We start from the raw sequence: 112,306 nt of genomic DNA, 5'->3' as shown, positions 1-112,306 counted from the left end.
TTATTAAATTATTAATACTTGACATGAAAAAGAAAATCTTTAATAAAAAAATCTATGCATTACTATTAAGTGGAGCTGGTACTATGGCATATGCTCAGGAAACTGTAAAAGAAAATAATATAGATGAAGTTGTGGTGACCACAGGGAGAACTAAGCCCAGAACCATAATTACCTCAGCAATTCCTATTGATAATATTTCGGCAGTACAGTTAAAATCCACAGGACAGATTACTTTTGATAAAGCTTTGACGTACGCTGTACCCTCTTTTAATTCATCACAGCAAACTGTTTCTGATGCAACGGCTCATTTTGATCCGGCAGATTTAAGAGGATTAGGCCCATCCAGAACATTAGTTTTGGTTAACAATAAAAGAAAAAATCAAAGTGCTTTAATTTATGTAAATGACACACCCGGAAAAGGTGAGGTAGGTACAGATCTGAAAAGCATTCCATCTGCCGCCTTACAGAATGTAGAGGTATTGAGAGATGGTGCCTCCGCACAATACGGTTCTGATGCTATTGCAGGAGTGATCAATATTATTCTTAAGAACAGCGTTGGAAAAAGTGCAGTCAATCTTTTTTCAGGGATTACTTCAAAAGGAGACGGCTTTAATATAGGAGCAGATTTTAATACAGGAATCAGAGTGGCAAAAAATGGAAGTTTGAATCTTACATTAGGATATTCTTCCCAAAATAAAACAAACCGTGCAGGTTCTGTTACAAAAGATGATCTTTTTGGGGTGGATAATGCCTGGACGCAAGCCAATCCTGGTTTAGGAATGATTATAGGACAGCCGGAGACAAAAGTGGCTAATATGTTTGTGAATTTTGAATTGCCAACAAGCGAGACAGGTAAATTTTATGCTTTTGGGGGTACAACTTACAGGAATGGGACCAGTTATGCTTTGTATAGAACACCTTATTGGGTAGCTTCAGATTTTGGTTTATTAACTCCAAAAGGACAACCTTACAATGGATTTCAGCCTGAATTTAAAACAGATGTTTATGATTATAATTTAACCTCCGGATGGAAAGGTATGTTTGGAAAATGGAGTTTTGATGGGAGTGCAACCTTTGGCTCTAATGCTGTAAATTATGTTGTAAACACCATAAATACATCTTTGGGTGCAAATTCACCAACCCGTTTTAAAGCGGGTGGTCATCAGTTTAGTAATATTATAGGAAATATAGATATCAACCGGGACTTTGGTGCAGTTGTTTTAGGAGCTGGAGTGGAAGTGCGTAATGAAAATTATCAGGCAACGGCAGGAGAAGAAGCATCTTATATAGGAAGTGGTGCAGAATCATTTCCCGGGCTGCAGCCTCAAAACGAAGTCAATGAAAATCGTCAGAATATTGGAGCTTATATAAATGCTGAATGGGATGTTACGAAAAACCTGTTACTTGGAGGAACCGTGAGATATGAAAATTTCAGTGATTTTGGAAATAATGTTTCCTGGAAAGGAAATGCAAGATATAAATTGTTAGATGATAAACTGGTTTTCCGAGGATCTGTTTCTACAGGCTTTCGAGCACCTTCATTACATCAAATTTATTATTCCAATGTTCAAACCAAAATTACAGGGAATACTGTAGCTAATCAGGGGACTTTTAATAATGACTCTCAAATTGTAAGATCTGATCTTGGTGTACCAAAATTAAATGCTGAAAAAGCCTTTAACATTACTGGGGGATTTGCCATAAAACCTTTTAAAAACCTGACTATTACCGCAGATTATTATAGAATAAAAATTAAAGACCGAGTACTTTTCTCAGGAGATATTGGTTACAAAACCGGTGCTCCGGGTAGTCCGGATGTAGCAAACCCTGTGGAAGTAATATTAAACAATAATAAAATAACCTCTTTGAAGTTTTTTACCAATGCGGTAAATACAGTTACTGAAGGGGTGGATTTCGTAGCTAATTATACTTCAGCTGTAGGTAAAGGAAGATTGGGAATTATTGCTGCTTTCAATTATAACGAAACTAAAATAGTAGATAATATTGCCGTTCCGCCTATTTTGGCTGAAAATGATTACTCAGAAAACTTTTTTGATAGAAAAGAACAATCCAGAATTACCTCTGCAAGACCAAAAACAAAAACTATTCTCAGTCTTTCGTATGAAATTACAAAGTTTAATTTTAACTTAAATAATACTTACTTTGGTTCTGTTGCATGGCAGCACGCAACTGATCCTGCCAAAGATCAGACATTTTCTGGTAAGGTAATTACAGACATCGTTTTAACATATAAAATCACGAAAGACCTTAAAGTTTCCGGAGTCGTAAATAATTTATTAAATATTTATCCGGATGTTATAGATAGCAAAGGAGATGTAGTAACAGATCTTGGAGGAAGGTTCAAGTATCCTTGGGAAGTGAATCAGTTTGGATTTAATGGAACCACTTTTCAGCTAAATGTTAATTATACTTTTTAATCTATAAATAAAGGAATCGATATTTGTGTTGTCATGCCTAACAAAGGCAAAGCAATCTCAAAAGATATAAAACCCATAGGGGCAAATATAAACTGACATTAGGAATTAATGTCAGTTTATTATTTTCTGATAGAATAGGAAGCTATTGCTACATTTTACTTTTTACATTGTTCAAAAAAAGGTATTTTAGTACTATGAAAATTTATACAAAAACAGGAGATAAAGGCCAAACGGCACTATACGGTGGAACAAGAGTTTCTAAGGCCAGTGCCAGAGTGGAAAGCTACGGAAATATAGATGAACTGAATTCATTCATCGGAATAGCTAAAAGCCATATTGAAGATGAAGAAGTTTTGAGACAGCTGAAAAAAATTCAGTTTGATTTATTCACAGTAGGTTCAGAAGCAGCTACCCCAGTAGATAAACTGATGCTGGCCAACGGAAAATCCCGTCTTCCGATCATTATTTCAGAAACAGAAATTGAAGAACTGGAGCAATGGATGGATATTTTTGATGAAAAGCTGGAACCACTTCAGTATTTTATCCTTCCAGGTGGAGGAAAACCTGCAACATTTTTGCATGCGGCAAGAACAATCTGTAGAAGAGCAGAACGTTCATTGGTATTTTTAAATGAAGCTGAAGAAGTACGTCCGGAATTGATTAAATATTTAAACAGACTATCAGATTATCTTTTCGTGTTGGCAAGATATATATCAAAACTAAACAACGAACCTGAAGAATACTGGAACCCGAATGAAAGATAAAGTATTACTTTTCATCAACGGTGAAGCTCCAAAATCTTTTCCAAATCCGGATCATTATGATCTGATTGCCTGTACAGACGGCGCTTTTCATTATCTCAAAAGAATAGGCTTTCCTTTGGCTCAACTGGATTTTATTTCCGGTGATTTTGATTCCCATTCCGGATCTGATGAAAATATTTATCAGGAAAAATTTATCCATACACCCGATCAGAATCATACAGATTTTTATAAAGGACTGGATATCATTATCGAAAAAGGAGGAAAAAATGTAGATGTTTTTGGTGGAAGCGGGGGCGAGCAGGATCATTTTTTAGGAAATCTTACGGTGGCTTATGCCTTTAAAGATAAACTGGATGTGAAGTTTTATGATGAATTTTCAGAGTATTACTTCATTCCTAAAAACTTTACGATAAAAGGAATAAAAGATAAAATGGTTTCCCTGTACCCTTTTCCTGCAGCTGAAAATATTATAACAAAAGGATTAAATTGGCCTTTGGATAATGGAAGTCTGAACATTACCTCAACAATCGGAACCCGAAACTTTGCGGTAGAAGATGAGGTTTCCATTACCTATGAAAAAGGAGATCTGTTGATTTTTATTGGGAAAAATTATTTGTGATAAAGTTTTAAGTAAAATTACACAAGTAATTTAATAGAAACAGGCTTTAAACCGTTCAATAAAATAAGATGCATTGGCTTTAGCCAAAATTTAATATAAAATCTTTAACCACAGAAGTCACAAAAGTTTTTGAATACTTAAGTTATTTCTAAGTGACTAGTAACTGTTTGAGAAGTACACCTAAGTTCTGAAAATCTTTGATTTTCTTCTTAAGTGTACTTCTTTTATGTAATTTTTTAAGCTTACTTAAGTGAACTAAAGTGTTAGTAAAATAAACTTTTGTATCTTTTGTAATAAAACAAAAAGCTATTGAATACATTCATCAAAATACCGGTTATCACCATTTCATTATGCTGCATTTTTTCATGCAAAACACAACATTTTGAAACACCTGAATATGGCAAAAATGAAACTGAGAAAGCCCTTAAGATCAAAAAGGTTAATAACTTCCGGGCGGTAGGCAATATTAAAAATTCTGAAGGACGAACCTTAAAAGAAGGAATGTTTTATAGAAGTGCCCATCTCCATAAGCTTAAAAAGAAATCTTTTGATGAATTTGGAAAACTGGGTATTGCAGAGATTATAGATTTAAGAAATTCAAAAGAGATTTCTGATAGCCCGGATTATCTTCCGGATGGGGTAACCTATAAGAAATATTCAGCTTTTGAAGATGAAGGAGATCAGTTGTCACAGGCTAAAAAAATGGTTTTGAAAGGAAAAGTGAATGCTTCTGATGCAGACAAAAGAATGATTGACTTCTACCGTGAATATGTAACCGAAAATCCTGAGACAATAAAAACTATTATTACAGAGATCCTGGAATCTGAGAAACCTATTCTTTACCACTGTACAGCCGGAAAAGACAGAACAGGAATTGTTACTGCCTTAATCCTGACCATATTGAAGTTTGATAAAGAAACCATTTATAATGAGTATCTTTTGTCCAATAATTTCAGGAAGCCCCTGGTAGAGAAAAGACTACGATTGGCCAATAACCTACACTTCCTGTATCCGAAGATGGATTTACAGGTTTTGGAAAAGCTCAGTTGGGTAGAAAAAAGATACCTTGATGCAGCTTTTGAAGAGATCGATAAAAAGTATGGGTCTATAGATACTTATATTCAGCAGGTATTAGGTATTTCAGAAATCAAAAGAGAGGGATATATTCAAAAGTTTACCCACTGATTATCAGGGGTAAATTTCTCTAAACAACAATATTGTTGTTTTATTTAAAATTATAATAATTTTAACACCTAAAAATCAAACTTTTTTAGCAATTTTGCATTTCTTAATTCACTTGTTTAGAAATGAAAATAAAGTACTCGGAACTTATTGATCAGACATTATATTTTCCTACGGAGGAATTTAATGTTTCTGAGAACAATTTGTTGTTTCACGACGTTCCATTGATGGACGTAGTTGAACAATTTGGCACTCCGCTAAAGATTAGCTATCTGCCGAGAATTTCTCAAAATATTCAAAAAGCCAAAAGCTGGTTTAAAGAAGCTTTTGAAAAGATTGAATATAAAAAGAATTACACCTACTGTTACTGTACAAAATCCAGTCATTTCAATTTCGTATTGGAAGAGGCCCTAAAGAATGATATTTCGATAGAAACGTCTTCTGCCTATGATATGGATATTGTAAAATCTCTTTATGAGAAAGGGAAGGTAGATAAAAACATTGAGGTAATCTGTAATGGATTCAAAACAGACGATTATCTGACCAATATTTCAGATATGATCAATAATGGTTTTGGAAACATTACTCCGATTCTGGATAATTACCGTGAACTGGATAAACTTACAGAAAGTATTGATTCTACATTCAACATCGGAATCAGAATCGCTTCTGAAGAAGAACCAAAGTTTGAATTTTATACCTCAAGATTAGGAATCGGATATAAAGATATCATTCCTTATTACAGTCAGAAGATTGCTGAACACCCGAATGCAAGATTGAAAATGCTTCACTTCTTCATCAATACGGGGATCAAGGATACATCTTACTACTGGAATGAATTGTACAAATGTCTTCGTGTATACGCACGTTTGAAGAAAATTGCTCCTGAAGTAGATTCACTGAACATTGGGGGTGGTTTTCCAATCAAGACTTCTTTGAATTTTGATTACGATTACCAATACATGGTAGAGGAAATTGTTTCTCAGATCAAGAAATTCTGTGAAGAAGAAGGAGTGGAAGAACCAAATATCTATACTGAATTCGGAAGTTTTACTGTTGGAGAAAGTGGGGCAAACCTTTACAAGATTATCTCTCAGAAACGTCAGAATGACAGAGAAAAGTGGAATATGATTGATTCTTCTTTCATGACCACACTTCCAGATACATGGGCGATTTCGAGACACTTTATAATGCTTCCGCTAAACCGTTGGGAAGATAGTTACGAAAGAGTATTCCTGGGTGGATTGACATGTGATTCAGATGATTATTATAACTCTGAGCAGCATACCAATGCCATTTATCTGCCTGTTTTCAGTGATACAAAGCCTTTGTACATCGGATTCTTCCATACAGGAGCTTATCAGGAAACTATCGGAGGATATGGTGGAGTTCACCATTGTCTGATGCCTCAGCCAAGACACGTCCTGATCCAGAAAGATGAAAATGGTGAATTGCAGTATGAAATTTTCCGTGAAAAACAGGAACCTGAAGATATCTTGAAACTTCTTGGTTACAAATAAAACCTCAACTTGTCATTGCGAGGAACGAAAGTGACGAAGCAATCTCAGAATAAAACAAAAGCTCTCAGAAAATCTGAGAGCTTTTTATTTAAAAATATTTTGAAATCTTATCCAGTACAAGGTCTTCATAATCAGAAACCACCGTATCAGCTAAAGTATAATCCTGATTTTTTGAATGTGGACTTCTGTAAGCTGTACAGAATATCTTAGCTCTGTGGGCAGCAAGAATACCATTCGTAGAATCTTCAATCACCATACAGTTTTCAACAGGTTCACCTGCCATTTCAGCAGCTAGTAGAAAAACTTCAGGATGAGGTTTGGATTCCTTTAAATCGGCACCACTGATCTTTCCACTGAAATATTGCTCAAGCCCAAATTTTTCAAATACCATATTGATAGTCGTCATGGTAGCAGAAGAAGCTAAAATAAGCTTGATACCGTTTTCATGATAATGTTGGATCAGGTTTCTTACGCCGGGAATCAGGTCAAACTCATCATCATTATAAAAATAATCTTTAAAATGAGACCTTTTAATGTCTGCAATAGATTCGTAAGTCTGATGTAAATTAAATTCCTTAATCAGAGTTTCAGAGACTCTTTTGGTTGATGCCCCGGTAAAAGAAGTGTATAAATCTTCGGAAACTGCAATTTCCAATTCATCAAACGTTTTGAAATAGGCTTTTCTATGCAATGGTTCTGTGTCTACAATTACCCCATCCATATCGAAAAGAACAGCTTTTAAAGACATATTCTAAGTTTTTCACAAAAATAGGAAATTGTGTTGAAAAGGGAAAGTTAATGAAACGAAGGATTGTAAATTAAAACATCTGCTCTTAACTAATCTGAGTTTGAAATAAGAAATAGAGGGCAATGAGGTGGAAGCAGGAAGCTGGAAGTTATTATGAGCAAAGTTTCAGTATGGGTATGATAATGGGGTAAAAATGTTAATTAAAATAAAGTTCAGATTCTTCTTTGGACTTTCATAACTTCCAGCTTCCCGTCTCCATCTTCCTTACTGAAAAATTATCCGTAGTTCAGATGTAACCAGAACCATCATTCACAAACTCTTCGTATCTTTGTCATCAATTACAACATTAAAATTTTAAAATAAAGCATGAGAACATACGCAGGAATTCCCGAGGAAAACGCAACGTTAGAGAATTCGAAAGTAATGTTGGTAACTGTTCCTTATGACGGAACTTCAACATGGGGAAAAGGAGCTGATAAAGGCCCTGAATTATTCCTAGACGCTTCTGAAAATATGGAGCTTTATGACATTGAAACACAAACTGAGCCTTACCTTCAGGGAGTATATCTAGCTGGAGAAGTTTCTGAAAATTCTACTCCTGAAGCAATGACAGAAGCTGTTTATCAGAAAACAAAAGAGCTTTTGAACAATGAAGGGAAAGTATTTACTTTATTTGGTGGTGAGCACTCTGTTTCTATCGGTTCTATCCGTGCAGTAGGAGAAAAATTTGAAAACCTTACCGTTCTTCAATTGGATGCTCACACAGATTTACGTCCTGAGTTCCACGGTTCTACTTCTAATCACGCTTGTGCTGTGTTTGAAGCAAACCAGAAACATAACTTAGTACAGGTGGGAATACGTTCTATGGATGCTGAAGAAACTCAGTATTTACCGGAAGGAAGAGTATTCTTTGCTCACGAGATTGCTAATAACGAAAACTGGGTGAATGATGTATTGGAAAAAGTTTCAGGAAACGTATATATTACGATCGACCTTGATGCCTTTGATCCTTCTATTGCTCCATCTACAGGAACTCCTGAACCGGGTGGATTACAATGGTATCCAACATTGGAATTATTAAGAAAAGTATTTGAAAAATGTAATGTAGTGGCATTTGATATTGTAGAGTTAATGGATTCTCCAATGGCTAAGCCAACCGCTTTCCTTGCTGCTAAATTATATTATAAGATGCTTGCTTATAACGATATTTATAACAACGATAACTAATATTCCGCAAGAATCGGATTTTTTCTGCCGTATATTCTTTGGAAATTTGTGAGGTAAAAACAATACAAAATGTCCACACAGAATCAAATCGATTATAACAGAATTGCTAAAGCGATAGAGTATATCCAGAGCAATTTCAGGCTTCAGCCAAGTTTGGAGGAAGTGGCAGAGAATATTCACTTAAGTCCGGCCCATTTTCAGAAGATCTTTACGGATTGGGCAGGAACAAGTCCGAAAAAATTTTTACAGTTCATCAGTCTTGAACATGCTAAAAATTTATTGAAGGAAGAAAAAGCAAGTATTTTTGATACCGCTTACGAAACCGGACTTTCCAGTACAAGCAGATTACACGATATGTTTGTAAAAATAGAAGGAATGTCTCCGGCAGAATATAAAAACGGGGGAAAAAGTCTTGTCATCAATTATAGTTTTTCAGAAGGTCCGTTTGGAAATATCCTGGTAGCTTCTACAGAAAAAGGAATTTGCCATATGGCTTTTGAAAACGATAAAGAAACAGCATTAGGGAATTTAGAACATAAATTTCCTAATGCTTCTTTTTTTGAAAAACAGGACATGCTTCAGAAAAACGCATTGTCCATATTCGATAAAGACTGGACGAAACTCAATACCATCAAGCTTCATTTAAAAGGTACTGATTTCCAGTTAAAAGTTTGGGAGAGCTTATTGACCATTCCTATGGGAAAACTGTCTACTTATGGCAGTCTTGCAGAAAAAATTGGAAATCCTAAAGCATCAAGAGCTGTAGGAACAGCAATAGGCAGTAATCCTGTGGCATTTCTCATCCCTTGTCACCGTGTTATTCAGTCTACAGGGCATCTTGGTGGTTACCGATGGGGAAGTGATAGAAAGCAGATGATTGTAGGATGGGAAAGTTCGCAGCTTTACTCGTAAAATATTTTAGAGCACAAATCGAAGATTCGACGAAATCAAAAGCTACAAAAGTTTTTTAGACGCTTAAATTATTTTTAAGTTACTACTATTTTCTGAGAAGTACACTTAAGCTTCCTGATAATCTCCGATTTTCACCAATATTCCAGTTGAAGGACTATACATTCCCATCCTCCGGAGGGGTGGCGAAAATTCAAAGAATTTTTGACGGGGTGGTTTTAATATAAACATCCAGTCATGTCCAAAAACATTACGTAATTTGTACTAGTAAAAAATAAAAACAATGCTCAGCCTGTTCGATGAAACACCAGATTATCCTTTAAGTCTCTTACCACATAACGGAACCGTCTTATACTATGGGAAAGTCTTCTCAAAAGAAGAGTCTGATAGGTATTATGACTATCTTTTCAACCAGATTCCATGGGAACATGATGAGGCAGTAATTTTCGGAAAACTGATTCTCACCAAACGAAAAGTGGCCTGGTTTGGAGAAAAAGCATTTGAATATACCTACTCCAACAGAACAAAATATGCAAAACCCTGGACTCCTGAGTTATTGAAATTAAAAGAAAAATGTGAAGAAGTTTCAGGTGAAACCTACAATTCCTGTCTGCTCAATTTGTATCATGATGGAAGCGAAGGAATGGCTTATCACAGTGATGGCGAAACCGATCTGAAAAAACATGGCGCCATTGCTTCCCTTACTTTCGGAGCAGAAAGGAAATTCTTATTTAAGCATAAAACTACCAAAGAAAAGGTTGAAATATTCCTGGAAAACGGAAGCTTACTGATTATGAAAGGCACAACCCAGGATCACTGGCTTCACAGACTTCCTCCTACAACGAAAGTGAAAACCCCAAGAGTAAACCTTACTTTCAGAACGATTGAAGAATAAAAATCCTCAGAGATTTCAACACAATCATCTGTGAAAATCTGTGTCATCCGTGGTTAAAAAATATCTCAAAGTTTCAAATGACCCTTGTCAAGGCTCGTCATCTGCAAAATCAGCTTAATCAGCGAGAGATAAATAACAAAAAAAGCTGTCCATCCGAACAGCTTTTTCAATTTATTTCAATACATCAGCTTCAATAGAGCTATCACCGTATACTTTAATAAATGCTTTAGTGTAATCTTCCTTAGAAGCAAAATTCGGATTATCCATAAATTTCTGAGGATTCAAAGCAAAAAGCGGGAACCATGTGCTACTGATCTGAATCTGGATTTTGTGGCCTTTTTTGAAGGTATGAACCACATCCTGAAGTCTGAAGTTCACTGCTGTTTTCTGGTCAGGAACCAAAGCTTCTCCTTTTTCTTTAGTATTTCTGAATCTCGCAGGCATAATTTCGCTTCTTACCATTTGATGGTAGTTTCCATAGATCACACCTTCTTTCTTTTCTGCGGGTTTGAAATCTTCAGGATAAACATCAATCAGTTTTACTGCAAAGTCTGCGTCTGTAGAAGATGAAGAAATATTAAGTTTTGCCATAATCTCGCCAGCAAAGGCAATATCTTCCGTTAGAACATCCGTTGTAAATGTCAATACATCAGGTCTTCCAACTGCAAATCTTTGGTCTTCCGACATATAGTTTTTAGGAGTAAATCCATTGAAGTCTTTTAAATGATCAGAACTTAAAACAGGATTATTAGGATCACTGTAATACTCTGAATATCCTTGTCCTGATGCTTTTTTCAATGTTTTATCAGAAAGATAGAAATTCACTTTCTGAGCATTTTTAGGAGGATAAGAAGCGAATTCTTTCCATTGTTTTGCTCCGGTGTCATACATTAATGCTTCCGGAAGTCCTGCATCCTCTTTGGTATTTCCTTTCAGATAGTGGCTGAAAAATTTTGTTTCTACGTTTTTCTGGTAATAGGTGGCAATACTGTCTCCAAAATAAGTTTCACTGTGGAAATGTTTACCCTGTTCCTGAGACCATCCGCCATGAGAGAAAGGTCCCATTACAATTGTGTTCTTAGCTTTTGGACTTGTCTTTTCAATTGTTTTGTAGATATTTAAAGGTCCGGCAAGATCTTCTGAATCAAACCAGCCACCAACAGTCATTACCGCATGATTGATATTCTTAAGATGAGGAAGAAGGCCTCTTTTTTGCCAGAATTCATCATAGTTGGTATGATTCATAATTTCTGTCATGAAGAAATTATCTTTATAATATTTTTCATAGCCATCTTTCAGGGTTCCCATGTCTCTGTAGAATTTTAGGCCATCCTCAGAAGTTTGCTTAATGAAAGAATCCATATACCATCCTTTCTGCTCCGGTTTTGTTTTCTGAACTCCAAAAACAGGAAATGTTCTGAAATATCCCAGCATAAATCTTCCATTGTGAAGGAAGTCATCGTTCCAGAAATCAGAAATAGGAGCCTGTGGAGAGGAGGCTACCAATGCCGGGTGCTGTGCTAATGTTCCTACAGCGGTATAAAATCCGGGATAAGAAGTCCCGAACTGTCCTGCTTTACCATTGTTATCTTTAACGTTTTTCAAAAGCCATTCAATGGTATCATAGGTGTCTGTACTTTCGTCTACATCTTTCTTCGTTTTATGTTCCACCTGTGGAGTCATATTGGTAAAAGTACCTTCACTCATATATCTTCCACGGACATCCTGATATACAAAAATGTATTTGTCTTTCATCAGGTAGGTGTTAGGACCCACTTTGGTTTTATATTCATTTTCACCATAAGGAGCAATGCTGTAGCAGGTTCTCTGCATCAGGAACGGATATTTGTTTTTGTTTGAAATATCCTTAGGAATATAAACTGCAGTGAAAAGTTTCACACCATCACGCATTGGAATATAAAATTCCTTCTTGGTAAAATTATCTTTAACGAAATTATCTTTTTGTTCCGTATTCTGAGCCTTTCCAAGCATGAAAAGAAGAATGAATACAAGTGAAATATGGGTCTTCATAAGTAAAATTTGTGGCTAATTTAAAAATAAAAATACTTTCACGGTATTTTCTCAGATGAATCTTCCTTTAAAAGTTAATTTGTTTTGATTTTTTGCTGTTAATTGTGGAATTTGTAAAAGGAAGTTTTGTGATGGAAGGAGGATAGTATGCGGGTAGAACCACCCCAACAAAATCGTAGATTTTGCCACCCCTCAAGTGGAGGGGAATGTTTACGTCTTCAACTGAAATTATGGTGAAAATCGGAGATTTTAGGAAGCTTAAGTGTACTTCTCAAACAGTTAGTAGTCACTTAAAATAAACTTAAGTTTTTAAAACTTTTGTGACTTTTGACTTTGTCGAATCTTCGATTTGTGGTTTAAAAAATGTGATTAGTAAAAAAGCCGGGAGTTTTCCCGGCCATTGATTGAGAGTATATAAAAGTATGGTGTTTATTTTTTTTTCGGTTTTTTACCTGCAAACTTATTAATCTTCATACTAAGAGAAAACATGATATAACGTTTTAGGATCAGGTCTTCACGGTCTTCAAAATAAGAATCTGTAATGGTTCTTTTTACACTTTGATTTTGATTTAGAACATCATAGACCTTTATTTTTGCTGTCAGCTGTTTATTGTAGAAGGAATATCCCACACTGGCATTCCAGAAATAGAAATCTTTTTTGAATCCGGGAGCAATATTTGAATTCGTGTTGTAGGAAAAATCATTACCTATGAAAAAAGCCTTTTGAAACAGATAATTGGTTACTTCAACCTTTAAAGACTGATTGGTTGTGTTTACTGTATTTACATTATAGTTGGTATAATTTGAAAAGCTATATCCAAGGCTATAGGAAGGTTTTATAGTAAATATATCTTTGATTTCATAATTCAGATTAAGACCCGGATTAAAATTGTAGGCTCTGCTGGTAAATGACTCACCATTGATAAATCCATTATTATAATTGTAATTCATGCTGAACCTTGGAGCAATTCTGAGTTTATGATCATTCCATTTAAATGTTTTGGTAAGCCCCATACCCAAACTAAAGTTTTTATTCCCACTGATATTACTGTAGGTAATAATCTGCCTGCCGGAACTATCATATTTGGAATAATTGATTACATCATTATTTCTATAAGTAAACGCGGCGGTAATATGATAATTAAGATTTTTGATTATGTTATAACTGTTAAAAGAAAGGCTGGTTTCATTGATCCAGGTGTTTTTAAGATCCGGATTTCCGGTATTTGTAACTAAAGGATCAGATTCATCCTTATAGGGAATAAGCTTTCCGGAATCAGGAATTGTGAAACTGGAAGAGTTGGAGATAATCAACGACTGACGATCCGTAAAAGAATATCGGAAATTGGTTGAATATTTAGGAAGGAGAAAATTTTTCTGAAGATTATACAGTTGCCCGTTAAAAACTGAGTTTACATTCATATCTGAAATATCAACATTTACTGTAGCCCAGAGACCGAATTTCTTTTTGTAGAGATAATAAGATAGCTCAGGAGAAAATTGATTGATTCTTTGATCCATACTGTTGGAAAGACGGGTGTTATATTGAGAATACTGCCCTGTAGCAGGATCAAAATCATTGAAATCTATTATATTTCTGGTTAATTTTGAGTTGTATTGAAGGCTGATACCTATAGTTGCAGAATCTGATATAGGTTCCGTATATCTGGCCATAAAGCTATAGTTATTATCCTGAGAACGGTTCTTTTGTAACTGGTTACGGTTATCGGTACTCATAGCGGCATCCTTATAAAATGTATTCAGTGACTGATTGATATTTTCATTGTTAGATTCCGTGATAGAAGTGTTGATCATGGCCATCATTGACCTGTTCTTTTTCTTAAAGTTTTTGAAAAAATTGATATTGGGACTGAAAGTATTGGTCTCGCCTTTGGTTTGAGTATTGTTTTTACTTTCATTCAAAAGTTTATCATCCTTTAATGTTGAAGATATGGATTGCCCCGAACTGAACGTTTCTGATTTTGAAAATGAAGGCGCTATGTAAATGTTAGTTAACGAATCCAGTTTTATTCCTACAGAACTGTTGAAATTATATTGCCTTGATTCATTTTCATTGCTGCTTTCAGAATCGGTTTTTAGAGTAGTATCCGGAAGAAGCGTTGTCTTTGAAGCTTTGGAACGGGTCTCATTGTTAGAATCTGTATATTGCAGGCTGAGGTTGTCTAGATTGGCATCCCTTCCAAGTTTGTCATTATAATTCAGTCCAAAGCTGCTGAACTTTTGTATTCCACCTCCCTGCTGGGCGCTACGTCCCATTGTATCAAAGATCTGATCTCCTGAACTGCTCTTTGAATTGATATTATTGGCGGAAGCCAAAGCACTGATTTTGGTATCTCCTTTAAAATAATTTAAAAAAACATTCCCTTCATACCGTTTATCAGAACCATAACCGGCCAATATTTTTGAAATAAGGCCTTTGTTTTTCTTCTCATCAATATTGAAATTAATGGTAGTATTCTGAGATTTCGGAGCCCTTTTGGTCAGTTCCTCTTCCTTAGTTTTAGTGGTGGTAAATTGGACATTTTTTATGATATCTGCGGGAAGGTTCTGTAGTGCTGTCTTTCCATCCTTATCAAAAAATGGTTTGCCATTCACCATAATCTGGTCTACGGCTTTTCCGTTCACCGTTATTTTTCCGTCATTGCCAATTTCTACTCCCGGAATCTGTTTCAAAAGCTCATCAATTTGACTGTCTGGACGTACTTTAAGGGCAGAAGCATTGAATTCTATGGTGTCATTTTTTATTTTCACCGGAGAAACAGTGATTTTTACCTCATCAAGATTTATTACTTTCTTTTTCTCAAGTTCTATATCGCCCAGGGATAATGACTGCTCAATTTTTTCAAGTGCTTTTGAATAAGAGAATTTTTCAGTATCAATTTTTAAAAAGGAGGGGTCTTTTACCTCATCAGTCTGTAATGAGAATTTCCCTTCCTTATTGGTAGCTGTATAATTGATAATAGTGGAGTCTTTAGCCTTTAGCAGATATATGGTAGCATTTTCTACAGGTTTTTTTTCCGGATCGGTTACTTTTCCATCAATATGTAGTCTTTGAGCGTATATAATTAGAAAATTACACACCAAAAACACGAATAATAAGATTTTCTTCATTGAGCTTTCCAAAGCGTAAAAATAAAAAAACATCCCAATATAGGGATGTTCCTTGTGAATATTTTAAAAAATATTTTATGCTTTTAAATATCTTGAATAGGCATATCCTTCCTGACCGTCAGCATTTTTTACTTTCCACCAGTCATCAGAAGTCTGCTCAATTAAAGTTACAGCAGAACCTTTTGCAGCTTTACCTACTACGGCAGCTTCAGTAGAAGGCTCCTGTCTGATGTTCAGGTTAGAATCTTCTGTAGCAACAGTAAGAGAAGCTCCTGAAGTAAGACCTGCAACCTGTACATCAATATTGATATCTGAAGCAGAATAAGTAGAATCAATAGCTCCTAAAGCATTCCAAACTGCGTCTTTTGCAGCTGTATTGGAAGCATCTCCGGAAACATATAAAATTCCATCCTGTTCCTGAACCTGTAAGTTTGAAATCCCGGCAGACTGAGCTGCTGAAACTACGCTTGAATATTTATCTTGTAATGTACTCATCTTAATTTAATTATTTTACTGTGTAGTTAAACTTAACTTTACCAACTTTTAAAGCGTCAACAGACTGCTTGATTTTTTTAGCTTGTTCCTGAGAAACGTTTCCTGTAAGGGTAAGCTCGTTATTGATAACTTCAACTTTTACTGTAGGGAAATCTTTTACTGCATCCTGAACTTTTTTCTGAACTACAGGATCTACAGCAGATTTAGTTTCAACAGGTGCCGGAGCTGGAGTTACTTCAACTTTAGACATATCCATTACTTCTTTTACTCCTTTAATTGCTTTTAATTGTGCAATCATAGCATCTTTAGACTGTTGGTCTGCGAAAGTTCCGCTTAAGTGAGCCACGCCTTCTTTTACTTCAACGGAAGCATTGGGATTAGAAGTTACCACAGTTGTAGCCTGAGTCTGAAGTTCGGCATCAGAAACTTTTTTCTTACAAGAAACTGCCCCGAAAGATACAGCTACAGCTAATGCAGCCATTGCGATAGTTTTTTTCATATTGTATATTTATTAATGTTGTTATACAATCAAATGTAATAATAAAATTTGTACCAAAAGAATAAAAATTCAATAAATGTTTCTTAAATTTTTTACAATATTTTATGAACCAGCGTTTTAATTTTTATGTTTCGAAAACTTAATACGGCCTTAAGGTGATGAGAATAAAATATTCTGCCAATTCAAAAACCATTATATTTGCGCAAATTGAACTATATATATGAAAGGACAGAATAAACTTTTTATAGCAATTATCATCGCGCTTATCCTGGGAGTAGGAATTGGAGGACTTGTACATGTAAAGTATCCGGAAAGCGCAGAACCTTTTTCCAAGAACATAAAATTATTGGGAACGGTTTTCATCAGACTGGTACAGATGATTATTGCACCTTTGGTATTTACTACACTTGTGGTAGGAATTGCTAAAATGAGTGACATCAAAATGATCGGAAGAGTAGGAACAAAAGCAATGCTTTGGTTTATTTCCGCTTCTTTGGTTTCCCTTTTTATCGGGTTGATACTTGTTAACTGGCTGGAGCCGGGACATGTAACCAAACTACCCGTTCAGGACGTTGCTTCAGCAGAAGATCTTTTGAAAAGCAGTAAAAGTTTTTCATTAGAAGATTTTGTAAAGCATATGATTCCTAAAAGTTTATTTGAAGCCTTTGCAACCAATGAAGTATTGCAGATTGTAGTATTTGCGATTATGTTCGGAGTTGCTTTAGCTAATCTAGGAGAAGAATACTCTAAACCGGTAGTAAAGCTTTTTGATATCATGGCTCATGGTATCCTTAAAATGGTAGGATATATCATGTGGTTTGCTCCTCTGGGAGTATTGGGAGCTATTGCTGCTGTGGTAGCTACCAATGGTTTTGAAATCTTTAAAGTATATGCGATCTACCTGAGAGACTTCTTCTTTGCATTGGGTATACTTTGGCTGGTTCTTTTATTGGTAGGATATTTTATCTTAGGAAACAGACTGTTTGATTTATTAAAGAGAATTAAAGAACCATTATTGATTGCCTTCTCTACAACCAGTTCAGAAGCCGTATTCCCGAAATTGGTAGAAGAACTTGAGAAATTCGGGTGTAACAGCAGAGTAGTATCTTTCATTCTTCCTTTAGGATATTCCTTTAATCTGGATGGTAGTATGATGTATATGACATTTGCTTCGATTTTTATTGCTCAGATTTACGGAGTAGAGATGACCATCGGACAACAAATCACCATGCTTTTAGTACTGATGCTTACCTCAAAAGGAATTGCAGGAGTACCGAGAGCTTCCTTGGTAATTATTGTTGCGACCTGTTCAATGTTCGGAATTCCACCGGAAGGAATTGCATTGATCTTACCAATTGACCACTTCTGTGATATGGGAAGAAGTATGACAAACGTATTAGGAAATACATTGGCTACATCAGCAGTATCGAAATGGGAAGGGCAGCTAACCGAACCTTTAGACAAAATTTAAATAATGAGTTTAATAAACTTATCATCATATAAAAGCCATATTGAAAAATATGGCTTTTCAGTTATTAATGAAGTATTTTCTGATGTAGAGATTGCTCAGATTATCCATGTTCTGGACAATATAGATACTTCAAAAGAGAACTTCAGGAAATCAGAAGACTTATTTGCAATAAGACAGTTTTTAAAAGAAATTCCGGAAGTTAAAGACCTCATCTTTAATGAGAATATCAGGAAAATCATCAATGAAATTTTTGGTGAAAAATATTTTGTAGTGAAATGTATTTATTTTGATAAGCCGGAAACCTCTAACTGGTATGTTGCTTATCATCAGGATCTCACCATTTCTGTGGATAAAAAACTGGAATTGTCTGGTTTTGGTCCATGGACCAAAAAGCAGAACCAGTTTGCTGTACAGCCTCCATTGAATATTTTAGAGAATATTTATACGATTAGAATCCATATGGATGAGACTGATGAAAATAATGGGGCCTTAAAAGTGATTACTCAATCTCATGTTAAAGGAATTTACAGGCCGGAAACGATAGACTGGAATGTGGAAACCGAAGAAATCTGTAAGGTAGAAAAAGGTGGCGTGATGCTTATGAAACCTCTTACTCTTCATGGATCAAACAGAACTACCAATGGAAAGAAAAGAAGAGTTATTCATATAGAATTTTCTGACATGGAGCTCCCGGAAGTCCTGCAATGGGGAGAAAGAATGAATTGATAAAAAATAAAGCCCTGCGAACTTTTCGAAGGGCTTTATTTTTGGATTGAAAAGCTGAAGTGAACTCTTTTGAATGAACCTTCATCCCCAACTATTCTTATTATTGTACAGAAATTTCATCAACAAAGATATACGTTTCTCCACCTTTTTTCTGTTGCCAACCGGGAGTTTTTCCATAATAGTAAGCTTTTACTTTAAGATATCTTGCTTCAGTAGGAAGAATTTCTGTGGTAAAGTCTTTGGTCTGAACTTTTTCATCTTTAGGATCAATATCATTTTCGATGGTATCCAGGAGAATAAAATCTTTAGCATTCATAGAGGCATAATATTCCACTTTTTTAGGCATAAGGATCAATGATTTGTTATCCTGAAGGTAGGTGGAGGATATTTGAGTGAGTTGCTGAGGTGACTGAAAATCGATGATAGTTTCAAAATTCTGTCCCAGATATCCCTGCCAGTCTCCTTTTTTCCAGTCTATATTACCTCTGATCCCATCGATTAAAGCAAATTTTCCTGTAGCTGTATATTGAGGATTGACTTTTGAAAGGAGAGTTACTTCCCAATAATTAGGTCTTCTGTTGAAATTTGCTGTGACTATTGGACTTTTTTCTCTTTTCTTTTCTGCATAGGCCTGAACCTGTGTAGTTCTGCTGATGGTGAAAGGCTTCTTGTAAGTTGTGAATTTCTTTTTTTTGTTGACATCATTGGCATCAATGGTCATATAATAGATTTTATCACCGGGACTCTGTGGAGTGATCTCAACTCTGGTAGAAAAATCAAAGAGTCTGTCTGCTTTAATAACCGGAGAAGCAATATCCTCCTGAAAAGAAGAGATGTGATCTTTAGTTTCTGCTGAAGGATTAGTTTGCTGAGAAGAATTTTGTGCATTAATAATTTGAGTCATCAATAAAGACAATGCAAGCAGCCCTTTTTTCATGTTTTGATATTATGAACGGGTATAAATCAAGTACAGTACCAAATATGAGAAAAGAAGGTGTAAAATTGAGAAAGAGGGAGCTGGAAGCTGGGGAGAGTGAGGCTGGAGGTACTTTTAGGCTATGAATAACTTGTAGTTTATTGATATGGGTAAGTTTTGAAAAAGAAGCAGGCTGGAAGCTGGGAGAATGAGGCTGGAAGTATTTTCAAGTAAGAGATAGCTTGTAGTCTGTTGGTTATAATTAATAAGCTTAAAAAATCTTATTAAAAAAATGTCATTTGTAGTCGGGCTTCAATTACTTCCCACTTCCAGCCTCCAGCTTCCTTTCCTCTTAACATGTAATAAAATTCAATTCCCAATTGTCTTATATAAAACCATGATTATCAAATTACATGAAGAAGATTTTACTTTCAGCAGTTGTTCTGCTACCAGCAGCTCTTTTTTCTCAGACTATTGCAGGGAAGATTACACAAACTGGAAAAGCTGCTTCCTATATTGAAGTGATAGCTATAAAGGATCAGAAAAAGCAGACCGCCATTTCTGATGAAAAAGGAAATTACACTCTGAAGCTTTCTGAAGACGGAAATTACACTATAAAACTTATTCAGGATGGAAATGAAGTTTCGAATGCATCTATAACAGTAAAAGGAGATGTGAAGCAGGATTTTTTTATTGATGAGAAAAAGGAAAAGCAGATTGAAGGAGTAACTCTTACAGCCAGAAAAAAGCTGATTGAAAGAAAAGCAGACAGGCTGGTTTTTAATGTGGCGAGTTCAGTTGCTTCTCAGGGAATGGATGGTGCAGATGCATTAGCTACAACACCATTGGTAAAGGTTGATGAGAATGCAGGGATTTCCATTGCCGGGAAAAGTAGTGTATCAGTAATGATTAATGAACGAATTCTGAACTTGTCTTCAGCCGAACTTGTGACTTATCTTAAGAGTCTCAGATCAGAAAATATAGAAAAAATTGAGGTGATTACAGCGCCGCCTGCAAAATATGAAGCTCAGGGAAACAGTGGTCTTATCAATATCGTTTTAAAGAAAAATCAGAATCTTGGATGGAATGGAAGCTTTACTACAGGATTTCAGCAGCAGACTTATTCAGGATTTTCAAACAGCGCAACCATTAATTATCAGAATGAAAAGCTTCGTTCTTCATTAAAATTAAGACAAAGTAAATACCAAAAACATTCTTTTGAGAATTATAGAATGACCGGAACAGAGGGACTTAAAAGTCATGATGACAGAAAGGATTTTGGAGATGGATTAGGAGCTAATCTAAGTATTGATTATCAGTTAGGAAAGAAATCCAATATAGGATTTATCTATGATTATGGAGTGGGGCACTCTAATATGGATATTGAGAATACTTCAGATTATTTTCAGAACGACAATTATACCAACACATTGTCTACTTATGCAGAACACAGAGGAAAATCTACCCAGCAGACAATAAGTGCCTATTATGATGTTAAGTTTGGGAAACAGGATAATAAATTAAGTATTACAGGGAACTATTTCTCCAATATTCCCAAGACTATCATTGATTTTACGACAATAGAAAATTCCGGAGATCAGTTTATTGTAAAATCACCATCAGTGGTAGATTATAAAATTTATTCCGGGCAGGCAGATCTTACTTTACCCTATGAGTTTGCTAAAGCAGAAGCTGGGATTAAGTTCACCAATTTTGATAACAATTCAAGTATTTTCTACCAAAATCTGGAGGATGGAAATTATGTGACTGATGTTTTGAAGAGCAATGAGTTTAAGTACAATGAGAAAAACTATGCTGCTTATTTCAGCCTTGAAAAATCCTTTAATGAAAAATGGTCAGCAAAATTGGGACTTCGGTATGAATATTCTACAGTCAATGGAAACTCTCTGACTTCCGGTCAGCAGTCAGAAAGTTCTTATGGTAAATTTTTTCCAACCGCTTATGTAAGCTATAAAAGTGATGAAAATAACACATTCAGTATGAATTATTCGAAAAGGATCAACAGACCTGGCTTCCGTGCAATCAATCCGTATCGTTGGTATATCAATATTAATTCTTATTTCACAGGGAATCCTTTTTTGCAGCCCTCTGTTAATCACAATTTTGAATTTTCTCATGTGTATAAGGGGAAACTGTCAACCACACTTTATTTTCAGAAAACGCTGGATGGGTTTGGGCAATTGGCAAGTCTTTCAGGAGAAAGCAGGACAAGTACTTTTTTTAATTACTATACTCAAAACAGTATAGGAGCTACAATCAATTATTCCGATACATTTTTCAAACGTTGGGAAGCTAATTACTCTGCGGATTTATCTTATACGGATATGAATGTTTTTACAACAGATGCATCTTCTAAAAAAGGATATAGCTATGATTTTGATTTTCAGAATAACCTCTCGTTGAATCAAGAGAAAACCGTTCAGCTGATTTTAAACTATTGGCTCCGCCTTCCTTCCAACTCTGGAAATATTCGTTGGGATTTTGTAGGTAATTTTACTACGGGGATAAAAATGAATCTGATGGATAAAAACTTGCAGATTAATGTGATTGTTTCAGATATTTTTAAACAGTCAAGAAGTAAAGGAGAGATTTACTATACCACAGGATCTCATTATTTCAATAATTATTATGATGCCAGAAGACTTACTGTATCGGCAACTTATACTTTCGGAAATAAAAAAGTAAAAGGGGCAAATCGTAATATAAATTTTGATGAAAAAAATAGAGCGAATTAAGGCTGGAAGCGGGATGATGGAAGTAGGAAGTACTTTTTCTTTTACGATGGCTGATGAACATTTTTATTAAAGGTTGATATTCAGTTAAACAAAATTTCAGTCGTTAATAAACTATTATAACTTCCAGCCTCCCTCTTCCAGCTTCCCTGCAATTCAAACCTCACCTTCAAATAAAGTATTAAGATATTCCTCCTTATCACTTTCACTTTTTTCTGTTCCCAGGTATTTTTTCCATGCCTGGGACTCATGGTAAACAATGCCCATTTCCCAGACACAGTAAGTAGGATGATGGGTTTTATTTCTGTCCCAGATCTCAAATTTTCCGGTTCCGTTGTAATAGACGCTTTCCCATAATTCGTTTTCACTTCGCCAGGTACAGACGAGAAGAAGGTAATTTTCTCCACATCGATGCATAATCACAAATCCGAGATCTTCGATATTCTGAAAATTTTCATTGGCGTTTTCAATACGCGTTTTAGCATTTTGGATATCCTGTGAGGAAACTTCAGCAGGATCTTCAGCCAGATCATACCATTTGAATCTTGTTTTTCCTACAGTGAAGATTTCTTTGGGTAATGCATATTTAGATGGGTAAGCCTTAGTTTTCATAGATTTTGTTTTGGTGACAAGTGATCTTTCATGATGAAAAAACAGCATAAACAAAATTTTTAACGATCTGATTTATCACCTGATATTATAGATTTTATTGATTCTAAATTACCAAAAAAAACGTAAATTTGTAAACAATTTATATTTATATGTTGACGAAAGAAAAGGTTCAGGATTTCCTTAAAGAAATAGAAGTAGACGATTTGGTGAGTAATTTTCAGGTTATGGGTAATGATGTTTATATTGACATGACGGCTCACTCACCTGCAATGCACGAAAAGAAAAAACTGGAAGCTGCTATGAAGCAGGCTTTTGCCAGTGAGTTTGGAGAAGAGGTTCATTTAAAACTTAAAATCGTTTCTCCGGAACCTAGTGAAATTCAGCAAAGTCAGATCAAAGGAAAACAAATTCCTGGAATTCAAAATATTATCGCTATTGCTTCCGGTAAAGGAGGAGTAGGAAAGTCTACAGTTTCTGCAAACATGGCAGTAACACTGGCTAAAATGGGCTTTAAAGTAGGATTATTAGATGCTGATATCTACGGACCATCAGTTCCTACGATGTTCGATACAGAAGGTGCAAAACCAATCTCTGTAGAAGTGGACGGGAAGAATATGATGAAGCCTATCGAAAATTATGGAGTGAAAATGCTTTCAATAGGATATTTTTCAGGAGCTAACCAGGCAGTTGTATGGAGAGGGCCAATGGCTTCAAAAGCTTTGAACCAAATGATCAGAGATGCTGCATGGGGTGAATTGGATTTCTTATTAATTGACCTTCCTCCGGGAACAGGTGACATTCACTTATCTATCATTCAGGAAGTACCTGTAACAGGAGCGGTGATTGTAAGTACACCTCAACACGTTGCTTTGGCAGACGTAAGAAAAGGTATTGCGATGTTCCAGATGGAAAGCATCAATATTCCGGTTCTTGGATTAATCGAAAATATGGCGTATTTTACACCGGAAGAACTTCCTGATAATAAATATTATATCTTTGGGAACCAGGGAGCGCAATATCTGGCAGAAGATCTTGGAATTCCGGTATTGGGAGAGATTCCACTGATCCAAAGCATCAGAGAAGCAGGAGATGTAGGAAGACCGGCAGCTCTTCAGGAAGGTTCTAAAATTTCAGAGATCTATACTGAAACAGCAAGAAAAATGGTAGAAAGCCTTGTAGAAAGAAACAAAAGCCTTCCTCCAACAGAAGCTGTGAAGATCTCCACAATGGCAGGTTGCTCGCCAAAGGCAAAATAATAATAACTTTCAATCAAATTGAAAAAAACCGAATTGAACTGAAAAAATATGGAAACAAACATAACGCACGAAGATACAGTAACAAGAGTAATGGAAGCTCTGGAAAGCATCAGACCGTTTTTGAATAAAGACGGTGGTGACATTGAGCTTATTGATGTGAAGGATAATCAGGTTTTTGTAAAACTTCTGGGTAACTGTTCCGGATGTTCGTTGAATTTTTCAACCTTAAAATTAGGAGTGGAAAATACAATCAAACAACATGCTCCGGAAATTGCAAAGGTAATCAACGTAGAATAACACTCTATCTGAGATATTAAAAAGACAGGCTTTTGTACAAAGGCCTGTCTTTTTTGTTTCTGTTTAAAAAGGCTTGATAATGAATAGTTATCAAGCCTTATACAAATAATCTGAAAATATAATTATGAATTCTGAGTGATAAATTTCTTATAATTCTCCTCATTTTCAAAATAAGCTACTTCACCTTCGTCGCTTATCATGACAATATAAGCATCAGCTTTATCCACTGTTTTTCCTGTGTACGGATCAATAGCTTCTCTGGCTGTTTTATCAGATGGAATACGTTTTACACACATTTCACAGCATCCATAGTACATTTTTCCGTTGTGGGGAACTTCAATCTGTTTTTTGCCCATATAGGCATTATTAACCATGCAGACTGTTTCACTGGGAACATGACTGCCTTTTACATATTTTCCGGAGGTTGCAGGTTGAGGTTGAGGTTGCTGTACTGTTGCCGTTTCCGGACTTTTTGTTTTCTCTTTACTACAGGCATATAAAGCTATTGCACTGAAAAGAATTAAAAATGTGTTTCTAACCATTAATTTCATGATAATATTATTTAATTAAACTTCCTTCTATAATTTCTTCGTTTGCTTTTTTAAGGATTTGATCTCCCTCAGATAATTCTCCAAAAACTTCAATAGTATCATTAAGAACTCTTCCTTTTTTTATCGGAATGAATTTCGCTTTTCCATGCTCTTTTTTAATAATATAAATTCCCATATTACTCTCTACCACAGCAGATCTTGGGATAAAAAATGTAGCTTCTTTATTCTGTAGAGGAATCATGGATTCTGCAATCATAAAAGGCTTTAATTCTCTGGAATGATTGATAAAATCGGCTTCTATTTTTTCTGAACGAAGCTTAAGATCTAATGATCCTGATTTCCTGGATATTGTAGCTTTAAAATTTTTCTCAGGAATAGCATTGACCCGGAATGAGATCGTATCACCCACATTGAGGTAAGGAACATTAGCTTCAGAGACCGATAAGCTAAGGCGAAGCTTTGAAGTATTCTGAATAACCATTAAAGGAGTTCCTCCCATTGGACCTACATAAGCTCCCAGGTCTACATTTCTTTCTGTAATGATTCCGCTAAAAGGAGCACGGATAACCAGGTATTGATTGATATCCTGAAGTTCACGATACGCTGATCTTGCTGCATTCACCTGTGCTTCATCAGAAAGTTTCCGGGCGGTGATCTGATCCAGTGCATCTTTTGCAATGGCTCCTTTCGTTTCATTGGCTTTATACATTCTGCTATAACTTGATTTTGTAGAGGCATAGATTGCTTCCTGTGCCTGCCATTTCGCTTTTGCATTAGCAGCCTGAGACTGTATTTCCGGAGCTTCCAAAACTATGAGCACCTGTCCTGCGGTTACATAAGAGCCAATATCAACATTGATCTTTTTTACATAGCTCTGTACTTTGGCAAATAATGCAGTTTCCTGATCAGGAACGAGTTCTCCTGGAAGTTTAAGTTCTACTTTGGGATTGCTTTTTTTAATAGCGACAGTCTCCATACTAGCCATCATCATGGGTTTGGCTTCTTGTTGAGGTGTTGTTTTTTCGTTGCTGCATGAAGCCGGAATAATCATAAGAGTTAGGATAGCAGCGGTATATAATAGGTTTTTCATTGAGTATAAAAATTATGGGTTGGAATTAGAATAATGAATACTTTCTTCATCTTCAGGATCTAAGGAAGGAGAGATAATGCTGGCATTTTTTTGAATCCATCCAAAAACAAGAGGAAGAATAATTAAAACAGAAAATGTTGAAAAAATAAGTCCTCCGATCACCGCACGACCTAACGGAGATACCTGATCACCACCTTCTCCGAAACCAATAGCCATTGGTAACATTCCGGCGGCCATAGCCAGAGTAGTCATAATAATGGGGCGGATACGAAGTTTTGCAGCTTCAATGCCTGCATCCAATGCATTTCCTGTCGATTTTCTGATGGTTTCAGCATTGCTTATCAATAGAACAGCATTGGCGATAGAAACTCCAACAGACATAATTAATCCCATGTAAGACTGAAGGTTCAGCGTAGAGCCTGTAATTTTCAGTAATGTCAGTGATCCTACAATGACAAAAGGAACCGTTGTTAAAATAACCAATGAAACACGGAACGACTGAAAAGTAGCCGCAAGCATCAGAAAAATTACTGCGGCAGCGATAAGAAGCCCGGAAGAAAGACTGTTCATGGTTTCATTTAATACAGGAGCCATTCCGGAAACTTCAATATTAACTCCTTTGGGAAGCTCACCAAGAGATTCAATGGCTTTCTGTACATCTTTGGAAGCCTGTTCAAGGTCTGTCTTATGGATATTAGCTGTAACCGTTGTATATCCCATCGTTCCTAAATTATAGCTTTCTCCCAATTCTTTTGCAGAAGTTATGGAAGCCACATCCCCTAAAACAGGTCTGTCTGAATTTTTGGATAATGGAATATTGGCAAGTTCCTCTTTGCTGTTAAGAATATTCTGAGGAGTCTGTACCTGTACATCATAGGCGATTCCCATCATTCCTCCTACCCAGAAGTTTTTATTGGTATAACGAGTAGAAGCTGTGGCAGTCACCAGTGACTTGGCAATATCCTGTGCATCCAGACCTAACTGAGCTGCTTTTACTCTGTCTATATTGATCTGTAATGCAGGATAGTTCATAGATTGAGGGATTTGCTGATCGCGCATGTATTCAATTTCTTTTATTTTGGTTAAAAGTTTTTCTGCATACATCCGGTTCATCTTTTTCATCATTCCTGAGATTCTTATTTCTACAGGAGTATTCGTTCCCTGGCTTAGAATTTTTTCAGTAAGCTCAATAGGCTCAAAGGAAAGCTGGATATCAGGCATTTTTTCTTTGTAATACTTTCGTAATTCATCTTTGAGTTCATCAGAATTTCCTTTAAATTCTTTTAAAGCAACCTGCATTAAAGCTTCATGCGGACCTGCATTATAAAGATAAATAGGGCTAACAGCGAATGTAGATGGATGCTGTCCGATAAATACAGAAGAAATGGCAATATTATCTTTTCCTACTTTATTTTTAAGATGTTCCAAAAACTTTTTAACCTTGAGTTCCGTAACTTCAATACGGGTTCCCTCCGCTGCTTTTATACGAACCTGAAACTGCCTGGAATTGACAGAAGGCAACACATCTTTCCCTATGATTTGATAAAGTCCGATTCCTATTCCTAAGATTACTGCAAGACTTACACTTACAATGATTTTCCTACGCTGCATCAGAGAAGATAGCAATCCTGTGAAACGATCACGGAAACGGGTAAACCAATCAGGTTTGTGATTTTCACAGGTTTTAGGATCATGTTTCATCATCCAATTGGCCATTACCGGAACAAAAGTTTGAGATAATATAAAAGATATGATCATCGAAAAACCTATTGCCATAGCTAAAGGCATAAATAACGATCCGGGAATACCTGTCATCATAAATGCCGGAGCAAATACGGCAAGAATACAAAGCATGATAAGCAGTTTTGGAAATGCAATCTCTTTACAGGCATCCCAAATAGCCTGTGCACGGGTTTTTCCCATGGCAAAATGCTGGTGGATATTTTCGATAGTAACCGTACTTTCATCCACCAATATTCCTATCGCGAGAGCAAGCCCGGATAAAGACATGATATTAATAGACTGCCCGAATAATTTAAGGAATAATACTCCGGAAATAATTGAAATCGGAATGGTCATAATAACAATCAATGCTGCTCTGCGGTCGTTAAGGAAAAGCATTACCATCAATCCGGTAAGCAAAGCTCCCAAAATACCTTCAACAGCTAAGCTTTTCAAGGCATTTGAAATATAAACCGACTGATCGAACTCATAGGAAATTTCTACATCATCCGGCATATTCCGCTGGATTTTAGGTAAGGATTCCTTCAGTTTATTCACAACTTCCAATGTAGATGCATTGCTGGCTTTTGCAATATTGATGTATACGGAACGTTTTCCGTCTATCAGGGCATATCCGGTGGCGATATCCGCTCCATCTTTAACAGTAGCCACATCTTTGACATAAACATTGTCTGCAGTTCCTTTGAACAGAGGAATATCCCCAAGTTCTTCAACTTTTTTTACTGTATTGTTGGTAGGAGTCAGGTAATTGGTTTCCCCTATATAAACATTTCCTGATGGGGAAGTAATATTATTCCTGCTTATAGCTTCCACGATCTGTTCCGGTGACAATTGATGCGCACGCAGTTTGATAGGATCTACATTCACCTCAATCGTACGCGGACTTCCTCCAAACGGTGGAGCAGTGGTAAGTCCGGGAATGGCAATAAGAAAAGGACGGGCATTGAAATTGGCAATATCCTGCAGCTCATTATTGGTTTTTGTAGTACTCCTGAACACAAGCTGTCCTACAGGTTGTGATGAAGAATCAAAACGGATAATAAAAGGAGGCGGTGCACCAGGCGGTAAAAATACCTGTGATCGGGTAGAAAGCGCATTGATTTGTGCAATTGCTTCTCCCATATTGGTGCCTTCATAAAAGTTAACCTTCATTAGGGTGAGTCCCTGGGTATTTTTAGATTCAATACTTTTAATACCATTGGTAAATAAAAGCATATTCACATACATTTTGGTAAAATACCCTTCCATCTGTTGTGGAGTATACCCATTAAAGGAGTGGGCAACATATACTACGGGAAGATTCATTTCGGGAAGAATATCTACTTTTACTTCTTTGGTAGCTTTGATTCCGAAAAACAACAGCCCCAATACCAATACCATTACAGATATTGGCCTGCGTAATGCAAACTTTATAAGATTCATGTTTAAATTTTTAAGTTAATGGGTAATTGCTTTTGTAATCATCGATATATCTCCCGTAGAAGCAGCGATTAAGACAACGGCCTGCCAGGAATTGTTCTGAGCAATTTCATAATTAATTTCAGCACGGTTCAGCAGGTATAATGCCTGAGTAAAATCAACAATAGTGGTTAATCCATTCTCATACAAAGCTTTTTGTTGATTGAATGCATCTGTAGCAGCCTGTAATTGTATTTTGGACTCAGTTATTTTTGATAAGGCATTTTTATATTTCAGTTCCGAAAGGTTCTGCTGATTATAAAGTTCCTGCTGTAATTGCTGGTAATCAAGATCCAAGGTTTTGGTAATCAGTTTCTGCTCATTGACTCTGGTATTATTTCTGTAAAAATCTGTAAGATTCCAGCTGAGATTGAGGCCAACAATATAATTCATCCGATCTACCCCAACTCCTTTCAGATACGATTGAGAATAAGCTGAATTGTCCTGAACGTAATTCCATCCAAAGTTTGATCCTCGTCCCTGAAATGCTCCGAAAAATGAAAGAGAAGGCAGCCCGGAAGTATGTAAATAGGCTTCCTGCTGCTTACTTTTATTAATTTTCTGGGCAACAAAAAGAGTGGTTGGATGATTGGTAATAGATGAGGTATCCTCAATTAAAGAAGGCGTATTCTTGCTGAAATAATGATCCAGTTGATAATCAGCAAAATTTTCTGCCAACAGATCTGATAATTTTTTATTGTATTCCAGCACATGATCATTAGCATTGATGATAGCAGTCTGGGCATTTGACATTTCTGCTTTTGCTAAGGATGCGTCTACTTCAGGGATTAGGCCACTGTTAGCTCTTGCCTGAGCAATAGAATAAATAACTTCTGAACGTTTATGATTTTCATGCTGTACATTTTCAAGCCGCTGACTGACCAGAAGATTAAAATAAGCGGCAGCTGTTTTTACCTGATGCTGAAAGATTTCCTGCTTCAGATCAGCTTTTTGAATTTCCGTATCAGCAGATTCTACATTTTCTTTTGTTTTTAGCTTCCCAAATGTGTAAACATTCCAATTGATATTGGTTAAGTATAAGCTGCCGAAACCTGAGTTCCAGTTTTGCTCTGCCAAAGGCATGGAAGTAGAATTAATGCCGGATCCACCCATATTGTACATAGGTCCATTTTGAGCATTAATAGTCCCGAAGCTCTGCTGAGCCATTAAGGTAACTTCCGGAAGATAGTATGTTTTTTGCAGCTTAAGCCTTTCATGCGAGGCCTGTATATTGATCTCTTTCTTTTGAATAGACTGGTAATTTTTTTCGGCCCTGAGAAGTACGTCCTCCAGACTCGTCAACTGAGCAAAGGACAGCGCAGGGCAGCCCAGCCATAAGATGAGTGCTCTGAATGATAAATTCATAGAATATTTTTAGAATTAAAATTGAAAAATAATTGTCCCGATCGGGATCACGGTATGATTCAATCAATTCTAAATTCTATAAACACAGTGAAGAATGAAAAGGGAAGGGTAATTGAGATGGTATTTTGAAGGATCAAAATAAAAAGTGTGGTTTTCCGGGTCAACAGGTAGTGAAAGATCAAATACAGCTCCCAGGTTATAATAGGGAATAGATGCTGATAAGAATTTAACCGGAGAATTTTTGTAAGAATGAGGAAGATTATCTTCTTTGCAGATCTTTTTTACTTCCAGTTTACAACATTTACTATGATTTTTTTCTTTATTGGCACTGCATTTCGGACAGTCTAAATCAGAGAGTTTTTTGAGACCTACGTGTACTTCACTTGCATTTCCTTTACATACGTGCTTACTGGTCGTAAATCCTGAAGAAACTACAATGTACAGAAGAATAAACAGTATGTGAAAGACTCTTTTCATTTCGCGGGATAAAATTAAAATGAATATGAGTCTTGATGTTATAGAATTATGGAAGAAGTTTATACTTTAAAGGATTTTTTAATGAAATTAATTTAGTGAAACCTTTACATTATAATCTTTAAAAATTTCAAGAATCTCTGTGAATTTAGACTTGAATAGTTTTTTACTTGTTCGATGATTTATCCAAATTAATTCTGAAACGGATTCTACACCAAAATCACCACGAAGACAGTCATATAATGAAGCTAAATTGCGACCGAAATATCCTCCAGGTCCATGAATTTCTTCTCCTAAGGTACAGAGAAAACTATCCAGATTATGAAATTCATTTCCATCAATCTGAATGGTAATATTTGTCTTTGATGTGTTATTATTACTGTTGTTTAAAGCACATACAAGCCATCCCTGCAGTTCATCTTTTTTGAAAGTCTTCCAAATATTTTTTTCAGTAATTTTATTATTGATTTTCATATCCAAAGCTTTTTGAAAGCCTTTAGGATGTTGCCATACATGACCAATAAAGGTGATATTATTATGTTTGGATTTGATGATCTTGATATTACTTACAAAAGTACGTGCTACAATATTTTTTTGTTCATCCAATACAGATATGTAACCATGGTTGTCATAAGTTTTTGAAGAACTTTCTATAGCAGATTTAAAACTGGTTACATCATTAACATTGGCGAGTCTTACCTTTCTATATGCAATGGTATGAGTTCCTTCAATATTGTTTATTCTACCTATAAAGCTAATGATTTTAGAATTTTCACCCTGATCTAATGCAAATCCAAACATATAATTTATACTGATTGTTTTATTGTTTCACAACCTTATTTCCTACTCCGGTAAGAGAGGCATTAGGCTTTCCTGATTTTGTTCCTGAAGTTCTATAGTACACTGTATTGTTACCACCTTCTATAGCAACATTATCTACTTTATCAATGTATATTTTATTACCTGTTCCCGAAACTGAGATCTTTCTTGCACTTCCTTTAACCGTTACTGTATTGTCGCCTCCTGAAACCTCAACATTTCCACCATTAAGACTATAATTAAGGGTATGGCCTACACCGTCTACCTGTATTGTTTTCCCATTAGACTGTTCCACTCCTTTCGTGGATTCTGTTTTTCTGGATTGAGAAAATGCGGTTCCTGTTCCTAGTAGCAGAAATGCTAAAATACCTGCTGTTTTAATACTTTTCATATTGAATTTGGTTTTTGTTGTGGGTAAATATAAGTACAAAATAATTTTCTCATAGTTAATCAAAAGTTAAATGATTTATTTTTTGAGGATGATGTGAGTCTATTTTAAAAGTGGAATAGAATATTGTTTGCACTCTTAATTTAAATCCAAAGATTTTATTTAGTGAAGAATCCTTGTCCAGGTTTTAAACCTTGACAAGGATATTAGCTGTTTCTAACTTCAAGTTGACATCATCATAAAAAAAGCCTCTAAAACTAGAAGCTTAATCAAATCGTAAAATGTAGATTACTTTACAATAATTCTTTTAAGATGTCCTTCTGAAGTTTTCACAAGATAAACTCCTGTAGAAAGATTTGAAGTATTTACTGTTAAAGCATTTTTTTCTTTTCCAATAAGCTTTCCAGACATATCGTATAATTCATAGTTCTGTTTTCTGTTGAAATATAAAATATTTCCTTTATTCACAGGATTTGGGAAGACATTGAATGTTTCTTTTTCAGATTTTACTTCACCGGTTGCTAAAGTTGGTAACTGAGCTACTTCATACATGGATAAAGTTCCGCTGATCTCATTGGCAATAATCACATAGCCTTTATGAGTGGTAGTGTTTTCCGGAGCGATATAGATAATTCCTTCAGGACCGTTATCTCCACCGTAAGCTGAGGTAGAGCGGGAATGTTTATAATCTGTGAAAGTAGGATTATTTGGATTGGTGATATTGTAAACCATTACACCGCCTGTTCTTTCGAGTGTGATAAAGGCATAAGTCTGTCCGTTTATTGTCCCAAGGGCTACGCCTTCCGGCTCAGGACCTTTTGCCCGGCTTCTGCTTTTAATCGTGTTGGATTCATTATCGGCATTGAAAATCAAAGGATGTTTGGCCGCGATATATCTTTCAAACTGATCTCCACTGTCATACACCTGCTGTTTCGTATCTGCATTAAAAATAGAGAACGAGCGTGCTCCTAAAGCTGCAATTTCTTCAAAATCTGCATCACCATCTGTATTTCCTGTTGCAGATGAAACCCTAAATCTTCCCAGATTGTGAGGTGCTTTTAATATGTTGGCATTAGGGAAAATAACAGGATCTAAAGCATAACTATTTGCTCCTACTGTTGTTCTTTCACTATATCCCGAAAGATCTTTTTCATCCCCTTCATTAGCAGTTACAATATAATTGGTATTTCCTACTTTATAGTTTTGTACTGCATCAGGAAGATAGTAAGCTTTTACAGGCCAGTTGGCAATAAGAACCTCACCATTGTTGTCTGAAGCATCAAAACCATTCCCTGGAAGACTCATATCTTTTTTACCTAATCCCCAGATTCCGGTAATGATCTTTGTGGTAAGATCAACCTCAGCAATGGCATTGTTTTCCTGAAGAGTTACCCATGCTTTTTGGCTGTCTGCACTCACAGTAACATATTCCGGTTCCAGATCCTGGGAAAGTGTATTGTTGGTTCTTACTTTTCTTAACCCTGTAGCAGTTAAAACAGCCACCTGTGAATCAAAATTATTAAAATTTAAAGTCGTTACATTGCTTTGCGTGAGGTTACCAATTCCCCCTGAAATATCAATAATACTGATGGTTCCCTCAGGATCTACAGTGTAAGCATCATTAGGTTCACCTTCATTAGCTGTAATCACTTTTGTTCCGTCAGGAGTAAAGGTTATCATATCCGGTAAAGCTCCTACAGTAACCTGTTTCAGGAAGTTTCCATTAATATCAAAAAATACTACAGAACCGTTCTGTTGCGGATTGGTATTCGGAGATGCTGCTGCGATAATTCCATTTTTTACGGCGATGCTGGTAATTCCTCCATATGAAGCCATATTGATAGTATTAATTACCGAAGGACTGTTAGGATTACTGAAATCAATAATATCAAAAACATCTGTAAGAGAACTGATGGTAAACAGTCTTTGAGTTGCAGGATCATGAACAACAATCTCTGTGGAACTGTTATTGTTTCCGGAAGGATCAAAGCTTCCGATATAGTTCAGTTTGATCTCATTAGAAGGAGCTGGTGCCGGTTTATCATTGTCTACAATATAAATGGTTGCAGAGTTATCTCCTGAAATAATTGCTCCTGTTGGGTTTTCAAGGCTCACTACAAAATATTCAGCATTTTGTTCTTCTAATGTATCATCAATAATAGGGATATTGACAGTATAGCTCGTTGTGGAAGGAGTGATATTGATGGTTTGATTGGCTAAGGTAAAATCATTATTGTCTGCCGTACTAAAAGGAGCAGGTTTAACAACAAGATTCACAGTTGCAGCAGAAGGATTTACTACATTAATTTTGAAAGCCAGTGTTCCTGCATTTTCATTTACTTTGATGAAATTTTTATCAAGAGCAATAGAGGTTCCGGCAGTTGTAAAGATAGAAGAAGTTACTGCAGTTACGGCATTATCACTGAAATCCTCAATAGTATTGGGCTTAAGTGACAGATAATACGTTTGGCCCGGCACTAAGCCGGAAGTTGGGAGAATGGTGATGGTGTTGTTGCTAAAAGCCGTCGTAAAGGGAACCTGAGTGCCTGTAGCATTTCCAAGACGGAATTCTACAAGATTTTGTGCATTAGAATCGTTTATCGCAGAGTTATCTGTTAATCTTACATTTTCATTAAAAGAAATAGTAGGATTAACCGTTGTTGAAGCATTATTGGTATTGTTGACAGGAAGATAGGTGGTTACAGGTGGAGTAGTATCAACACCTCCTGCTGGTGCTGCATCCACTGTAAAGTTATCGAAACGGTTGTTGCCCCCTGTTCCGCCTCCTGCTGCGGAGAATTCAACCTTTAATTTAAAGTTGGGGTTATTGGATACTCCTGCCACTGCAGAAAAATCAAAACTAATTAACTGCGGATTGGCATCCTGAGGGGTAACGGTCTGATATGGAACAAAAGTAGTTCCATCTGTTGTATAAGACCATGTTTGTGTTCCGGCTCCCTGTCCGGATCTTCTTGTTGTAAACTTTACAATAACATTATTGTATCCGGTTGTAGGCAGATTGAACTGTAAAACACCACCAATAGGATTGTTGAATCTTAAATGAGTACCGGATGCATCTCCGTTTCTTGCATTTAGATTGTCAATATTGAAATTTTGTCCGGTACCGCCTGCAAAATCAATTACACTTGTACCACCTGCTATGGTTACAAGAGCTCCGTTGGCTAATGTAGATGAAGGTGCCGTGATAGCGGTTTCAGATGAATTATTATTAAAATTCCAGTAATGGATAAGCGTCTGTCCGAAAAGCCCGGTCTGAAAAAAGAACGCGGCTGCGACTGACCCTTTTAATAGGTAGTTGTTGATCATTTTTGGCTTCAATTAGATAAATACAAAAATGAACTTTATGTTTGGTAACTATTTTAATGGAATTTTAAGAAATGTTTAAAAAATAGGTCTGTTTCTGATAAAATATAAAATGATGATAGACAAGAATCAGTTATTTTGAAGGTTTGCCGGAAAAATTTAACATTGTTCCTGACTTAGCTCCTTCCAAAGGATGTTTCTGCATATACAGAAATCCTGAAACTGCAGTCAGAACCAAGAGTACAAAAATAACCAGAACAATTCTTTTTAACATGTCTCTCATATCGCTAAATTTTTAATATCCCGAATTTCTAAAGTTGAAGAAGGATAGCCTTTTTTTACAGCATTGATCATAGCTTTTCCCACTTCATGTAAAGTTAGTGATTTTGACGGTAAAAAAATAGGAAAAAACCAAATAAAAGGTTTGAAAAACCATTTTACATTGATTTGGCCCTCAACAGGTTTCATAAATCCAGGTCTGAAATTGTAGGCTCCTTTAAAATTCATTTTTTTCAAAGTATTTTCTGTTCTCCCTTTTACTCTTGCCCACATCAGCTTTCCACTTTCTGTACTGTCGGTACTTGCTCCGGATACATAATTGAATACCATTTCTGGATTTTGACGTAAAACTGCTTCTGCAAAATGGATGGTGGTATCATATGTAATTCTGGTATAATCCTCTTCATTCATTCCTACACTGCTGATTCCGGCACAAAAGAAACAGGCATCATATCCTTTTAAGTTCTCATCGTTGATATCGATGGATAAAAAGTCCGGAACGAGATATTCTTTTAATTTAGGATGCTTTTTTCCAGATGGTTTTCTACTGATACTAAGGACCTCAGACACATTGGGATTTTCAAGGCATTCCAGTAAAACACCTTCACCTACCATTCCGGTAGCACCTGTAAGAATTATTTTAATTGAGCTCATTGTTTTGCTATTGATAGTTGTATGACGGATGAGAGTAGAGAATTACTTTAAAGATAAAAGATAAAAGATCTTGTCGTTAAACAACAATTATGCATTCGGATATCAACATCAATAGGGGCGGGCTTTAGCCCGCTCAATAAATAAGATAACCCAATTCCATTGGCTTTAGCCAAAACCTAAAAATAATGTGTTTATTTTCTGTTTGTGAGAATGTTGAGATTGCTTCGCTGCGCTCGCAATGACGATTGAGGATGGTAAGATAGGGGGAATATTTTAGCCCTGATTGCAGCGGCATCCTTTTTTTGCTTGGTGATTTTGATGAGGGCGAAAAAGATACAGCGTAAAGCAGGAATAGCTCCTGAAAAATAAAACCGGAAAGAAACTGCCCGGCTTTACATGTAATTATGCTTTAAAACTATTTTTTATGCTGTAACTGACTGTAGATATTCTGGATTAAACCATCTGCTACAGAGATCTTTGGTACAAAAATCTTATTGATATCCGACCAGGCCATTACATTGTTGAAAATGCTTAAGGCGTGAACCAATACATCAGCTCTGTCTTCCCTAAGACTGTATTTTGTCATTCTTTCTTCTACCGAAAGTTCATTGAATTCTTTGTGAACCTTTTTCAGATGAGCTAAAGACATGGGCTTTCCGTCTTTAGTTTTGCTCATGGAGAATACTTTATTGATGTTTCCTCCTGATCCTATGGCTACAATTGGTTTTTTGCTGACAATATTCTTTTTGATTTCTTCTCTCATTTCTTTCCAGTTATCTATGGTAACAAGATTGTTGAGAAGACGGATCGTTCCGATATTGAAGGATCTTTCATACATCATTTTACCGTTTTCATAGAATGTAAGCTCTGTGGAACCTCCTCCTACGTCAATATATAAATACGCAAATTCTTTGTCAAGACCTTCAGCAACATGGTTTTCATAAATTAGGGTTGCTTCTTCGTCTCCGGAAATAATCTCGATATTGATTCCGGAAGCTTCCTGTACCTGTCTGATAATTTCATCACCATTGGCAGCATCACGCATGGCACTGGTGGCACAGGCTCTGTAATGGTCTACTTTATAGATCTTCATCAGGTCACTGAAGATTTTCATGGAGTCGATGACCATTTGTTCTCTTTCGGGACCTATTTTTCCGATGGTGAATACATCCATACCTAATCTCAGAGGGATTCTCAGAAGATTCAGTTTGATGAATTCCGGTTTTTTATTGTTTATTTTTACTTCATTAATGAGAAGTCTGGCGGCATTACTTCCTATGTCTATTGCTGCGATCTTCATTTTTTGCTTGTTTTAGCTTTTAAATACTTATAGGTTTCTATTTGCGATCTACATTCTTTTTTATCATTTCTGATGTATTCGTTGCTTAGTTTTTTATCTAAAATTCTAGCCTTTACATTATCTCTAAGCTGAATATCAAGAATGTCTTTTAATTCTTTTTTAAGGTTTTTGTCGGTTATCTTGGCTGCGGCTTCAATTCTGTAATCAAGGTTTCTGGTCATCCAGTCGGCGGAGGAAATATACATATCTTCTACGCCTTTATTGTAGAAATACATTACTCTGGCATGTTCCAGATATTCATCTACGATACTGATGGCCTTAATTTTTTCTTTAAATTCCTTTTGATTAACGGCACAGTAGATTCCCCTTACAATAAGTCTGATGACTACTCCTACTGTGGCAGCATCATATAATTTCTCAATTAGCAATCTATCACTCAGTGAATTGGCTTTAATAATGATCTCTGCTTTTCTTCCAGCTTTAGCTTCCTCAATTTCCTTATCAATATGGTGAACAATCTTTTCACGCATAAATTGGGGGCAAACTAATAAATTTTTACAAGTTTTCAAAACCGGCAGGTAATCATCTTTTGGTTTTTTCAACACATTGAATACTTTATTGATATCTGCCATAATGCCACGGTCAGAAGTCATAAGTAAGTGGTCTCCATAAATTCTTGCGGTCTTTTCATTGAAATTTCCGGTACTTACAAATCCATACTGAATGGTTTTGTTATGGGCTCTTTTCTTGATGATGCAAAGTTTTGCATGAACCTTTTTATTTGGAAGCCCGATAAGTACGGTGATTCCTTCCGGTTCCAGCATATCTTTCCATTCCAGATTGGATTCTTCATCGAATCTTGCCTGAAGTTCGAGCATTACAGTTACTTCTTTCCCGTTTCTGGCTGCATAAATCAATGCATTACTGATTTTTGAGTTACTGGCCAGTCTGTAGGCTGTAATCTGTATAGATTTTACATCCGGATCCATGGCTGCTTCACGCAGAAGATCAATCACCGGATTATATTTATGATACGGGAAAGTAAGAAGTACATCTTCTTTCATGATCACATCGGTAACTCTTTCTCCATGCTCAAAGGCCTGGTGAGTGAAAGAAGTTCGTTCCACAGGTCTTGCATAGGTTTCAAAAACATCCGGAAAGTCCATGAAGTGTTTGAAGTTGTGAATTTTTCCTCCCGGAATAATGCTGTCTTTCTTTGTTAAGTTCAGTTTTCTGATCAAAAGCTCAAGCAAAGCCTTATCCATATCTTTGTCAAAAACAAATCGGGTAGGTTTCCCTTTTCTGCGGTTTTTAAGGCCTTTTTCTATTTTTTCTGCAAAGTTGGTACGAATGTCATTATCAAGGTCCAGCTCGGCGTCCTTCGTTACTTTAAAGGCATTAGCTGCAAACTCATCATATCCGAAATAAGAGAAAATGTGTGGTAAGTTGAAGGTAATTACATCTTCCAGAAGCATTACATTTTTTTCTTCCGGATCTTCGGTGGGAAGCAGTACGAATCTTCCTACAAAGCGGGAAGGAATTTCAATAATGGCATAGTTGCTGGAATACTGCCAGTCTTTTTTTCTCATGGCTACTCCCAGATAGAGACTTTTATCTCTCAGGTAAGGCATTGGTGTATTTTCATGAAGAAGAATAGGAATCACATTAGATTCCACAACTTCATCGAAATAGTTTCTGACAAAATCCTTTTGTTTTGCGGTCAGGTTTTTGGAATTCTTGATGAATACTTTATGATCAGCCATTTCAGTCTGGATTGTTTTCCAGGTTTTATCGAAATTCAGCTGGTGTCTCATCACTATTTCATTAATTCGCTGAAGAATTTTGGAAGGTGGCTGATAAAAGGACTCGGAAATAACCTTTTCCTTAAAATCCATGGCACGCTTTAATCCGGCAACACGCACTCTGAAGAACTCATCCAGATTGTTGGAGAAGATTCCAAGAAAACGTATTCTTAAGTGTAAAGGAACTTTTTCATCCATGGCTTCCTGTAAAACTCTTTCATTAAAGGCTAACCATGTAATATCTCGTGGATTAAAGTGTAATGACATTCTAAATGTGTATATTTTATCAAAAATAATAATTCGTACAGTTTCTGTCCCTATTTCTTAGATTAAACTTTGATTAATTTTAATAATTTTGAAGCGTATGGTATTTCAGTAGAAAGCAGCTTTTGTTACTGATGATGTATTTGTAATATCTTTTTTATTTCCTCAACTTTTTTATACATTTTATTGAAGAAAATATATCTTGCTTTATTGTTAGAAGAAAGCAGTTCAGAATTTTTCAGAATCAAATCCAGGCTTTTTTCATAATTTCCACAGACTCTTTCATCCAATGTATAGTAATAGCTCAGGATATTGTAGGGTAAAAAGAGCATCTTTTGATCTGCAAATCTGATAAAGACACTATTGTTCATGATCAGGAGGTCATTTTGATATAAAGTAAGCGAGCCTTTTTTTTCGCTGATGACGTCTTCCTCTATCTGGGTAAGCATTTCTGTAATTTCTTCACAGATTTTCAGTGCATTATCAATATGAATGAGTTCCAGCTGATGAAAATAAAGAATCTGCTCGAGAAGTGTATAGATGGTGACATTGCTCCATATTTCGGTGGAATTTACATCATTATAGACTTCTGAAAGTAGCATTGCTTTTTGATTGATCTTTTCCGGAATTTCAAAACTTTCAAAACTTATCCGTTGTGAAAAAAAGACAACATCCATCAGCTTAAGCCAGGTATAAATCTTGAATTTTCTCAGATTCTCAAACCTCATAAAATAGAAAAGAGGAATATCTTTAGCAGCATAGATGAATTCTACATTCGGAGTGTTTTTTACCTTTTGCAGATTTCGGATAGAGGATTCGAAATACATTTCCAGATCATCAATGTTGTAGATATCATGAATCTTGTTTAAAACAGCATTGTTTAGATTTGAATTGTGAATCAGATCCAGTGAGACTCCAAAATGAGAAGCCAGTGAGATACCTTCATTCAGGGTGATGTGGCTTTTTCCACTGATTCTTCTATAGGCTGTATCATTGGAAAGTGCCAGTTTGTCAATCATGATTTCTACCAGGTTCTTCTTTCCCCCGGATTCTTTTAATAGCAGCTCAAAAAGATTTTTCTGATAGTTTTTCATGGTAATTAGTGTTTGTTGTCAAAAATATCTAAAAAAAATAAATATTTGTTAGTTTTTAGATAATTAATCTTATTTATATCACCTCAATAGGATGCATTGTCCTTTCACAGCTGATTTGTTTTCTGGATTTTTGTATAGTTTAAAATATTGCTTATGAGAAAAAATTTACTACTAATTCTTTTCTTATTGGTTTCAATAGAAGGAATTAGATCACAGTCATTATCATTTGAGTATGATACTGGGGGAAATCAAATTGTAAGAAAATACTGTGCTTTATGTTTGTTTGCTGACAAACAGGCCCAAGTAGATCTACTGGCCAGTAAAAAGGAGTTTCCGCCTCCAGAGTATCAGGTCAAGATTTACCCAAACCCCACGAAAGATAAGGTAACCCTTGTCTGGTCTGCTGAGCTGGGTGCTATGATTCAGAAAGTGGAATATATAGCCTACAACTTCACCCAATACCGAGAGCTTACGTTTGATAAGAGAGAGAATAAGGTCATACTGGACCTTACGAATCAGCCAATCGGCATGTACGTGGTCGTTTTCCACTTGAATACTGGGGAAAAACTGACTTACAAGATATTAAAACAATAACCAAGACGACGAACATGAGAATCAAATTCTACTTTTTGATAGCTCTACTCTCAGTAGTGGGGCTATTTAACGGACAATCTGTAGGGCAGATAGCAGGTGAAATATCAGTGTCTTCAACTGGAGGTGCCAATTATACAATTCCTATAGCTAATCTTCCGGGCATTAAGGATGTTACTCCCAATATTTCCCTTTCTTATTCCAGTCAATCAGGAAATGGAGTTGCGGGATGGGGCTGGAATATTGGCGGAATATCATCTATTACACGGGTAGCTTCAACAAAATTCCATGATGGAGTAATTGATGGGGTGAATTATAATAATAGTGACAGATTTGCTTTTGATGGGCAGAGGTTACTCTTGAAATCTGGCACTTATGGGGCTGATGGAGCAGAGTACCAGACGGAACAGTATTCAAATGTAAAAATCGTTTCCCACGGAAGTGTTGCCAATGGACCTGAATATTTTATGGTGTATTATCCAGATGGTAAAACGGCAAAATTTGGAGGTGGAAGTGGCTTTTTGGGCTCGAATACCTTTGAATGGAAGATGAATTACATTGAAGATGCTCAGCAGAACAGAATCAAATTTATCTATGACAGCTACAATAATTATATCTATATCAAGACTATTGAATATGGTAACAATGCATCGGTAAATCCGGATAGCAGTCCGAATAAGATACAGTTTTACTATAAAGATGCAGCCCGAACAGATCAGGCTTATATTTATGGGGCAAGAAATATGTATTCACACAGAAAACTGGATAGGATAGAGGTAACAGGGAATGCTCAGCTTTACAGAAAGTATCAGTTAATGTATAGTGTTACTTCATTGAATTATGAAAAACTGGTGAGTATTTACCAATATAATGGAAGCGGTGAAACAATCAAGCCTGTTACTTTTGAGTATGATAACACTGAAAATGGTATTGCCAACAATTCCAAGACTATAACAGCTGTTTCTCCTGCGTATGATAAAAGCAACTGGCAATATACTTCAGGATATTTTGATAGTGATAGTTCGATTGATTTTATGACGTATCCTAATTCTAAGGATCAGCTTTACAGGTTCAATTCTGGACAACTCATTAATTCCAACTCTAATATTTCGGGAACGATGACCAGTGTTGAAAAATTCAAGGACATCTTTTCTACGAAATTGGTTTTACCTAATGATAAATACTATAATCTGGATGCGATATCTACTGTTATAAGCAATAATACAGGCTCGGTTACCAATGAGGAAATCATTAAAATAAACAATTATATTCCGAATGCCGCAAATTCACTTGATTTATCATTCACCAATTCATATAAATTTCCAACAGCAATAAATGACAGATGTATTGTCATCAATGGAAGTAATACTTACTATTCCAGAATTCCAAAGGAATATTTTACAGGAGATTTTGATGGGGACGGAATTTCTGATATTGTAGCTGTAGTGCGACCTTATAGTGTGGAGCAGACTTATTATTGCGGACCTGCAAAGACGGCACCAGATAATAGACCACCACCAGACTGTTGTTCGCATGATATTACGGTTAATACATCTCAGGTCTTTCTGTTGAAATTAGATTCTCATAACTCAGCAGTACAATCTCCGGTGATATTGGGCTATAATAGTGTAGTTACCGGTGAATCTCGAATTTATGTAGCAGATTTTGATGGAGATGGGATATCAGATTTATATATCGTTAATCCCGGACGAATTTTTGTATATGGGATGAATAACGGAACTTTTACCCAAAAGGCTTCTTTTTCCCATAATCTTATCAAGAAGGATTTTCCCTGCTATCTTGCAGATTTCAATGGAGATGGCAAAACAGACTTGGTGTTTCCCATAGATAATGCCAATACCAATTGGTTTTTCATTGTAAGTTCCGGAGAATCGTTTGAAAGTAGTGTAAAGGATATAGGAACCAATTATTTTAAGCCTCAACTGGTCAATTCCTGTTATCCGGGACCATCACCCAATTCTCAGATTTGTGGGTATATGCTTCAGGTATACTATTATAATTTTGCAGATATCAATGGAGATGGAAGAGCTGATCTATTCTACCATGATATCCTGACTCCTCATAATGTACCAGACTATGGACCTGGGCAGAATGGAGCTTACCTGGCCTATGGAGATAATTATAGTATCAGGGATAAAGGAGGAGTCAAGTACAACATGGGAAGTAATGTGAATGGAATTCCTACTTTCTCAGCCTATGTTGATGGTTGGCAAAACAACTATACTTATGGAGGGGCTATTAACAAAGGAACCCCTATCTTTCTAACCAATTCCAATATTACCAATCAGAATCTAGATTATGCCTTTTTTGGTGGAGATAAGATCAAATATGTCTCATTCAAGAAAGATAACCGGGTAGATATGACCTTGAGAAAAATCAAGAGTAATGACTTGGTGACAGACATTACCTATGATACGGTTTTAGATGCAGGAAATGGGTCTGGAACATATACAGCCGACTCTTCTGAACAATATCCATACGTAAACCTTAATATTGCTCCATCAGTAAAGCTGGTAAAAAAAATTGAAAGAAGCTTTAATGGAGAATCTAAAATTCAGGAATACAGATATAAAGGTGCGGTGATGAACCTGGAAGGCTTAGGGTTTATGGGCTTTAAAGGGGTCGCTAAATCAGCTGTATTTGGTGGAACTATTACTCAGCCTCTTTGGACTGTTTCTCTACATGACATACAGAAAAGAGGAGTAATCAAGGAAAGCTATTTAAACGGAAGTGTTAATTTTGACTCTCCAAGTACTTTTATCTCAAAAACAGTTAATAGTTATACTACTTCACTGCTACCCAATAAGGTCTTCGTGAATTTACCATCACAGATACAGCAAACGGATGTTCTGATGGGAACTGTTGTAAATCAGTATTATGATACTTATGATACTTACAATAATCCTAAAAAGATGAGAACGGTAGCTAATGGTGGAGAAAAGATTACTTTGATTGATTATGAGGACAACCCAACAGGAATCGGGAATCAGTATTATATCGGAAGGCCTATAAAAAGTACCGAAACTCAAACATTGGGAACCGATGTATTTTCCACAGAGGCACTTTCCACTTATTCTAACGGGCTTGTTGCTCAAACCAAGAAAAAAGGAAATAATACAGATTATATCACCGAAGATTTTGTATATGATGTATTTGGAAATAATATACAGAAAACTCTTTCTACAACAGGTATAGCTCCACGTGTTGAGAAGATGCAATTTGATCCTACAGGAAGATTTCCTATCAAGACTACGGATGTTTTAGGGACAGCTTCTACCTTTACTTATGATCCTGATTTTGGAATGTTGCTTTCCAGTACCAATAGTTTGAATCAGGCAGCTTCTAATGTTTATGATACCTGGCAACGAAAAATAGAAGAAAAGGATATCTATAATAATTCTACCAAGTACTATAATGAATGGATTATTTCCGGAGATTTCATCAATGGAATTAAATTAAGGGTGGTGGATGCTACAGGAGCTACCAAAGAAACATTAACCGACAACTGGGGCAGGGTACGTTTGGAAAGAGGATTATCCCTCAATGATAAATGGATAGAGAAAAGAACGGATTATGATGTGTTAGACAGGCCATATAAAGTAAGTGATCCTTATTTTTCCACCACTTCACCAAGCAGATGGACGGTAACGGAATATGATGGATATGGAAGAATGGTTAAAAACATATATCCAACAGGAAAAATAATCACGACTTCATACAACGGATTATCCGCAACAGTTGTAGACGGACAAAAAACACAAACCATTACCAAGGATGAATGGGGTAACAAAGTTAAGATGGTTGACAATGGTGGAGCAATCGAGTATACTTATTATGCTAATGGGGGACTGAAATCATCCAACTATGCCGGACATATCATTAAGGTTGAACAGGATGGATGGGGTAGAAAAACAAAAACGTCCGATCCGTCAGTAGGAGGTGACTATACTTATGCATATGATGGTTTAGGGCAGCTTTTGGAAGAGAAAAACCCTAAAGGAAAAACGGCATATGTCTATGATCAATACGGAAGAGTTATCCACAAAGAAGTTATGGGCGATAACACTGATATAATCGTTAATTTTAGCTATACAGCCCAGGGGTTGCTTGATTCTGAAACAGGAAATTCCAATGGTGTGAGCAACTCTTTTACCTATAAATATGACAGTTTTTATAGGGTCTCTGAACAGGAAGAAAATAATGGGGTAGCTACTTTCAGTAAACGATTTGTTTATGATAATTTTGGAAGAATCGCAAGAGAAAAGACGGAAACCGTTTTTGGTGCCCTTTCCAGTATCGTTGATACTGAAAATATCTATGCTTCCTGCGGAATGTTGGTTGCTATAAATGATGGCAATGGAAAGATAATCTGGAAATTAAACAGTATTAATGAGCAGGGGCAGGTGATTTCTGCCTATTTTGGTAATGGAACAGATATTAGTAATACCTATGATGCAAATTATTATCTAAGAGCGGTAAGACATAGGAGTAATGCAGGAATGATTCTATTCAATGAATACACTTTTGCAGCGAATGTAGGGTTATTGGAAAGTAGAAAAAATAATGTAATTACCGGTGGATGGCAGGAAGTCTTCAAGTATGATAATCAGCTTAGGTTGATTTCATGGTCGGATCCAAGTGGAACCCAATCACAAAAATATGATACTTATGGAAGGATTGTTAAGAATAGCCAGGTAGGTGAGTATAAATATACAGAAGGAAACAGATATAGAAAAAAAGGAATTAATTTAAATGCGATTGGTGATAGTTATTATAAGGTAAATCAGTTGCAGACAGTCTCCTATAATGCTTATAGAAGTCCGGTGAGCATTGCACAGGATGGAGACGAAATGGTGAAATTCAGTTATAATATCCGCCAGTCAAGAGCAACTTCAGAATATGATTATAATAAGACCTTTTCATACTACGGAAAATATAAGATGTATTCAGATGATAAGACAGTGGAAATCATTACGAATTCTTTTCCTGGAAAACCTTCTGATGGTTTTGTAAATACAAGAATTATTACCTATATCGCAGGAGATCCTTATTCAGCTCCTGCTGTGTATATCAAAGATTTTAATCCTCAAGAGCAAGTACTTACTGAAAGTATTCATTATCTTCATAGAGACTATCAGGCAACTATTCTTGCCATCTCTGATAAAGAAGGAAAAATAGAGGAAAGAAGACACTTTGACCCTTGGGGAAATTTGGTATATCTGGAAAAAGATGGGGTAAAAGTAGATGTTAAGAAAGGAGCTCGTGACTTATTTATAGAAAGAGGGTACACAGGACATGAGCATTTCTTCCAGGTAGGGCTTATCCATATGAATGGAAGAATATATGATCCTAAGTTGCATACTTTCTTATCAGTAGACAATAACATACAGGATCCTTTTAATACTCAAAACTATAACAGGTATGGGTATGTACTGAATAACCCATTGATGTATACCGATCCTAGTGGAGAATTCTTTTGGATTGCTGCCCTCATCTATGCGGCTGTAAACCTTACCGTTGATTTGATTGCCACGAAAGGAAATATGAATTTCGGACAAATTGCCTTATCCATTCATAGAGGAGCAGAAAGTGGTTTGTTGGGCGGGGCTACGTCCATCGTAGGAGCTATAATCGGAGCTGTAGCATTACAGGCAAGTAAGCTCATACCTTCCATCCCTATCATACAGGAGGAAAACTTTTATTTGGGTATTTCTTTCAATGTATCGTATGGAAATGGGTTTGGGTTTGGAGCAAGTATTGATACTACTTATAAAATGGGAGACTTTAACCTTTCCAATAGTTATGGAATTTCCTATTATGGCTATCATGGGGGAACAGGGCTTAGCGGATGGGAATATAGAAAATCTATAGTGTTTAATTATGACGACGGAAAGGTGGGCTTTTCTTTAGGATCAAACTGGTGGACAGGTTCCGGACAAATGTCTGAACTGACTCAAAAAACAGGATTGGTAGGGTTTCATTGGGGAGACTTTAGGTTTATGTATGAAAATGATGGCGGTATTCTGGTAAAACAATTGGGCTTAGGGGATAGAGGAGACAGCTACAGAACAGCTGCCCTGAACCTTAGTATAGGAGACTATAGCGCTGGGTTCAGTTTAATGACGGGCTATAGAGGTCTTGATAATCAGGCTGTAGAAGAGGAATCCAGGATAATGAATAATAAAGGAAAACTTGTGAACCCTGTAATGAATGAAAGAGATGGTTTTGGAAGGAAGTTCAAATATAGTTTTGTAAACGAAACTGGAACACCTTACAGATTAGGAGCGTTATATGTAGGGTATAAAGGATACCGTGTGGGAGTTAATTCCGAACATGTGAGACATGCCATCCAGAATCGGGCTATCCACGGACTTATCAAGGACAAAGGATTTGTAAACCAGTCCTGGAATTGGCAGCCTTATTTTCAATATAAAACCCCTAGTATGTTTACTACATGGTAATGAAAATGAAAGAATTAATATGCATTTTTTTTATGTTTCTTGTTAATCAGAACTGCAAGGCTCAAAAAAAAATAAATTGTCAGGATTTAAATATCAATGATCTATTTTCAATTGTGGATACAACAATAACGTATAAAATTGTTCCCATGGCAGATTCATGGAATGATTCTAATGCTTTTTTGCAATTCAAAAAAAATGGGGAGATCAGATATCTTTCAAAGACTGATTATAATAATGATATTGTTGTAGTTCCGTCTGCTTACAGAAGAGGAAAATTCTATGTAGACAAGAAAAACAAGCACCTTATTATAAATGAATATTTTAAAAACCCTCAGGGAGGAGGTTGGATCAAAAAAATCCTTGTAGAAAAAACTGATGGTATTTTGTTTTTTAGATTTGAAAATTCATGTAGCAAGTCCATCAAATTAGTCCCATTGAATTAATATTCATAAAAAAGACAGAATGCCGATTCATTGATATGAAAAAATTTCCATATTGATTTAATAAAACCTCGATTTAATCGGGGTTTTTATTTTTATTGTGTCATTTTGTCACAAAACGGGATATGGTACAAATGTTGTGAAATAGTGAGTGTAAATTAAATATAAAAATTAGAAAAAATAAAAATATTATGAGTAAAATAATTGGAATTGACTTAGGAACAACCAACTCTTGTGTTGCTGTAATGGAGGGTAAAGACCCTGTTGTTATTCCTAACGCAGAAGGTAAGAGAACTACTCCTTCTATCGTAGCATTTACAGAAGATGGAGAAAGAAAAGTAGGTGATCCTGCAAAAAGACAGGCTGTAACGAATCCAACAAAGACTGTTTACTCTATCAAAAGATTTATCGGAACACACTTCAAAGAAGATGCTAAAGAGATTTCAAGAGTACCTTACCAAGTAGTTGCTGGTCCAAATGATACTGTAAAAGTAAAAATCGACGATAGAGAATATACGCCACAGGAAATTTCTGCAATGACGCTTCAGAAAATGAAGAAAACTGCTGAAGATTACCTTGGACAGGAAGTAACAAGAGCGGTAATTACTGTTCCTGCATATTTCAACGATGCTCAAAGACAAGCTACTAAAGAAGCTGGAGAAATTGCAGGTCTTAAAGTAGAAAGAATTATCAACGAACCTACAGCTGCAGCATTAGCTTACGGTTTGGATAAGGCTCACAAAGATCAGAAAATCGCTGTATATGACCTTGGTGGTGGTACTTTTGATATCTCTATCCTTGATTTAGGAGACGGTGTATTTGAGGTATTGTCTACAAACGGTGATACTCACTTAGGAGGTGATGACTTTGATGATGTAATTATCAACTGGATGGCAGACGAATTCAAAGCTGAAGAAGGTGTTGAATTGAAAGCTGATCCAATTGCTTTACAAAGATTAAAAGAAGCTGCTGAAAAAGCAAAAATCGAATTGTCTGCTTCTGCACAAACTGAAATCAACCTTCCTTATATCACTGCTACAGCTACAGGTCCTAAACACTTAGTGAAGACTTTAACTAAAGCTAAATTTGAGCAATTATCTGCTGACTTGGTAAGAAGATCTATGGAACCGGTTGCTAAAGCATTGAAAGATGCAGGTTTATCTACTTCAGATATCGACGAAGTAATCCTGGTAGGTGGTTCTACAAGAATCCCAATCATTCAGGAAGAAGTTGAGAAATTCTTCGGTAAAAAACCTTCAAAAGGAGTTAACCCGGATGAGGTTGTAGCAATTGGTGCAGCAATCCAAGGTGGTGTTTTGACTGGAGATGTAACTGACGTACTTTTATTAGATGTTACGCCACTTTCTTTAGGTATCGAAACAATGGGTTCTGTTTTCACTAAATTAATTGAAGCGAACACTACCATCCCAACTAAAAAATCTGAAGTATTCTCTACAGCTTCTGACAACCAGCCGGCTGTAAGCATCAGAGTAGGACAGGGAGAAAGACCTATGTTCAACGATAACAAAGAGATTGGTAGATTCGACCTTTCAGATATTCCACCAGCACCAAGAGGAGTTCCTCAAATTGAAGTAACTTTCGATATCGATGCTAATGGTATCCTGAATGTATCAGCTAAAGATAAAGGAACTGGTAAAGAACAGAATATCAAAATTCAGGCATCTTCAGGTCTTTCTGACGAGGAAATTGAAAGAATGAAAAAAGAAGCTCAAGAAAATTCTGCAGCAGATAACAAGAGAAAAGAAGAAGTTGAAGTATTCAACAAAGCTGACGGATTGATCTTCCAGACTGAAAAGCAATTGAAAGAATTCGGTGAAAAACTTTCTGCTGACAAAAAAGCAGCAATCGAAGCAGCTCACGGAGAATTGAAAACTGCTTTCGAAGCTAAAAATGTAGATGACGTAAAAGCTAAAACTGAAGCGTTAGATGCAGCATGGATGGCTGCTTCTGAAGAATTATATGCAGCGGGTCAACAGCCGGGTGCTGATGCAGGTGCTCAAAACGCTGGCGCAAACAACGCTGGTGGTGAAGATGTACAGGATGCAGACTTCGAAGAAGTAAAATAATTACCGGTTAAACAATCGTAATAAATAATTAAAACCGCTTTAAATTAATTTTTAAAGCGGTTTTTTCATGTCTATTCTTGTCAATACATTTTTTTATTACTGATTTCCATCACAGAGTTCTTCACGTTGTTGCGAATATGAGTAATGATATGAATTCCATTTACAAAAAGATATTTTGACTAATTCTTTAGATATATATCCTTTAAATTAATTCTGCATATATAAAAAATGGAGGAATGTTTGAAAACATCGAAAATCAATCAAATGAAATAAAATACTAATGATCATCACTTCACTTTGAGGCATAGTAGAGTAGTATTTAAAAGGATTACCAATAATGAAACTTTGGATATCTTGTTCAGGATGAATGCAAAATTCATCCGGGATATAAAAACCCTCCGTAATTTCATTAAAGTTAATCATAGAAGAATTGTTCTTAAGTGGTATATATTTAAATGTTTAAATATTGGGGTTCTTTTTTTTTAAATATTAATTGAACTAAGCTTACTATTCTTGCGAGCCTCCTCCCAAGGACCGATAAAGCACAATAATGGAGGTCAGTTTTTCTTTTTTCATAGCAATGATTTCCAATTCATTTTCAAGGGCATTATTTTGCGCTATAATTACTTCCAAATAGTTTGCTTTTGCATTTTTGTAAAGTAAATCTACATCTTCAGATGCTTTTGTCAGTGATTTTCCTTTTTCTGTTGCCAGAAAAAGCTGTTCATCTGTATTTTTAATTATAGCTAATGCATCTGCTACTTCGCCAGCAGCAATAATTATGGTTTGTTTGAACTTTTTATCCAATTTCTCCTGATTTAGCTCTGCTATTTTATAGGCCGTCTTCAATGCTGCTTTATTGAAAATTGGTTGTGTGAGATTGACACCCATATTTTTTATTAAAGAACCGGGAATGTTTATCCAATTGCTAAAATTGAAAGAATTCAATCCGGATGAAGCAGTTATACTGAATGTCGGATACATATCTATTTTTGCTAAGTTGGTTCTTACATTAGAGATCATTAAGTCATATTCGGCAGCTTTCACATCCGGCCTGTTGGCCAGCATATCGACTGGGACACCTGTTTCAAAATCAGCTAAAGTATTTATCGATTCAAGATATCCTGCTCTTTCTATAGCATTAGGGTATTGGCCGCAAAGAATACTTAATGCATTCTCTTGAACTGCAATATTTTTTTTTGCAACTGGGATTATCATTTCAGCAGTTTTTTTTTGTGCTTCTGATTGTGCCACTCCTACGGAACTTGTCAAAGAATATTGGTATTGAAGTTTTGTCATCTCCAATGTTTTATCACTAAGAAACACATTTGTTTGTGCTATTTTCAATTGTTCATCCAAGGCAATAAGATTATAATATGCCTGAGCGACCTGAGTGATAATTCTCGTTTTAAGAGCGCTCAGATTCTCTTTTTGCATAAAATACCCTATTAAAGCCTGTTCTTTCTGTAATTTAGCTTTCCCCCAAATATCCGCTTCCCAGGACAAGCGTACAGATGTATCAAAATCATCAATATAATTTCTGCTGCTAAACTGTTCAACTAGGGAGCCATTCAAAGAGTTCTTGGAAATCCAGCTGCGACTGCTTCCTGCTGTAAACCCAATGATAGGCAGCAGAGATTGCTTTGATTGTCTATAGTTGAGCTCAACTTGCTCTAGACTAATTATTGCAATAGAAATTTCAGCATTTTTTTCCAATGCTTTTTCAATGAGTTGTACAAGTACCGGATCTTTAAAAAAAGTTTTCCATTTCAGATTAATGCTATTTTTATTTTCAATTGACTGATCTCTGAAATGTTCGGGGACAGCAATATTTGGACGGCTGTATTTTTTTCCTATGCTACACGAATTGAGCAATGTACTCAGAAGAATAATAAAAACTATTTTTTTTTTAACTGAAACCATGTTTTTTTATTTAATAGATTGATTCCCAGAAATTTTTTCCTGAAGGTGTTGGAAAAAAATGTACAATAGAGGAATAGTAAATATACCTAGAATAACACCACTCAGCATTCCAAAAGTTGCACTGCTGCTTATTGATTTGTTTCCTGCCGCAGTTCCTCCAGATGTAAACATCAAAGGGATTATTCCGGCCATAAAGGCGAGTGATGTCATAATAATGGGTCTCAGTCTTGCTTTGGCTCCTTCCATAGCAGCTTTGGTAATAGATAGCCCTGCTTTTCTTCGTTGCATTGCAAATTCTACAATAAGAATAGCATTCTTGGCAAGCAATCCTATCAGCATAATCAATCCTACTTGTACATAGATGTTGTTGTCAAGTCCAAATAATTTTATTCCTAAGAAAGCTCCTATAATTCCAGCTGGTATAGAAAGTAGGACTGCTAGAGGGAGCAGGTAACTTTCATATTGTGCAGCAAGCAGAAAATAGACAAACAATAAACTAAGAATAACAATAATCATGGACTGATTTCCGGATGATTTTTCCTCCAGACTTAACCCTGTCCATTCGTAGCTGTAACCACTTGGCATCTTATTAAATACATTTTTCTCAAGGGTTTCCATAAGGGCTCCGTTACTTATTTCAGAATCAGATTCTATGTTAATACTTAAAGCGTTATATAAGTTATACCTTTGCATCATTTCTGGCCCATACATTTTCTTTAATCTTATAATAGATTTCACAGGAACCATATCTCCCTTTTCGTTTTTGACAAATATTTCATTGAAAGCATCCTCATCCATTCTGAATATGCCGTCAGCTTTTATGGCTACACGATAGAATTTTCCAAATCGGATAAAGTTCTGCGAAAAGTCCCCGGCGAAATAGGTTTGTACTGTTTCCATCATTTTATCAACATCCACGTCTAGTTGGTTTGCTTTGTCCTCATCTACCTCTAGCTCAAACTGCGGAAAATCTGCACGGAATGTGGTAGAGACACTTTTTACACCTTTTTGTTTCCGTAATTCATTCATTATTTTATCTGCCATAGCTTTTAAGGATGTTGGATCTTTTCCCATTCTGTCCTGAATCATTACTTCAGCTCCACTCATGGTACCATAACCTTCTACTGGTGGTAACCGAAAGACATATATAGAGCCTTCTTCAAGTGTTCCAAGCTTTTCCTCTACTTCCTCCTGAATAGATTCGATGGTTTTTAGTTTTTTTCTGTTTTTAGGATCTTTCAGTTTTGCCCATCCACCAGCATAATTGTTTCCGGCTGCATCACTCATTACATTATAACCGGCTATAGTGGTCTTAATTTCGAGTTCGTCAATCGTAGCTAATATACTGTCCAGCTTTTTGGTAGCTGCTGTTGTTTTTTCCAGCCCGGTTCCAGGTGGTAGTGTCATACCGTAGATGATAAAATTATCGTCTTCCATGGGCACAAAACTTTTACTAGTACTACCCATCAACAATGCTGCCGCAACAATTGTAGATATAATAAATCCTGTCCCTAACCATTTCTTTTTTATGAGTAAATGAACACCAGAAACATACTTGTTTGTCAGATTGTTAAATCCTGCATTGAAGGCTATAAAAAAACGATTTCTGTACGTTTGTTTATTTTCATTATAGTGATGATTGTTTTTCAATAGTAATGCACATAAAGCCGGTGTTAAAGTAAGAGCATTAACAGATGAAATAATTATAGCTGTTGCCAGTGTGTAAGCAAATTGCTTATAGAAAAGTCCTGCAGATCCAGACATAAAGCCTATCGGAATAAAGACTGCAGCCATTACTAAGGTAATAGAGATTACTGCTCCGGTAATCTCACTCATCGCGCTGTGAGTAGCTTCCCTGGCAGATAAGCTGCTACCCTCCATTTTTGAGTGTACAGCTTCTATCACCACTATTGCATCATCTACCACAATACCAATAGCTAAAACCAGAGCAAATAATGTCAGGATATTAATGGTAAACCCTAAAACCAGCAGTATGAAAAAGGTACCAATAATAGCAACAGGTACTGCAATAGCGGCAATGATGGTCGATCTGAAATCCTGAAGAAATATAAAGACTACTATAAATACAAGGATAAAAGCCTCTATTAGTGTTTTATTTACCTGATTGGTCGCTTCATCTAATCTGTTCTTGGAGCTCATTGAAATATGATACTTCATACCTGGAGGGAAAGCTTTGGATGCTTTTTCCAATTCATTAATAATTCCAATTTCAATATCACGAGCATTTGAGCCGGTAGCTTGTAATACCCCCATAGAAATAGCATTTTTTCTATTGGAACGACTTTCTCCGCTATAGCTTATAGAACCAAACTCTACTCTTGCAATATCTTTGAGGCGGATGAGATTATTGTTTTCTCGCTTTACAACAATATTATCGTATTCCTCTGGTAGATTTTTTTTCCCCTTATAGCGGATCACATATTGTAAAGCTGCATTGGATTCTTCACCAAGTCTCCCAGGGGATGCTTCAATGTTTTGCTTTGCTATAGCAGTCTTTATATCATTAGGAGTAAGTCGGTAAGATGTCATTTTCTGAGGGTTAAGCCATACACGCATTGCGTAATCTTTTGCACTCCAGATCTGTACCTGCCCCACTCCAGATACTCTTTTTAGTTGTGGTACAACATTGATATTAACATAATTCTGAATAAAAAGCTCATCATATTTACTATCATCATCTGTGTAAATATCAAAAAACATCACCATGCTGTTTTGTTGTTTTGACGTACTGATTCCTTGGCGTACAACTTCTTCCGGAAGTATTGATGTTGCTCTTTGTACTCTATTCTGTACATTCACTGCTGCAAGATCAGGATCCACACCTTGTTTGAAGATTACAGAAATACCAAATGAACCGTCGTTATTAACGGTTGATTTTATATATCTCATATTCTCCACGCCATTAATTTGCTCCTCTAGTGGTGTTACTGCAGAGCGTAATACGGTTTCGCTGTTTCCACCCGGAAAATTACCTCGTACTAGAACAGTAGGTGGTGAAATATCTGGAAATCTGGTAATGGGAAGTTCAAGAAGTCCAATAATTCCCAGTATAAGTAGAATAATAGAAATTACGGTAGCGAGTACTGGTCTGTCAATAATTTTTCTAAGCATAATTATGGAATCAGTTTATTATTTTATAGTAGGTATTACTTTTATATTATCCGTAAGTAGGTCTATATGGCCTGTTGCAATTTTATCTCCTTGTTTTAATCCAGACTTTATGATGTAATTTTTTCCGGATTTTCCCAAGATTTCTATGGGAGTCATTCTAATAACATTTCCGGAAGAAAGCTTGAAAACAAAATATCTGTTTTGAATATCTTTTACGACGTCCATTGGAATAGAAATAACATCATTCAGCTGTTTAGTGAGAACAACTTTTCCAGAAGCACCTGACCGTATAATATGTTGCGGATTAGAAAACACTGCTTTCAAAGCAATGCTACCTGTATTCCGCTCTATATTTCCGCTTCCCATCTCAATTTTTCCAGTATATTGATATAATGAATTGTCAGCAAGTAAGAGCTGTGCTGTTTCTGTTAATTGACCAGATGTTTTATTTTTAATGAATTCAATGAAATCAACTTCGTTTAGAGAAAAATATGCGAAAATATTATTTATATCGGACAAGGTAGTCAGCGGTAGGGTGTCTGTGGACGAAATCAAATTACCAACTCTGTTTGGAATGCGTCCTATATATCCGCTAACCGGAGCTTTTATTGATGTAAAACCCATATTAATTTGAGTCTCTCCTATTACCGCATGTGCTTGTTTTGCCTGAGCATTGGCTGCGATAAGGTTTGCTTCTGCAGTTTGCAATTGAAGTTCGGTGTAGACTTTTCCCTGTACCAAAGGTTTTATTTTCTGTACTTCAATAGCAGCCGATCTTTGTGTTGCTAGAGAGGACTCATAAGCTGCTTTTGCATTGATTACCTGCTGTTGATATACGTCTGACTTAAGCCGGAATAGTACTTTTCCTTTATTTACATATTCCCCTTCTTTGACATAAATCTGATCAAGATAGCCTGTTACCTGGGCTCTGATATCTACATTTACAGCACCTTCTATTGCTCCCGGATATTTTTTTTCAATGTTTGCAGTATCTTTTGTAACATTTCTAAAATTTACCTTTAGAAGTACATCGTTCTCATTTTTCACCTGTTTGTCACAAGAGAGCAATAGAATTGGTATGATCAATGCCTTTATTAGAATTGAATTCTTCCTTACCATACAAATAAAATTATGTTCACTTCAACTATTTTCAGATACAAAGAACTTAACAATCACAAGTCGAATAGTATTAAAATTACCGAAGCGTATATTTTTAATTCTGAAATTGAAATATCTCTCTCCAAAGCAATTTCATTTTAAATACTAGTTCGTGCTAAAAAAGATAAATGCCTGTCACTAATTAGTTTTCGTAAACTAGCATTGTCCGACTTCTGAAATACTCTCTCAGGTTTTTTTCTTGATGCAAAGCTTAAATCTGGTGTTATAAACTAAATAATCACTGACCATTTATTCTTATTAACTAATAATTTCATTTCAGAAAGGAGATTGTATACTACAGAGGCTAAAATCTATGTTTGGGTTAAAAGAAATTGAACATTGGATTTTTAATTTGGCATTTTTGCAATAAATTAGGAGAGAATACAAACTGTATTTTTAAAGCTCAAAAAATGAAATTACCAAAACGAGAAATTTTTTTTAGTAATACAGTAAAACGTGTTATTATTGTACTATCAGCTTTTATATTAATGTACTTGGTGTCATTTCTTATTGATCCTTACTGTAAAGAATGGCAGTTCTTTTTTGATCAGACATCGATGGATTTATTAAAAGAATTTGGATGTACACTTATTGCATGTATTATAATTACCGAATTCAGTATAACATTCAGTAATAAACTGAATAAATATATACCATGGACCGAGAGCCCAATAAAAAGGCTGGCAGTGGAGTTAACCTTAAATATTGTAATGGTATTAATTGTTAACCTGTTGCTTAGTTTTTACACGATCTCTGATACCGTGAAGGGGAGAGCTCTAAATATGTCTACTGACGAGGCGAGATCAACGATACAGTGGATATTAATAAGTATGGCTATCTCTATGATGATTATGGCAGTAAACACAGGGAACTATCTGGTTACTAATTGGAAAAATGAATCATTAAAAGCTTCAAAACTCAATCAATTAGCTATGGAATCGGAGCTACAGGCATTAAAACTTCAGATCGACCCTCATTTTGTATTTAACAATCTCAGTGTTCTTTCTGAACTTATTTTGGAAGATCCTAACATGGGGTATGAGTATGCAGAAAATTTTACTAAAATATATCGTTATATGTTGATCAATTCAAAAAAGGATACCATTTCACTTGAAGAAGAAATGAAATTTCTTAATGCTTACATTGTTCTTATAAAATATAGACAAGGGAATGGTGTGTGTTTTAATATAAATATAAGCGATAAAACAAAAAATCTTTCCCTGCCTCCGATGACAATGCAATTATTGGTAGAAAATGCTCTTAAACATAACCGAACTAATAAAAAGCATCCCTTAAAAATCAGGATTTATGATAACGAAAAAGATGAAATAACGATAGAGAATACTTTAATTCCTATGGGAAAAATAATAGCCTCATCCAATATAGGATTAAAGAATATACAAAGAAGATATAGCCTTCTTTCAGTGCGAGAGCCAAAGATTAATAATGATGGAGAAAACTTTGTTGTAAAATTACCACTTTTGAAATTATGATTAAAAATATTATAATCATTGAAGACGAAAAGCTGAACGCAGACAGACTTGTTCGATTTTTAAAAATGATAAGACCTACTGCATTAATTGATGCAATAATAGACAGCGTTGAAGATGCTACAGAGTGGTTTATTAAAAATCCTGCTCCAGATCTTGTATTTATGGATATCAGACTCTCAGATGGGTTGAGTTTTGAAATATTGGATAACGTGACTATTAACGCTCCTTTGATTTTTATAACGGCATACGATGAGTATGCTTTAAAAGCTTTCAGAAATAATGGAATAGATTACCTCCTAAAACCAGTAGACAAAATTGAGCTTGAGAAAGCAATCAAAAAAGCAGAAAACTTATTGCCATCCAATCATCAGGATTTGATTGAAAACCTGAAAGAACTCTTAGGGTATAAACAATATCGAAGCCGTTTTCTATTGCCGGTAAAAGATGGGTTTAGATCTATCATTATAAGTGATATACTTTATTTTTATTCTGAGTTCAAGATGTCTAAAGTGAAACTTAAAGACGGCTCAATAGAAACATTCACACAAACTCTAGAAGAACTTGAAAAACAGATTGATCCGAAAATGTTCTTCCGTGCCAATAGACAATTTATTATTAATATTGACAGCATCCATCATATTCATAATTACTTCAACGGAAAACTTAAAGTGGAAATTGACAGGGCTTTAAAGATGGAAATCATAATCAGTAGAGAAAAAGCTCAGTTATTTAAAAATTGGATGGGATTATAAATCAGAAACTTTTAGATTTAAACCTGTTTAAACTTATTTCAGACGAATTTGTATTAATCCTCTACAAAACCAATAACAGGAAATTAGATCTTTTAAAAAAGTCTGCTGATCTCATTATTACAAGAATTAAAAAAATATCATCAGCTCATGAACCTCAATGGGGAACAATGACTGCCAGTGAAATGCTTCTTCACTGTAATTCCTGTAACCGAAAAATTTTAGAAGAAAGCAGAGGAAATAAAAAGACTCAAATAAAACAATATCTGTGAGGGCCCTTGCCCTTTACATCGCTCCCAATTTTAAAAAGAATATTGAGGGTGAGCCGGAGCATAACACTAAAGGGAAGGCTGATAATGCAGATTTTGAAAAGTATAGAAATGAGTTTATACATTTAATTAGTCAGTTCCCTGTCAATACTCACTCTTTACCCCTTTCTTATCCTGCTTTTGGAACTATTTCAACTCATGAATAGGGAATTTGGAGTGTGAATTTTTATTTTCAGCAATCAATGTTTTTATCTGTTTGCTGTTTTATATTTTGTTATTATACTTATTGATGTCTGAATTTTAAACATAAAAAATCCCAATCATTCATTGACTGGGAGCTTTTATAGATATGAATTTATATGAAACCAAATGGTTGCGCAGATTTTTTAATCACTTTTTTATAGAAAAATGTTGAATATCTGTGTTTATGGACTTTCCAATAGCCCTGATCTTATCATATTGCTGTATATTTATCGCCTCAATTTTATCATCAGAAATACAGAATATATGAAAAAGATGATTGCTATCATAGGCTTTTTAGCAGTGTTGACAGCCTGTAATAAACCTGAAAACAAAGAGCAACAGAAAGAAGAAAAATCATTATCCAGAGAAGAGGAAGTGAAACCAAAAGATAAGGAAACTGCCAAAGACAGGATTTCCAACGAAGAAGCTGTAAAATTGGCCGTAAAGCAATTTGAAGCCTATCTACCTAAAATTCTTAAGACCTATGATGACGGGGTAATTGATCTTCAGGACCCTCATGTTGGAGATTTTACCGGTGATGGGATTGATGATGTAGCTATTTACTGGAATATTGCACCAGAAGGTGGAAATGCACTGATAGGGCAAGGATTATCATTGTACAAAAATGATGGGCATAGCGTTAAAGTAATCGCAGGATATGAACCGGATTATCTGTTTGCTTTTGATACCATCAAAAATGGAAAGATCATTGTAGAAAAACTGGAATATACAGAAGAGGATGGAAGATGCTGCCCTTCAATAAAAACTAAACATGCCCTTACAATCAAAGGAAGTAAAGTATATTAAACGAAACGAGCATCTTAAAAATCTGAAAACAATTCAAGTTTTTAAGATGTTATTTTCTTTTCCAGAATATTTTTGCCCCATTCATTGATGTTATCCAGCAACGGAATGAATGAAAGGCCCAACGCTGATAGGCTATAGACTGTTTTCACAGGAGGTTTTGTTCCGAAAGCAGTTCTGGTAATCAGACCGTCTCTTTCCAATTGCCTCAGCTGAAGACTTAATGTTGTTTCTGTAATAAAAGAAAGCTCTTTTTTCAGCTCTCCAAACCTTTTATCGCCATTTTTTAAGTGACACAGAATAACTCCTTTCCACCTTCCACCTATAAGATCCATGACAAAGCTTACCGCACAGGGGTAAGATTTTTGGTCAACATTGATATAGGAAGTCACACATTTTTTTTCCATCTTTTTTATAGTATCTAAATTGATAGTTATTTTATGCTAAGGCTGCAGTTTCTATTTTTACACAATAATAGACATAAAACAAGACATAAAAAAATGTATCAGTTAGCACAAATCAATGTAGCCAGAATGATTGGAGTGAATATCGAAGACCCTGTAATGAAAGAATTTGTTGATCATTTTGATTCGGTAAATCAGCTGGCGGAAGAAAGCAATGGATTTATCTGGAGATTAAAAGATGAAGAGAATAATGCCACCGGTTTTAATCCGTTTAATGATGAACAGGTTATCATCAATCTTTCGGTGTGGGAAGATATAAAATCATTAGAATATTTTACTTACAAAACATTTCATGTTGATTTTTTACGAAGAAGAAAAGAGTGGTTTCACAAGTATGGAAAAGCCTATTATGTCCTGTGGTGGATTAAAAACAATCAATATCCAAGTGTAGAAGAAGCCTTAGAAAGATTAGAGTATCTTCAGAAGAACGGACCATCGGAATATGCCTTTAATTTTCAAACGGTATTTCAGAAACCTGAATTAAATATTGGAGGCTAAGAGTCTAAATTTTGTATCTTGTCCCTCCATTATCCATACAAAATTTTAATACGATGCATCAACTGAGGTTTTTCTTTTTAATAGCAGGCTTTTCATTTTTATTTCAATCATGCCAAAGTCAGGGTTTTGATTTAGAGAAAATAATGCTTCCTGCTCAACAAACTGAGTTAAAAACAATGGGACTGAAAACCTATGGAGTCGGTGTGGGAACAGAAGCCGTTCAATATTCTATATATAAAGCAGATATTGTTAATGATGGAAAGCTTCCCATCAATTTTGGCGGAATCAGGATTGAAGATGCTCCGGACTCAGAATATTATACTCCAGGAATGCTTTCTTTTTATGGAAAGGATAACGGGACTCAGTTTGAAGGATTTAAATTAACTCTTGAAAATCCGGATAATTTTCAGAAAGTATTGGATTATCTACTGAATAAGAAAGATAGGTTCAAACTGGTTTTTGATAATGGTAAAGATAATGTGGAAAGAGCCAGGGTTTTTAGTGGTAAACAGAATAATATTACGTATCTGGTGCTGTCTATGGTGAATGAAAAAGGGAAAAAAGTGGGATATGTAGAAGCTATCAGCACTAAAGAAATCCCTTTGCTAACATCCAGATTGGGCGGAGTATTCCAGTACTATAATGATTATCTTGAGTATCGTAAAAATAAGGCGGCTAATTTCAGTTATCTCGATTTTATTAAAGAAACAGATGACAGATTTTATAAGGCAAACAATAACCTGAAATAAATGAAGAATCTGCCATGAGAAGTATTCTGATTTTAATAAGTTGTCTTCTATTTTCTGTCTCCATCTATGGGCAGAAAAATAAGTCTGATGATGAAATATCTACTCAGGATAAGATTCTTTTACAAAAATTCTGGAGAGATTTTACGGATGCGGTTACCAGAAATGATAAAGAAAAAATAAAAACACTTTGTGATTTTCCCTTCTATTGCAGACCTTGTCTTGATTATGTAGAAGCTAAAAACAGCAACCTTGTTACAGTGGAGGTAACCAAGAATTTATTTCAAAAAAAACATTATAAAGTCTTTTTTGAAAAAGAGTTAAAAACTGAAGTTAAAAAACATGAGAAGTTTACTATGCCGTTTTTTCATCCTTATTTTAATAAAGAAATGAACATACACGGCATTAGTTTTTTATATACGCTGATTCCACCTTCAAAAACATGGGAAGGTACTCAGGGAATGATTAGTTTGGAAAAAAAAGAAGGGAAATTTAAAATAACAGGAATTGACATGATTCCATAATTTAATCAAGTCCAGGATAAAATGCTTTAAAGCTAAAAATTAAGTCTAGAAATTATCACGCTCCTAAAAAACGATAAGTTGATATTATGATAGTCATTCATGATAAGACTAAAAGTAACTTCCAGCTTCCCTCATCCAGCTTCCTACCTTAAAAACAACTCATAAACGATGCTGATGAGGCCAAGGCTTTCCTTTCCCTGTTTCACAAAGCAATTTTAAGCTTCTCAGAAACTGTCCCCAGGTATAATTGCATTCAGCGAACATAGGTGAGTAGGTATCCCAATTTTTGTGATGGAAAATTAATAAGGTACCACTGTCATATACTAATTGTTCAATCTGGCCTTCCATTTCAGGATGCATTTTGCGTAATGTTTCCTTATCTCCGGATAAAAGATGAAAGGAAATATCAGTTCCAATCCATTCATGAGCACCAGTGATGCAATGCCACTGAATTTCTTCAAAAGGGGTAAGCTTTACAATTTTCATTTCTTTAAAATAATCCGGGCCAAATGAGAATCGGGCAACGCTGTCAACTTCAGTGCTGGCTTTGGTATGGGGAGTCCACCATGCAGATAATCCGGACTGGCTGGCAATGGCGTGGTATACTTTTTCTTTTGAGGAACCAATGAGTATAGCGTGATAAATATGGGGCATAATTTGTTCTTAGGAGTTGGTTATTAATCTTTTTATTTAAAATTACAAAATAATACTAAAAGTTGAGGTAAATATCTGAGATAATGAACTTTTAGAAACTAATCTGTGGTTCTTATTATAAAAGTTAAAAAAGATTAATAATGAGCTTAAAAAAAGATTAGTAAGCCTTTTTTTGTAATTTCGTGTTCACAAAAACAATTCTGACAGTATAAGACGAATATTCTTGTTTGTTTTAGATCAGCGTTTTTTATACCATGTAAACCAAATTAAAGTATGAAGTATTTTTCTATTGTATTCACAATCATTCTATTTCAGGCCTGTCATAAGAAAAAGGAAGAAAAGCAGGTGTCACCCCAAACCGAACTAAAGGAAGCTAAAGGTAAAACGGATTCAACTGTACAGGATATCCGTCAGACGGCAGAAATAATTGGTGATGGAAAGGATGACGTGATGTTGGCTGAAGATATCCGGTTCAATGGTAAAACAAAACGGATTTTTGATATCAAGGATTTTGAAAAAAATTTTGGAAAAGCGGACAGTACCAAACTGATGGCTGATGAGCAGCCATGTTCCTACATTTTTGAAGAAGGAGATGTAAATGATAAATATCTATATAAAAACGGATCATGTTTTGAAAACAGCAAACAACAAGTAGGAGTTAGCAGCTTTAGGTTTATCAAGGGAAATTTTATTCTGTATAAAGGAATCAGAATAGATTCAAATACTACGTTGGAGGATACCAAAAAGATATTTCCGAATTCAGTACGAAACATGAGTCATTTGGAAACCTATGATGAGGGAGAACTTCCGATGATCACGTTAAGGGAGGATAAAGAAGGAATTTCAGACGGACATATTAATATATCCTTTAAGAACAATAAGATATATTCAATCTGGTGGTGGTTTCCTTGTTAAAAAAGCAGGGCCTAACAATTGATCAATCAGAAGTAAAAATAGAATTAATACAATGGAAAATATAGGTGAATTTTCTGCAGATGGCTATGGCATGGCCATTATTTCAACAGATCTGTTTACAGAATATCTAAAGGAAAAGAAATGCCGAGGTAAAAAGTTGCTGTCTTATTTTGATAAGCATAAAGAGCTTTTTTTGAGCTCCATTAAAGAGGGGCGGTTTCTGCCTTTCTATCAGATCAGTGTTTTCGAATATACAATTTTTATTTCTGTAGATGAAGAAAGTGTAGAATTACCACAGGGATATGATGAGGTTTTTAGATATAACAACTTCTTTCTTGAAGTAGGTGATTTGGGTCGGATTTGTTTTGCCAGCTTTGATTATCTGGAATACCGTCTGGAAAATATCAAACAGAATATAACAGATAAGGAAGATCAGATCCCGACAGGAGCAGACGGACATATTGAATCTTATTTTCCTGCAAAAGGTTTTGATCTGTCCAAAGGAATTTATGAGTTCGATCTGGTAGGATTGGAACGAACGGAAAAATTGGAAAGGGAAAGTAAAAATTATGCTTATGTTTTTATTTTTCGCAGCAATGAAAAAGCAGACAATCATAATTTTGAAAAAGCAGACAATGACACCCATCACTTTGATATTCCGGGTTATAAAGCACAGCTGAATACGAAGAATGAATACAAATAAAATCACCAAAAAATAGTAAAATGAAATTGACAAAATACCTCTCCATATTATTTCTAACCGGATTACAGTTGGTCTGTTATGGACAAACAAAATCAGTGAATCCGCAACTGCAAAAAAAAGCGGAAGCATTTACTCAAAAAATAATTCATCTGATTACTCAGAAAGATTATGCAGCATTAAATCAGTTAACAACTAAAAAAGTGTATTGTTCCTTGTGCTTTGAGACAGCACCGGAAAAAAACTATTTTGTGGGGAAGGATGCTTTCTATCAAAAACATGTTGACACTATTTTTAACAAAGAATTATTGGAAAGACTGAACCGGAATGAAACAAAGTTTTCTTTTGACGGATCTGATCCGGGATTTAAAGACAGAACTTATATTGTATTATATACGACGCAACGCCGGAATGAATTTGGAGACGGACATGAAGGGGCTCAATTTGTCTTTTGGTTAAAAGAAGAAAAAGGAGCATTTAAGCTATCCGGAATAGAAACGATACCTTAGCAAAAATAAAAAATGATTCAAATGCTGAAAATACTATTATTTCTATGGTTACCCATCAGTATCATGCTGTCCTGCAACTGTACTAAAGGTAAAAATGATGAGCATAAAAATGTCATCATTTCAAAAATACATCACAAAAGTGGTCCTAAGGATACAGATACACTATGGGTTTCCCAGAATGATTCTACTGTTTTCAGAAAAGAAGATGTGATGATAAAGTACCCTGAGAGTCATCCTAAATTAACGGTACATTATACCTTGATAAATCCTAAAAATGATGCCTATTATTTCATTTACAATGATAAACAGCAGCTGATAGAAGAAGGAAAATATACGGCTCAGTACACATATGAAGGAATCTCCTACAACGATGGCAATTTTTATAACCTCAAGAGGTATTCCTATAAAAAGAACGGAAACCTCCAAACGAAACACTATCAGGAAGACGGAAGAAATCTTAAGACTGAGTTTTTCAATAATGATGGGCAGTTGACTGAAATAAAATACTTCAACAAAAAATCTTCAGATATAGAAAAAGTAGAGATCTATAAAAAAGGAAAATTAAAAGAAACCAGGATCTATAAAAGTTTTAATACTTATGATACTGTGAAGGCTGGAGAATAGTTTTCAATTCCGATTCAACAGTAAAACAGAAAATGAATGCAGTCTGATTACAGATTACGTGCTGTAGCAATAATCCAGCTGCAGAAGCCATCACCACCGCCCCATAAACAGGCAAGATATAAAGCCGGAAATATAAAACACAAAAGAAAAGGAAGGTCGGTAAGTGCTGTTTTATACTCTTTCTTTCTCAGTCTGATGATAAAATCTGTCAAAAAGCCAATAAATAATACGAATAAAATAAATGTCAGCAGAAATGCTATCCCTAAGCCAACATCTGTAGGGTGCTCCCTTTCACGGTTATTCTGAAAAGCGATTTCTGCAAAAATATAGAGACTTACCAAGGGGATGCCTGTAATGAGAAGCCTTTTCAAAAAAAGTTTAAAGATTTTCATAAGAGTATTGTAGTGTAGTGAACTTTAAATTAATCTTTCTAAGGCTTTTTAGGTCTTATGAGGTAATAGAGTTGATGTTCTTCATCAATTAACAGCATATAGTCTCCGTTTTTAGGCTGGTATACAAAATAAGAAAAAGGATCCCTGAGATAATTGTCAGGACGTTCTATGAAAACATTCTGTTTATAATGCAGGGTTTTCTTTGGCATATTAATAGAAAAATAGGATGTTCCAGACCATCCACGGTTACCTGATCCATTTCCGCTTCCCCAGCTGAAGTTTTTTAGGCTCCAGAAAGTGCGGGCATTCCATTTTTCTTTTTGAACATGATCTCTTTTGATAAGTCCTGAAGATTTATCTATCTCATACCCTGAATTACTGAAATCAATAGCCTTTTTATTAAGTGTATTTTTAGGATAGCCATGCCAGTCTTTTTCAGCATAAAAATAATTCCAGATATTATCTTTAAATACAGTCAGTTTATACTTGTATTCATTCCCCGGTGATTCGGAATGAATAATATCATCATACATATAGTCTCTGTTTGCAGTGATATCTTCTGTTTCTGCCACCGAAAATATTTTAGCATCATCTAAATTTTTATACGGATAATGAGTGGTGTCACCATCCTTCATCCAGTTACTGTAGGTATTCTGATCTACATCTACAATATAATCATTGAAAGTCTGATAATTATGCAGCCCATTTTCAGTATTGTATTGATATTGAAGGCTGTCTGTTATCTGCCCCTTTAGGTTTATTTTATACCATGTGTAGGTATTGGCAGCACCTGCTTTTTCCGAATCCCGGTCTCTTTTGGTAATGATCACAATGGTACTGTCATTTTCCTGAATTACAGGTTCGTGGATGCCATATGATATTTTAATGATTTCATAGTCAGTATCTTTCAGGTTATCCAGGGTAGAGTATGATTTATATTGTTCCGGAAGTTTTTCAGATCTCAGTTTGTATCGTTGATAATACATTTCGGCGTCTGGTAAAAGGATTACCGCAATGAGGATAATGCCCCAGAGTATAACAGATTTTTTTTTAAGATTGAATTTCATCGTGTTGGTTTTTTAGTTTTTTATATCAGATTAAGCATAAGATATAATCGGAAAGATTATAAAATAGTGCACGGATTGTGTTATCCTGGTTCCAATATTTTTGAGGGAAAGCAAAATACAATAAAATAAAGAATATTGAAAATAAAATGTTGTCTAACCTATAAAATTAAAGAATCACCTATTTTCACGGAGCTTATTATTCAGCAATACAAATAATTTCTTTTTTCCGGTTTCCAAAACATCCGTATCAATCATTAGGATATCAGGTTTAGGAGAAAAAATACTTTTAATAAGCCGTATCAGCTTGTTTTTATCTTTATATTTTTCCAGATTTTTGGGTTTGATAAAGATATGGTTAGATCTGTAAAAACCTGATTTAAAACTTTCAATCTCCTTCCAGCTTAAAAATAGCGGACTTGATAAAGTAGAATTCAGGATACCTTTATCATTCATTTCCAATCCCGAAGTACCGCTGTTAGCTCTGGTCAGTTGCCTGTATCGGATGTAAAGGATATATAATATGATAGAAATCCATAAGACCGAAATCAATTGTATGATAAAATCCTCCTTCATCAGTAAGTAAACAAAAAAAGAGATCCCCAGCAGACAAAGGATAATGCTGATGATAATATTGCTTTTTCTGAATTTAATTTTGGTCATGTCTTTTCTTTCAGATCAAATTATTAAACCTGTTGAGGTATTTATTTTGAAATATACTGTATCTGCAGATTATTGTATTCATTATTATTGAATGCTTTTACAACTACTAATTTTGCTGTTTTGGAAGCCGTGTCAAAAACTTCAATTCCCTGTTGGGTAACATATATAAAATGAGTTTTATCGATAGATTTTATATCAGAGACTGGAATGTTTTTCACACGGAATTCTGTGTAATTTTCCCCATTAGTATCCATATAAAAAATATCTTTTGCAGTATTACCAATGATTTTATCGCCACTAATTGTCCAGTTCTTTATTTCTGAGGGTAAAATTTTTCTCCATTTCATTTTCCCATCATCAGCATTGATCGTAAAAAGACAAGTCTTACCATCAATAGGAAGCCCGAATTCTACATATAAAGTACCATCTTCCAAAAAGAATTTGTTGCTTTTGTGTGAACCATAAGTTTTATCCTGGAATACCCATTTGAAAACTTTTGGGTTTTTAATAAAGGTGTTATTAGGATCAGAAATATCTCCATCAGGCAGATTGCCATCTTTGTTAAGGTGTAAAGCATAAATATTCCCACCATCTTCAGCAATAAACAGATTCTCTCCATCAGTCTGGATCTGACTGTATGTAGTATTGGTAAACTGATTAGATTCATGATGCTGTTTTGGTTGGCCGGCTATTTCCACATCACCGTCAAACATTCCGTAGGAAGTATCTGTACCACTTGATCTGCTGTATTTGTTAAGGAAAACAGCAGAGTTCACAAAATAAGAATCACGGTATTTTACAGGCGCAAAATAATTGTATACTGTGGGCAATTCACTCAGCCATGTTCTTTCTCCTTTCTCCCTGTTGAAATTATATAGCCAGGCACGCTTTACATATTCCGGTTGCCCGGCAGATACCATCAGGATATTCTCACCATCCACCAAAGGCTTAGCCATGAATAAAGGAACTAATGGGCGCAGTACTGCAGCTTCAGCATTCCTGTCATTGCTCATACTCATTGGAGTTCCCTCATTTCCATAAATCTGTTGCTGCCAGATAATTTTTCCGGTATTAAGATCAAAATTGATGAACTTTCCACTTTCAAAAGGCATAAAAATATTCTGTCCGTCCAGAGTAAAAAGGTTTCTGTTGCCAGCCGAGTCTATCGGGCTTTTATATTGCCAGGCAATCCTGTTTTTATCAAGATCAAAATTAAAAATATTCCCTTCTGTAGCTACAAGTAGAGTTGCGTGTTCCACCTTACTTGGAGTTGCTTTCGGGGTATTGTTATGACAGCTCCAGAGAACTGATACTGAAATAAGGAGTATTAGTTTTTTGATCTTGTTCATGGATGTTTTATTTCAAAAGTTTCAAAAGTTCTGCATTTTTATTGGCTTTGGCCATTTGTAGGGCTGTTTTCCCTGAAACGGTTCCGTTATCAGTTTCAAAAGTGATTCTTGATTTTTTATCAGCTCCCTGAGACAGAAGGTATTTTGCAATTTCAGTGTCATTCTTTTCTACAGCCAATAATAAAGCATTGTATCCGTCATAGTCAAAGAAATCCATAGGGGAATCCTTTTTCTTCAGCGGAAGCTTTTTGATGAACTCCAGATCCTTGCTTTTTACAGCAAGCAATAAAAGTTTTCCCGGATCTTCATTGTCAATGATCTGTGGCTGGTGATTCAGATAGAGTTCCTTTGCAATTCCAAAATTTTCATAGAAGATAGCAGTGTATAATGCATTTTTCGCATAAGCTCCTTTTTGGATAAGATAGAAAGTAATTTCCGGACTTCCATATTCAATAGCACCATCTACCAATTTTTTTTCCGAAGTGATGTTGGCCCCTTTCTCTACCAAATATTTAACCATAGGGAAATTCTTTTTCCAGATAGCTGCCAATACAGGTGCTGTTTGCTCAGGAAGTGTGGTTTTAATTGGAAATCCCTGATCTACTATTTTCTTTACCAATGGAAAATTATTCTCACGGATAGCGGTATAGAAAGCATCAATCTGCTGTTTATTTTGGGCACTTAATAATGAAGATAAACATATAAGAACGGATATTCCGAATTTTTTCATTTCAGATATAATTTTAATAGGGGATAAAAAATAATTAATTTCAGAGATTACGGTAAACAGGAGGTTTATATGATTTCATTTTTCCATTCCTGAGCCAGCGCTTCCACATAATCTACAAAACTGGTGATAGTATGGAATGTATGAAAAGTATATTCCGGCTGATTTTCAAGAAAATCTACATTGTCAAAAGCATGATCATGGGAGAAAAGAAAAACTTCTTTTGTTTTGGGGTCATATACAGTAGCTGCGCCATTAGCTTCTACTACAAAGCTGATGAAATTTTTATAATCCATTGGCCGCTTGTTCTCATCGCTGCACTGTTCCTCGTAATAGTCGTTCCAATCATTAATTCCTGCTGAACATTCTGATCCGGTGAACATAAACTCCTGATTATTTGAAAAACTTGGATCAGGCTGATTAAAAGATTCCCGGATACCGCCAATTTCGTTGAGTAACAGTTTGTGCTCTTCAATAAAAGGAAGGGGTGAGGTAAAATCAGATTCTGTTTTGGTTAACCAACCGAAAATTTCATTGTTTTTATTGGTCCAGGAAAAAAGATGATGAGGCTGATGATCAATATCCAAGCTCAGAACCCTTGCCTGAGTAATTAACTCTGTAAGAATGGGAAAAGTATCTGTAAACTTTGAGGATAATCTGATTTCCGTTTCTGAAACGGCATCAATTTGAGAAGGGTGAATAAGCCACGACAAATGCTCTTTAAAAGCTTCAAAATCTGTATTCATGATGTAATTTGATAGTCAAAGATACAGCTTTTACAGTGAATAAAAGGGAGAAAACAGGCAAACCCATGATGAAAAAGCAGTCCACCACAGGTTTGATCGTAAAGTGATTAATCAGATTAAAGGATTTCCACCTCTTCCGGAACCATAAACAGAATAATACATCCATTTTCTGATTGCACGGAATGTTTGAAGTTGGGAGGAGTGTACAGATAATCTCCCTTTTCCAGATTTCCGCCTGCGATAGTTGCATCACCTTCCAGAATGAAAAGTTCTTCACCTGCCGGATGGTTATGATAAGGATAGCTTGCTCCCGGTTCAAATTTTAAAAGGATGGTGGTAGATCTGTTTTGCTCAGGATCAAATTTTAAGGACTTTACAAAAATACCTTTATAATGAACTCCTTTCTCAATTAAAGGTTGCCATTCTTTTTGTTCGGTTTTTACAATGTAATTGTTGATGTTTGTGCTCATGATATAGTATGTTTTAAATTATTATTCGTGTGAAAATTGATCTAAAGACCATAAATAGTGGGGAAAGGTACTCAGTAAAAATGCTCCCGTACTGAATATAAAAACAGAATAATCCAAAGCCTCTTTACATCCGAAAGAAATGCTCATGGCAGTTCCAAACAGGAAAGTAAGAACAGATGCAGCGAGTGATGTTTTACGCACCTGATAGCCTGTCAGCAGTAAAATACCAATAATTAATTCTGCAGTAGTAGATAATACAGCAAGGGTTGGCGCCCATGAAGAAGGGAAAAATGAATTTACTTCAGCAGTATAGCTCACAAAGTTTTTCCATCCTGAAGAGTGTGTTCCCCAAAGATTAAGCCGGCTGGCTACAGCAGATAAAAATCCGGATGCTAATGCTATTCTTAATAAAAAAACTGCGATGTCCTGTCTTGTTTTCATGAAGTAATTTTTAGGTCTTAATGACAGGTACAAAGTTCAGTGAAAGAGCTCGCCTAAAGAATAGACGATTCCGGGAAAAGCATAGAATATTTGACTGATTTTGGAATTCAGGTAAATCAATTATATTGGATCAGTTCCAAAATCCGGAAGTGTAATATTGTCTGTATGTGGTTGATTTTTAATGGAAACACAAGGCTTTAAAAAACTTATGTTAGATTTTTACGAGGTAAAGCTGGAATCGGCTTTATTGATTCGATGAATCGGCTGGATAACATTCGCTTCAGCAAAATCGATTACTAATGGATTAAGCTCTTTTTTTTAATAAGATCGCTTCTATAGGCTTCAGAAACTTCCCGCTTCCAACATCTGGCTTCCTGCTTTTACACTTAACTCTTCACCGACTTTTGATAATCTTTTGGAGAAAGGGAAGTATGCTTTTTAAAGAAATTAGAAAAGTAAAAAGGATCATTGAACCCAAGTTGGTAGGCAATTTCTTTAATGCTCAGTTTTTCATAAAGTAACAACCTTTTTGCCTCGGAAATGGTAAGACTATAGATCACATTTTGGGCAGTTTTATTGGTATGAAGTTTAGCCTCAGTGGTTGTCAATGCATCTGCATGGTAAGATACAGGATGGTTATTGGAGAAGTTATTACGGACACTCTCTAAAAACTTAAGAAACAAAGCATCTGGCTTCCAGATTTCATCACCATTGGCAATTTTAGAACGATTAATCTCTACCAAAAGTAATTCTACCAAAGAATGAGTTGAGGTCAGGTACTGATAGGGTTTTTCGTGGATTTCCTTTTCAATCAGGTTGAGAGTATCTGTAAAAAAATCTGGGTGCTGAACGGTAATCATTTCATTCATTCCAAAGTGACAGAACAATCCGTTGTGGAAAATCAACTCAATATCACTATCGCTTTTACAGAAAAAATCTAAGGTAAATTCGAGGGCTGTGAGTTCTCCATTCACAGTAATCAGCTGGTGAAACTGTCCAGAAGTAATGGTAACGGTTTGTCCGCTTTTTAGGTTAAAAATATTTTCGTCAATCAGAATTTCAGCAGTCCCGGTATTGCACCAGAACAGAGTATACTTTATTACCCGTCTTGGTTCGGGATGTCCTTCCTGATTAGAATATTTTTTTACTTCAATCATTTTTTATTCATTATAATTGTAAGTACCCGATAGGGCTAGATCTTTTCACTAAATTACAAAGACTTCGGGATTTAGTGTCATATTTAATAAACGATTTTTGTTTAAGAAAGAAATTATTATTTTTCAATGACGGACTCAAAAAAAGCATAATCTTTATTTTCTATATCTTTACAGCTGAAAACTAATATACTAGAAAAATTATATGCAACCTAAATTGCCTTTCCATTTCGATATGGAAACTGCAGATCCTGATGATTCTATGACTCTTGCTATTTTAGCAACCCATCCAAAAGTTAACCTGGTGAGTGTTTCCATACATCCGGGAGGAACAGATCAAATTGGCTTTGTACGCCATGTTTTACGAATTCTTGATAGAGAAGACGTTCGCATTGGAGCTGGAACTCCCAAGTCTATAGCTAAACGTGTTTCAGGATTTTACCGGGACTGGGTAGGAAATTTTGAAGATTCCGATGCAGATGATACTGCAGCGAATATTATGGCAGAAACGCTTCAGAAATTTCCCGATTGCACTTTGTTAACCGGGGCAGCACTTACGAATCCACATTCTTTATTGGAAACCGGAGTATTCTTTAATCGCTGGTTTTGTCAGGGAGGTTTTGCAGGGGATAATATTGTTTCAAAGGAACACCGCCTGGAGAAATTTGACGGAAAACTTGTTTGTGCAACTTTTAACCTGAATGGTAACCCGCTTGCGGCTGAAGCTTTGCTTTCAAACCCGATGGCTGAAAGACGCATGATTAGTAAAAACGTTTGTCATGGGGCTGTTTTCACCAAAGAAGATGCTAAACTGCTTATTCCGTATCGTAATCACAACAAAGGGCTAGACCTGTTTCTGAAGGCTGTAGAACTAAAAGAGAAAGCACTCCATGATACAGTAGCAGCTTTACTGGCCATTGATCCCTCTAAAGCAAACTGGGCAGAAGTTATCCCGTACAGAAAAAAAGGAGAGTGGGGATGCCTGGAAGCAGAAAAGCATCCGGAAAAGAGTATGTCATTAATCACGACCTATATCCCTGATTTAACAGATCTTTGGATGGTAAACCCTAATATTTAAAATTACTAAGTATTATCATAAAAGGCGAAGAACGCTGAAAAATAGCCTTCTCCGCCTTTAAAATTATTTCCCAAAGTAAATCTGGTCCTGCTTCTGCTGCTCATTATAAATAATTTGGAAGCTTACCGGCATATACTGGTAAAGCAGTTTCCAATGGGCTATTTTAGCATGTTTTTTAAAACTTTCAAAAGATCTTATGAAGATATTCTCGATCATCGTTCTTACATAGGAATTTCCATTTCGGTAAAGTCCGTCCATCAGTTTGATGTGATGCGCAATAATGTTGATCTTCGATTCCTGCAACAGACCTTTCAGATAATTGACTGTCATTTGCATGATTCCTGCAAAGTTATCCTGTACAGACAACTGTATGATTTCATTGCGAAGTCTCGGATAGAAAAATTTTAAGTATTCAACAGCTATTTTTTGATTAATAGTTTGCATTTGTACTTTCATCATAATTAAGAATTTTTCAAACACTTTTTATTGCAGCGAAATGTATACCAAAATTTAAAGACAGGCTGCAAAAATAAAAACACCTACAATCACAGCAATGTGAGTGAGTAATATCTCTGAATTGTGTCTGTTAGTCGTGTTTTTCCATGTTTTCCAGTCGGAAATTCTTCTGATTTTATTTTTCATAATCTATTGATTGTGAGTTATTTTTAATTTTGTTTAATTTAAACACTTTGTAATGAAACCGTTGAAATTTGTAATAAAAGGTTCATATACCATGACTGTAAATTTGTCTTGAATAACTATTTTTCAGGTCAGAAGAAATATGACTGAAGATTTTTTGTCTGTATTCTTTGCTGCAAAAGGCCGTATAATTGTCTAGAGAGTAGATAAAAGTGTTCTCAATGGCATTTTTTAACAGCGTATCTCCATTAATGTACATTTTGTCAATCTTTTGTAAACTTCTGAACAGTAGATTACTGTCATTCTGGCGGATCATATTTTTAATGCGTTCGGTAAAATTGCGGATCACACTGTAAGAATTGGGTGTTTTTGTCGTATTCAATTCTGTTTCAAAGTCAGGAAACAGTTCGTTGATTTCCTGCACAGCTTGTAAATAGTTCATAGTATATATTGTTAAATGTGGTTTTGTTCCAACAGTTTAATGAAGACTCCAAACATGAAAATGATTAAAAAAGCAACAAACAGCAGGTGATAAGGTTTCAGCCATTTAGGAGTTTGTGGTCCTCTGCTTTTTAATCTTCTTAATTTGTCTATTCTGTTCAAGGTTTTCAAGTCCATTTTGTATGTTTTGAGAATCATGATGCCAATGGTGTACCTTTTAAAATAAAATTTACATAATAATCTGAAAATGAAATGACTATGTGTTTATTTTGGATTTTTAAATGAAAAAAAGCGTTTCAAAATGATAAGGATTTTATCAAATTGGAAGAAACAGGAATCTTTTAACCGGATTGGTAGATTTGATATCAACCATAAAAGTCACAAAAGAATTATAACACTTAAGTTATTTTTGAGTGACAAGCTTTATGGGTAATAGGTGCACATAAGTTTTGAAAATTTTAGATTTTCTTCTTTTGAAATTTTCTATGCTATTTTTTCAGCTTTTTATATGAACTAAAGTATTTTAAAAATAAAAACTTTTGTGTCTTTTGTGGTTTAAAAAATCAGTTTCATGTGAAGAATAGAATGAATATCTTTGCAGTCCAAATATTCAGAAGATGTTTTCAAAAATAATAGTACACAGAGTCGGAAATAAGATCAACGGAGATTCTCTAACGCTTTCCCAGGAGGAATTGAAGCTGGAGGAAGGAATGGCAGAGATGCTTGAGGATTACTTTTTAGGATCATTCAAGTCAGAAGAAACTTTTCATTTTTACAGTGATACCTATCTGGTGAATAACCCGATTTACAGTGCTGTATCTGAAATTTTTGAAGATAAATCCAAGTTTATCTGGGAGTCTGAAAATATTGCAAAACACCTTTTCGAAGCTGCTGAAAACCCTAGAGTTCAGAGTGGAGAATTGTTTATTGTCCTTTTTGAAGATGAAAGTGACCGTCCGGACAGAGTAGACAAGATCGGAATCTTTAAAACTGAAAAAAGAGAATCGTTCCTGAAAATTAATCCGGCAGAAGAAACATTTGATATTGAAAAAGATCAGGGGATTGGTTTGTCTAAAATTGATAAAGCAGCTTTGATCTACAACAATAATAAGGATACAGGATATGTACTTTCGGTAGTTGACAACAACAAAAACGGAGATATGTATTACTGGTTTGAGGATTTCTTAAAAGTAAAACAGCGTGATGACGAGTATTTCCACACGCAGGAAGCTTTAATGGTATACAAGGATTATATCACGAAACAGCTTCCACAGGAATTCGAAGTTTCAAAAGCTGATCAGGCTGATTTCCTGAATAAATCGATTAATTTCTTCAAAGAAAAAGAAGAATTTAAACTGGATGAATTTGCCAATGAAGTATTGGGTGATGAGCATGTGATCGAAAGTTTTGTAAACTTTAAAACCGATTACGAACAGGACATGCAGGTAAATATAGCTGAAGAGTTTCCTATCAGTGAGGCTGCAGTAAAGAAAACCCAGAGACACTTTAAAAGTATTATCAAGCTAGATAAAAACTTCCATATTTACATCCACGGTGACAGACAGAAGCTTGAAATGGGTGAGGATGATAAAGGGAAATACTATAGATTGTATTTCGAGAAAGAAGTATAATTGAGAAAAGCTTTCGGGGTAGAATTCCTGATTTTAAAAAGTTGCAAGTAGGGAAGCCGGGAGCTGGAACTTATGAAGATCCCAAGAACAGCCATTCGTCTTTTTTCCTTTTTAAGGTAAAATTAATGATGGTGTTGATGGTAAGTAATTAAAACTGAAAGTAACTTCCATCTTCTTTCTTCCATCTTCCGGCCTTTATATTTCTTAAATCGACTTAGGTTAAAAATAATATCATAACTTTATCACGCACCGCAAAATAACAGTTATGAAATTTATGATCATTTTCTGGACACTTTATATGCTGGTTTTCTGCATACCATTTCCTATCTTCCTGTATATAATGATTGAGGAAGTAAGTACAGAACCGAGAAATTCATTAGCCGTGAGCTATGGATATCTCGGTTTTTCTATTTTTATCTGGATATATGTTCTCTTTTTTCTCATCAATAATCTTATGGTGAAGACTTTAAAAGAAAAGAAAAGGATCAGCCATATCATGCAAAATGGAATTCCCAGAAATGCTGAAATTATAGACTATAAATTGGTAAAATACAATCCAAAAACCAATATGAATATGATTCATATTGTTCTTTCTTTTCAGAATCTAAGAAATGTACCTATCCGACAGGAAATGATGTTTTATGATACAAAACCACAAGAAAAAAGATTCGAGAAGGGGAAAGCGGTCAAAGTTCTTTTAAATCCTTTACCATCCAAAGAACCTTATTTTATTTTAAGGGGTATGCAGACTAAATTTAAAATCAATAATCTGACGATACGACTTGTATTTATTGCATTTATGATTGTTTATATAATAGGGCTTTATAGCTATTTTTATAGTAGGGAATCTTTTGATTTTGGGTGGAGGTTTCTGACTTTTGTGCATCCCATTATTCTCAGTGGTATTATATTCTTAGTTACGGTATTGATAGTCAGTTATATTGTTGGGAAATTTGTAAAAAATAAAAAAGATGAACAAATTCTTTTTGCCGGAAGAGATGCTGAGGCACAACTTATCAGTGTGAATGAAACAGGCTTAACAGTGAATGACCAACCACAGCTTATATTTCAGGTCAGTTTTAAAGATTTCAGAGGAAATGAACATATTGCTACCTATAAAACAATTGTAAGTCTTCTGAATCTTTCCTCTGTACCCAAAACAGGAACTGTAGAGATCATGTATGATGAAAATGATCCGAAGAAGATTATGATTCCAAAGATATTTTAAAAAGCTGGAAGCTCGAAGAGAGAGGCTGGAAGTTACTTTTAATTTTAATGACTTATCGTCAACCACATCATTAATTTTGTTTTAAAAAAAGTAAAACAGACGAATAGCTGTTCTTATAATATTTATGACTGCCATTTTCCATCCTCTATCTTCCAATCTAACTAAATCCAAAATCTTTATTCCGAACTAACGGTATTTATTATCTTTACTTCTTAAGCTGATCCTATGAAAACAACTATCATCGATTTATCCAAACCTATTCAGTACAATGCAGGAGATCCCTGGTTTATGAGAGTGAAAATCAAACACAAACCTCATAGAAAATCCCATTGGCTAATTCGTCTGGCATTAAATCTTCCGTTCAGGCTTTTTCCCAAAAACTGGACAGGCTGGGCAGATGATACGATTAAAAATATGGGACTCCACGCCACTACTCATATTGATGCTCCATGGCATTATGGTCCTGAAGTGGAAGGGAAACCGGCTAAAACAATTGATCAGATTCCTTTAGAATGGTGCTACGGAGATGGTATTGTCATCGATTGCAGTCATAAGGAAGATTTTGTAGCTATCACTGTAGAGGATCTGAAAAGAGATCTTGATAAAAATAGAATCACCATTCAGGAGGGAAATATTGTTTTAATAAGAACCGATAGGGATAAGCTGATGGGAACTCCCGATTTTGTAGAAAAAGGAACCGGAATGAGCCGTGAAGCTACGGAATGGCTGATTGATCAGGGCGTAAAAGTAATGGGAATAGATCAATGGGGATGGGATCTTCCTTTAAAATTTATGGCTAAAAAAGCAAAAGAACTCAATGATCCGGAATACTTTTGGGAAGGCCATCGTGTGGGAATAGAAAAAGAATATTTGCATATAGAGCAGCTTACCAATCTTCAGGCATTGCCACCATCAGGTTTCAAAGTCTGTGTTTTTCCGTTAAAGATCGTTGGCGGTTCTGCTGCTCCGGCAAGAGTAGTGGCTATGATGGATTAACAAAAATCGATCAAATGCAAAACTTGGTGATATTTTAGGAGGTGTAGTGGATATGCATGTGCTTAGAAAGAATCAATGAAATTGATTCCATCCTTTGCTCCCTTAAAAACAGGAAATAATGTGCTAAAAACTTTGCATTACCTTAAATACAAAAAATATTATCATTTCGCATTTGAAGCTGATCCATAAAAACTTATTTTAAAAATAGAAAGAGCAAACCTGCATTTGCAGATTCACCCTTTCACATAGTATCATTTTTAGCGTTCTTCGTTTATTTAACCCTTCTTCTTAAAAAACAAGGCTCTGTTGTATTCAAAATTCATTCTGGCAATATTCAGGACAGAAATTCCCTGTGGGCATTCCACTTCACAGGCTTCTGTATTGGAGCAGTGCCCAAATAATTCAGTATCCATTTGGTAAACCATATCCAGAACACGTTTACTTCTTTCTTCTTTACCCTGAGGTAACAAGGCCATGTGAGCAATTTTTGCAGAAGTAAACAATGCAGCACTTCCATTTTTACAGGTTGCCACACAGGCACCACATCCGATACATGCAGCAGAATCAAAAGCTTCTTCAGCAATCTGATGTGTTACCGGAATAGCAGTGGCATCAGGAGCCTGACCGGTATTCACAGAAACAAAACCTCCGGAAGAAATAATCCTGTCAAAAGCAGAACGGTCTACTTTTAAATCTTTCTTTACAGGAAATGCTTCCGCACGGAAAGGCTCTATCAGAATCGTTTCACCATCTTTAAAAGAACGAAGGTGAAGCTGGCAGGTAGTAGTATTTTTTAAAGGACCATGAGCAATACCGTTAATCATCATCCCACATTGTCCGCAGATGCCTTCACGACAGTCGTGATCGAATTCTACTGGTTCATCTCCTTCGGTAATCAGTTTTTCATTTAACGTATCCAGCATTTCCAGGAAAGACATGTGAGAATTTAATCCTTTAAGGTCGTAATTAACCAGTTTTCCCTCACTTTGTTTGTCCTTCTGTCTCCATATCTTAAGGTGTAAATCCATAATTTTTGTTTTTTATTTATAACTTCTTACCGTTGGCTGTATTTCTTCAAAGATTAAAGGTTCTTTAACCAGTTCAGGGTCACCATTTTCACCTGTCCATGCCCATGCTGAAATGAATTGATATTCCGCATCATTTCTCATGGCTTCCCCATCCGGAGTCTGATACTCTTCACGGAAGTGAGCTCCACAGGATTCATTACGGGTTAAAGCATCATAACACATCAGCTCTCCGATTTCAAAATAATCAGCAACACGGCCAGCCTTTTCCAGTTCGGCATTCATCTTGTCCCCTTGCCCTGAAACTCTTACATCTTTGTAGAATTCCTGTTTCAGCTTTCTGATTTCCTGAATGGCATATTTAAGCCCTTCCTCATTTCTTGCCAGTCCGCAATAGTCGTACAGTAACTTTCCCAATGTTTTATGAAAGTAGTCAACAGTTTTAGTTCCTTTGATATTCATGAAGTCCTGAATTTGGTTTTTAACTGCATTTTCAGCCTGCTCAAACTCAGGAGCATCTGGTGAAATTTTTCCTGTGTGAATTTCATCTGCTAAATAGTTCGCAATGGTATATGGAGCAATAAAATAACCATCTACAGAAGCCTGCAAAAGAGAGTTGGCTCCCAATCTGTTCGCTCCATGATCTGCAAAATTAGCTTCACCCAATGCAAAAAGTCCTGGAACAGTAGTCATCAGTTCATAATCTACCCAAAGTCCTCCCATAGAGAAGTGAGCAGAAGGAGAGATCATCATGGGTTCTTTATAAGCGTCATATCCTGTGATTTTAAGATACATATCAAATAAGTTTCCGTATTTCTCTTTGATCTTATCTTTTCCCTGTTCTTTTATTGCCTTAGAAAAATCAAGGTACACTGCATTTTTCAAAGGACCGATTCCGAAGCCGGCGTCAATTCTTTCTTTAGCAGCACGGGATGAGATATCTCTTGGTGCCAGATTTCCGAATGCCGGATATCTTCTTTCCAGATAATAGTCTCTTTCATTTTCAGGAATGTCATTCGGAGCTCTGTTTTCATTTTCTTTTAATGGAACCCAGATTCGTCCGTCATTACGCAGTGATTCAGACATCAGCGTTAATTTAGATTGATAATCTCCGGATTGCGGAAGAGAAGTAGGATGTACCTGAATCCAGCTTGGGGAAGCCATTAAAGCTCCTTTTTTATGGGCCCTCCAGATGGCAGAACCATTACATCCCATGGCTAATGTTGACAGGTAATAAATCTTTCCATAACCTCCGGTTGCTAATATTACAGCATGAGCTGCATGCCTTTCAATTTCTCCGGTATCTAGGTTTCTTACGATAATTCCTCTTGCTTTTCCGTCAATCGTAACCAGATCAAGCATTTCATGTCTTGAAAATAACTGTACAGAGCCTTTTCCAACCTGTCTCATTAAAGCCTGATAAGCGCCCAGAAGCAATTGTTGTCCGGTTTGTCCTCTGGCGTAGAAAGTACGGCTTACCTGAACTCCACCAAAAGAACGGTTATTAAGATAGCCACCATATTCACGTCCGAACGGAACGCCTTGTGCTACGGCCTGATCGATGAGGTTTAAAGAACATTCTGCCATTCGGTAGACGTTGGCTTCACGGGCTCTGAAATCTCCTCCTTTCAAGGTGTCTACGAACATCCTGTACACACTGTCACCATCATTTTTATAATTTTTAGCAGCATTCACTCCACCTTGTGCGGCTACAGAGTGTGCTCTTCTTGGACTGTCCTGGAAACAGAATGCTTTCACATTATATCCCATTTCTCCTAAAGAAGCTGCAATAGAACTTCCTGCAAGACCCGTTCCTACAACAATCACATCAAGCTTTTTACGGTTGGCCGGGTTCACAAGCTTGGCTTTCTTTTTATAATATGCCCATTTATCTTCCAATGGGCCTTGTGGTATTTTTGAATCTAAAATCATGATGAGGTCTTTTTAATGATAAGTAAAGAATACATAAACAGGCATAAGGGCAAAACCTAAACTGATAATGATAGAGTAGGCGGTTCCAATGATTTTAACCCATTTCACAAATTTAGGATGGTATAATCCAAGTGTTCTTACGGAACTGTACAATCCGTGGATCAGGTGATAGCATAAAGCAATCATAGAAAGAACATAGATCACCACATACCACCATTCTTTAAATACGGTGACTACCAAAATATATAAGTCCTTATTTCCATTCTCATCCAATGGTGGATTTCCGAATTTATAGACATACCAGAAGTTTTGAAAATGAATCACCAGAAAGATCAGGATTAAGGTTCCGAGGATACCCATATTTCTGGAAGCCCATTTACTGGCTCTTCCACGTCTGTCGTTCTGATAATCACCACCGGATTTTTTATTTTTCAGCGTAATCATCAGCCCATCTACAGCATGAAGAATAATACTTGCATACAAAACATAAGAAACTATTTTGATAATGATATTTCCTGATAAAAAATGCGAATAGGCATTGAATTGCAGATGAGCCTGTTCCTGAGGGAGAAAAAGCTGAAGATTTCCGAGGAAATGAATCAACAGGAAGAATCCCAAAAAGAGTCCTGTAAGGCACATCAGCATTTTTCTTGACAATGTTGATAACATATATTTGATTTAATAATTAATAATATCCTAAAACTTTCATCCATAAACCTCCTACAACCATGTAGATGATTAAGAGCACGATTCCTATTTCAAGACCTCGAAGCCACCAGATTTTCAGATCTACATATCCGCTACCGAAGAATACTGGAGCCGGGCCATGTCCGTAATGAGTAAGTACTCCATAAATTGAACCCATGAATCCTAGCATCATTGCCAGTAGCATAGGCGGAATTCCTAAAGAAACACCTACACCCAGCAGGGCTGCATACATAGCTGCTACGTGAGCAGTAGCACTTGCGAAAATATAGTGACTGAAGAAATAAACGACAATAATAACCGGGAAGGCTACCTGCCAGCTCAAACCTCCGATTTGAATTTTGATAAGGTTACTGAACCAGCCAATGAAGCCCAATTCATTCAATGAGCTTGCCATCATGACCAGAACGGCAAACCAAACGATGGTATCCCATGCTCCTTTTTCACTTTTAACATCTTCCCAGGTTAATACTGAGGTTAACAGCAATAAAGTTAATCCGATAAATGCAGTAGTTGTGGCATCAATAGACAATGCTCCACCAAAGATCCACAGGAATAAAAGAATGAAGAAAGCCAACAGCATCAGCCATTCATTTCTGGAAATAGGTCCCATTTCTTTTAATTTCTGAGCGGCCATCTTCGGGGCATCACCTGTTTTCTTTAATTCTGGCGGATATAATTTATACAAAACCAAAGGAACGACGAAGAACGCTACTAAACCAGGTACAAAACCAGCTGCTGCCCAAGACATCCATGTAATATCGATTCCCAGGTTGGCTGCAAATTTCTGACACATCGGGTTACTTGCGGTTCCGGTTAAGAACATGGAAGAAGCGATGAGGTTCATATAGTAACTGTTCAATGTTAAAAATGAACCCAGTTTTCTATGCGTTTCTGGTTTTTCAGGAACGGAATCAAAGCTGATGGCCATAGATTTCATGATCGGGTAGATAATTCCACCACCTCTTGCCGTATTACTTGGAATAGCCGGAGCCAGACAAACGTCTGCAAGTCCTAATCCGTAAGCCAGTCCCAATGAGCTTTTCCCGAAAACCCTGATGAATAAAAAGGCAATACGGTTTCCTAAACCTGTTTTGATAAATCCTCTGGCAATAAAGAATGAAATCCCGATCAGCCAGATCACTTTATCTCCAAATCCGGAAAGCGCTTTGGTAATAGATTTCCCGGCATCTCCGGGAGCTACTACTTGTGTAAGGGCCGTAAATCCAATGGCCATCATACACATTGTTCCCATAGGAGCTGCTTTTAAAATAATTCCTAAAATAGTTGCCGCAAAGATGGCAAACAGATGCCAGGCATTCTGAGCAACACCTTCAGGGGCAGGAATGAACCAGATGATTAACGCAACGACAAATGTGATCGCAACGTTTTTAATATTAATTTCTTTCATGATACTCACAATTTAATCTGTTAAAATCTACTTTGTACTTGCACTATGAATAGATTGTTATTGTATTGGTTGGTATTTTCTACCTGATATTTGTAGCGGTCGAACTGTACACCCAGCTGAATTCTTGCTCCATAGTTTTTCAAAAATTCAAGTCCTACCATCGGGGTGATAGTTTGTCTTGGATTAGAAGCCAATCTGAAGTTGGTGTCCAGATATTCATATCGGCAAGACAATTCAAAAGCACTGAGGTTTTTGTGATTGATTTCATATCTCAGATTCGGAAGGAAATAAGCCCCCCGAATGAGGTACTGATCCGGATTATCAGGTCTTACTTCCGGAGCAATAGAATTGTACAGAACGTGGTTAGTTGCCTGTTTAGCTTCCAGCTGCATATCAAGACTCCATTTCGGATCAAACTGAACCATTGAGCTCAGGTCAATCCCTACGGCATATACTTTTTTGCTGAAAACCTCACCAATACCTCCATTCAGACCCACATTGAAATTGTATTTCTTGGATAGTCCGAAAAGTAAACGGGTAGAATACTGCTTTCCGTTATCATTATCATTGACCTGGTTTTTCCCGTTTCCATTTACTACAGATACAGCATATTGAAGAGGTATTCCCCCTAATTTTACCTGTCCTGTGGCAGAAAGCCCGATCTGGAAGCTTGTCCAGCCCAGTTTCCCGAATTCAGAGTACTGGTTAGACCAGTCCAGGGATTTGATAATATCGATAGGATAAGTTTCCTCAATACCAAACCAGGGTCTGAACTGTCCTACAGTGAATGCCAGCTTGGGACTGAAAGTGTACTTCAGGTAAGCATTTTCAAGCACTCTGCCTTTAGGGTCATTTTTAAAATCTGCAAGGTTAGCCAATGCAACAACTTCCGTACGTTTACTGATCTGTGCTCTTACCTGAACCCTCATGTATTTCAGCATGAAATTATTGCTGGTTCCCGATCCGTCAGAATGATGAAGTCCGTTGACATCAACATCTTTACTCATTCCTACCAGATAACGTGCCTGAAAAAGCCCTTTGATCTGAAGCTGAGGATATTTTACATGATCTTCTTCCTGTGGTTGTAGTGTGGTCTGTAGAGAATCCTGTATCTGTGCATTTGCTGAAAACCAGCCCAAGAGTATGCACAGGATCAGACTTCTCTTTTTTAATGAAAAAAAGGCCATATCTATTTGTTTAATTTTTGCTTTTTTTGAATTGTATACAAGCATAAAAGTTTCTGTCTCTATCCTTGAAAAGTTGAGGTTAAGCACTGACGTGCCATAAATGATAAAAACTTTTGTTGCTTAGCTCTCTTCCTGAATTTTTATTCCAGTCCTAAAAATTTGAAAGATGGAGTTTCTTTGAAATTGGTATTTGATTTACCGTGATACGTCTGATAGTTGCTCAGATCCAGTTTCATCACTTTCCCTTTTGCACTCAGGTCAAAATCTTTAAGATCTACCCAGAATGTATTGGGAGTGAAAACGGTTTCAAAATAATATACCAGATTCTTCTGATCCGAAACAGAACGCCATCTTGTTGAAGAAATATTAGGTTCGGTAGGGGAAGAAATGCCGTATGGTACAGAACAGTTTCTGATAACACTGAATATGCTGGCTACAGCAGTGCGGGTATCAGCCGTTTTAGGAATTGCATCAATGTAATAAGAAGCTCTTACAAAACGATCAGCAGCACGGTTGGTTCCCGGAAGCATCACTGTTCCCGGAATCCCTTTCCAGTAATTGTTAAGGGCAAGCTGCTCATCAAAAATAGGAGAGTTGGTCATTACCGTGTAAGAAGGATCGTGGTGTATCACCAGTTTTCCATTGATATATTCTAATACTGCATTATCTCCTGAAGCATCAGAAAGAGAAAGGTGAATGGTGGTGAATTTTTCTGTTCCCGGAATATAATCACTTACTACAACGAATGGCTCTTTTCTTGAAAACTCTACAGCTTCTTTCACTGTTGAGAAGTTGTCAAGATAATATTGTGCCCACAAAGAGATGGCAAGTCCATTTTTTTCTCCTTTAGGATCAAATTTTGGATATTGAGATTCTCCTAACCATAGCATATTGGCTACCAATCCTTTTTCGTTCATTCCGTCTGCAGAAGCTATATCCCAGCTGGAACTTATCACACTTCCGTATTTGGAAGTCCATTTTACAGATTTAGGACCGGTCTGGCCATTGCGGTCTATTCCTTTTGGAAAAATCCAGAGATTGGCCGGAATCTCGTCACGCCAGTCCATAGAGCGGGCTGTAAGAATAGTATTTTGCGGACCTTTGTAAACAACACGGGTGCACGCTTCTGACGGATTCCATAATCCTACTGAAAGGACAAGAGAAAATAAAATTAATGGGAACTTTTTCATAATAGTATTATTTGAATTTAAAATTTATATTGAAATTATTGTGAATAATTCAATGGTTTTCCATTCATATTCATTATTTGGTGATATAAATTTAGTTAAATTTGATTAAATAACATAATTATTTTAGTTGATAAACTACATTTCATGTTATGAATCATGCTTTAATGGTTGAAAATACTATTATTGGGAAATTTTTCGTATATTTTAGAAATATCATACTGAAATGGGGCGAAAATCGATGATTTTTCAATGGGAATAAATGCTTGTTTTTTACTGTATGCTACCACATTACCAGAGTGAAAATTACATACCACATCTCCAAAACCAGTTAAAAAAAAGAGCTATATTTGATAGATAGACTGAAAAGAGTTATGAATTTTGTAGAATGTCATGAAGAACCTATCCATATTCCGGGTTCTATACAAAGTTTTGGTTATCTGATTGGCATTGATGCAGAATCTCATTCCATTACTTTTTTAAGCCGGAACATATCGGATATTTTTAAAATCGGAAACCAGGATGAGTTATTCGGCAGAAGGCTTACGGATTTCCCGGAAAGTTTTCAGCACATTATTGAATCAGATATTTATACTTCCCTGGATCGTTTTACCAGAAGGGAAAATGAAACCTATTTTGACAAAATCTTTATTGATAAAACGCAATATCATTTTTCTGTTTTCAGAAGCAGTGGATCTATTTTCCTCGAATTTGAGGAAGTTCTGATGAATCCGGATAAAAGAATTTCTAACAAATACGATAACTTTTATGTGATTGATGATGAACATGAACTTTGGAATCACCTGCTGGAAACGCTTTCTAAAGTGGTGAATTATGACCGGACAATGGTTTATAAATTTATGATGGACGGTTCCGGAAAAGTAATTGCCGAGAAGAAAAATGAAGAAATGGAAAGTTTTCTAGGGCTGCATTATCCTGAGTCCGATATCCCAAAACAGGCTCGGGAACTTTATCTGAAAAAAAGAAAAAGAATCTTCAGCAATGTCTATGCAGATACGGTTCCTGTGGTAAGCAAAACCATTAAGGATATTGATCTGAGTCTATCTGCATCACGAGCTATGTCCCCTGTCCATGGGCAATACCTTAAAAATTCAGGAGTTTCTTCCAGTTTCAGTATATCGATTATTATTGATAATCACCTTTGGGGCCTGGTAACCTGCCAGAATGTGGAACCTAAGCATATTGACCTTGAAGACAGGGTGCAGGCTGGGATCTTCACAGCGTTGGCTGCTAATGCTTATTCTTCTTTTAAATCAAAAAATGAACTGAATTACCGTCTTGAGCTGAATGAAAGAATTTCTGGTCTTAAAACGGAATTTTTAAAACATAATAATTTATTTGATTCTCTGTGGGAAAATAAAACAGAGATGATGAATTTGCCGGAAGCAGACGGTCTGGCGATTGTGTCTGATGAAAATATAATCAGAGAAGGAGTAACTCCGGAAATGGATTGTATCAGCAGAATTGTACATTGGGCTTTAGAAAATACAAGTGACAGAATTTATGTTAACCGCAGTTTCCTTAAGAATCATGGTGGGGATCTGGAGCTGTCTGAAAATGCGGCCGGAATTATTATTTACTTTATTGAAAGGGATAAAAATGAGATGCTGATCTGGTTCCGTAAAGAATTTGATGAGCATATTAACTGGGCAGGAAATCCGGAAAAGAAAATTGAGGTGTTTTCTCAAAATGGAGAAGTCCGGCAAATGATTTCTCCGAGAACTTCATTCCATATTTTTACAGAAAACATTAAAGGACATTCAAAAAGATGGAATTCCAGAAATGTGAGTGCTGTACAGGCTGTAAGAGATTTGATTCTGGAAACTTCTCATAAGAATTACAATGCGATCAAAAGGCTTAATGATGAGCTGAAAAAGGTGAATGAAGAACTCGACAGTTTTTCCTACACCATCTCTCACGATCTGGGAACTCCTTTAACGGTAATGAAACTGAATGCACAAATGCTTTTGGGAAATATTACTGATAGTTCTGAAAAGAGTAAAACTAAAATCAATACAATCATTGAGGAAATAGACAGTATGGCTGAAATGATGCATGATGTCCTGCAGCTGAGTCGTGCAAAACATAGCGAGATACAACTTGAAACTCTGAAAACGGGTAATACCATTCAAAAGATCTCTGATAATGCAAAGATCACTTATGGAAGTCCGGAAAGTGAAATACTTATTAAGGAATGTCCGGATGTTCTGGCAGATAAAACATTGCTTCATCAGGTATTTCTGAATATTATCAATAATGCTGTAAAATATTCATCCCATAAAGATCAGCCTAAGGTAGAAATAGAGGGAACAGAAGACGGACAAACCATTGTTTACAGAATTTCAGACAATGGAATCGGTATTCCTGAATCGGAAAAGCACAAGATGTTTAAGATTTTCAACCGGATGGATAATGCTAAGAAATTTAAGGGAAACGGAGTAGGGTTGTCCATTGTTCACCGTATTATGAAAAGGATAGGCGGAAATATAGATTATGAGAGTAATAAAGAGGGTACATCCTTCATTTTAACGTTCAAAAAACCTTACATTTGAGAAACTTTAAAATGTAATTATGGTATCAGAATATCTTAAACAAAATACAGCCGACTATCACGATGCAGCTGAGAAACTTTTTAATTCTGAGAAGATTTTTAATAAAACCTTCACTTTAGAAGATTATAAAAAGATCATCCATACCAATTATCTGATGCTTCTCCACAGTGAAGACAAAATATTCAACAGCCTTTCCGGCAAGTATGTTGATAAGCTTCAGCTTGTTGAAAGAAAAAAACTTCCTCTAATAGAAAAGGATCTTGAAAGTCTTTCTCTAGACAATCAGACCGCATCCCACGATCTTGAATTTGATACAGAGCATGAAGCTTTGGGAGCGATGTATGTGATTGAAGGGTCTACATTGGGGGGAAATGTAATTGCGAAACAGCTTTCTAAAACAGATGGTTTCGATGCGGTGACTTTTAACTTCTTTGGATGCTATCAGGAGAATACAGGACCGATGTGGAAGAACTTTAAGGAGGTTCTGGACACTGAAGTTTCAGAAGAAAAGTACGGAGAAGTGCTGTCTGGTGCGAAAAAACTGTACTCATTTTTGCTGAACGTCAACTAATTCCTTTTAATTATAATAAATTTCCTGAAAAATTGCGCATTTTTTCAGGATTTATTAAATTTGGGAAGTTTCAAATTTAAATAGTAACTAAACAATAAATAATTTAAAAAGTAACAATATGAAAGTAACTGTAGTAGGTGCAGGCGCTGTAGGAGCAAGCTGTGCGGAATACATCGCGATGAAGAACTTCTGTTCAGAAGTAGTTTTGGTAGACATTAAAGAAGGATTTGCTGAAGGTAAGGCAATGGATTTGATGCAAACGGCATCGCTTAACGGGTTCGATACAAAAATTACCGGAACAACAGGAGATTACAGCAAAACTGCAGGTTCTCATGTAGCAGTAATCACTTCAGGGATTCCAAGAAAACCTGGAATGACAAGAGAAGAATTAATCGGTATCAACGCTGGTATCGTGAAAGAAGTTACTGAAAACTTAGTAAAACATTCTCCGGAAGTAATCATCATTGTGGTTTCTAACCCAATGGATACTATGGCTTATTTAGTACACAAAACTTCAGGTCTTCCTAAGCACAAAATCATCGGAATGGGTGGTGCATTAGACTCTGCAAGATTCAAATACAGATTGGCTGAAGCATTAGAAGCTCCAATTTCTGATGTTGACGGTATGGTAATCGCTGCTCACAGTGATACAGGAATGCTTCCATTATTGAGCAAAGCTACAAGAAACGGGGTTCCAGTAACTGAGTTCTTAAGTGAAGACCAACAAAAATATGTAATCGAAGAAACTAAAGTAGGAGGTGCTACCCTTACTAAATTATTAGGAACTTCTGCTTGGTATGCGCCAGGTGCAGCTGTTTCTGTAATGGTTCAGGCTATTGCTTGTGACCAAAAGAAAATGATCCCTTGTTCATTAATGCTTGATGGAGAATACGGTCAAAATGATATCTGCCTAGGGGTTCCGGCTATCATCGGAGCAAACGGAGTAGAATCAATCGTAAACGTAACGTTGACTGCTGAAGAGCAATTAAAATTCGCTGAAGCTGCTAATGCAGTAAGAGAAGTGAATGGAGATCTTAAATTCTAATTTACTGAATTTTATATAGAAAAACCGCGCCCTCCAGGCGCGGTTTTCTGTTTATTGTGAAGGTTTCATATTTTCTGGTGCGGGCATGTTGACTATGCATTGGTGGACATGAGCAATTTGCTTACAAGCAATTGGAATGATTGAAGGATACTTATTTATGTTGATTTACAAACCCCCATACACTATTAATAAACTCGCTGTTATTTTCATAATATAAAAGATGTCCACCATTAATAGAAACCACTTCCTGTTTTGGAAATTGAAATGTTTGATAATGCCTTGTTCCTACAGCTTTATCTTTTTTTCCTGTGATAATTAATACAGGTAATTTGATCTCTTTCGTAAGAGGAATATAGTTTTTATAATATTCCGGAAATTCTTTAGGTTTTGAAATAACCGCCATTCCAAAATCAATGATCCTGGGATGAAGAGAATCTACTATGTCCATTTGTTTAATGGTTTCTATATCATCTGTAAGAAATTTATAGCCAATACGTTTTTTTCTCAATAAACTACTGACTTTTGAAATTTCTGACTGAAGGCTGTCTTTAGGAATGTCTTTGACAGGGGTATGGAGTAGTTCATTCCCATATTCAATCTGTTCTTTTACAGATTCATCATTCAGGAAGTGGAGCGTGACATTGGTAAGGATAAGCCCTTTGGTATACTGCGGATATTTTTTTGCATAACCTGTTGCAATGATTCCTCCAAAAGAATGAGCCAGCAGAAAGATTTTTTTCAATTTGAGATATTGCCTAAGTTCTTCAATATCCTGAATCATTTTATCAAGATGATAATTTTCAGAAGTACCGGATTCGCCGGATCCGCGCTGGTCCATATAAATCATCTGCATGTTTTTTTCCAGATTGTTTCCGCCCATCAGTTCAAAAGACGGATATCCCTGGCCAGGTCCTCCCGGAACATAGATGCAGGCTTCTCCTTTTCCGGAGATTTTATATTTGATCTTTACATGATCCGAAGTTTCATAAAAACCATCAGACTGATGATTCTGAGCTGAAAAGACAGTCAGAGAAACGGAAAAAAAGAGTAGGAGAGCAACTGTTTTCATATTATTATAACAATCGTGAAGGAGTGTTTATTACTAAGTACAAAAATTATTTTCCTTTCACCATATTTTCCCTGCTGATTATTTTTTTAAGATAATCCAGAATTGGAAATACAATATGTGTATAGAAATAAATAGATTGATCTTTACAATTGTATATTCATACAGAACACGGCTATCTTTTTCTGTTAAAATTGATTTTTAAAGATTTTACAACCCATACTAACTTCCAGTTCCCTGCTGCTTTATCAATAAAAATCATAATACAAGCTCCACTCTCCAGTTTGTTTATTCTTAGCAAACATAAAACTTCCACTGTCAATCACATTCAGTTGGGCTTTGTTGTCTGAGGAAACCTGAAAAATAAATTCAAAGCCTTCTCCAAAACCATCTTTGAAGCCAATGCCCGGCTGGCAGAATGATGGATAACCACCCAATTTAGTACTGTAACAGTGCTTAATGATGTCAAAATAGCTGTTGAAATGTCCTTCTCTTTCAAGTTTAACAATTTCAGAGATTAAGTTGTAATCTATATCCTCAATTCCGCCACCATCCCATAAAGGAGCATCTTTAGGATATAATTCGGAACGTAATGGAAATGGTTTTAAATAAGAGACCGGACTTCGTAAATCTTTGATGACAATATTTTCCAGATTGTCATATTCCCGGATGGCCCAATTATCGCCCATTTTTTCAAAAGTTTCCGGAAAATCCTGGGAGATAAATACGGTAATTAACTTTTTGTCTTTTATCAGTTCCGGGACAAAAGGCTGGTTGGGAAGATAAAACTGGATAAGCGGCATCATTGGGTCACCATTTTTATCCAAAGGAATTTCTTCATCTTCAGCATAGGCAAATACCCGTCCGATCCATGATTCTTCCAAAACATTCATAGGTCTGAAACCACCGGTGAAAAATTCTGTGGCAGGCCTTTCTATTTTATCTTTAATTTCCTGAATTCTATTATCTGTTTTTTCCATAAGCTTTAGTCTTGGTTTTCTTTAAAATCATCCATCATAAAATTGTGATACTCATTGTATTCAGCTTTTTCTTCCTCTGTAAATGCATCGAGTTCCAGTGTCAGATTTTTGGCTTCTAAAGTGAAAATTCGTTGATTATGCTGGGTAAAAGCAAAACATCCTAGATATGAAATTCCACCGTCTTTTAATTCTCTTATTTTCTTACTCAGCTCCTGTTGGTTTAGAACTCCACAAGAAAGGGCAGCTTCTTTTATTTCGGCAATAGTCATTGTGATTGATGTTTATTCAAAGATAGAAAATTGAATAATGATAAAGAAATTAATGAATAATGGGGCTGAACTTTAAATCTCAGCAATTTTAACAAATAATCCTGGATAATTGACCACCAAACCATTTTCATCAACTACAATATCTGCTTTGAAATCAGTCTGCAGGTTGTCATAATGATAAGTGTGTTTGTCAATTTTTGTGTATTGTTGAGTGACAGGCTTTATCAGGTTATTCAGAATGTCAATATAAATGACTTTGATTTCCTGAGAATCATTTTCAGCCCATTGAAGATTGTTGATCGGTAAGGTATTTGTAAAAGGAGTCAAAGAAATATCAATGAAGGGAAACCCTTTGAAATCAGGATTGATTACATTGTTGATCTCCCATTCATCCTGCAGTTTTCGACCTGTCAATTTATTTTTAACGGTGTTGACTTCAGATTCGATGATAAATTCCAGAATATTCCAGTTAAGGTCGATGATTAGTTGGTAATCTACTGTATACATCTTACCTTCATAGGAACCAATAATTCTTGATTCTACAATAAAGTTCTTATCATCTTCTGTAAGGTTGAAATACTCCAGAGATTGGAAAGCGATTCCTTGCCAGATCAATGTTTTCATTTTATTTTGGATTGGATGTAGTGTTGATTTTAGATTCTTTGGTAAAAAATTCCTGTTATTTGGAGATTCTTCTTTTCCTGATTCTGCTTAAAGTTTCCCTCGTTACCCCAAGGAACGATGCTAATTGGGTAAGAGGAATCCGTTGCAACATTTCAGGATGTTTCTTTTCGAGATATTCCAGTCTTTCCTGAGCAGAATACAGTTTAAAAAGATTGGCGAACTCTTCCTGTTTGTAAGCAATTTTCCGGATACAGTGACGGCCCAATGACTCTATTTCAATGTATTGTGCTGCAATTTTAAAGAGTATTTCTTTATTAAAAACAACAACGTGTAATTCCTCACTGGCAACCATATTGAATTCTGAAGGTTTTCCGCTTCCGAAACTGCTGATATTGGTTGCGATTTCATTCTCAAAGAAGAATTCGGTGTTTTTTATAACAGCATTTATTTCGTAATAGCTTTTGCAAAACCCCGTATTAATATAAAATAATGATTTACAAATTTCTCCCTCCTGAAGAAGCAGTTCATTTTTTCTATATACTTTTTCTGAAAGAGCAGGTTGAAGTAAAGTCCAGCTTTCATCAGAAAATGAAGTAAGAGAGCGGATGTATTTCAGAAGGTTTTGCATTGCTGTTGTATTTATCATATTCTGCTTTATTCTTTGTTTTCCAATTTTGAAAAGCCTCCACATCTCCCATTTGGAATATATAACGGCTGTATGCATTGGATAGATGGTTGTCTTCCATTGTTTTATGGTAACCAATCAGTACATTAGGATAAGTTTTATAATCTTTGGTAGAGAATTCCTTTAGAAATTCCTTTCATTCCAGCTTCATAAATTTCCAGTGCAGCAGCTAATTTATTTTCAAATTCAAATATTACGCCCTTTTCAAGATGTAGTTTTCCGGAGTTTGTAAATTTTTTTAACCCTTCATCATATTTTTCCTCATCAATTAACTTTATTGCATCATGAATTTCTTTACATTTAAATGTTTTCTGTGCATTAAGCAATTGGGGAGCTGACAAAATCGCTAAAATAAAGAATGCACGTAGCATAGAATTCTGGTATTAGTTTATTAATAACAAAGATGCATTTTTTTGCAGGCTATACAAAAAAAAGAGCGGTGAAAACCGCTCTGAATTATTTAAAATCTGACTTTTAATAAACGCATCCGCATCCAGTTTCTCCTTCCTGACAGAAACGCATAGGTTCATGACAAGGAAAACCACCGCCTCCAGGGCCTCCACCTCCAGGATTGCCTCCACCTCCAGTAGATCTGTAACAAGTGTCGCCACTGCAGTAATAAGATCCAAAAGTTGGTGGGCAATAGCCGTCTAAACAAACTGCATAAGCAGTGTCACCACCACTGATCAATACCAATTGACTTCTTTTTAGTTTTTTTAAATTTTTCATAGTAACTGATGTTTAATTTGTTGATTACTAATATCTAAAAAAAATAATACACCAGCAAGGGTTTAATTCTGATTTAACGATTTTGTTGATGAAATTTGCCAACTTTGTTTGTCATTCTATTAATTAAAAATAAATTGCAAAAGATTAATTAATCGCTGCATTATGAAAAAGATACTTTTCACTTTGTTTTTTACTCCTGTTGTATTGTATGCCCAAGAAACGATTCGTCAGGATTCTGAAATTATCAACCAGGTTTCGCAGGTAAGTACAGACTCTCTCAAAAGTCATATCAATTACTTGGTGGGTTTTGGAACTAGGCATACGATGAGTTCTGCAACGGATCCGAAAAGAGGAATAGGAGCTGCAAGAAAATGGGTGTTGAGAAAGTTTAATGATTATGCGAAAAATACGGGTGGAAGAATGGAAGTATTTATGCAAAACCAAACGCTTCAGCCGGATGGAAAAAGAATTGACCGTCCTACCGATTTAGGAAATGTTATTGCCATTATCCGTGGCACAAATCCTAATGATAAAAGACTATTTATGATGAGTGGACATTTGGATTCGCGGGTGAGTGATGTCATGAATATAAAAGACAATGCTCCGGGAGCCAATGATGACGGAAGTGGAGTGGCAGCACTTATAGAAAGCGCAAGAATATTGAGTAGATCTAAGTTTCCGGCAAGTATTGTACTGGTTGCTTTTTCCGGGGAAGAACAAGGATTATTAGGTTCAAAAATGCTGGCTGAGAAAGCGGTTAGTGAAGGTTGGCAACTGGAAGCCTTATTGAATAATGATATGATCTCCAATAATTTCAGTAGTGATACTCATTTAATAAATACCCATCAATTAAGAATTTTTTCTGAAGGTTTACCTTATTACGAATTGGATAAAAAAGCGTTGGATATCAGAAAGTTCGGATTGGAAAATGATGGTAAATCAAGACAGTTGGCAAGATATATTAAAGAAATAGGAGAGCGTTATGTTGATCATCTTCAGGTCAAACTCATCTATAGAAATGACCGATTTCTGAGAGGTGGAGATCATACACCGTTTGTTGAAAAAGGTTTTTCTGCTGTACGGCTGACTGAGTTTAACGAAAATTTCGATCATCAACATCAGGACATCAGAAAAGAAAATGGATTACAGTATGGAGACCTGCCGGAGTTTATGGATTTTGAATATTTTAAAAAGAATGTAGGCGTAAATATTGCAGTTTTGGCCAATCTTGCAAAAGCCCCTTCACAGCCTGAAAATGTAAAAATAGAAGTCAGTAAGCTTACCAACTTTACAGATCTTTCCTGGGAAAGACCTCAATCAGGGGAAATAGCAGGATACTATGTGTTAATACGTGAGACCGACGCCTCTATGTGGCAGAAAAAAATCTTTACCAGAGAGAACTCAATCAAGTTGTCTTATTCTAAAGATAATTATTTCTTTGTGGTACAGGCAGTCAATGCAACCGGGAATGAGAGTCTGATTGTTTTACCAAAAATAAAATAAAATATTAACAGAAGCGGGCTAGCCCGCTTTCATCATTAATCAACTATCCATTGGCTTTAGCCAAAATTTAACGTATTTATCTGTTATTCTATATCCAAGGTCATAAAAAAAGCAATTTCTTCAGAATTATCATATAATCTGGTATTCACTCCGGTGATGTTGAATCCCATTCTTCTGTAAAACTGTATGGCAGGATAGTTGGTATTCTGGGTTTCCAGCTCAATCACCCGACAGTTCAGCTTTCTGGCTTCTTTGATGGCACTTTTAATCAACATGATACCGATTCCCTGTCTTCTGTATTGTTCATTGATCAGGATGTTTTCAATGTAAAAGCTATTGTTCCAGGTTCTGTGTTCGCAGATGATCCAGCCTTGAAGTTCTTCATCAGCAAAAGCTCCGAAAGAAGAGTCTTTTTCAATGAGGGTATTGAGTTCATTAATATCATCAGAATCGATTTCCCAGACTTTAGTGTAGGAAATTTTTTTTTCTCTTAAGTTAAACTCAAAAGAACTATTGAATTCTATTGAAGAAACAGAATAGATGATGTCTGTAGAATATCCATTGTTTCCCCAATTCAAACTGGGGTTAGAAGTTAGCCTTTGTAGTTTTTTTATTTCCATGGATGATGGTTTTATTGAATTTCAGTACAGATTTCTACGAGATAATTATTAGGGTCTTTAATGTAAGCCGTCTTTTGTCCCCAAGGTTTTACGGTAATATCCTCATACAAAACGGCTCCGTTTTTTATTGCTTTTTCAACCAGGGCTTCCACATTGTCAGTTACAAACCCAAGTTCAATTCCAAAAGGTTTAGCTTCTGTTTTTGAAAGTAGAAATCCCTTTTTGATATTGGATGCAGCTAATACAACTGAGGCAAAAGACAGAGTGGTTTCTCCTGTAATCAGTTCTCCATAGTCTTTTTCTGGAGTGATGAATTTTATCTCAGCATCAAAAGTGTTTTGGTAGAAATTCATAGCTGATTCTACATCTTCTACATACAAAATGACATATTTAAACTTAATCATATTATTATATTTAGGGATTTTTTGAATTAAAATTGTTTTATTTTTTACTTAGAATATATTCCTCATCTATCATCAATTCAACATGGGGTCCATTTTGAGGATAATATTTTAGACCCTCAAGGTGACCGAAATAAACCTGATATTTTTGAGTAAGCTGCCTTACCTTATTTCCAAATGAATTGAGATTAACTGTTTGAAGAGCACCTGTTTTCTGGCGGCCATTGGTAAAGAAAAGCATTAAGTTGCAGTGACTATTAAAATGATGATCCTTATAATAGAATACATTGAGGTTTTCTTCACGGCAGATAGAACCCAAATCATTAATGAAGAATTCTTTATCATTTAAAGGCAGGTTACAATCAATTCTTATAGAAAGAGATTCAGCATTATTTTTTTTAACATCTGAACCTACAATCTGTATAAAACGGTGCTCATTATTTTCAAAGTTTTCTCTTTCTACATGATAGGTTTTAGTAGAAAGTGATTTAAATGGAATAATGGAATCCAATATTATAGCATTTTCACGAACCAAAAGAACTTCTATTTCAAGCGCAAACTGAAAATAAAAATCAAAAAGCTGATGATCTCCAATACTGATGATGAGCTGATTTTCATTGATGTTAAGATGTAAAAAAGCTTTTTTAAACCGGGATTTCAGTTCTTCCAGTTTTCCAATGAAATCATCTGGGTGATCAACCTGTACTCTTACTACCAATTCTGCGGCATTATCTGCATGACCGCCAAATCCCTCGAAAAACTTAAAAAACTTGAAATGATATAGATCTTCAGGGAATTTAAAGTACCAGTATACTCCTAAAATCATAGTGAATGGGTTGAGGAATTGAATAAAGATCAAATTTAAATAAAAATTCACGTTCTAAAACATTCAAAACCCCTAAATTTGTGATCAATAAAATTTTACTTGGATGCTTAGGAACATTTCAATTGCGGCAGCTACTTTTTTGTCCGTAGTTACAATCAATGCGCAGAAGAACAGAAACTCTCAACTGGAAAGACCCAAATTAGTAGTGGGTCTGGTAGTAGACCAGATGCGTTGGGATTATTTATACCGTTTTTACAACAAATATGGAAATGACGGTTTCAAAAGACTTTTGAATACAGGATATTCTTTAAATAATGTACACATACCTTATGTTCCTACCATTACTGCTTTGGGACATACTTGTATCTATACGGGATCGGTACCAGCCATTCACGGAATTGCCGGAAACGACTGGACAGATAAAGAAACAGGTAAAGGAGTATACTGTACTGCAGATGACAGCGTTCAGCCGGTAGGAACAACCAATACAAAAACCGGAAGCCATTCTCCGAAAAACCTTTGGTCTACAACGGTAACAGATGAATTGAGATTGGCAACAAATTTCCAGGGGAAAGTAATCGGGGTTTCTCTAAAAGACAGAGCTTCCATTCTTCCTGCAGGACACACGCCAAACGGAGCTTTCTGGTTTGACGACAGTACCGGGAACTTTATTACCAGTACATGGTATATGAATGATCTTCCTCAATGGGTAAAATCATTCAACTCTCAGAATTTACCTGAAAAATTGGTAGCCAACGGTTGGAATACTTTACTTCCGATCAATCAATATACAGAAAGTGCACCGGATAATTCTCCTTGGGAAGGATTGCTAGGCAGCGCAAAAACACCTACATTCCCTTACAGTGATCTTGCAAAAGATTATCAGACCAAAAAAGACAATATCCGTTATACACCGTTCGGAAATACGCTGACATTAAAATTGGCTGAAGCTTCTGTAGACGGAGAAAAATTGGGTGGTGATAATATTACAGACTTCTTAGCTATCAATTTGGCTTCTACAGATTATGCCGGACATAAATTTGGACCAAACTCTATTGAAGTGGAAGATGTTTATATCAGATTAGATCAGGATTTAGCACAATTCTTCAATTACCTGGATTCGAAAGTAGGAAAAGGAGAGTATACGGTTTTCCTTTCTGCTGACCACGGTGGAGCACACTCTGTAGGTTTCTTAAAAGAACATAAAATTCCGACAGGTTTCTTTGGAGAAGGTGCTGAAAAGAACCTTAACCAAAAGCTGAAAGATAAATTCGGAGCTGATAAATTGATTAACGCAATTGATAATTACCAGATCTATTTTGACAGAAAAGTATTGGCAGACAGCAAGCTTGAATTGGATGATGTAAGAAACTTTGCTGTAAAAGAGCTGGAAAAAGATCCTACTGTTTTATATGCTGTTTCTGTAGACAAAGTTGCTGAAGCAAGTATTCCGGAACCAATCAAACAAAGAATTATCAACGGAATCAACAGACAGAGAAGTGGTGATATCCAATTGATCTCTCACGATTCTATGCTTCCGCCATATTCTAAAACAGGAACTACCCACAGCGTATGGAACTCTTATGATTCACACATTCCATTGATCTTTATGGGATGGGGAGTGAAACAGGGAGAAAGTAATAAAGCTTATCACATGACAGATATTGCACCTACAGTTTCTTCATTACTGAGAATTCAGTTCCCAAGTGGAAATGTTGGAAATCCAATTACAGAAGTAATAGGTCAGTAAACTGAAATATCATACAAAAAAAGAAGCCGCTCCATAACTGGAGCGGCTTTATTATTAATTAATGGGAAAGTATTTTTGAAGCAAAATTCTAAAACAGAATCTATAACAATACTATTTTAAGGTAAAACGTCTGATTCATAAATTTAAAAACAATGAAGTTATAAAGATGTAATTTACCTTTCACCCGAATTCAGATTATTTAAGCGTTTTGTGTAATTCTGCTCAATACCTGTTCAAGCAACTCTATTCTATCATGCAAATCAACTTCTTCGTCTGTTTGTGGTACAATATACTCGCCATTACTATCAATGATTTTATTTTGTTCCAATGTATCAAGTAAAGTGTTTGCAGTTCTACTGGTCATTCCATTTTCGAAGAAAAATCCATTGGGAGTAGAAGAAATCAAAATTTTCTTACGGTTGTGTGAGAAAACAAGCCTTGCCCCATAATTCTCGAGACTTACATTGTTGATCCTTTTGGAATCCGCAATTTCTCTTAAATAAGGATCCCAATGCCAGCCATTAAACTGCCGTTCTTTCATTTTCCAGATACAATAATCGTTACCTTCCCAAAAGAAGTAATATCCTTGATTAGAGTCTTCTCTGAAAGAAGAATATTTCATAAAGTAATATTTCCAGTCTTTCGGATCTGTTGAATAGTCAGTAATTGCTTGTTCAATATTTTGTTGACTAGAGGCTGCTGGATTGGTAATGAAAAAATCCAGGCATTGTAGAATAACAGGCCGGGTTTTTTCGTGAAAATGTGTTTTATCATACCCTGGTGTTGTGAGAAATTTTCTGATGATCCTGGAATGTCCTGACATCAGATTCGTTAATGATCCATTACCTTGGGAGTAGTCTCCAAAACTTAATAAAAGATTGCTTTTTGCATTGAAATCGGAAACGCTATCATGTTCATCAAATAATTCTAAAAATTTCTCTGCCCGATTTTTAAAGTCTTCACTCAAAGGAAATAATGATATGCTTCCTCTAAGAAGATCACTGTCTTCAAGTTTTTGAAGTATCATTTTATTTGCCGGTATTTGGCTGATGTATTCTTTCTTGTCTTTTTCTTCTTCGATCTGATCGGTTTTAAACGTTTTGAAAATTTTTAAATCCCCATGCTTAATAAAATGTTCTGCTTCATCAAAACACGCACCTAATACAGTTTCACGTAATTCGTTTTCAGAATTTACGACCAGATTTCTTAACGTTCTGATTTGATCGTGGAATGTGTTACTTGGTGTTTTCAGATGGATAAAGCAGGCTGAAAGCAAAATCTGCTCGGGAAGAGAAAGACCTTTGGAATCAGAAAGAGAAAGCAGACAGCGTTTCAACAGATTTATTTCTTTCTGCTGGAAAAATAATCTTGTCTTGGTAGATTCAAATTCATTTTTATCTGTATAAAATATGGTATTCCAGAACATCGGATTTTCCTGTTCCTGCTTGCAAATAGCATCTAAAGTATCAAACAAAAAGTTCTGGTTCTCGGGATCGGTATATATTGTTCTGAGTAATTCTGCAGACTCAACTGTATTTTTATAGCGGACATCATTATGATCTTTCAGGTCTTTTTTGAAAGATAGCATAGAAGTAATGAAGTTGAAAAGGTTAAGGAAAGAATTATCAACCATTAATGCAATATCATTATCTTCCGTTGATCCGGATTCAAAAATAATATGCCACACAGAATCTATCCAGATCCCGTCTATAGATTCTTCGAAACGTTTTCTCTGCGCAGGTTCTGAAATGATCTCTGTAAATCCGGCCTTAAAATATTCAAACTCAGTTAAAGGTTTCCCACGGGAGTTCATCTTGATATATAAATCATCAGTAAGCCCTACTTTATTCATATCCAATTTGTAGAAATAAAAAGGAGAATCACTGATAATGTCCCAAACAGAATCAATATCTAGTTTTTCATATCTTGACTCAATGTCTTTAAGTACAACAAGCATAGCCAGAATACTGGGATCGTAATTCCATGTTTCAAAATACCAGGATTGGTTAGTGATTTCTTTATCGATTGTTTGTTGTGAAAAATCAGGTCTGAAGAGAATTAAATTCCTGTAAAACTCAGTAGTACTGTGTCTTGTTTCATAGAGAAAATTAGCCAGAAAAGCTGTACTATCCTCAGAAATATTTTCTTTTACAGAGACAAACCAATACAGGAGCCAAAGGGTGGTTAATCTTTGTTGCCCGTCAATAGGAACAAAAGTGATGGAGTTGTTGTCGTCCTTTTCATTAAATCCATAAATGAAGTCGAGCTCAATTTCAAGCTTGGGATCGGATTGTTTTTTACAGATAAAATCAAACAGAACATCTAAAAAATCCTTTCGGATTTTATTCGTTTTATGGTCTGTTCTTCCTTGTGCATAATCTCGTTGAATGATAGGGATTTCAACTTTATTGTTCAATATTTCAATATAATTATTTCTCATGCTCTTCAACGGTTATGGTTTTTTTGTATAATTTGATGCAGTCACGTATTTCATCTAAATAAGTATCCCGTTCATGTTGGGTCCAGACAGAATAATGACGGCTGTTATCGGATGCATAGTATTTCAGAAAAATTCTTTTGGTAGCCAAAGGAATAAATGCTCCTGATCTGTCCATTTCAATGATTTTTTTTCGTTTCACTTCAAAAACAGAATTGCTTAATGAAATATTTTCAGTAAGCCCAAGTAATGCCATATTCTGAATGGTATGCAGATAATCGTTTTCATTACTGTCGTCAGAAGGAATGAGTTTTAAAATCTTCTCGCTTAGAGCTTTAAACTCCTCGTATCGGTACGTCTTTTCATCAATTGAATGAACTTCTTTGATTATTTTTTCTGCTTTCTCTTTATCAATCGCTACATTTAATAATATATTGGTATGGGAACGAAGCCAGTTGAACCATTCTTCTCTTTTATTTTCATTAATACCCTCAATGTTTTGTGCATGAATATGTTCCAGACTTTTTGTTATACTTTTATACATCTCAAAAGGAAAAAACTCATGACTGTTATTATTGGCTCTTATTAATTCTATATTGATTAAAAGTAAAACTCTGATTATTTTATCATGATCACTGCTTTTGTCATAGCTCAGTTCTTCCCAATTATCATCAATACTATCTGCAATTAATTGGTCTATTTCTTCTTCAAACTTCAGTTTGGTATTTTCTTTTTTTATTTTTATAAGATTACCAATCGAAATGCCTGTTGTAATAAGATAACCGATTTTGTGATAAAGGTTTTTGTTTGAATACCAATAAACTAATGAACGATAAATTTCTTCTACTTCTACCCATTTTTTCCAAAGAGAATCAAACGTTTCTTTTTCATCAAAGAAATGAATAAAACTGAATAAAGGATCTCTTTCATCTGGTTTTTTCTTGGCAATAATATCAAATAAATATTCAATTTTATTGTTGTAGGTATCTGGCTTTTCATTTGAAATAAATGCCCAGAATTTTGGATTATTGAGTTGGTTTTCGATCTCATCCCAAATCTGAACCAATTGTGTTCTGCGTTTAATTTTGTCATCTTCATCCATTCCTTTGAAGCTGTCAGAATTCACAAACTTAGCTTTAATAAGTTCAGCACTTGTAAGTGGGATTTTACCGCGATTTAAACGGGTAAACAGTTCTTCACTTTTCTTTTGTTCATCTTTTACTTCATACCAAATTACCTGTACACTCCATTCAGGGGTTTCTTTTTCCTCTTTATCATTGAGGGAGATACTAGGTAGGATAATTTTTAACATTTCATCCTTTACCTGTCTTGGAATACCTTTATCACCGTTTTCAAACCATTCCTTAATACACTGATAAGCTTCGCTCATATAGTACAGATCAGGTTTAGTACAGTTAATTTCATTAGTCTCCAAAAATGTTTTGGATTCAAGTCTTGTTTTGTAATAAATGGAATATAGATTATCAGTATAACCCTCAGATTTTAAATTGTTGTGAAGATATTCCAGTGTTAAATAGGTGATAATCCGGTGAAGAGTTGTTAAACGCTGCTGTCCGTCAATAAGCTCAAAACCTTCTATAGAGTTTCCGTCAATATCTTTCCATATATGCTTCTTTACAACTACAGGCTGAAGGCAATAGTAGGTTTTAGCTATTCCTTTTTTACGGTATTCCCAAATGTCTTCCAGCAATTGTGAAACGTTGGTTTTTGTCCACCTATATCCCCGTTGGTATTCAGGAATGTAAAAATTATGTCCCAAAAGCTCCGTAATGCTTAAGGTCTTTATTGAGTTTTCATTCATAATAGTTCAATAGTTTTTGCGAAGATAAAAAGTCATTTCATCAAAACATACCAAATTTTGTTTTTTTTATCAGATTAAGCAACAGATGTTTTGATTTGAACTTCCTATAAAGTTGATGAGGTATTTTTGTCAAAATCTGATTGTAACTCACGAGGTCCGGATGATCTGCTGGATCTCTTTCTGAAACCTTTTGTTCTGTTTTCTTATTTTTAGAATAAAATAGAGTAGAATAGGGATAAGGATTCCTGCAATAGCAAAGGATAGAATCTTCATATAATGATACCGGGATTCCATTTTTTGACTTTTGATGATTGTTTCTTTATTATGATTATCAATAACCTGATTAATGGATGACAGCTCATTTTGTTTCCTTTTGAAGCGCATTTCAAAATATTTCTTATTATACAGCTGGTATAAATTCTGTTGTCCCATTGCCAGATAATTATCTGCCATTTCTTTGTAAATACCTTCATTCAGAATAATATCCCCTGTATTTTTACTGAGGTTTTCAGCTTTTATCAAAAGGACCAATGCCGTTTGGTTTTCATGTTTCTGTTTATGTACTTCAGATATTCCCTTTAATGCAAATGCTTCCAGGCTCTTTGCATGATTTCTTCCGGCGTAGTTTATTGCCTGTAAAAATGAATGTTCTGCCTTGTCAATCTGGTTAAGATTTAGATAGCAGTAGCCAATATTGTAATAGACCACACTCATATTGGAATACGTTGTTTTCTTTACAGGCACTTTCTCAAAGTTTTCTATGGAGATCAGAAACTTTTCCAGAGCAATTTCAGAATTGGACTGACTTTTATAAATCATTCCTCTTATGGCATAGATGGTAGCTGTTTCAATATATTTTTCAGGTGTTTTCTCAGTAATTTTCGCCAGATATTGATCTGCCTCGTTCAGTGTTTCAAGGCTTTTGCTGAAAAGTTCCATTTGCTGATACTGGATAGCAACGGCTACGAGGACACCTACCTGGCTTTTGGTGTCATTCGTTTTCTGAGAAAGTTCTTTGGCTTTTAAAATATATTTTAAAGATTCATCAAAATTCCTTTTGGCTACATTGGCGGTGGAAAGGAGCATGTAAATTTCAATAGACGTTTTGAGATCACTGTCTTTTTTCAGTAGCTGCTTTCCAATTTGAATCGCTTTATCAGGATTGTCATAGATTTCCAGCTTGGCTTTTTTTAACAGAGAACTATCCGAAGTGTTTTGACCGTTTATAAAAATATAGGAAAAAAGGATCAACGAGAAAATTTTCAATCTTAGTTTCATGATACTTTATTTTTACTGATTTCCTGAATGTAAGCGTTAGGAGACATTCCGGTAACGGATTTGAAAACGGTTGTGAAGGCACTATGTGAAGAAAAACCTGAAAATTCAGCCAGATAACTGACTTTATAATTGAGAAAGGTAGGTTCTGTTCTTAATAGTTGAGCAATATGATTGATTCTTAATTTGTTAATGTAGCCATTGAAGTTTTTTTCCTTATTGGTATTGATGACCTCCGAAAGGTATTTGGTATTGACTTCCAATTGGGAAGAAAGCAAAGAAAGTGACATGTTTTTATTCAGATATCGGTCAGATTGTTCAAATTCTTTGAGTTTTTGAAGGATTTCTTCCTCTTTTTCCTTTGAAATTTTATGAGAGTTCTTTTCGGAATCCGCTGTATTTTTTATTATGGAAGTAGATAGTAATATTGTTTGTTCCTTTCGGGTATTCTGTTTTTCAAAGAAATCAAATTGCTTTTTTAGGTCTCTATTTTTGCTTTTAATGATTAAAAAATAGATGAACAAACCAATGACGATGAATAATATGACCAGAGTGGAAGACCAGAAAGATGTTAAATAAGTTTGCTTCTGAAATTCAAGTGTTTTATTCTGATTTGTTTCTACCAGTTTTACAATATACCGTATTCCTTCTCTTGTATTGGAGTCTGTTTTTATTCTTAAATCATTATAGTATTTGTTATATTGATGGTATTTCATATCATCATGAAGAGCAAAATAGGTTCGGGACAACGATTCGTAGATTTTGATTTTTAAATTGTTAAAAGGAAGGTCTTCAATCAACGACAGTCCTTGTTCCAGTTTTTGGGCAGACATTTTATAATCCTGTATCAAAAAATAGTACCGCGATAAATTTTCATAAGCTAAGCTGAGTAAAAATGGTTGGTTTTGCTGTTGCTCAAGGTCAGAAATGATACTTTCTATCAGGTTTTTATACTCAATCAGATTATTTTCTTTCATCAAATAAGAAGAACGGAAAATCCTATTTTCTGTTTGTATGATTTTATTCTCATCATCAGTATTACTGATGTACTGATCACTTTTGTCAAGATTTTTTAACGCATTCGGATAATCCCTGTTAATGCCCAGATTTAAAGCCTGTAGCTGATAGAGTTTGGCTGTGGTGATCCTGAATTTTGGATGATTGCTTTTCAGAAGTTTCTGATCTGATAAGAGGCTGGCAATGATTTTTTTTGATTGATTATATAAACCCAGATTCTGATATTGGTCTGCAAGATTATAGTTACCAAAAACCTGCATGAAATAAGAAAGATTTTGATCCTGATCTTCTTTTTGAGAAAAACTATTGACAGACTGCATATAGTCTCCCTTCATAGCAAATGCCTGTGAAATGATATTTTGAAGAATAATCTTATGCTCTATATCCTGATCGCTTACCAGAATTCCTTGGGTATAACTTATACAGTCGTCAGGATTCTGATATAGTTTCTGGAATGCCTTATCTGTTATAATATTAAAATCAGGACCGGTCTGCCCTTTGGCAATAAAGGAAGAGAATGCGAAGGTCAGCAGAAAAATCCATCTGCTATTTTCAAACATTTTTCTGAATAACAATTTGTTTTTCATGTTTCTTTCAATAATCCTCCTGAAATAAGTCTTCAAAACGGTATTTATTTAAGTGTTTGGTTACTAGGTTTTTAAAATTATGATTCTTTTGAAATTCACGAATTGTGAAAGCCTATTTCTTTTGTTTGAGTAAATATAATATTAATATTGTTTTCAGTAATTTAAAATATTAAATATAATCATATATGGTAAATTTTTATAAAATGTCAATAAAGGTATTAGCAGCTTGTTTCTTTTTTAATTTTGGTGTAGTGGAAGCTCAGTTTACTGTAATGGGACTTGGAAATTATAATGTGGGTGCGGTTTCTGATAAAGGAGTAGTAAGCATGCACACTACTGGTGGTGGAATATTTATGTGGACAGCAAATACGGGGATCGTACAGATAGGTACAGTATCAAACGGATATCCGGCTGCCGGAAAAACAGTTGTTTCTAACGATGGAATGAAGATCGCATCTTCAGTGACCAATACAGCGACAGGTTTTAATGAAATTTCAACCTATGAAGTAAGTTCTGCTACCTGGACGAATAGAGGCGGGCTCGTTCCCACCGGTTGGGATGGCAGTGTAAGTTCTACATGGGGAATGTCTCCGGATGGAAATGCAATTGTAGGACTTGGATGGCTTACTGCAGCAAATGCCCATGCTGTAAAATGGGATGGAACAAACGGGGTGGTAGATCTGGGGAGTATGGTAAGCGGGCGAAGCTCGAGAGCAAATGCAATAAATGCAGACGGAACTGTTGTTGTAGGATGGCAGGATGAACCTACAGGAACCAGAAGTGGTGCAAAATGGATAGATGGGGTGGAAAGCTTCATTACGGATGCCAACGGGAGCAATGTAGGAGAAGCAGGAGCTGTTTCCGCGGACGGGAATACGATTATTGGTTCCGCAAATCCGAATCCTTATGTCTGGAAGGCAGCAACCGGAGTGACGTATATAACGCACCCCAATGCTTCATTTTCTTTTAAAGGAGGGGCAACGGGGGTTTCTGGAGATGGCACAAGGGTTATCGGCTTTTACAGGGCATTTGGAGCACCACCAATGTCTGGAGAAGGTTTTATCTGGACAGAGGAGAGTGGACGTATTAACCTCAATGACTATGCAACAAGTTTAGGAATTAATACTAATGGTGTGATAATGGGGCTTCCATTGGCCATTTCTCAGGATGGTAAAAAAATAGCAGGAATGGGAATGAATGCCTCTAATCAGATGGTCGCATTTTATCTGGACCTTACAGGATATTTATCTGTGAGAGATGTAGAAAATGATAAAAATAAAAGCACAATAAGTATTTATCCTAATCCGGTAAATGATATTTTATACTTTAAAGGATCCGGAAAAATTGAAAAAGCAGAAGTTTATAATATGGTAGGACAAATAGTGAAATCATTCCCATCCATAGAGGATCAGATTGATGTATCATCTTTACCGAAAGGAAACTATGTACTTCAGCTTTCAGAGAAAGGAGGTAAACAACAGAACCATAAATTTATTAAGAAGTAAAATCAGCAAATTTTAATAATAGTTATACCATGAATAGCTGCTTTCAATATTGGAGGTAGCTATTTTTGTAAATTGACAAATATCAGAAAAAGGAAATGGTGAAAGATGATAAAGAGTAATAATACCATCTTTTCCCCCTTTTTTAAGTAGTTTTATGACGACTTTCAGGAATAGTAAAATTAAAAATGACTTTCAGTTTCCCGACTTCAGTTATATCCAAATAAGTCCGTTCTTGTCTAATAGATTTAAAAAACTATCTTTGCAAAAATTTTGGTTTCCAGTATATTGGAATGAAAAGGGAATTGGGTGAAACTCCCAAACTGTCCCCGCAACTGTAGATCGCAATAAAAATTTCTGTACACAGCCACTGTATAAAACGGGAAGGCACAGAAAGCGAAAGTCAGGAGACCTGCCAGAATAATAATCAAAAAACATATTGCTTTCGGAGGAAAAGTAGAATAATATGGATATAAAAAGATCTCTAATACTGTTTTTGTCATCATATGGCTGCTTTCTTTTCGGACAGGAGAAAGCTGTTGATACAATTTATATCTTCGATAGCCAGATGAACAAGGTGAAACAATTTCATCCTGTGAAAACAATCAATGCTGAAGAGGTTGAAAAAAACTCCAGCAATCTTTCAGAACTCTTAAGATTTCAGTCTTCAATTTATATTAAAGAAAATGCACGTGGTGGATCTGCTTCACCATCTTTTAGAGGAACTACTGCTCAGCAGACATCCTTTGTCTGGAACGGAATTAATGTTAATTCCAATTTTCTGGGCCAGGGAGATGTAAACAATCTTTCCCTGTTCGGGTATGATCAGATTGGAATAAAGGCAGGCGGCGGAAGTGTTACTTATGGTTCCGGAGCTATTGGAGGTAGCATTCACCTGGATAATAGCCTTAATTTTAATAAAGGTTTTCATGGAACGGTGTTCTCTGAAGCAGGTTCTTTCAATACCTATAATAATTTTGTTAAAGGCTCTTACAGCAATGAGAAATTCAGTTTTAAAGCTTCCGGAAATTATTCTGTTAGTGAGAATGCTTACGAAGTAAACAAAGAACCTAGGAATTATATAAATCTTAACGGGGAGTATTATAATACGAACTTTAATATTGCTGCCGCTTATAAATTAGCTCCTCATAATCAGATTTCATGGATTTCAGAATGGTTTAACGGACAACAACATTTTCCAATTATCTTTGATAAGGAAACGAAAACGAAATATGAGACTCAAAATCTAAGAAGCCTGATTTCCTGGGACTGGAATAAAACAAGCTTTAATAACTCTTTTAAAGTAGCTTATACAGAAGAAAATTTTCAGTATTTTAATGATATAGAAAGACCTAAATTCAGTAGTGGGACCGGAAGGAACTATATTCTGAAGAATGATTTCAATTATTTTCTTACCTCAAAATGGAACTTCAATATCATTGGAGAATACCAGCTGAATAAAGGCGAAGGCTATGGATCCGGAATAGATCAGGTAAGCCGGAATATGGGGTCTGTTGCCGGTTTGATAAGATATTTTCCTACCACTGATTTACGTATTGAAGCTGGAATAAGACAGGATTTTGTTGGAGTGGCTAAGTCACCTCTTTTATTTTCTTTTTCAGGAAAATGGAATGCTTTACGCTGGTATAATCTTGGATTAAGTGTTTCAAGGAATTTCAGAGCACCTTCTTTCAATGATCTGTATTGGAGACCTGGAGGAAATGAAGATCTAAAACCGGAAACCTCTTACCAGTTTGAATTGAGAAATCAGTTTAAAGTCGGTGATTTCAAACTTTCCGTGATTCCTTATTATATGGATATCAGAGATATGATAAGATGGCTTCCTAATTTTTCAGGGATTTATAGCCCTGTAAATACAGAGCATGTAAGATCTTACGGAGTAGAAACCCAAGCGGAATTTGCTAAACGTTTTGGTAAGCATTTTCTGAATGTAGGTTTAGGATATAGTTACACAAATTCTCAGGATTTGGAAAAAAAGAAACAGCTGATGTACGTTCCCTTCCATAAATTTACCGGAAATGTTGATTATCAGTATGAATTTATAAAAGTATATGCTCAGGGATTGTTTACCGGGCTTACTTATACAGACTCCAATGAGAAGAAAAGTGAGGCTCTGAAAGAATATTTTATAATGAATGCTGGCGTTGGAGCTACATTTTTAAAGAATTATACATTGGGTTTTAAAATCAATAATATATTCAATCAGACTTATTATACTATGTTTGCTTATCCGCTACCCGGAAGAAATTACAGTGTGAATTTAAATATCAATTTTTAAAAATAAAATTTAATATATATGAATATCAAAAGAATTTTACCTCTTGCATTTGCTTCAATGCTACTTTTTAACGTTTCATGTAGCAGCGATAATGATGCTGAAACAATTGAAACGCAAGTGGATTATACAAACGGAATACTTGTTTCTAATGAAGGTGGTTTTACAAAACCTACTTCTGATGTTACTTTTATTAGTAACAATCTGGGAACAGTTTATAGTAATATTTATGCTAACAATAATAAAGGGGAAGCTTTCGGAAAAGTACTTCAGAGTATAGGTTTCAGTGGAGATAAAGCATATCTTGTTGCCAATATTCCTAACAAAATTGATATTGTAAACCGAAAAACATTTAAAGTACAAACTACAGTAACGGAGAATCTTGACAATCCAAGATATATTGCATTTTCAGGGAATAAATTTTTTGTAACAAATAATAACTTTTCCGGTAAAAAGAAAGTAAATGCTTATAATATTTCAGATAACGCTTATGTTGGGAGCATTGAATTTCCACGTTTAGCTGAAAAGGTAGTAGAAGCAGAAGGTAATATCATAGTGCAGACAGATGGTGTTGGGTATGATGCTGTTTTTAATGAGATTCCAACTGGGTACACTATTACTGTCGTAAATCCTTCTACGATGGTGAATCCTACCACCATTACATTACCTGCAAAAGGAATTATAAAAGACCTTATTGCTTACAAAGGGATTGCTTATGTATTAGTTGCTGATACAACAGATTCATATATTTACAAAATCAATTCAGCAGCAGGAAACTATACTACCACTACGCTTACCAGCATTCCTAATGTGCAGAAATTGAGAGCTTATAATAATGAATTCTTTTTTATTACCGATACCAGAAAAATATATGAAAAGCCTATTGTTGCGGGAGCTCCAATAATGCCTGTTGCAACAGCTGTAGGGAATGTGTATGGGTTTGATGTTATTGATGGAAAGATATTTGCTGCTGAAGCAAACTTTACTGAAGATGGTAAAGTGAATGTTTATGATGCATTAAGTGGTACTTTAGTAAAAACCTTTACTGCAGGTGTTGGAACAAACGGTTTCTATAAAAACTAAAAATTGCGCTTCGGCGTATATAATATAATTTTTTATTTTTTCATCATTTGTGTTTTTTTCCGGGCGGGTTCTTTAGAAC

General features: G+C 35.7%; 99 protein-coding genes and 1 riboswitch. Of the genes, 41 read left to right on the top strand and 58 right to left on the bottom strand.

Features of this window, described 5'->3' with window-relative positions:
- The 5 genes from WH267_RS18855 to WH267_RS18835 form a co-directional block, all read left to right on the top strand.
- Positions 1-2,438, top strand: a 2,438-nt coding sequence (locus WH267_RS18855; RefSeq protein WP_340010271.1) for a TonB-dependent receptor plug domain-containing protein, incomplete at its 5' end; no start/stop codon positions are given.
- Between the two features lie 194 nt (positions 2,439-2,632).
- Positions 2,633-3,202 carry a cob(I)yrinic acid a,c-diamide adenosyltransferase gene (locus WH267_RS18850; protein WP_123318105.1) on the top strand — a complete coding sequence of 190 codons (570 nt, stop codon included), beginning with the start codon at positions 2,633-2,635 and terminating at the stop codon, positions 3,200-3,202.
- Positions 3,192-3,821: a thiamine diphosphokinase gene (locus tag WH267_RS18845; RefSeq protein ID WP_123318106.1), complete on the top strand. Its 630-nt coding sequence runs from the start codon at positions 3,192-3,194 to the stop codon at positions 3,819-3,821. The genes WH267_RS18850 and WH267_RS18845 overlap by 11 nt, the downstream gene beginning before the upstream one ends.
- A gap of 309 nt (positions 3,822-4,130) precedes the next feature.
- The gene (locus tag WH267_RS18840; protein ID WP_123318107.1) at positions 4,131-5,006 is read left to right on the top strand and encodes a tyrosine-protein phosphatase; all 876 of its coding nucleotides are present in this window, start codon (positions 4,131-4,133) and stop codon (positions 5,004-5,006) included.
- A 122-nt stretch (positions 5,007-5,128) separates the two neighbouring features.
- Positions 5,129-6,523, top strand: coding sequence for an arginine decarboxylase (locus WH267_RS18835; RefSeq protein WP_103248181.1), 1,395 nt, complete (start codon positions 5,129-5,131; stop codon positions 6,521-6,523).
- An 88-nt stretch (positions 6,524-6,611) separates the two neighbouring features.
- Here the strand turns inward: WH267_RS18835 and WH267_RS18830 are convergent, their stop codons facing one another.
- The gene (locus WH267_RS18830; RefSeq protein ID WP_115969236.1) at positions 6,612-7,271 is read right to left on the bottom strand and encodes an HAD family hydrolase; all 660 of its coding nucleotides are present in this window, start codon (positions 7,269-7,271) and stop codon (positions 6,612-6,614) included.
- Positions 7,272-7,637: 366 nt separating this feature from the next.
- Here WH267_RS18830 and speB point away from each other — a divergent pair, with 366 nt between their 5' ends.
- The 3 genes from speB (at position 7,638) to WH267_RS18815 (ending at position 10,302) form a co-directional block, all read left to right on the top strand.
- Positions 7,638-8,498: an agmatinase gene (gene speB / locus WH267_RS18825; RefSeq protein WP_123318108.1), complete on the top strand. Its 861-nt coding sequence runs from the start codon at positions 7,638-7,640 to the stop codon at positions 8,496-8,498.
- Positions 8,499-8,567: 69 nt separating this feature from the next.
- A complete protein-coding gene (locus tag WH267_RS18820; protein WP_340010262.1) occupies positions 8,568-9,410 on the top strand; it encodes a bifunctional helix-turn-helix domain-containing protein/methylated-DNA--[protein]-cysteine S-methyltransferase in 843 nt (280 codons plus the stop codon).
- A 280-nt stretch (positions 9,411-9,690) separates the two neighbouring features.
- Positions 9,691-10,302 (top strand): alpha-ketoglutarate-dependent dioxygenase AlkB family protein, encoded by a 612-nt coding sequence (locus WH267_RS18815; RefSeq protein WP_340010260.1) that lies wholly within the window; start codon positions 9,691-9,693, stop codon positions 10,300-10,302.
- A 171-nt stretch (positions 10,303-10,473) separates the two neighbouring features.
- Here the strand turns inward: WH267_RS18815 and WH267_RS18810 are convergent, their stop codons facing one another.
- The 4 genes from WH267_RS18810 to WH267_RS18795 form a co-directional block, all read right to left on the bottom strand.
- Positions 10,474-12,333 (bottom strand): CocE/NonD family hydrolase, encoded by a 1,860-nt coding sequence (locus WH267_RS18810; RefSeq protein WP_340010258.1) that lies wholly within the window; start codon positions 12,331-12,333, stop codon positions 10,474-10,476.
- Between the two features lie 429 nt (positions 12,334-12,762).
- The gene (locus WH267_RS18805; RefSeq protein WP_340010256.1) at positions 12,763-15,465 is read right to left on the bottom strand and encodes a TonB-dependent receptor; all 2,703 of its coding nucleotides are present in this window, start codon (positions 15,463-15,465) and stop codon (positions 12,763-12,765) included.
- A gap of 75 nt (positions 15,466-15,540) precedes the next feature.
- A complete protein-coding gene (locus WH267_RS18800; protein WP_115969248.1) occupies positions 15,541-15,960 on the bottom strand; it encodes an SH3 domain-containing protein in 420 nt (139 codons plus the stop codon).
- Positions 15,961-15,970: 10 nt separating this feature from the next.
- A complete protein-coding gene (locus WH267_RS18795) occupies positions 15,971-16,459 on the bottom strand; it encodes a BON domain-containing protein (protein WP_115969250.1) in 489 nt (162 codons plus the stop codon).
- Between the two features lie 220 nt (positions 16,460-16,679).
- Here WH267_RS18795 and WH267_RS18790 point away from each other — a divergent pair, with 220 nt between their 5' ends.
- Together WH267_RS18790 and WH267_RS18785 are read left to right on the top strand one after the other, a co-directional pair.
- Positions 16,680-17,930: a dicarboxylate/amino acid:cation symporter gene (locus tag WH267_RS18790; protein ID WP_115969252.1), complete on the top strand. Its 1,251-nt coding sequence runs from the start codon at positions 16,680-16,682 to the stop codon at positions 17,928-17,930.
- A 3-nt stretch (positions 17,931-17,933) separates the two neighbouring features.
- Positions 17,934-18,656: a phytanoyl-CoA dioxygenase family protein gene (locus tag WH267_RS18785; protein WP_340010252.1), complete on the top strand. Its 723-nt coding sequence runs from the start codon at positions 17,934-17,936 to the stop codon at positions 18,654-18,656.
- A 100-nt stretch (positions 18,657-18,756) separates the two neighbouring features.
- Here the strand turns inward: WH267_RS18785 and WH267_RS18780 are convergent, their stop codons facing one another.
- Entirely contained in the window at positions 18,757-19,593 is an 837-nt protein-coding gene (locus WH267_RS18780; RefSeq protein WP_340010250.1) for a discoidin domain-containing protein, read from the bottom strand.
- Positions 19,594-19,985: 392 nt separating this feature from the next.
- On the opposite strand from WH267_RS18780, the gene WH267_RS18775 reads away from it, so the two are divergent.
- Entirely contained in the window at positions 19,986-22,328 is a 2,343-nt protein-coding gene (locus WH267_RS18775; protein ID WP_340010248.1) for a TonB-dependent receptor domain-containing protein, read from the top strand.
- Between the two features lie 153 nt (positions 22,329-22,481).
- Here WH267_RS18775 and WH267_RS18770 read toward each other — a convergent pair whose 3' ends face one another.
- The gene (locus WH267_RS18770; protein ID WP_340010246.1) at positions 22,482-22,937 is read right to left on the bottom strand and encodes a hypothetical protein; all 456 of its coding nucleotides are present in this window, start codon (positions 22,935-22,937) and stop codon (positions 22,482-22,484) included.
- A gap of 149 nt (positions 22,938-23,086) precedes the next feature.
- Between WH267_RS18770 and WH267_RS18765 the strand changes: the two genes are divergently transcribed.
- Positions 23,087-24,193, top strand: a complete 1,107-nt coding sequence (locus tag WH267_RS18765) for an Mrp/NBP35 family ATP-binding protein (protein ID WP_340010244.1) — start codon at positions 23,087-23,089, stop codon at positions 24,191-24,193.
- Positions 24,194-24,241: 48 nt separating this feature from the next.
- Positions 24,242-24,490 (top strand): NifU family protein, encoded by a 249-nt coding sequence (locus tag WH267_RS18760; RefSeq protein WP_115969269.1) that lies wholly within the window; start codon positions 24,242-24,244, stop codon positions 24,488-24,490.
- A 122-nt stretch (positions 24,491-24,612) separates the two neighbouring features.
- On the opposite strand, the gene WH267_RS18755 is transcribed toward WH267_RS18760, so the two are convergent.
- The 13 genes from WH267_RS18755 to WH267_RS18695 all read right to left on the bottom strand — a co-directional run bounded on the left by WH267_RS18755 (position 24,613) and on the right by WH267_RS18695 (position 41,095).
- Positions 24,613-25,041: a hypothetical protein gene (locus WH267_RS18755; protein WP_340010242.1), complete on the bottom strand. Its 429-nt coding sequence runs from the start codon at positions 25,039-25,041 to the stop codon at positions 24,613-24,615.
- Positions 25,042-25,048: 7 nt separating this feature from the next.
- Complete coding sequence (locus WH267_RS18750; RefSeq protein WP_340010240.1) at positions 25,049-26,131, bottom strand: efflux RND transporter periplasmic adaptor subunit; 1,083 nt, start codon at positions 26,129-26,131, stop codon at positions 25,049-25,051.
- A 12-nt stretch (positions 26,132-26,143) separates the two neighbouring features.
- Positions 26,144-29,296, bottom strand: coding sequence for an efflux RND transporter permease subunit (locus WH267_RS18745; RefSeq protein WP_340010238.1), 3,153 nt, complete (start codon positions 29,294-29,296; stop codon positions 26,144-26,146).
- A 15-nt stretch (positions 29,297-29,311) separates the two neighbouring features.
- Entirely contained in the window at positions 29,312-30,697 is a 1,386-nt protein-coding gene (locus WH267_RS18740; RefSeq protein ID WP_340010236.1) for a TolC family protein, read from the bottom strand.
- 69 nt (positions 30,698-30,766) lie between these two features.
- Positions 30,767-31,174 carry an HYC_CC_PP family protein gene (locus WH267_RS18735; protein WP_340010234.1) on the bottom strand — a complete coding sequence of 136 codons (408 nt, stop codon included), beginning with the start codon at positions 31,172-31,174 and terminating at the stop codon, positions 30,767-30,769.
- 87 nt (positions 31,175-31,261) lie between these two features.
- Complete coding sequence (locus tag WH267_RS18730) at positions 31,262-31,972, bottom strand: barstar family protein (protein WP_340010233.1); 711 nt, start codon at positions 31,970-31,972, stop codon at positions 31,262-31,264.
- Positions 31,973-31,991: 19 nt separating this feature from the next.
- The gene (locus WH267_RS18725; RefSeq protein ID WP_123318120.1) at positions 31,992-32,381 is read right to left on the bottom strand and encodes a DUF3060 domain-containing protein; all 390 of its coding nucleotides are present in this window, start codon (positions 32,379-32,381) and stop codon (positions 31,992-31,994) included.
- A 285-nt stretch (positions 32,382-32,666) separates the two neighbouring features.
- The gene (locus WH267_RS18720; RefSeq protein WP_340010232.1) at positions 32,667-35,705 is read right to left on the bottom strand and encodes a choice-of-anchor I family protein; all 3,039 of its coding nucleotides are present in this window, start codon (positions 35,703-35,705) and stop codon (positions 32,667-32,669) included.
- A 130-nt stretch (positions 35,706-35,835) separates the two neighbouring features.
- Positions 35,836-35,985, bottom strand: a complete 150-nt coding sequence (locus tag WH267_RS18715; RefSeq protein ID WP_165852170.1) for a hypothetical protein — start codon at positions 35,983-35,985, stop codon at positions 35,836-35,838.
- The gene (locus tag WH267_RS18710; RefSeq protein WP_123318122.1) at positions 35,982-36,635 is read right to left on the bottom strand and encodes an NAD-dependent epimerase/dehydratase family protein; all 654 of its coding nucleotides are present in this window, start codon (positions 36,633-36,635) and stop codon (positions 35,982-35,984) included. The genes WH267_RS18715 and WH267_RS18710 overlap by 4 nt, the downstream gene beginning before the upstream one ends.
- 415 nt (positions 36,636-37,050) lie before the next feature.
- A complete protein-coding gene (locus WH267_RS18705; RefSeq protein ID WP_340010230.1) occupies positions 37,051-37,935 on the bottom strand; it encodes a Ppx/GppA phosphatase family protein in 885 nt (294 codons plus the stop codon).
- A complete protein-coding gene (gene ppk1, locus WH267_RS18700; protein WP_340010228.1) occupies positions 37,932-40,004 on the bottom strand; it encodes a polyphosphate kinase 1 in 2,073 nt (690 codons plus the stop codon). Before ppk1 ends, WH267_RS18705 begins: the two co-directional genes overlap by 4 nt.
- A 125-nt stretch (positions 40,005-40,129) precedes the next feature.
- A complete protein-coding gene (locus WH267_RS18695) occupies positions 40,130-41,095 on the bottom strand; it encodes a hypothetical protein (RefSeq protein ID WP_340010227.1) in 966 nt (321 codons plus the stop codon).
- A gap of 153 nt (positions 41,096-41,248) precedes the next feature.
- Between WH267_RS18695 and WH267_RS18690 the strand changes: the two genes are divergently transcribed.
- The 4 genes from WH267_RS18690 (at position 41,249) to dnaK (ending at position 50,695) form a co-directional block, all read left to right on the top strand.
- The gene (locus WH267_RS18690) at positions 41,249-41,689 is read left to right on the top strand and encodes a T9SS type A sorting domain-containing protein (RefSeq protein WP_123318126.1); all 441 of its coding nucleotides are present in this window, start codon (positions 41,249-41,251) and stop codon (positions 41,687-41,689) included.
- A gap of 14 nt (positions 41,690-41,703) precedes the next feature.
- On the top strand, positions 41,704-48,168 hold the full coding sequence (locus tag WH267_RS18685; RefSeq protein ID WP_340010224.1) for a polymorphic toxin type 23 domain-containing protein: 6,465 nt from the start codon (positions 41,704-41,706) through the stop codon (positions 48,166-48,168).
- A 146-nt stretch (positions 48,169-48,314) separates the two neighbouring features.
- On the top strand, positions 48,315-48,611 hold the full coding sequence (locus WH267_RS18680; RefSeq protein WP_148060702.1) for a hypothetical protein: 297 nt from the start codon (positions 48,315-48,317) through the stop codon (positions 48,609-48,611).
- Positions 48,612-48,799: 188 nt separating this feature from the next.
- A complete protein-coding gene (gene dnaK / locus WH267_RS18675) occupies positions 48,800-50,695 on the top strand; it encodes a molecular chaperone DnaK (protein WP_340010223.1) in 1,896 nt (631 codons plus the stop codon).
- 507 nt (positions 50,696-51,202) lie between these two features.
- Here dnaK and WH267_RS18670 read toward each other — a convergent pair.
- From WH267_RS18670 to WH267_RS18660, 3 genes are read right to left on the bottom strand one after another with little or no spacing between them, the layout of a single operon-like run.
- Positions 51,203-52,618, bottom strand: coding sequence for a TolC family protein (locus WH267_RS18670; RefSeq protein ID WP_340010221.1), 1,416 nt, complete (start codon positions 52,616-52,618; stop codon positions 51,203-51,205).
- A 6-nt stretch (positions 52,619-52,624) separates the two neighbouring features.
- Positions 52,625-55,750 carry an efflux RND transporter permease subunit gene (locus WH267_RS18665; protein ID WP_340010219.1) on the bottom strand — a complete coding sequence of 1,042 codons (3,126 nt, stop codon included), beginning with the start codon at positions 55,748-55,750 and terminating at the stop codon, positions 52,625-52,627.
- 18 nt (positions 55,751-55,768) lie between these two features.
- Positions 55,769-56,869 carry an efflux RND transporter periplasmic adaptor subunit gene (locus tag WH267_RS18660; protein WP_340010217.1) on the bottom strand — a complete coding sequence of 367 codons (1,101 nt, stop codon included), beginning with the start codon at positions 56,867-56,869 and terminating at the stop codon, positions 55,769-55,771.
- A gap of 449 nt (positions 56,870-57,318) precedes the next feature.
- Here WH267_RS18660 and WH267_RS18655 point away from each other — a divergent pair, with 449 nt between their 5' ends.
- The 5 genes from WH267_RS18655 (at position 57,319) to WH267_RS18635 (ending at position 60,469) form a co-directional block, all read left to right on the top strand.
- Entirely contained in the window at positions 57,319-58,401 is a 1,083-nt protein-coding gene (locus tag WH267_RS18655; RefSeq protein ID WP_340010216.1) for a sensor histidine kinase, read from the top strand.
- Positions 58,398-59,153, top strand: coding sequence for a LytR/AlgR family response regulator transcription factor (locus WH267_RS18650; RefSeq protein WP_340010214.1), 756 nt, complete (start codon positions 58,398-58,400; stop codon positions 59,151-59,153). The genes WH267_RS18655 and WH267_RS18650 overlap by 4 nt, the downstream gene beginning before the upstream one ends.
- A complete protein-coding gene (locus WH267_RS18645) occupies positions 59,138-59,422 on the top strand; it encodes a hypothetical protein (protein WP_340010212.1) in 285 nt (94 codons plus the stop codon). The genes WH267_RS18650 and WH267_RS18645 overlap by 16 nt, the downstream gene beginning before the upstream one ends.
- Positions 59,419-59,625, top strand: coding sequence for a hypothetical protein (locus WH267_RS18640; RefSeq protein ID WP_340010210.1), 207 nt, complete (start codon positions 59,419-59,421; stop codon positions 59,623-59,625). Before WH267_RS18645 ends, WH267_RS18640 begins: the two co-directional genes overlap by 4 nt.
- A 202-nt stretch (positions 59,626-59,827) precedes the next feature.
- On the top strand, positions 59,828-60,469 hold the full coding sequence (locus WH267_RS18635) for a membrane lipoprotein lipid attachment site-containing protein (RefSeq protein ID WP_340010208.1): 642 nt from the start codon (positions 59,828-59,830) through the stop codon (positions 60,467-60,469).
- Positions 60,470-60,510: 41 nt separating this feature from the next.
- On the opposite strand, the gene WH267_RS18630 is transcribed toward WH267_RS18635, so the two are convergent.
- The gene (locus WH267_RS18630) at positions 60,511-60,873 is read right to left on the bottom strand and encodes a winged helix-turn-helix transcriptional regulator (RefSeq protein ID WP_340010206.1); all 363 of its coding nucleotides are present in this window, start codon (positions 60,871-60,873) and stop codon (positions 60,511-60,513) included.
- Between the two features lie 93 nt (positions 60,874-60,966).
- On the opposite strand from WH267_RS18630, the gene WH267_RS18625 reads away from it, so the two are divergent.
- The 3 genes from WH267_RS18625 to WH267_RS18615 all read left to right on the top strand — a co-directional run bounded on the left by WH267_RS18625 (position 60,967) and on the right by WH267_RS18615 (position 62,698).
- Positions 60,967-61,428, top strand: coding sequence for a DUF3291 domain-containing protein (locus WH267_RS18625; RefSeq protein ID WP_340010204.1), 462 nt, complete (start codon positions 60,967-60,969; stop codon positions 61,426-61,428).
- 176 nt (positions 61,429-61,604) lie between these two features.
- Positions 61,605-62,177 (top strand): hypothetical protein, encoded by a 573-nt coding sequence (locus WH267_RS18620; protein WP_340010202.1) that lies wholly within the window; start codon positions 61,605-61,607, stop codon positions 62,175-62,177.
- Positions 62,178-62,191: 14 nt separating this feature from the next.
- Positions 62,192-62,698 carry a hypothetical protein gene (locus WH267_RS18615; protein WP_340010201.1) on the top strand — a complete coding sequence of 169 codons (507 nt, stop codon included), beginning with the start codon at positions 62,192-62,194 and terminating at the stop codon, positions 62,696-62,698.
- A 159-nt stretch (positions 62,699-62,857) separates the two neighbouring features.
- On the opposite strand, the gene WH267_RS18610 is transcribed toward WH267_RS18615, so the two are convergent.
- Positions 62,858-63,352 carry an SRPBCC family protein gene (locus WH267_RS18610; protein ID WP_123318138.1) on the bottom strand — a complete coding sequence of 165 codons (495 nt, stop codon included), beginning with the start codon at positions 63,350-63,352 and terminating at the stop codon, positions 62,858-62,860.
- Positions 63,353-63,625: 273 nt separating this feature from the next.
- Between WH267_RS18610 and WH267_RS18605 the strand changes: the two genes are divergently transcribed.
- Genes WH267_RS18605 through WH267_RS18590 form a run of 4 tightly spaced genes read left to right on the top strand, consistent with a single transcriptional unit; the run spans position 63,626 to position 66,100 of the window.
- Complete coding sequence (locus WH267_RS18605; protein WP_340010200.1) at positions 63,626-64,267, top strand: hypothetical protein; 642 nt, start codon at positions 63,626-63,628, stop codon at positions 64,265-64,267.
- 52 nt (positions 64,268-64,319) lie between these two features.
- Positions 64,320-64,970 (top strand): hypothetical protein, encoded by a 651-nt coding sequence (locus WH267_RS18600; protein ID WP_340010199.1) that lies wholly within the window; start codon positions 64,320-64,322, stop codon positions 64,968-64,970.
- 20 nt (positions 64,971-64,990) lie between these two features.
- Entirely contained in the window at positions 64,991-65,476 is a 486-nt protein-coding gene (locus WH267_RS18595; RefSeq protein WP_340010198.1) for a hypothetical protein, read from the top strand.
- A gap of 21 nt (positions 65,477-65,497) precedes the next feature.
- Complete coding sequence (locus tag WH267_RS18590; protein ID WP_340010197.1) at positions 65,498-66,100, top strand: hypothetical protein; 603 nt, start codon at positions 65,498-65,500, stop codon at positions 66,098-66,100.
- Positions 66,101-66,147: 47 nt separating this feature from the next.
- On the opposite strand, the gene WH267_RS18585 is transcribed toward WH267_RS18590, so the two are convergent.
- From WH267_RS18585 to WH267_RS18545, 9 genes are all read right to left on the bottom strand, one after another.
- Entirely contained in the window at positions 66,148-66,492 is a 345-nt protein-coding gene (locus WH267_RS18585; protein ID WP_340010196.1) for a hypothetical protein, read from the bottom strand.
- A gap of 38 nt (positions 66,493-66,530) precedes the next feature.
- Positions 66,531-67,559: a hypothetical protein gene (locus WH267_RS18580; protein ID WP_340010194.1), complete on the bottom strand. Its 1,029-nt coding sequence runs from the start codon at positions 67,557-67,559 to the stop codon at positions 66,531-66,533.
- 174 nt (positions 67,560-67,733) lie between these two features.
- On the bottom strand, positions 67,734-68,219 hold the full coding sequence (locus WH267_RS18575) for a hypothetical protein (protein WP_340010192.1): 486 nt from the start codon (positions 68,217-68,219) through the stop codon (positions 67,734-67,736).
- Positions 68,220-68,260: 41 nt separating this feature from the next.
- Positions 68,261-69,568 carry an outer membrane protein assembly factor BamB family protein gene (locus WH267_RS18570; protein ID WP_340010191.1) on the bottom strand — a complete coding sequence of 436 codons (1,308 nt, stop codon included), beginning with the start codon at positions 69,566-69,568 and terminating at the stop codon, positions 68,261-68,263.
- Between the two features lie 7 nt (positions 69,569-69,575).
- Positions 69,576-70,298: an ankyrin repeat domain-containing protein gene (locus WH267_RS18565; protein ID WP_340010189.1), complete on the bottom strand. Its 723-nt coding sequence runs from the start codon at positions 70,296-70,298 to the stop codon at positions 69,576-69,578.
- A 65-nt stretch (positions 70,299-70,363) separates the two neighbouring features.
- Positions 70,364-71,041, bottom strand: a complete 678-nt coding sequence (locus tag WH267_RS18560; protein ID WP_340010187.1) for a hypothetical protein — start codon at positions 71,039-71,041, stop codon at positions 70,364-70,366.
- Positions 71,042-71,157: 116 nt separating this feature from the next.
- Entirely contained in the window at positions 71,158-71,511 is a 354-nt protein-coding gene (locus WH267_RS18555; RefSeq protein ID WP_340010185.1) for a cupin domain-containing protein, read from the bottom strand.
- A gap of 21 nt (positions 71,512-71,532) precedes the next feature.
- Positions 71,533-71,952, bottom strand: a complete 420-nt coding sequence (locus WH267_RS18550; RefSeq protein ID WP_340010184.1) for a DoxX family membrane protein — start codon at positions 71,950-71,952, stop codon at positions 71,533-71,535.
- A gap of 386 nt (positions 71,953-72,338) precedes the next feature.
- The gene (locus WH267_RS18545; RefSeq protein ID WP_340010182.1) at positions 72,339-73,109 is read right to left on the bottom strand and encodes a helix-turn-helix domain-containing protein; all 771 of its coding nucleotides are present in this window, start codon (positions 73,107-73,109) and stop codon (positions 72,339-72,341) included.
- Between the two features lie 202 nt (positions 73,110-73,311).
- On the opposite strand from WH267_RS18545, the gene WH267_RS18540 reads away from it, so the two are divergent.
- Complete coding sequence (locus tag WH267_RS18540; protein WP_340010181.1) at positions 73,312-74,184, top strand: nucleoside hydrolase; 873 nt, start codon at positions 73,312-73,314, stop codon at positions 74,182-74,184.
- A gap of 63 nt (positions 74,185-74,247) precedes the next feature.
- Here WH267_RS18540 and WH267_RS18535 read toward each other — a convergent pair whose 3' ends face one another.
- The 4 genes from WH267_RS18535 to WH267_RS18520 form a co-directional block, all read right to left on the bottom strand.
- Positions 74,248-74,643: a DUF7674 family protein gene (locus WH267_RS18535; RefSeq protein ID WP_340010180.1), complete on the bottom strand. Its 396-nt coding sequence runs from the start codon at positions 74,641-74,643 to the stop codon at positions 74,248-74,250.
- Between the two features lie 51 nt (positions 74,644-74,694).
- On the bottom strand, positions 74,695-74,826 hold the full coding sequence (locus WH267_RS18530) for a hypothetical protein (protein WP_262511434.1): 132 nt from the start codon (positions 74,824-74,826) through the stop codon (positions 74,695-74,697).
- A gap of 82 nt (positions 74,827-74,908) precedes the next feature.
- Positions 74,909-75,265, bottom strand: a complete 357-nt coding sequence (locus WH267_RS18525) for a DUF7674 family protein (RefSeq protein WP_115969363.1) — start codon at positions 75,263-75,265, stop codon at positions 74,909-74,911.
- An 11-nt stretch (positions 75,266-75,276) separates the two neighbouring features.
- Complete coding sequence (locus WH267_RS18520; RefSeq protein WP_228438536.1) at positions 75,277-75,441, bottom strand: hypothetical protein; 165 nt, start codon at positions 75,439-75,441, stop codon at positions 75,277-75,279.
- Positions 75,442-75,881: 440 nt separating this feature from the next.
- Here WH267_RS18520 and WH267_RS18515 point away from each other — a divergent pair, with 440 nt between their 5' ends.
- From WH267_RS18515 to WH267_RS18505, 3 genes are all read left to right on the top strand, one after another.
- A complete protein-coding gene (locus WH267_RS18515) occupies positions 75,882-76,895 on the top strand; it encodes a nucleoid-associated protein (RefSeq protein ID WP_089737409.1) in 1,014 nt (337 codons plus the stop codon).
- Positions 76,896-77,160: 265 nt separating this feature from the next.
- On the top strand, positions 77,161-78,123 hold the full coding sequence (locus WH267_RS18510; RefSeq protein WP_115969368.1) for a hypothetical protein: 963 nt from the start codon (positions 77,161-77,163) through the stop codon (positions 78,121-78,123).
- 225 nt (positions 78,124-78,348) lie between these two features.
- The gene (locus WH267_RS18505) at positions 78,349-79,119 is read left to right on the top strand and encodes a cyclase family protein (protein WP_115969370.1); all 771 of its coding nucleotides are present in this window, start codon (positions 78,349-78,351) and stop codon (positions 79,117-79,119) included.
- A gap of 275 nt (positions 79,120-79,394) precedes the next feature.
- Here the strand turns inward: WH267_RS18505 and WH267_RS18500 are convergent, their stop codons facing one another.
- From WH267_RS18500 to WH267_RS18475, 6 genes are all read right to left on the bottom strand, one after another.
- Positions 79,395-80,147, bottom strand: a complete 753-nt coding sequence (locus tag WH267_RS18500; protein ID WP_115969373.1) for a succinate dehydrogenase/fumarate reductase iron-sulfur subunit — start codon at positions 80,145-80,147, stop codon at positions 79,395-79,397.
- Positions 80,148-80,159: 12 nt separating this feature from the next.
- Positions 80,160-82,076 carry a fumarate reductase/succinate dehydrogenase flavoprotein subunit gene (locus tag WH267_RS18495; protein ID WP_115969375.1) on the bottom strand — a complete coding sequence of 639 codons (1,917 nt, stop codon included), beginning with the start codon at positions 82,074-82,076 and terminating at the stop codon, positions 80,160-80,162.
- 12 nt (positions 82,077-82,088) lie between these two features.
- Entirely contained in the window at positions 82,089-82,745 is a 657-nt protein-coding gene (locus WH267_RS18490; protein ID WP_340010172.1) for a succinate dehydrogenase cytochrome b subunit, read from the bottom strand.
- A 16-nt stretch (positions 82,746-82,761) separates the two neighbouring features.
- Positions 82,762-84,192, bottom strand: a complete 1,431-nt coding sequence (locus tag WH267_RS18485) for an anion permease (RefSeq protein WP_340010170.1) — start codon at positions 84,190-84,192, stop codon at positions 82,762-82,764.
- A 20-nt stretch (positions 84,193-84,212) separates the two neighbouring features.
- Complete coding sequence (locus WH267_RS18480; RefSeq protein WP_340010169.1) at positions 84,213-85,379, bottom strand: porin; 1,167 nt, start codon at positions 85,377-85,379, stop codon at positions 84,213-84,215.
- A gap of 140 nt (positions 85,380-85,519) precedes the next feature.
- Positions 85,520-86,569, bottom strand: coding sequence for a linear amide C-N hydrolase (locus WH267_RS18475; RefSeq protein ID WP_340010167.1), 1,050 nt, complete (start codon positions 86,567-86,569; stop codon positions 85,520-85,522).
- A 371-nt stretch (positions 86,570-86,940) separates the two neighbouring features.
- Between WH267_RS18475 and WH267_RS18470 the strand changes: the two genes are divergently transcribed.
- The 3 genes from WH267_RS18470 (at position 86,941) to WH267_RS18460 (ending at position 90,755) form a co-directional block, all read left to right on the top strand.
- A complete protein-coding gene (locus WH267_RS18470; protein ID WP_340010165.1) occupies positions 86,941-89,139 on the top strand; it encodes an ATP-binding protein in 2,199 nt (732 codons plus the stop codon).
- 19 nt (positions 89,140-89,158) lie between these two features.
- Positions 89,159-89,710 (top strand): biliverdin-producing heme oxygenase, encoded by a 552-nt coding sequence (locus WH267_RS18465; protein ID WP_340010163.1) that lies wholly within the window; start codon positions 89,159-89,161, stop codon positions 89,708-89,710.
- 118 nt (positions 89,711-89,828) lie between these two features.
- On the top strand, positions 89,829-90,755 hold the full coding sequence (locus WH267_RS18460) for a malate dehydrogenase (RefSeq protein WP_115969387.1): 927 nt from the start codon (positions 89,829-89,831) through the stop codon (positions 90,753-90,755).
- Between the two features lie 151 nt (positions 90,756-90,906).
- On the opposite strand, the gene WH267_RS18455 is transcribed toward WH267_RS18460, so the two are convergent.
- The 7 genes from WH267_RS18455 to WH267_RS18425 form a co-directional block, all read right to left on the bottom strand.
- Positions 90,907-91,824, bottom strand: coding sequence for an alpha/beta fold hydrolase (locus WH267_RS18455; protein ID WP_340010161.1), 918 nt, complete (start codon positions 91,822-91,824; stop codon positions 90,907-90,909).
- Positions 91,825-92,069: 245 nt separating this feature from the next.
- A complete protein-coding gene (locus tag WH267_RS18450) occupies positions 92,070-92,801 on the bottom strand; it encodes a DUF1963 domain-containing protein (protein ID WP_340010159.1) in 732 nt (243 codons plus the stop codon).
- Positions 92,802-92,806: 5 nt separating this feature from the next.
- Positions 92,807-93,070, bottom strand: a complete 264-nt coding sequence (locus WH267_RS18445; RefSeq protein WP_340010157.1) for a hypothetical protein — start codon at positions 93,068-93,070, stop codon at positions 92,807-92,809.
- 72 nt (positions 93,071-93,142) lie between these two features.
- Positions 93,143-93,694: a putative glycolipid-binding domain-containing protein gene (locus WH267_RS18440; RefSeq protein ID WP_340010155.1), complete on the bottom strand. Its 552-nt coding sequence runs from the start codon at positions 93,692-93,694 to the stop codon at positions 93,143-93,145.
- A gap of 55 nt (positions 93,695-93,749) precedes the next feature.
- Positions 93,750-94,340: a Crp/Fnr family transcriptional regulator gene (locus WH267_RS18435; protein WP_340010153.1), complete on the bottom strand. Its 591-nt coding sequence runs from the start codon at positions 94,338-94,340 to the stop codon at positions 93,750-93,752.
- 137 nt (positions 94,341-94,477) lie between these two features.
- Positions 94,478-94,750: a hypothetical protein gene (locus WH267_RS18430; RefSeq protein ID WP_340010151.1), complete on the bottom strand. Its 273-nt coding sequence runs from the start codon at positions 94,748-94,750 to the stop codon at positions 94,478-94,480.
- Positions 94,751-94,853: 103 nt separating this feature from the next.
- On the bottom strand, positions 94,854-95,108 hold the full coding sequence (locus WH267_RS18425) for a hypothetical protein (protein ID WP_123318170.1): 255 nt from the start codon (positions 95,106-95,108) through the stop codon (positions 94,854-94,856).
- A gap of 162 nt (positions 95,109-95,270) precedes the next feature.
- On the opposite strand from WH267_RS18425, the gene WH267_RS18420 reads away from it, so the two are divergent.
- Positions 95,271-96,611, top strand: a complete 1,341-nt coding sequence (locus WH267_RS18420) for a M28 family metallopeptidase (RefSeq protein ID WP_340010150.1) — start codon at positions 95,271-95,273, stop codon at positions 96,609-96,611.
- Positions 96,612-96,694: 83 nt separating this feature from the next.
- Here the strand turns inward: WH267_RS18420 and WH267_RS18415 are convergent, their stop codons facing one another.
- The 3 genes from WH267_RS18415 to WH267_RS18405 are packed head-to-tail and all read right to left on the bottom strand — an operon-like array spanning position 96,695 to position 98,458.
- Positions 96,695-97,231 (bottom strand): GNAT family N-acetyltransferase, encoded by a 537-nt coding sequence (locus WH267_RS18415; RefSeq protein WP_340010148.1) that lies wholly within the window; start codon positions 97,229-97,231, stop codon positions 96,695-96,697.
- 11 nt (positions 97,232-97,242) lie between these two features.
- Positions 97,243-97,635 (bottom strand): VOC family protein, encoded by a 393-nt coding sequence (locus WH267_RS18410; RefSeq protein WP_115969401.1) that lies wholly within the window; start codon positions 97,633-97,635, stop codon positions 97,243-97,245.
- 37 nt (positions 97,636-97,672) lie between these two features.
- On the bottom strand, positions 97,673-98,458 hold the full coding sequence (locus WH267_RS18405; protein WP_340010145.1) for a hypothetical protein: 786 nt from the start codon (positions 98,456-98,458) through the stop codon (positions 97,673-97,675).
- A gap of 103 nt (positions 98,459-98,561) precedes the next feature.
- On the opposite strand from WH267_RS18405, the gene pafA reads away from it, so the two are divergent.
- Entirely contained in the window at positions 98,562-100,208 is a 1,647-nt protein-coding gene (gene pafA / locus WH267_RS18400) for an alkaline phosphatase PafA (RefSeq protein ID WP_123318174.1), read from the top strand.
- Between the two features lie 199 nt (positions 100,209-100,407).
- Here the strand turns inward: pafA and WH267_RS18395 are convergent, their stop codons facing one another.
- The 4 genes from WH267_RS18395 to WH267_RS18380 form a co-directional block, all read right to left on the bottom strand.
- Positions 100,408-102,648: a DUF262 domain-containing protein gene (locus WH267_RS18395; RefSeq protein ID WP_340010143.1), complete on the bottom strand. Its 2,241-nt coding sequence runs from the start codon at positions 102,646-102,648 to the stop codon at positions 100,408-100,410.
- Entirely contained in the window at positions 102,638-104,467 is a 1,830-nt protein-coding gene (locus WH267_RS18390) for a DUF262 domain-containing protein (RefSeq protein WP_340010141.1), read from the bottom strand. The genes WH267_RS18395 and WH267_RS18390 overlap by 11 nt, the downstream gene beginning before the upstream one ends.
- Positions 104,468-104,614: 147 nt before the next feature.
- Positions 104,615-105,745, bottom strand: coding sequence for a tetratricopeptide repeat protein (locus WH267_RS18385; RefSeq protein WP_340010139.1), 1,131 nt, complete (start codon positions 105,743-105,745; stop codon positions 104,615-104,617).
- Entirely contained in the window at positions 105,742-107,346 is a 1,605-nt protein-coding gene (locus tag WH267_RS18380) for a helix-turn-helix domain-containing protein (RefSeq protein WP_340010137.1), read from the bottom strand. Before WH267_RS18380 ends, WH267_RS18385 begins: the two co-directional genes overlap by 4 nt.
- A 203-nt stretch (positions 107,347-107,549) precedes the next feature.
- Between WH267_RS18380 and WH267_RS18375 the strand changes: the two genes are divergently transcribed.
- From WH267_RS18375 to WH267_RS18365, 3 genes are all read left to right on the top strand, one after another.
- Positions 107,550-108,851 carry a T9SS type A sorting domain-containing protein gene (locus WH267_RS18375; RefSeq protein ID WP_340010135.1) on the top strand — a complete coding sequence of 434 codons (1,302 nt, stop codon included), beginning with the start codon at positions 107,550-107,552 and terminating at the stop codon, positions 108,849-108,851.
- A 254-nt stretch (positions 108,852-109,105) separates the two neighbouring features.
- Positions 109,106-109,282, top strand: a riboswitch (cobalamin riboswitch).
- A 32-nt stretch (positions 109,283-109,314) separates the two neighbouring features.
- Positions 109,315-111,147 (top strand): TonB-dependent receptor plug domain-containing protein, encoded by a 1,833-nt coding sequence (locus WH267_RS18370; protein WP_340010133.1) that lies wholly within the window; start codon positions 109,315-109,317, stop codon positions 111,145-111,147.
- 18 nt (positions 111,148-111,165) lie between these two features.
- Positions 111,166-112,227 carry a hypothetical protein gene (locus tag WH267_RS18365; protein WP_340010132.1) on the top strand — a complete coding sequence of 354 codons (1,062 nt, stop codon included), beginning with the start codon at positions 111,166-111,168 and terminating at the stop codon, positions 112,225-112,227.
- Positions 112,228-112,306: the final 79 nt, after the last annotated feature.

Origin of the sequence: Chryseobacterium sp. MYb328, assembly GCF_037572595.1 — a bacterium.
In the GTDB taxonomy this organism is placed as follows: domain Bacteria; phylum Bacteroidota; class Bacteroidia; order Flavobacteriales; family Weeksellaceae; genus Chryseobacterium; species Chryseobacterium pennae.
The sequence above is the reverse complement of the archived record's forward strand: the minus strand, read 5'-3'. Positions and strand labels throughout refer to the sequence as shown.

What these genes read in the sequence shown, in the direction of transcription:
- WH267_RS18850 (WP_123318105.1), top strand. Translation starts at nt 2,633, where the DNA reads ATGAAAATTTATACAAAAACAGGAGATAAAGGCCAAACGGCACTATAC.
- WH267_RS18845 (WP_123318106.1), top strand. Translation starts at nt 3,192, where the DNA reads ATGAAAGATAAAGTATTACTTTTCATCAACGGTGAAGCTCCAAAATCT.
- WH267_RS18835 (WP_103248181.1), top strand. Translation starts at nt 5,129, where the DNA reads ATGAAAATAAAGTACTCGGAACTTATTGATCAGACATTATATTTTCCT.
- WH267_RS18830 (WP_115969236.1), bottom strand. Translation starts at nt 7,271, where the DNA reads ATGTCTTTAAAAGCTGTTCTTTTCGATATGGATGGGGTAATTGTAGAC.
- speB (WP_123318108.1), top strand. Translation starts at nt 7,638, where the DNA reads ATGAGAACATACGCAGGAATTCCCGAGGAAAACGCAACGTTAGAGAAT.
- WH267_RS18820 (WP_340010262.1), top strand. Translation starts at nt 8,568, where the DNA reads ATGTCCACACAGAATCAAATCGATTATAACAGAATTGCTAAAGCGATA.
- WH267_RS18815 (WP_340010260.1), top strand. Translation starts at nt 9,691, where the DNA reads ATGCTCAGCCTGTTCGATGAAACACCAGATTATCCTTTAAGTCTCTTA.
- WH267_RS18810 (WP_340010258.1), bottom strand. Translation starts at nt 12,333, where the DNA reads ATGAAGACCCATATTTCACTTGTATTCATTCTTCTTTTCATGCTTGGA.
- WH267_RS18805 (WP_340010256.1), bottom strand. Translation starts at nt 15,465, where the DNA reads ATGAAGAAAATCTTATTATTCGTGTTTTTGGTGTGTAATTTTCTAATT.
- WH267_RS18800 (WP_115969248.1), bottom strand. Translation starts at nt 15,960, where the DNA reads ATGAGTACATTACAAGATAAATATTCAAGCGTAGTTTCAGCAGCTCAG.
- WH267_RS18795 (WP_115969250.1), bottom strand. Translation starts at nt 16,459, where the DNA reads ATGAAAAAAACTATCGCAATGGCTGCATTAGCTGTAGCTGTATCTTTC.
- WH267_RS18790 (WP_115969252.1), top strand. Translation starts at nt 16,680, where the DNA reads ATGAAAGGACAGAATAAACTTTTTATAGCAATTATCATCGCGCTTATC.
- WH267_RS18785 (WP_340010252.1), top strand. Translation starts at nt 17,934, where the DNA reads ATGAGTTTAATAAACTTATCATCATATAAAAGCCATATTGAAAAATAT.
- WH267_RS18780 (WP_340010250.1), bottom strand. Translation starts at nt 19,593, where the DNA reads ATGAAAAAAGGGCTGCTTGCATTGTCTTTATTGATGACTCAAATTATT.
- WH267_RS18775 (WP_340010248.1), top strand. Translation starts at nt 19,986, where the DNA reads ATGAAGAAGATTTTACTTTCAGCAGTTGTTCTGCTACCAGCAGCTCTT.
- WH267_RS18770 (WP_340010246.1), bottom strand. Translation starts at nt 22,937, where the DNA reads ATGAAAACTAAGGCTTACCCATCTAAATATGCATTACCCAAAGAAATC.
- WH267_RS18765 (WP_340010244.1), top strand. Translation starts at nt 23,087, where the DNA reads ATGTTGACGAAAGAAAAGGTTCAGGATTTCCTTAAAGAAATAGAAGTA.
- WH267_RS18760 (WP_115969269.1), top strand. Translation starts at nt 24,242, where the DNA reads ATGGAAACAAACATAACGCACGAAGATACAGTAACAAGAGTAATGGAA.
- WH267_RS18755 (WP_340010242.1), bottom strand. Translation starts at nt 25,041, where the DNA reads ATGAAATTAATGGTTAGAAACACATTTTTAATTCTTTTCAGTGCAATA.
- WH267_RS18750 (WP_340010240.1), bottom strand. Translation starts at nt 26,131, where the DNA reads ATGAAAAACCTATTATATACCGCTGCTATCCTAACTCTTATGATTATT.
- WH267_RS18745 (WP_340010238.1), bottom strand. Translation starts at nt 29,296, where the DNA reads ATGAATCTTATAAAGTTTGCATTACGCAGGCCAATATCTGTAATGGTA.
- WH267_RS18740 (WP_340010236.1), bottom strand. Translation starts at nt 30,697, where the DNA reads ATGAATTTATCATTCAGAGCACTCATCTTATGGCTGGGCTGCCCTGCG.
- WH267_RS18735 (WP_340010234.1), bottom strand. Translation starts at nt 31,174, where the DNA reads ATGAAAAGAGTCTTTCACATACTGTTTATTCTTCTGTACATTGTAGTT.
- WH267_RS18730 (WP_340010233.1), bottom strand. Translation starts at nt 31,972, where the DNA reads ATGTTTGGATTTGCATTAGATCAGGGTGAAAATTCTAAAATCATTAGC.
- WH267_RS18725 (WP_123318120.1), bottom strand. Translation starts at nt 32,381, where the DNA reads ATGAAAAGTATTAAAACAGCAGGTATTTTAGCATTTCTGCTACTAGGA.
- WH267_RS18720 (WP_340010232.1), bottom strand. Translation starts at nt 35,705, where the DNA reads ATGATCAACAACTACCTATTAAAAGGGTCAGTCGCAGCCGCGTTCTTT.
- WH267_RS18715 (WP_165852170.1), bottom strand. Translation starts at nt 35,985, where the DNA reads ATGAGAGACATGTTAAAAAGAATTGTTCTGGTTATTTTTGTACTCTTG.
- WH267_RS18710 (WP_123318122.1), bottom strand. Translation starts at nt 36,635, where the DNA reads ATGAGCTCAATTAAAATAATTCTTACAGGTGCTACCGGAATGGTAGGT.
- WH267_RS18705 (WP_340010230.1), bottom strand. Translation starts at nt 37,935, where the DNA reads ATGAAGATCGCAGCAATAGACATAGGAAGTAATGCCGCCAGACTTCTC.
- ppk1 (WP_340010228.1), bottom strand. Translation starts at nt 40,004, where the DNA reads ATGTCATTACACTTTAATCCACGAGATATTACATGGTTAGCCTTTAAT.
- WH267_RS18695 (WP_340010227.1), bottom strand. Translation starts at nt 41,095, where the DNA reads ATGAAAAACTATCAGAAAAATCTTTTTGAGCTGCTATTAAAAGAATCC.
- WH267_RS18690 (WP_123318126.1), top strand. Translation starts at nt 41,249, where the DNA reads ATGAGAAAAAATTTACTACTAATTCTTTTCTTATTGGTTTCAATAGAA.
- WH267_RS18685 (WP_340010224.1), top strand. Translation starts at nt 41,704, where the DNA reads ATGAGAATCAAATTCTACTTTTTGATAGCTCTACTCTCAGTAGTGGGG.
- WH267_RS18680 (WP_148060702.1), top strand. Translation starts at nt 48,315, where the DNA reads ATGGCAGATTCATGGAATGATTCTAATGCTTTTTTGCAATTCAAAAAA.
- dnaK (WP_340010223.1), top strand. Translation starts at nt 48,800, where the DNA reads ATGAGTAAAATAATTGGAATTGACTTAGGAACAACCAACTCTTGTGTT.
- WH267_RS18670 (WP_340010221.1), bottom strand. Translation starts at nt 52,618, where the DNA reads ATGGTTTCAGTTAAAAAAAAAATAGTTTTTATTATTCTTCTGAGTACA.
- WH267_RS18665 (WP_340010219.1), bottom strand. Translation starts at nt 55,750, where the DNA reads ATGCTTAGAAAAATTATTGACAGACCAGTACTCGCTACCGTAATTTCT.
- WH267_RS18660 (WP_340010217.1), bottom strand. Translation starts at nt 56,869, where the DNA reads ATGGTAAGGAAGAATTCAATTCTAATAAAGGCATTGATCATACCAATT.
- WH267_RS18655 (WP_340010216.1), top strand. Translation starts at nt 57,319, where the DNA reads ATGAAATTACCAAAACGAGAAATTTTTTTTAGTAATACAGTAAAACGT.
- WH267_RS18650 (WP_340010214.1), top strand. Translation starts at nt 58,398, where the DNA reads ATGATTAAAAATATTATAATCATTGAAGACGAAAAGCTGAACGCAGAC.
- WH267_RS18635 (WP_340010208.1), top strand. Translation starts at nt 59,828, where the DNA reads ATGTTGAATATCTGTGTTTATGGACTTTCCAATAGCCCTGATCTTATC.
- WH267_RS18630 (WP_340010206.1), bottom strand. Translation starts at nt 60,873, where the DNA reads ATGGAAAAAAAATGTGTGACTTCCTATATCAATGTTGACCAAAAATCT.
- WH267_RS18625 (WP_340010204.1), top strand. Translation starts at nt 60,967, where the DNA reads ATGTATCAGTTAGCACAAATCAATGTAGCCAGAATGATTGGAGTGAAT.
- WH267_RS18620 (WP_340010202.1), top strand. Translation starts at nt 61,605, where the DNA reads ATGGGACTGAAAACCTATGGAGTCGGTGTGGGAACAGAAGCCGTTCAA.
- WH267_RS18615 (WP_340010201.1), top strand. Translation starts at nt 62,192, where the DNA reads ATGAGAAGTATTCTGATTTTAATAAGTTGTCTTCTATTTTCTGTCTCC.
- WH267_RS18610 (WP_123318138.1), bottom strand. Translation starts at nt 63,352, where the DNA reads ATGCCCCATATTTATCACGCTATACTCATTGGTTCCTCAAAAGAAAAA.
- WH267_RS18605 (WP_340010200.1), top strand. Translation starts at nt 63,626, where the DNA reads ATGAAGTATTTTTCTATTGTATTCACAATCATTCTATTTCAGGCCTGT.
- WH267_RS18600 (WP_340010199.1), top strand. Translation starts at nt 64,320, where the DNA reads ATGGAAAATATAGGTGAATTTTCTGCAGATGGCTATGGCATGGCCATT.
- WH267_RS18595 (WP_340010198.1), top strand. Translation starts at nt 64,991, where the DNA reads ATGAAATTGACAAAATACCTCTCCATATTATTTCTAACCGGATTACAG.
- WH267_RS18590 (WP_340010197.1), top strand. Translation starts at nt 65,498, where the DNA reads ATGCTGAAAATACTATTATTTCTATGGTTACCCATCAGTATCATGCTG.
- WH267_RS18585 (WP_340010196.1), bottom strand. Translation starts at nt 66,492, where the DNA reads ATGAAAATCTTTAAACTTTTTTTGAAAAGGCTTCTCATTACAGGCATC.
- WH267_RS18580 (WP_340010194.1), bottom strand. Translation starts at nt 67,559, where the DNA reads ATGAAATTCAATCTTAAAAAAAAATCTGTTATACTCTGGGGCATTATC.
- WH267_RS18575 (WP_340010192.1), bottom strand. Translation starts at nt 68,219, where the DNA reads ATGACCAAAATTAAATTCAGAAAAAGCAATATTATCATCAGCATTATC.
- WH267_RS18570 (WP_340010191.1), bottom strand. Translation starts at nt 69,568, where the DNA reads ATGAACAAGATCAAAAAACTAATACTCCTTATTTCAGTATCAGTTCTC.
- WH267_RS18565 (WP_340010189.1), bottom strand. Translation starts at nt 70,298, where the DNA reads ATGAAAAAATTCGGAATATCCGTTCTTATATGTTTATCTTCATTATTA.
- WH267_RS18560 (WP_340010187.1), bottom strand. Translation starts at nt 71,041, where the DNA reads ATGAATACAGATTTTGAAGCTTTTAAAGAGCATTTGTCGTGGCTTATT.
- WH267_RS18555 (WP_340010185.1), bottom strand. Translation starts at nt 71,511, where the DNA reads ATGAGCACAAACATCAACAATTACATTGTAAAAACCGAACAAAAAGAA.
- WH267_RS18550 (WP_340010184.1), bottom strand. Translation starts at nt 71,952, where the DNA reads ATGAAAACAAGACAGGACATCGCAGTTTTTTTATTAAGAATAGCATTA.
- WH267_RS18545 (WP_340010182.1), bottom strand. Translation starts at nt 73,109, where the DNA reads ATGATTGAAGTAAAAAAATATTCTAATCAGGAAGGACATCCCGAACCA.
- WH267_RS18540 (WP_340010181.1), top strand. Translation starts at nt 73,312, where the DNA reads ATGCAACCTAAATTGCCTTTCCATTTCGATATGGAAACTGCAGATCCT.
- WH267_RS18535 (WP_340010180.1), bottom strand. Translation starts at nt 74,643, where the DNA reads ATGATGAAAGTACAAATGCAAACTATTAATCAAAAAATAGCTGTTGAA.
- WH267_RS18530 (WP_262511434.1), bottom strand. Translation starts at nt 74,826, where the DNA reads ATGAAAAATAAAATCAGAAGAATTTCCGACTGGAAAACATGGAAAAAC.
- WH267_RS18525 (WP_115969363.1), bottom strand. Translation starts at nt 75,265, where the DNA reads ATGAACTATTTACAAGCTGTGCAGGAAATCAACGAACTGTTTCCTGAC.
- WH267_RS18520 (WP_228438536.1), bottom strand. Translation starts at nt 75,441, where the DNA reads ATGGACTTGAAAACCTTGAACAGAATAGACAAATTAAGAAGATTAAAA.
- WH267_RS18515 (WP_089737409.1), top strand. Translation starts at nt 75,882, where the DNA reads ATGTTTTCAAAAATAATAGTACACAGAGTCGGAAATAAGATCAACGGA.
- WH267_RS18510 (WP_115969368.1), top strand. Translation starts at nt 77,161, where the DNA reads ATGAAATTTATGATCATTTTCTGGACACTTTATATGCTGGTTTTCTGC.
- WH267_RS18505 (WP_115969370.1), top strand. Translation starts at nt 78,349, where the DNA reads ATGAAAACAACTATCATCGATTTATCCAAACCTATTCAGTACAATGCA.
- WH267_RS18500 (WP_115969373.1), bottom strand. Translation starts at nt 80,147, where the DNA reads ATGGATTTACACCTTAAGATATGGAGACAGAAGGACAAACAAAGTGAG.
- WH267_RS18495 (WP_115969375.1), bottom strand. Translation starts at nt 82,076, where the DNA reads ATGATTTTAGATTCAAAAATACCACAAGGCCCATTGGAAGATAAATGG.
- WH267_RS18490 (WP_340010172.1), bottom strand. Translation starts at nt 82,745, where the DNA reads ATGTTATCAACATTGTCAAGAAAAATGCTGATGTGCCTTACAGGACTC.
- WH267_RS18485 (WP_340010170.1), bottom strand. Translation starts at nt 84,192, where the DNA reads ATGAAAGAAATTAATATTAAAAACGTTGCGATCACATTTGTCGTTGCG.
- WH267_RS18480 (WP_340010169.1), bottom strand. Translation starts at nt 85,379, where the DNA reads ATGGCCTTTTTTTCATTAAAAAAGAGAAGTCTGATCCTGTGCATACTC.
- WH267_RS18475 (WP_340010167.1), bottom strand. Translation starts at nt 86,569, where the DNA reads ATGAAAAAGTTCCCATTAATTTTATTTTCTCTTGTCCTTTCAGTAGGA.
- WH267_RS18470 (WP_340010165.1), top strand. Translation starts at nt 86,941, where the DNA reads ATGAATTTTGTAGAATGTCATGAAGAACCTATCCATATTCCGGGTTCT.
- WH267_RS18465 (WP_340010163.1), top strand. Translation starts at nt 89,159, where the DNA reads ATGGTATCAGAATATCTTAAACAAAATACAGCCGACTATCACGATGCA.
- WH267_RS18460 (WP_115969387.1), top strand. Translation starts at nt 89,829, where the DNA reads ATGAAAGTAACTGTAGTAGGTGCAGGCGCTGTAGGAGCAAGCTGTGCG.
- WH267_RS18455 (WP_340010161.1), bottom strand. Translation starts at nt 91,824, where the DNA reads ATGAAAACAGTTGCTCTCCTACTCTTTTTTTCCGTTTCTCTGACTGTC.
- WH267_RS18450 (WP_340010159.1), bottom strand. Translation starts at nt 92,801, where the DNA reads ATGGAAAAAACAGATAATAGAATTCAGGAAATTAAAGATAAAATAGAA.
- WH267_RS18445 (WP_340010157.1), bottom strand. Translation starts at nt 93,070, where the DNA reads ATGACTATTGCCGAAATAAAAGAAGCTGCCCTTTCTTGTGGAGTTCTA.
- WH267_RS18440 (WP_340010155.1), bottom strand. Translation starts at nt 93,694, where the DNA reads ATGAAAACATTGATCTGGCAAGGAATCGCTTTCCAATCTCTGGAGTAT.
- WH267_RS18435 (WP_340010153.1), bottom strand. Translation starts at nt 94,340, where the DNA reads ATGATAAATACAACAGCAATGCAAAACCTTCTGAAATACATCCGCTCT.
- WH267_RS18430 (WP_340010151.1), bottom strand. Translation starts at nt 94,750, where the DNA reads ATGCTACGTGCATTCTTTATTTTAGCGATTTTGTCAGCTCCCCAATTG.
- WH267_RS18425 (WP_123318170.1), bottom strand. Translation starts at nt 95,108, where the DNA reads ATGAAAAATTTAAAAAAACTAAAAAGAAGTCAATTGGTATTGATCAGT.
- WH267_RS18420 (WP_340010150.1), top strand. Translation starts at nt 95,271, where the DNA reads ATGAAAAAGATACTTTTCACTTTGTTTTTTACTCCTGTTGTATTGTAT.
- WH267_RS18415 (WP_340010148.1), bottom strand. Translation starts at nt 97,231, where the DNA reads ATGGAAATAAAAAAACTACAAAGGCTAACTTCTAACCCCAGTTTGAAT.
- WH267_RS18410 (WP_115969401.1), bottom strand. Translation starts at nt 97,635, where the DNA reads ATGATTAAGTTTAAATATGTCATTTTGTATGTAGAAGATGTAGAATCA.
- WH267_RS18405 (WP_340010145.1), bottom strand. Translation starts at nt 98,458, where the DNA reads ATGATTTTAGGAGTATACTGGTACTTTAAATTCCCTGAAGATCTATAT.
- pafA (WP_123318174.1), top strand. Translation starts at nt 98,562, where the DNA reads ATGCTTAGGAACATTTCAATTGCGGCAGCTACTTTTTTGTCCGTAGTT.
- WH267_RS18395 (WP_340010143.1), bottom strand. Translation starts at nt 102,648, where the DNA reads ATGAGAAATAATTATATTGAAATATTGAACAATAAAGTTGAAATCCCT.
- WH267_RS18390 (WP_340010141.1), bottom strand. Translation starts at nt 104,467, where the DNA reads ATGAATGAAAACTCAATAAAGACCTTAAGCATTACGGAGCTTTTGGGA.
- WH267_RS18385 (WP_340010139.1), bottom strand. Translation starts at nt 105,745, where the DNA reads ATGAAACTAAGATTGAAAATTTTCTCGTTGATCCTTTTTTCCTATATT.
- WH267_RS18380 (WP_340010137.1), bottom strand. Translation starts at nt 107,346, where the DNA reads ATGAAAAACAAATTGTTATTCAGAAAAATGTTTGAAAATAGCAGATGG.
- WH267_RS18375 (WP_340010135.1), top strand. Translation starts at nt 107,550, where the DNA reads ATGTCAATAAAGGTATTAGCAGCTTGTTTCTTTTTTAATTTTGGTGTA.
- WH267_RS18370 (WP_340010133.1), top strand. Translation starts at nt 109,315, where the DNA reads ATGGATATAAAAAGATCTCTAATACTGTTTTTGTCATCATATGGCTGC.
- WH267_RS18365 (WP_340010132.1), top strand. Translation starts at nt 111,166, where the DNA reads ATGAATATCAAAAGAATTTTACCTCTTGCATTTGCTTCAATGCTACTT.